Consider the following 114,867-nt stretch of genomic DNA (forward strand, 5'->3'; position numbering starts at 1 on the left):
ATCCTCGACCAGCGCGGTAACATTCAGCGCTTTAATCGTTTGAGTGAAGAGTATACCGGCCTGAAAGAGCAGGAAGTTATCGGTCGTAACGTCTTTCAGCTATTTATGACCCGGCAGGAGGCGCAGGCTTCACGCCGTAATATCACCGGTTTTTTCCGCGACGGAAATTCGTATGAAGTTGAGCGCTGGGTCAAAACCAAAAAGGGTCAGCGACTGTTTCTGTTCCGTAATAAGTTCGTTCACAGCGGCAGCGGGAAAAATGAAATTTTCCTCATCTGTTCCGGTACGGATATCACCGAAGAGCGACGGGCACAGGAGCGGCTTCGGGTGCTGGCAAATACCGATACGGTCACGGGTTTGCCTAATCGTAACGCTATTCACCAGCAAATTAGCCTGGCACTGGAGCTGGCGAACGGTTCTCAGACCGGCGTGGTCTACCTCGATCTCGACAATTTTAAAAAGGTAAATGACGCTTACGGTCATATGTTCGGCGATCAGCTGCTGCAGGCGGTATCGCTGGCTATCCTCAGCTGCCTGGGCAAAGATCAGACGCTGGCACGTCTTGGCGGCGATGAATTTGTGGTGCTGGCTGAGCATACCAGTCAGGCGGCGCTGGAGGCGATGTCGTCGCGTATCCTTGAGCGGCTGCGGCAGCCCTTTCGCATCGGGCTTATTGAGGTTTACAGCGGCTGTTCTATCGGGATCTCACTGGCTCCCCTGCATGGCGAAGATCGTGAAAGCCTGATCCGCAATGCGGATACGGCCATGTATCATGCCAAAGAGAATGGCCGCGGCAAGTTCTGCATCTTCACCAGCGAAATGAACAAGCGGGTCTTTGAATACCTCTGGCTCGATACCAATCTGCGTAAAGCGCTGGAGCAGGATCACCTGGTGGTCTATTACCAGCCTAAGGTCGATCGCGACGGCGAGGTGCGCAGCGCCGAAGCGCTGGTACGCTGGAACTCTCCGGAACGCGGCATGGTCTCGCCCGGCGACTTTATCCCCTATGCCGAAGAGTCCGGTCTGATTGTCCCGCTGGGCCGCTGGGTCATGCTTAATGTGCTGCAGCAGATTATAAAGTGGCGCAGTGAAGGCATTTTTCTGCGCGTTGCCGTCAACGTCTCCGCGAAACAGCTTATCGATCAGAGCATCTACAGCGATCTGAAAAATGCGCTGGGCGAAGCGGGGCTGACGGCATCCCCGATCGATATTGAATTAACTGAAAGCTGCCTGATTGAGAATGAAGCGGGTGCGCTTAAGCTCATGAAACAGTTTCAGGAGCTTGGGGCGCAGGTACATCTTGATGACTTCGGCACCGGCTACTCTTCCCTTTCTCAGCTGGCACGGGTACCCATTGATGCCATTAAGCTGGATCAGAGTTTTGTCCGGGATATCAACAAACAACCGGTTTCGCAATCTTTAGTGCGCGCGATTGTGGCGGTTGCCAAAGCCCTTGAGCTGCAGGTGATTGCAGAGGGTATTGAAACCAAAGCGGAAGAGAAATTTGTTCTCACTAACGGTGTGGATGGGCGCCAGGGCTATTTTTACGCCAAACCAATGCCCGCAGAACAGCTCGGGCATTGGCTGAAGCATCCTGCCCGTGTTTAACTCTGCGCGGAAGTATTATCCGGCTTTACGTAATGAAGCACTGTGGCGATTTTGTAACTGCACCAGGCGCTCCATATAGGCGATATCCTTGGGTTCAAGCGTAAAGGCATAATCTACCCAGTCCTCCGTAATATCCATCAGTTCAGCACGTGACAGCTGCAGTACGCGCTGGCGCGCTTTCAGCATGGCACGCACGCCATTCAGCTTAGGCCGTAAGGTATCGATAAAGGTGCGCGTCGCGCGGTACGCTTCACCCGGCTGGAACACTTTATCGACCAGGCCGCGCGTCTCATACCACTCTGCACTGTGCGACTCTCCTTCACAGATCAGCTCTTCTGCCAGCTTCATACCGGAACGACGCGCGACCAGCGAATAGCCACCCATTCCCGGGAACAGATTAAACGCAATCTCCGGGAAACCGAGACGCGCGCTGTTCTGTGCCAGAATGAAATGGTGCGCCAGCGCGGCCTCAAAGCCTCCGCCCAGAGCGCTGCCTTCAATCATCGCCAGCGTTACCGCGCCAGTATCAAACCCGCGAGCCGCCGAGTGAATGCAGTCGACGCAGGCCCGGGCATAGGCACGCAGCGCTTCGCGACGGTTGTTGCGAATGCACTCAACAAAAAAGCGCAGATCGCCACCGGCGTTGAACATCTGTGGGACTAAAGAGCCGGTTACCCAGAAATCGATCGGCAGTCCGGAGCGCTGAGCCGTATAGCTCAGGTTCATGATCTCCTCGATTAATTCATGGTTGAAGCTTGGGCGTGGCTGAGCCCGCAACATCATCCACATGGTGCGACGCCCTTCCTCGTAGTAAGCAACAAGTTGGGTGGTCTGTCCCGCTTCGGTAAACAGGCGGCAGGTTGGTTGGTTAATAACGGTCATAGTCTCATCCTCTAATATTTATGTGATGCGTTTAACGCCACATCAGCGTAATGCAGAGTGAGGCCAGACCAAATGAGAGATTGATTTATAAAGCAAAATCCAGAAGTATCCCTGAACAGGGGGGTGAAAAATCATTAGCGCCATTTCAGGATAGAGCAGAGCGAAAGCCAGAGTACATGAGATCGCCTAACGCGTTGTGAATAAAGACGATTTAGCACACTGCACGCGCGTGAATCACGCATCGTTAGCCAGGAATTTACTGATGCAGCGATAAAAAAAGCGCCCGCAGGCGCCTGAGGCTGTAAGAACAGCCTTATTGTCCATACCATGCATTTTTACCGTGTTTGCGCAGGTAGTGCAGATCCAGCAGATTTTGTGAGATAGGCGGGAGTTCAGCTCGCAGCTGTTCGGTATGCAGCGCCATATAGGCGACCTCCTCCAGGACCACCGCACTGTGTACTGCCGCCGCCGCATCGCTGCCCCATGCGAAAGGCCCGTGAGAGTTAACCAGCGCTGCGGGAATTGCGGCGGGCTGAATATTACGATGGGCAAAAGTTTCGATGATGACCTGTCCGGTATTCCACTCATACTCCTGCTCGATCTCCATGCGCAGCATGGCGCGGGTGCAGGGGATCGTGCCGTAGAAATCATCCGCGTGGGTCGTGCCCCAGGCGGGTATATCGCGTCCTGCCTGTGCCCAGATGGTTGCATGCCGCGAGTGCGTATGAACGATACCGCCAATATCGGGCCACGCCTGATAAAGCGCACGATGCGTGGCCGTGTCCGATGAGGGTCGTAGCGCGCCTTCGATCACCGCACCACTCCCCAGATCTACCACTACCATGTCATCCCGCTGCATCTTTTCATATCGCACCCCTGAAGGCTTGATCACCAGTACACCCTGCTCTCTGTCAATGGCGCTGACGTTGCCCCAGGTGAACGTGACCAGGTTGTAGCGCGGTAAATCGAGATTCGCTTCCAGTACCTGCTGCTTTAGCGCTTCCAGCATCATTGTTCTCCACCAGTCTGTGATAGAGAGATTGTGCGCAGAGAGGGGATCGGATGTTATGGAAAGAATGGCTGAATGCTCAGTGGAAAGTCGCTGTCTCGTCATAAATGCGGCGCAGATTCAGCGTTTTCTGTCTGCCGACTGCGCCGCAGCGTTTAAAATTAAACAGGACCATTCGGTTTCAGGATATTTACGCTGGCAGACAGCATAAACCCGGCGGCCTGGCCCAACTTTTCCATCCGGGAATAAAGAACTTTGCCGTCGGGCATCTATACTTATTGCTGTTGCCTCTGAGCCAATCATCAAGGAGATATCTATGACTACAACAGTGAAACGTGTATCCGTTGCCGTGCTGGCAGCAACATTAGTTGTTGCGCTGAGCGGCTGTTCAAACTGGTCTAAACGCGATCGCAACACGGCAATTGGTGCCGGTGCCGGTGCTATTGGTGGTTCAGTCCTGACCAACGGCAGTGGCCTGGGTACCGTGGGCGGCGCGGCGGTGGGCGGTATTATCGGCCATCAAATCGACCGTTAATTTTTTGCAGGCTACACAGCAGACACCCTTTTGTCCGGGCCACAATGCGTGGCCCGCTTTCATTAACCGCCCGCCAGCTTAACCTTCATGCCTTTGGCTTCGAGCAGCGTTTTGAGCAGGTCACGTTTATCCCCCTGAATCTCAATCACGCCCTCTTTTACCGCCCCCCCGCAGCCGCACTTTTTCTTCAGTTCTGCGGCAAGAGTAGCCAGCGCGCTGTCGTCCAGGTTGATACCGGTGATCAGACAGACGCCCTTGCCTTTACGTCCGCTGGTCTGACGCTGAATGCGTACAATACCATCGCCGCGCGGTCGCTGTGGCTTCTCCTCTGCCGGCACAATACGCCCGCTGTCGGTGGAGTAAACCAGTGGATTGTCCTGCGCCATTACGCCTCCTGTAACGATGTAATAATCTGCTGCAGCGTGGCAGCCGGATCGGCTGACTGCGTAACCGGACGGCCGATAACCATATAATCAACCCCGGCCTGCTGCGCCTGCAGAGGCGTCATAATACGGCGCTGATCGCCAGCGTCGCTGCCTGCCGGTCGGATACCGGGCGTGACCAGCGCAAATTCGCTGCCGAACGCCTGTTTGAATGCAGCCGCTTCATGGGCTGAGCAGACGACACCATCCAGGCCACACTGTTGCGTGAGGCGCGCCAGCCGCTCTGCCTGTTGCGCCGGTGACAGGGTGATGCCCAGTCCGCGCAGATCCTCTTCATCCATGCTGGTCAGCACGGTTACAGCAATCAGCAGCGGTGCATCTTTTCCAAAAGGCAGCAGCGCCTCGCGTGCAGCCTGCATCATGCGTGCTCCCCCGCTGGCGTGCACGTTCACCATCCAGACGCCCAGCTCTGCGGCAGCGGCTACGGCATGTGCGGTGGTGTTGGGGATATCGTGAAATTTCAGATCGAGAAAGAGATCGAATCCGCGTGCCTGCAATGTCCGGACCACTGACGGACCAAACAGCGTGAACATCTCTTTGCCTACTTTGAGGCGACACTGAGCAGGATCAATACGGTCCACAAATCGCAGTGCGTCATCCAGATTACTGTAGTCGAGCGCCACCAGAATGGGTGAAGGGGTTAAAGACATAACGTTTCCTCATAAGCAGGCACAGGGGCAACAAACGGCCTGCATTCTACCTGCCATGCTGCGGCAGAACAATCTTACGCCCGGGATACGTGACCTGTTGAGCCATATGCCGGTGTCTGATGCGCGATAATGCGATTATTAAAAAGTACGTTGTAACTATTGTGCCTGTTTTTTTTTAAAATAGCTGTTACTGCCCGTCAAGTCCTCTGATCGGTTTTATTGAAGACCATGCCCGGCAGGATGGGCAGTGCCAGTAAAGTGCGTAGGCGGTAAAACCGCATTTATGGCAACGATAGCGCGGTTTGGTGCGGATCTGTTCACCAACCATATCGCGCAGAACCATCAGACTCTCTTTTGCCCGGCCATCTTCCGCTTCATGCAGGTGAAAGTCCATTAGCCGGTGGAAGACGCGCATGGTCGGATGACGCTGCAGCTGGCGATTAATATAGAGCTGTGCCGCTTCCGGCCCCTGCTGCTGCTCCAGAATATCTGACAGATAGAGCTCAGCGGCGGCACCGGTATTCTCTTCGGTACAGCGCTGCAGATAACCGGCCCACACCTCTGGCTGCGCCAGCCGCTGATAGCAGGTTTCCAGCATCGGCAGCGTTTCGCTGACCAGTTCTTTATCCTGATCCAGCACCCGCTGCAGACGCTGTGCTGCTTTCGCATACTCCCCCTGCTCCATCAGGATGCGTCCCATCATGATGGAAACGCGCGCGCTCTGATGATCGGCCGATTCACCTTTTTTCAGCAGTGACATTGCGCGATCGAGATCGTCACTGCTCATCGCCTGCAGCGCCAGCTCACAATAGAAGTGCGCAATCTCGCCTTTTTGCTTCTCTTTTCCCAGTCTTACCAGCTTCTCAGCAACGTCGATCGCTTTCTGCCAGTCGCTGGTTGCCTGATGAATCAGCAGCAGCTGCTGCAGAGCGGCAATGCGAAAATCGGTTTCATCCGTTAGCTGACTGAACATATCTTCTGCGCGATCGTAGAGGCCCGCCGCCATATAGTCGCGGCCAAGCTGCTGAATCGCCAGCAGTCGCTGGTCGTAGGTAAGCGAGGCGCTTTCCATCAGCGACTGGTGAATACGTATAGCGCGATCTACCTCGCCGCGTGAGCGAAACAGATTACCGAGCGTCAGGTGCGCCTCAACCGTACCACTATCTTCTTTCAGCATGTCGAGGAATAGATCGACGGCTTTATCCTGCTGATTTGAAAGCAGAAAGTTTACCCCGGCCACATACTCTCGTGACAGGCGGTTCGCTTCCTGTTGCTTATTCTGGTACGCGCTGCGTCGTCCCATATACCAGCCGTAGGCCGCTGCGACCGGGAGAAGCAGAAACAGCAATTCATGCATTGAACATTAATCCCGACGACCTGTAGTCGATACGGTGGTGGCTGCCGAAGCGTGTTCGTTTTGCGCCTGCATACGCTTCAGTTTACGCTGAGCATGTGCCAGTGAAACGCGGATGCGTAACCAGAATAGTCCGCAGATTGCCCAGCCCAGTAAAAAACCGGCGCCAAACAGCACCGCAAGCAGCGTGGAGATACGAAATTCACCCTGCGCCAGCAGATAGTTGAAGGTCACCACCTGATCATTGTGAGCACCCAGCGTCACTGAAATGATAAAAATGACCAGTACCACCAGAAAAATCAGCAAATATTTCACAATGCGTCCTGTCGTAGAGTTTCCAATAGAGTATGCCAAAAAAGCGCGTACCATGCTGCTTTCACGTTATCAGTTAGCTGGCTTTGCGCAAGCGTAATCAGCTATATGGGGGCAGTTCGGCTGATTACAATCCGTCGTCGCGCGCTTTGACTTCGCGCTGCTCATCAGGCGGAAGCGTAAGCGGACCGCAAAAGCGCTGCGCCAGCCAGGTCGCGACGGTCACCAGCAGCCAGGAGATAAGGGTTGCGACAATCAGGTCGCGCGGCCAGTGCATACCCAGCACCAGCCGGCTGCCCATCACCATAATGGCCCAGCTGAACAGCACCACCAGCGTCACCACCCGGCGACGCGGCCAGAGCAGGCCCATTGCCAGCAGCGCCCAGCTGGCAGCAAACATAGTATGGCCGGAAGGAAAAGCAAATCCTGTTTCAAATGCCCAGTGCTGCTTTAACCAGCGGGGAATTTGCGTATCGCTGGCCAGCAGCGCATTAACCATCTCGCCCCGCTGTTGCCGTTTCAGCTGATAAAATTCATCGTTGCTGATGCCATGCTGCTGCTCCAGCCAGACCACATAGGGTCGCGGCTCCTGCACCTGCTCTTTAATCCATGACTTCGTGTACTGCCCGGCGAGAATCGCGCCATTCATGATAATCAGCAGCAGGATAGCAGGCTTAAGGCGGAAGCGCAGACACCAAAGCATCCAGGCGCTCAGCACGCTGCTGGTGATAATCCCCCACGGGCTGGTGACGGTTTCCGTCATCCAGAACAAAAAGCGCAGCACTCCCCCGCTTTCACCCGGCTGCCATTGCCAGCCCGACAGCCAGACGCAGAGTGGCATCGCAATTAATAAGAAGGCACCCAGAGTCGTGCGCTGCACTATTTTCAACATACTTTGGCTTTTCCTGCGGGTTATAATGCGTTTGCTGAATAACTTTAGCTGAAAAAAGAATAACATACCTAAAGCGGCTTGGATAATCGTGCTTTATCACTACAATCTTTCTGACTGATTAGCGGGCCTGCTTGTGGATATGGCACAATAGACACAATTTTCGGGTCAGTCGGCCCGTGCGTTATCAAGATGATAGCGCATCCTCTGAAGGTTCTGGAGAATCACATGCAGCTTAAACGGGTAGCAGAAGCTAAACTGCCCACGCCATGGGGAGATTTCCTGATGGTAGGTTTTGAAGAACTGGCAACCGGCCACGATCATGTGGCGCTGGTTTACGGTGATATCAGCGATCATACGCCCGTGCTGGCGCGTGTCCACTCTGAGTGTCTGACCGGTGATGCGCTGTTCAGTCTGCGCTGCGACTGCGGCTTTCAGCTTGAAGCGGCGTTAACAGCGATTGCTGAAGAGGGGCGCGGGGTGCTGCTGTATCACCGTCAGGAAGGCCGTAATATCGGTTTACTGAACAAAATCCGCGCCTATGCGCTGCAGGATAAAGGCTATGACACCGTCGAGGCGAACCATCAGTTGGGCTTTGCCGCTGATGAGCGTGATTTCACCCTGTGCGCTGATATGTTCAAATTACTGGGTATCGATGAAGTGCGCCTGCTGACAAATAATCCGCGCAAGGTTGAGATCCTCAGCGAAGCGGGCATTAATATTGTTGAGCGCGTGCCGCTGATCGTCGGGCGCAATCCAAAAAATGCCCACTATCTCGATACCAAAGCGGAAAAGATGGGGCATCTGCTGCCGAAATCCTGAGAGAAAAGAAGCCGGGCAAGCCCGGCTTTTTTTTAGTTCAGCATATTGCGGATAACATAGTGCAGTATGCCGTCATTGCGGTAGTAAGTCAGTTCCGTTGCCGTATCGATACGGCAGCGTGCGGCCACCTGCTCCTCACTGCCGTCTGCGCGGGTCAGAGTAACATTGACCGTGCAGCCCGGCGTCAGCTGCGCCAGGTCAGCAATATCTATCCGCTCCTCACCGGTTAACTGCAGCGTCTTACGGGTAACGCCCGCCGGGAACTCCAGCGGCAGGATCCCCATACCAATCAGGTTTGAACGGTGAATACGCTCAAAAGACTCAGCGATCACGACGCGTACTCCCTGCAGGCGCGGTCCTTTAGCAGCCCAGTCGCGGCTGGAACCTGAACCGTACTCTTTCCCGGCCACCACGGCGAGCGGCACGCCCTCTTCTTTATATTTCATTGCGGCATCATAAATAGCCAGCGTTTCATTACCCGGAAAATGCCGGGTGTAGCCGCCTTCCGTACCGGGCACCATTTCATTGCGGATACGAATATTGGCAAAGGTACCGCGCATCATTACTTCATGGTTACCACGGCGCGACCCGTAGGAGTTAAAGTCGTTACGCTCTATGCCTTTCGCCAGCAGATAGCGTCCCGCCGGACTCTCAGCCTTAATACTCCCCGCAGGCGAAATGTGGTCAGTGGTGACTGAGTCACCCAGCATCGCCAGAATACGGGCGCCGCGAATATCCTCAAGCGGCTTTGGCGTTTTCTCCATGTCATCAAAGAAAGGTGAAAGGCGGATATAGGTCGATCCTTCATCCCAGTCGTAGGTTGCCGCTTCACTCACGGAGATTTGCTGCCAGTCCGGCGTCCCGTCAAACACTTCCGCATACTCTTTGCGGAACATGCTGCTGTTAACCAGCTGCACCGAGGCGGCGATCTCTTCCGGTGATGGCCAGATATCTTTGAGATAAACATCCTTGCCGGTCTGATCCTGACCGATAGGCTCGCTCTGCAGATTGATGTTCATATTGCCGGCCAGCGCATAGGCCACCACCAGCGGGGGTGAAGCCAGCCAGTTAGTTTTAATCAGCGGATGTATACGGCCTTCAAAATTACGGTTCCCGGAGAGCACGGCGCCAACGGTCAGATCGCCCTCTTTTATAACGCTTTCGATCTCATCCGGCAGTGGCCCTGAGTTACCAATACAGGTTGTACAGCCATACCCCACCAGGTTGAAACCGAGTTTGTCCAGGTAAGGCGTGAGACGGGCTGTGGCCAGATAGTCAGATACCACTTTTGATCCGGGGGCCAGGGAAGCTTTTACCCACGGCTGGCGCTTCAGCCCGCGCTCAACCGCTTTTTTTGCCAGCAGGCCGGCGGCCATCAGCACGCTGGGGTTTGACGTATTGGTACAGGAAGTAATCGCGGCAATAACTACCGCACCATCATCAAGCTGATGCGACTGGCGGGTTTCACTGTCGCGATAACTGACCGCTTTATGCGGCTTTTGTGCGTGGTTGATCTCCAGCTCATTACTGGCGGCAAACGCGGCGGGCACATCGCCCAGCGCCACCCGATCCTGCGGGCGCTTAGGTCCTGCGATACTCGATTCGACGTCAGCCATATCCAGCGCCAGCGTGCTGGTAAAGATCGGCTCGTCGCCCGCATTTCGCCACAGGCCCTGCTGCTTCGCATACGCTTCCGTCAATTTAACCTGCTGCTCATCGCGCCCGGTCAGCGTCATATAGCTCAGGGTGACGTCATCAATCGGGAAGAAACCGCAGGTGGCACCATATTCGGGTGCCATGTTAGCGATCGTTGCGCGATCGGCCAGCGGCAGATCGGCCAGCCCGTCACCGTAGAATTCGACAAATTTGCCGACAACGCCATGCTTACGCAGCATCTGGGTAACGGTCAGCACCAGATCGGTCGCGGTAATGCCCGGACGCAGTTTGCCAGTCAGCTTAAAGCCAACCACATCGGGAATAAGCATTGAAACCGGCTGACCCAGCATAGCCGCTTCCGCTTCGATGCCGCCAACGCCCCAGCCCAGCACGCCCAGCGCATTGATCATCGTGGTATGCGAGTCGGTACCCACCAGCGTATCAGGCCAGGCAACGTTTTTGCCCTCCAGCTCTTCATGCCAGACGGATTTACCCAGATATTCCAGATTAACCTGATGACAGATGCCGGTACCCGGCGGCACCACGCGGAACCGGTTGAACGCTTTCTGTCCCCAGCGCAGGAAAACGTAGCGCTCGTGATTACGTTCCATCTCCAGCCTGACGTTTTCGCCAAAGGCGTCATCGTTACCGAAGCGATCGACGGTTACGGAGTGGTCAATAACCAGATCCACCGGGGACAAAGGGTTAACTTTTGCCACATCTCCGCCCAGTCGTGCGACTGCTTCGCGCATAGCGGCAAGATCGACCACGGCGGGTACGCCGGTAAAATCCTGCATCAACACGCGTGCCGGACGATATGCAATCTCCCGGTCAGCATGGGCGGTTTGCTGCCAGTCTGCCAGCGCCTGAATATCTTCAAGGGTAACGGACTCGCCATCCTGCCAGCGCAGCAGGTTTTCCAGCAGCACTTTCATCGATTTCGGTAAGCGATCAATATTGCCGGTATGCTGTGCAGCTTTAGCCAGACTGTAATAATGATAGGTGTGTGCCCCGACCGCCAGCGTATCCTGACTTTGCTCGCGTAATGTTAACGACATGTCTCCTCCTTTAATTCCTTAGGCTAAACCTCAGAGAGTGCAAGGTTTAGCTTAAAGATAGACCACATTTTCGTTAACGTTTTGATAACAACCCGAAAGGGCACTGGGTGCTACAAACAAAAATGCCCCGACCTGAGTCGGGGCATTTCCATAAATTCGGTGATAAGAAGCGTCGGTTACATAAGAGCCCAGGCTGCCGCTGCCCAGAAGGCAAATGAGAAAGCATAAACGCTAAGCCATGAAAAAGTGGTTGTATTCATTCGTCACTCCTTCCCGGTTCTCGGGCTAAATTTTCTTTAATCTTCAGTAATCTACTGTCGACGCTTATTTGCAGTGTAAGGTCATGGGCTTTTTGCTGGCCCGCCGGAATAACCGGAAAAAAATCAAAGCAACATCAGATGCTAAAAATAAGTGCAACAACAATTATTTGAGTTTTGGATCCATAAAAGATTCGATAAAGCTGCGCTGCTTGTCACTCAGATCCCAGGAAGCAGGAATCGCTACAGACTGCTCAGCAGCAGGAGCTTCTTTTGCTTTGCACGCAGGTGTATTTGGCTGCCGTGCAGTGACCGGATATTTACGACTGAGTGAGTTTGCCCACATGGCTTAGCCCCATAAACGCCAAATCATTAATGCCACCACTACCCAGAACAGCGCTGAAGCAGCGAAGACAGCCAACCAGGCTTTGCGACGGGTGTTACCGGTACGCTGAACCTTGGTGCTCTTAGCCCGGAAGTCGGGTTGTACAGTTATTCTCGTAGCCATAGTTTTTGATAATCACTCTCAACAAAACGATTGATAACAACGATTAAGATTTAGGATGAATCCTAAACTTCTTAAGTCCAAAAATCCAGTTATTTTTATTGAGCACAACGATTAACGCTATTAATCAAAGCTTCGAAAACTGATTAGCCTTATTGAAACACAGACCTCAGAACTATTAAAAAAACGGCGACCGCAATTTGGGTTAAACAACAATTAGTACCACTTTAAATTTGAGTTAAATAAGAAACCTCAGCAATAAAGCCCTTCTTCATCAGGTGTTAACTGGAGTATGGGAATAATCCTGGCAGTGTGCAAAGAAGCGAACCGAAAAATGTGTACTGTTTCTCAATTAATTAATAACAATGAAAAAACCTGTGATGCATGTTTTATTTACAGAAAAATGTCGGCTTTTGTTGAACTACTGATGGCGCTAAGCGAGGGGAAACCTGAAGGTGCCCACTGGACACCCCGGTAAATTCATGATTTGGCGAATTATTTGAAAGGGAGTTTGATATCGCGGAACATCGCTTCAATGTCGTCATTGGAGCGCAGAGCAACAGCGGTGTCTACCACATCACGCGTGAGATGCGGTGCAAATCGCTGAATAAAATCATACATATAGCTGCGCAGGAAGGTGCTGCGGCGGAAGCCTATTTTGGTCGTACTATTGGTGAAAATCTCTGAAGCTTCAATGCGAACCAGATCCGGATCGGCTACCGGGTCAACCGCCATACTGGCAATCACACCCACACCTAAGCCAAGCCGTACATAAGTTTTAATTACATCTGCGTCAGTTGCGGTAAACACGATACGCGGGGTCAGACCTGCACGATTAAACGCTGTATCGAGCTCGGAGCGGCCGGTAAAACCAAAGGTGTAGGTTACCAGTGGGAAATCGGCCAGCTCCTCTATAGTCACGTTGTCTTTGCCTGCCAGCGGATGGTCGGGCGTTACCACAATCGCACGATTCCAGTGGTAACAGGGCAGCATGATGAGATCGTCGTAGAGGTGCAGGGCTTCAGTAGCAATGGCAAAGTCAGCGTTGCCCTTGGATACCGCTTCAGCAATCTGCGTAGGGGAGCCCTGATGCATATGCAGTGAAACGCGAGGGTAGCGCTCGATAAATCCTTTGATTACGCCCGGCAGCGCATAGCGCGCCTGCGTATGCGTGGTGGCGACATAAAGCGATCCCTTGTCAGGCCAGGTGTGTTCGCCCGCTACGGATTTAATCGCATCAACTTTTGATAATACTTCACGTGCTATGCGGATAATCTCTTCACCGGCTGGCGTAACCTGCGTCAGATGTTTGCCGCTGCGGGCAAATATCTGCACCCCCAGCTCATCTTCAAGCATACGTACCTGTTTGCTGATGCCAGGCTGTGAGGTATAGAGACCTTCAGCGGTCGATGAGACGTTGAGATTGTGATTGACCACTTCCACGATATAGCGCAACTGCTGCAGTTTCATAGTTATATCTTCCCGTTAGCGACTAACGTGCGTGCCGGCAGCCGCCCATGATGCAGATGTGAGGAACAGAGCGAATTGAGAATAGAAAAACTATAACAACTATATCAGTTTTTAACCGAATAAAGAACGTTAGGTTATAAGGCGGGGAAAGTAAACGGGGCTGGCAGATGCCAGCCCCGGAGAGTTATTTTTTCGCTTCCTGCCATTTACCGTCAATATAGAACATTGACCAGCCAGTTGCTTTACCCTCTTTTTCAGACGAAACGTACTGCTGTTTTGTCTTGCGGCTAAAACGCACCAGGGTTTTATTTCCTTCCGGATCGGCTGCCGGTGCCTCTGCCAGATATTTAAGCTTTTCCGGCAGACGGTCAGCGAAGCGCTTCAGCTCTTCCACCAGCGGCGCGCGGGTCTCGCGCGATTTCGGGAACGTATTAGCCGCAAGGAAGACGCCGGCTGCTCCGTCACGCAGCACAAAATAGGCATCTGACTTCTCGCACGGCAGCTCAGGCAGCGGTACCGGATCCTCTTTCGGCGGCGCGACTTCGCCATTGCGCAGGATTTTACGGGTGTTTTTACACTCTTCGTTGGTACACGCCATATACTTGCCAAAGCGTCCCATTTTAAGGTGCATTTCCGACCCGCATTTCTCGCACTCGACTATAGGGCCATCATAGCCCTTGATGCGAAACTCGCCCTGCTCAATTTCATAGCCATCGCACTCTGGATTGTTACCACAGACGTGCAGCTTGCGGCTGTTATCGATCAGATAGCTGTCCATCGCGGTGCCGCACTTAACGCAGCGGCGGCGGGCACGTAACGCGTTGGTTTCCGCGTCGTCACCCTCCAGCACGTTCAGCACTTCGTTTTCCGGGATCAGATTGATGGTCTGCTTGCAGCGCTCTTTTGGCGGCAGGGCGTAGCCCGAACAGCCGAGGAATACGCCGGTGCTGGCCGTACGAATGCCCATTTTGCGACCGCATGTCGGGCAGTCGATTGAGGTCAGCACCATCTGATTCGGCTGCATGCCGCCCTCTTCCGGATCTTTTTCAGCCTGCTCCAGCTGCTGGCTGAAGTCACTGAAGAAGGAGTCGAGAACGCCTTTCCACTGCGCCTGATTGTTGGCTACCTGATCGAGGCTGTTTTCCATATGAGCGGTGAAATCGTAATTCATCAGCTCGCGGAAATTTTCTTCCAGCCGGTCGGTGACGATCTCACCCATCTTCTCAGCATAAAAACGACGGTTCTCAACGCGTACATAACCACGATCCTGGATAGTGGAAATAATAGACGCGTAGGTTGAGGGACGGCCAATACCGCGCTTCTCCAGCTCGCGCACCAGCGACGCCTCGCTGAATCGCGCCGGAGGCTTGGTAAAATGCTGGCTCGGCTGCAGCGCAGTCAGATCTAGTATTTCCCCTACCGCTACTGGCGGCAGCGTCCTGTCTTCATCGTTTTTACGCAGCGCCGGCATAACGCGCGTCCAGCCATCAAAACGCAGCGTGCGGCCTTTTGCCTTGAGCCTGAATTCGGCTGCGCCTACGGTCAGCGTGGTGGAGTCATATTTAGCCGGGACCATCTGACACGCCACAAACTGGCGCCAGATAAGCTGGTAAAGTTTTTGCGCATCCGCTTCCATATCTTTCAGCTGCTCAGCGCTTACGTTGACATCTGACGGGCGAATCGCTTCGTGCGCTTCCTGCGAATTATCTTTGCTGGTATAGGTCACCGGCGCTTCCGGCAGGTATTTTTTGCCGAACTCGCTGGCGACATAGTCGCGCGCCATGGCCACTGCATCCTGGCTCAGGTTCGTGGAGTCAGTACGCATGTAGGTAATGTGACCCGCTTCATAAAGCCGCTGCGCCATCATCATGGTTTTCTTCACGCCAAAGCCGAGACGTGTGCTCGCAGCCTGCTGCAGCGTTGAGGTAATAAAAGGTGCAGAAGGTTTGCTGCTGGTCGGTTTATCTTCACGATCCAGCACTTCATAACGCGCTTTTTCCAGTATCGCGACCGCCGCGTGCGTCTGCTCGCGGTTAACCGGACGAAACGCTTTGTCGCCCTGATGCGTCACCTGCATCGCCAGCGCATCGCCTTTTGGCGTAGCAAAATCTGCGTCGATCTCCCAGTACTCTTCTGGCACAAACGCTTTGATTTCGCGCTCGCGCTCAACCACCAGACGTACCGCTACCGACTGAACGCGTCCGGCAGAGAGACCGCGGGCGATCTTTTTCCACAGCAGAGGCGAAACCATATACCCCACAACGCGATCCATAAAACGGCGCGCCTGCTGGGCATTAACCCGCTCGATATTCAGTTCACCCGGCTTTTCAAACGCCTGGCGAATCGCATTTTTGGTGATTTCATTAAACACCACCCGGCTGAAACGCTTGTCGTCGCCACCAATGACTTCACGCAGGTGCCAGGCAATGGCTTCTCCTTCGCGGTCAAGGTCGGTTGCGAGATAGATATGATCGGCGTCAGCGGCCAGGCTCTTAAGTTCAGACACAACCTTCTCTTTGCCTGGCAGGATCTGATAATCAGCTTCCCAGCCATGCCACGGATCAACACCCATTCGGTTGACCAGCGCCGCCTTTTCATCTTTTTTAACTTTTTTCCCGGTTTTTACCTTCTCACCGTCAGTACTTTTACGGGTCGTTGAACCACTGGTCGGCAAATCGCGGATATGACCGACGCTGGATTTCACCACGTAGTCATTACCGAGGTATTTATTGATTGTTTTGGCCTTTGCCGGGGACTCAACGATAACGAGTGCTTTACCCATATGTACCTTTACCTGATTGAAACGTCCTGATAAACGGGAGAGGATTAATGCCCCAAAACCCAGTGGGTTTAATATTGCTGCCAGCAATCTGATTTTCAAGCTGGCGGGGACTGCCACTATTCAGTTTAAAACGGTGTGCGCAACCTTATGATTAACTACACTTTTTCCGCCTGACATCATCACACATCCTGGTGTGAACTCCCTGAAAGCTGAATCGCCCACACTCTACCTGATAAAATCTGATACGCAACTTAAATAGCACTCTGTTTAATTTTGCGCCAGCTGCAGGCGTGAACACGGATAAGTGGCAACAGAATGGCAGGTAATATAGAAGGAGAAAATGCGCTGTCAAAAAAAGTCGGATAATTCGGGACAAAAATGGAATTCATTTCACAACCCGGCCGAAGTAAATGGGACTCACCCGTTGCTAAGCATAAAAAACCCGGCCGGAGCCGGGTTTCTGTTACAGCAGAGGCTTTTCGCCACGCTGCCAGATTTTTAGCAACAGCCGTTCTGCCGCCTGGCTGGCGCTGCCGGTAAAACGATCCATCATCTTTTTCTTACGCGCATACTGTACGCCCAGCACGGTGAAGCGCTCCATATGCCGGATAATCAGGGCATCACTGGTGCCGATTTCATCAATCAGACCCAGTTCAAGCGCCTGCTGCCCATACCAGTGTTCGCCGGTCGCTACCCGGTTCATATCCAGCGACGGACGCATTTGCTGCACAAAGCCCTTAAACAGCTGATGCGTTTCATCCAGATCGTGCTGGAACTTCTCACGCCCCTCTTCGGTATTTTCACCAAACAGCGTCAGGGTACGTTTGTACTGGCCTGCAGTATGCAGCTCCACGTCAATATCATTGCGCTTCAGCAGCCGGTTGAAGTTGGGGATCTGCGCCACAACGCCGATTGAACCGATAATGGAGAACGGCGCGGCGACAATGCGATCTGCCACACAGGCCATCATATATCCGCCGCTGGCGGCCACTTTATCTACGGCGGCGGTCAGGCGCAGACCCGCGTCGCGCAGGCGCTGCAGCTGCGACGCTGCCAGACCGTAGCCATGCACCACCCCGCCCGGGCTTTCAAGCCGCAGCAGGACTTCATCACCCGGTTGCGCTACGGCCAGTACAGCGGATACTTCTTCACGCAGGGAGGCGACTTCACCCGCGTCCATGCTGCCTTTAAAGCCAAGCACATAGAGTACCGGCTTCGCGGTTTCAGTGACGCCGTTTTTTGCGTTGCGCTTCTCTGTTTTCGCTTTCAGCTTCTCTTCTTTTTTATGCTGTTTCAGCCAGACTTTTTGTACCTGCGGCTTCATTTTAGCCAGCTGCAGATCCTCTTTTATCTGACGATACTCATCATCCAGATGCGTCACCTGCAGCTGACCGGCGTGATGACGTTTGCGCAGCGCAGCATTCAGTATGATAAATACTACGGCCGCAATGGCGATCACTACCGTGACAGCCTTGGCCAGGAAGAGCCCATAGCTGGAGAAAAAATCCATTCTGCCGCCTTATTAAACAGTGAATTACAATTAACAGCTGAGTGTAACTGCTTTAACCCGGTTCGTCGCCTGAAAAGCCCGCAGGCGGCACAGAATGCTCCTCTGTTGCATTGCACCGGCTGGCGAATTCAGGCATAAAGCCATAAACCTCTACCACTGACTGAAGGAGATTGCTGTGCACTATCAGCCTAAAGGCGATCTACTCGAAAACCGCATTATTCTGGTTACCGGCGCATCAGACGGCATTGGCCGGGAAGCGGCGCTGACCTATGCCCGCTACGGCGCCCGCGTTATCCTGCTCGGACGTAACGCCGTTACCCTGCAGCAGACAGAAGCGGCGATTAACCAGCTTAATAAGCAGCCCGCCAGCTCATACCTGCTGGATCTCGCGACCGCCACGCCTGAATCATGTCAGCAGCTGGCCGCGCAGATTGCTGAGCGCGTGCCGCGTCTGGACGGCGTGCTGCATAACGCCGGTATTCTGGGTGAAATTGTTCCGCTGGCCGATCTTGAGCCGGCCCTCTGGCGCGAGGTGATGCAGATCAACCTGGATGCCACCTTTTATCTGACGCAGGCTCTGCTGCCGCTGTTGCTGAACTCAGAGGCGGGATCGCTGGTATTCACTACCTCCAGCGTAGGCCGCACCGGGCGCGCCGGCTGGGGCGCTTACGCCGTCTCTAAATTTGCCACTGAAGGCATGATGCAGGTGCTCGCCGATGAGTATAAAAACCACGCCCTGCGCGTAAACTGTATCAATCCCGGCGGCACGCGTACGAAGATGCGCGCCAGCGCGTTTCCGGAGGAGGATGCAAACCTGCTGAAAACTCCGGCCGATTTAATGCCGCTTTATCTCTACCTGATGGGCGATGATAGCCGGCGTAAAACGGGCATGAGCTTCGATGCTCAGCCCGGACGTAAAGCGGGTCCGGCCAGCGCATGAGCGATCGCCATCAGCAACGTCAGCAGCGCCTGAAAGAGCAGGTTGACGCGCGCATCGCTGCGGCGACAGAACATCGCGGTATCGTTATGGTATTTACCGGTAACGGTAAGGGAAAAACCACGGCGGCTTTCGGTACGGCGCTGCGCGCCTGCGGCCACGGAAAAAAGGTGGCAGTGGTACAGTTCATTAAGGGGGAGTGGCCCAACGGCGAGCGTAATCTGCTGGCGCAGCACGGGGTTGAGTTTCAGGTAATGGCCACCGGATTTACCTGGGAGACCCAGAGCCGCAGCACGGATACGATCGCCTGCCAGCAGGTCTGGGAGCAGGCACAACGCATGCTGGCTGATAGCGATGTTGACCTGGTGATCCTTGATGAAATCACCTATATGGTGAGCATGGATTATCTGGATCTGGAGGCGCTGATGCTTGCTCTGCAACAGCGTCCGTCTGCGCAAAGCGTGATTATTACCGGACGCGGCTGTCACCGGCGCCTGCTGGAGCTGGCAGATACCGTGACTGAGATGCGCCCGGTAAAACATGCCTTTGATGCCGGCATCCAGGCGCAACAGGGAATTGACTGGTAGCCGCTGCCGGGGCAGCGGCACACAGCCATCAGGCGCCGCGTTTGCTGCTGCGGCGCTGAGTGGTATTGCCGGCGCTGCTGTGACGCTTCACTGCGCGGCGGATCTGATTCGCTTTGGTGCGACGGCGATCTTTCTCAACGGCAACTTTGGTAACGGTCTCTTCCGGCATGCCCACCAGCTTACGCAGGTAGTTTACCGCCGGCAGCTCCATCTCCATCCAGCCGCCGCGCGGCAGGCCTTTTGGCAGCTGAATATCACCATAACGCACGCGCATCAGGCGGCTAACCTGAACGCCTACCGCTTCCCATAAACGACGCACTTCGCGGTTGCGTCCTTCGGTAAGGGTAACGTTGTACCACTGATTGATCCCTTCACCGCCAGCAAACTTAATGGTTTTAAAGGCAGCCGGGCCATCTTCCAGCTGAACGCCCTTGCTCAGCAGACGCACTTTATCGTCACCCACTTCGCCAAAAACACGCACCGCATATTCGCGTTCAACTTCGCGACTTGGATGCATCAGACGGTTAGCCAGTTCCCCATCGGTAGTGAACAGCAGCAGACCGCAGGTGTTAACGTCCAGACGACCCACTGCCACCCAGCGCGATCCACGCAGGCGCGGCAGGCGGTCAAACACGGTTGGGCGCCCTTCCGGATCGTTACGGGTACAAAGCTCCCCTTCCGGCTTGTAATAAGCCAGCACGCGGCACACTTCCGTAGTGGACTCGGCAATAGAGACCAGGTGACCATCAATACGAATTTTCAGGCTTTTGTCATTTTCAATGCGATCGCCCAGCGTGGCCAGTTTGCCATCTACGCTGACGCGTCCGGCGGAAATCATGGTTTCGATTTCGCGGCGCGAGCCGTGACCGGCGCGCGCTAATACTTTCTGTAATTTTTCGCTCATGGAGCTGCCTCGTTGTCGCCTTCCCAGGCGTCGTGGTAAGAATGGGTAAGACAGCGGGATTACCACGTCCTCTGTCAGAAACTGTTAACGTTGCGCATCAATCTGACCGGATGCAAACGGCCTGCGATTTTACACCAGCTAAGGTTGCGTTAACACCTTTAACTTTGCTGCCGATAATAGCCGGCCGGCGTTTTCCCGCCTCTGCCGGTTTTGCCGTTCATGACGACAGGCGTTTTTATCCCTGACACTCTCCTGTTTACAGCCTGGTCAATGACCTGGCGATAGAGAAGCTCGTATTATATTGATGCCTGATGAGCCCGACCGGGGAAATCGCTTTGAAGCAATGAACCCGCTAAAACCGTTCAGGCCCCGGCTGCACGGCAAAATAGTGCTATCGCTTACGAAAACCACACAATCATCTACCCAATCAGCTTAAAACAAAATTTCACCTCGCCCTGAGTGGGTTGTGCGTATGATCCGCGCTACAGGTTGGTTTAAGGCTCTATATTCTGTTTTATTGCCATCTATTAGCGCGCTGAATTTGTGCATAAATAAAAGCGGTGTAAAATAAAGCAGCAGGCCAGATGTAGATTCGAAGAAATATTATTTTATTAAGCCTAAAGCTATTTATAACAAATTATTAACGTCACTCTGCATGACGGCTGTTTTAACGGAAAATATCCCGTCTATATGCCCGTACAGGCTGACATAATTAATTAGCGTGTCTGCTCTCCTCACCAGGGATGTTACTGACGCGCCTTAAAGAAGATCGTAACAATGAAAATAACCGTACTTTGCCCGGCGCTGTTCGCGCTGGCGCTGACCGGTTGTTCCGTTGGACAGACTGAATACAGCAAAGCGGCGCTTGAACATGTTGATATGAGCGTAACAGGCGTGCCGACAGTGCTGGGTTTGGGTGTTCTCGGTACAACTATTCCCCTTACGCCGGAGTACAGCCTGACAGCGGCGCACGTTGCTAAAACGTCTGTGCAGCGCGTTAAGGCCTATCATCCTTATTGCGACGTTGCGATTATTTATCATAAAAATAGTCCTGATACGCTGGCCAGGTTTCGTACCAGCGCGCCCGGAGAAGCGATTAAAATGTATGGCTACAGTTTTATTTCTGCCATGCCGGTTGAATCGAGCGGCGTTAATTTGGCGCGCACGGCTATTACTAATCGCTGGAATAAAAAACCCTGTATGGCAATGGCATCTAATGCGGGTGTGACTCAGGGAATGTCAGGCGGCGCGGTCTATAACAGTGATGAAACCATTGCCGGAGTGATTGTGGGATACAGTCATGAAATTGCGAACAGACGTAGCAGAAAAGTGATCCTTAAAGATGTGTCACTCTATATTCCCTATGGCGATTTTAAGCGCTGGCTTGAGCGCAATCTCAGCCAGGCGCCTGTCACGTAGCGACACCTGGCCTGGCCGGGCGATTAGCTAAATGGCCGCGTATCTCCGGCACCTGCGCGCACCACGACCGGCGTGTCTTCCGTCAGGTCGACAACCGTCGTCGGCTGTTGCCCCAGCGTGCCGCCATCGAGGATCAGATCGACCAGTTTTCCGATGCTGTGCTGGATCTCTTCCGGATCGGATTCCGTAAAGTCATTACCGGGCAGCATCAGTGATGTCGACATCATCGGCTCATTCAGTCGCTCAAGCAGCGCCAGCGCAACCGGATGCGAAGGCACGCGCAGCCCGATGGTTTTGCGTTTGTCATTCATCAGGCGGCGCGGCACCTCTTTCGTCGCCTTGAGAATAAAAGTGTAATTACCTGGGGTGTTGTTTTTCAGGATACGAAAGGCTGAGTTGTCGACCTGAGAGTAAACCGAAAGCTCTGAGAGGTCGCGACACATCAGCGTAAAGTTGTGGTTACCATCCAGCTGACGGATACGGCAGATACGTTCCATCGCGTTTTTTTCTTCCAGCCGGCACCCCAGCGCATAGCCGGAGTCGGTGGGATAGACAATGACGCTGCCTTTATTGAGATAATCCACCGCCTGATTAATCAGGCGCGGCTGCGGGTTATCAGGATGAATGTGAAAACGTTGACTCATAAAAACCTCTTGTCATCTGTCTCAGGCAGTTGAAGCGGGGGCCAGAGCGGGAAAGCGTTCCCAGACGGGTTCAACGCCACCCGGCAGCCAGAGTTTACGCCCCAGCTCAATCCAGGGACAGGGTTGGTGAAAGTCGGACCCCTGCGATGCTGCCAGTTGATTATCGCGCGCATAGCCTGCCAGCTGGGTGCGTTCGTTAGGCGGCTGCTGACACTGCGCCACCTCGATCGCGTCGCCTCCCGCTTGTGCGAAAAAGGCAATCAGCCGCTTCAGCCATTTTGCCGACAGGCCGTAGCGTCCCGGATGCGCCAGCACCGCGACGCCGCCGGAATGATGAATAGCTTCAATAGCTTGTTCAATTGTACACCATTGTGGTGGCACATAGCCGGTTTTGCCACGCGCCAGATAGTGTTTGAACACCTGGGCCATATTCTCAGCTTTACCCTGTTCAATCAGATAACGGGCAAAATGACCGCGCGTAATCACCCCACCCTGTGCCAGCCGCTGTGCGCCCGCCAGTGCGTCGGGGATGCGGGCCCGCTCCAGCCGTTCAGCAATCTGCAGCGCCCGCTCATAACGACACTGGTGCTGCGCTGCCAGAAAGGCCTTAAGTGCCGGATGATCGCAATCGATATTCAGGCCTGCGATATGAATTTCGTGATTTTCCCACAGCGTGGACGCTTCCAGACCGGCCAGCACTTTTATCGGCAGTTTCTGCTCCTGTGCAAACGCCTGCGCCTCAGCAACGCCCGCGACCGTATCGTGATCGGTAATGGCCAGCACGCCAACTTGCTTATCAACCGCGCGCTGAACCAGGGCCGCTGGGGTCAGCAATCCATCGGAGGCGCGGGTATGGCTGTGAAGATCGTAAAGCGGGAAACGGCTGATATCTGACAAAGTAACTCCGGAGCACGGCTAAAAATCAGCGGGCATGATAGCGATTTTGTTGTTAACTGAGAAAGGGTATTGACATTTTTCACACGAACCAGTTAACTAGTACACAAGTTCACACACAGTGGGTATCTGCCATGAGTCAGGTAGCAATGCGGTTAACAGATAGCTGGCGTACGTCTTCCTGTAACGGGTGGCGTTATTGTGCACAAGCCTGATTGCTGTGCAGATACCTGAGCCCGCCACCATGCGGGCTTTTTTTTGAGCGAATTTCAGAGAAATTATCATGGCAAATGCGAAACCTACATTGAAGTTGATTACCGGAAACGCACCCTATCGCGAAGATCCGGCCGCGGTGTTTCATCAACTGTGCGGCGCACGTCCGGCCACTCTGCTGCTTGAGTCTGCGGACATCGACAGCAAAAAAAATCTGAAAAGCCTGCTGATTGTTGATAGCGCACTGCGCATCAGCGCCCTTGGTCAGACCGTGTCTTTACAGGCGCTCTCTGAAAATGGCCGTGCCCTGCTGCCGTTGCTGGATGCCGCTCTGCCTGAGAGCGTAAAAATCGACGTTCGTCCGGATGGTCGTGAGCTGCATTTTGCTACGGCGAATGATGTACAGGATGAAGATTCGCGGCTAAAAGCCTTCTCGGTGTTTGATGCGCTGCGTCTGATTCCGCAACTGGTTAATACACCTGCCGATGAGCGTGAAGCGATGCTGCTGGGCGGACTGTTTGCTTACGACCTGGTCGCCGGCTTTGAAGCGCTGCCGGCGCTGCGCAACGACCAGCGCTGTCCCGACTACTGCTTCTATCTGGCGGAAACGCTGCTGATTATCGACCACCAGCAGGGTGCAGCCCGCCTGCAGGCGAGCCTGTTTACGCCGTCAACCAGTGAGTTTCAGCGTCTGCAGAGCCGTATTGAGCAGCTGCACGGCCAGATGACACAGCCGGCGCCCGCCCTGCCGGTGCAGCGCGTGGAACAGATGACGCTCAGCACCAGCCAGAGCGATGATGCTTACTGCGAGGTGGTGGCGTCGCTGCAGCAGGCTATCCGCATCGGTGAAATTTTCCAGGTCGTGCCGTCGCGCCGCTTCTCGCTACCCTGCCCGTCACCGCTTGCCGCTTATGAAACGCTGAAGAACAGCAATCCCAGCCCCTATATGTTCTTTATGCAGGATCGGGAATTCGCCCTGTTTGGTGCCTCACCGGAAAGCTCGCTGAAGTATGACGCGCAGTCGCGCCAGATTGAGATCTACCCCATTGCCGGCACCCGCCCGCGCGGCCGCCATGCCGACGGCTCGCTGGATCGCGATCTCGACAGCCGTATCGAGCTGGAGATGCGTACCGATCATAAAGAGCTGGCCGAACATCTGATGCTGGTGGATCTGGCGCGTAACGACCTTGCCCGTATCTGCAAACCCGGCAGTCGTTACGTTGCCGATCTGACCAAAGTTGACCGCTACTCTTTTGTTATGCATCTGGTCTCCCGCGTGGTCGGCACGCTGCGTGACGATCTGGATGTCCTGCACGCCTACCGCGCCTGTATGAATATGGGCACGCTGAGCGGCGCGCCTAAAGTACGCGCCATGCAGCTGATTGCTGAAAAAGAGGGCACGCGGCGCGGCAGTTACGGCGGTGCCGTGGGCTACTTCACGGCGACCGGCGATCTCGATACCTGCATCGTGATCCGTTCCGCCTGGGTCGAAGAAGGTGTGGCTACCGTGCAGGCGGGTGCCGGCGTGGTGCTGGATTCTGTCCCGCAGGCTGAAGCGGATGAAAGCCGCAACAAAGCACGCGCAGTTCTGCGCGCTATCGCAACCGCGCACCACTGCAAGGAGATGTTCTGATGGCTGATATCCTGCTGCTCGATAATATCGACTCGTTTACCTATAACCTGGTGGATCAGCTGCGCAGCTTTGGTCACAACGTAGTGATCTACCGCAACAGCGTGCCGGCTGAGACGCTGATTGCGCGGCTGCAGCAGATGGAAAATCCGGTGCTGATGCTGTCACCCGGTCCTGGCGCGCCAGCTGATGCGGGCTGTATGCCAGCCCTGCTGCAGGCGCTGCGCGGCCAGCTGCCCATTATCGGTATCTGTCTGGGTCATCAGGCTATCGTTGAAGCGTATGGCGGCCACGTGGGCCAGGCGGGTGAAATTCTGCATGGTAAGGCGTCTGCGGTAGAGCATGACGGCAGCGCGATGTTCAGCGGCCTGAGTAATCCGCTGCCGGTGGCACGTTATCACTCGCTGGTGGGGAGTAATACGCCCGCTGAGCTGACGGTTAACGCCAGCTACAACGGCATGGTCATGGCCGTGCGGCATGATGCCGATCGCGTCTGCGGCTTTCAGTTCCATCCTGAATCGATTCTCACCACCCAGGGCGCACGCCTGCTTGAGCAGACGCTGGCCTGGGCGCTGGCGCAGTAACAGGGAGATAAAGATGCAAACTATTCTGGAAAAACTGTATCAGGCGCAAACGCTGAGCCAGGCGGAGAGCCACCAGCTGTTCAGCGCCATTATTACCGGTCAGCTGGAGCCCACTCAGCTGGCCGCAGCGCTGATTGCCATGAAAGTGCGCGGCGAGCAGCCACAGGAGATAGCCGGCGCCGCATCGGCGCTGCTGGCTGATGCCAAACCTTTCCCGCGTCCTGACTATGCGTTTGCTGATATCGTCGGCACCGGAGGCGACGGCAGTAACAGCATTAATATCTCGACCGCCAGCGCGTTTGTGGCCGCAACCTGCGGCCTTAAAGTGGCCAAACATGGTAATCGCAGCGTCTCCAGCAAATCCGGCTCCTCCGATCTGCTGGCAGCGTTTGGTATTAATCTGGACATGCCCGCGCAGCAGGCGCGCCAGGCGCTGGACGATCTTAATGTCTGTTTCCTGTTTGCGCCGCAGTACCATACCGGCTTTCGTCACGCGATGCCGGTGCGTCAGCAGCTGAAATCGCGCACGCTGTTCAACGTGCTCGGCCCGCTGATCAATCCGGCCCGACCGCCGCTGGCGGTGATTGGCGTGTACAGCCCGGAGCTGGTGCTGCCCATCGCGCAAACGCTGAAGGTGCTCGGCTATCAGCGGGCCGCTGTGGTCCACGGCGGCGGAATGGATGAGGTCGCTCTGCACAGCGCCACGCAGGTGGCTGAGCTGCGCGAAGGGGAAATTACCTGCTATCAGCTGACGCCGGATGACTTTGGTTTTGGCATGCATGACAAAGAGGCGCTGGCGGGCGGGACGCCGGAAGAAAACCGTGACATTCTGACCCGTTTACTTCAGGGTAAAGGAGAGCCCGCGCATGAGCAGGCGGTCGCCGTTAACGTGGCGATGCTGCTGAAAGTGTTTGGTCATGAAGACCTGCGCGACAACGCGGAGCGGGCCATTGCCGCGATTCGCAGCGGACAGGCTTATGAGCGCGTGGTTGCACTGGCAGCGAGAGGATGAGATGAGTATTAAAGGCACCGTATTAGAGAAAATTGTGCAGGATAAGGCGATCTGGATAGCAGAGCGTCAGCAGCAGCAGCCGCTGGAGACATTCCACCCGGAACTGCAGCCGGCAACGCGCTCTTTTTATGACGCCCTGCGCGGCACCCGCACCGTTTTTATCCTTGAGTGTAAAAAAGCGTCACCGTCAAAAGGGGTGATCCGCGAGGATTTCGATCCTGCCGCCATCGCCGCCGTCTATCGTCATCACGCGTCTGCCATTTCGGTTCTGACGGATGAGAAATATTTTCAGGGTGACTTCGCTTTTCTGCCGATTGTCAGCGCGGCGGTGACCCAGCCCGTGCTGTGCAAAGATTTTATCATCGACCCCTATCAGATCTACCTGGCGCGCCACTACCAGGCGGACGCCATCCTGCTGATGCTCTCCGTACTGGATGATGAACAGTACCGGCAGCTCGCCGCAGTGGCTCACAGCCTGAACATGGGCATCCTGACCGAAGTCAGCAATGAGGCGGAGCTGGAACGGGCGATTGCCCTCGACGCTCAGGTGGTGGGCATCAACAACCGCGACCTGCGCGATCTTTCGATCGATCTTAACCGCACCCGCGAGCTGGCACCGCGCCTCAGTCACGGCGTCACGGTCATCAGTGAATCCGGTATTCATAATTATGCGCAGGTGCGTGAGCTGAGCCGCTTTGCTAACGGTTTTCTCATCGGCTCGGCGCTGATGGAAGAGGCTGACCTGGCAGCTGCGGTACGTCGCGTGCTGCTGGGTGATAATAAAGTGTGCGGCCTGACGCAGCCGGAAGCGGCGCGCGCCGCCAGTGAAGCGGGAGCCCTGTATGGCGGTCTGATTTTTGCTGAAGGCTCACCGCGCAAAATCGATACTGTCCAGGCACACCGCGTGATGGCTGCAGCGCCGCTGCGCTATGTGGGCGTGTTTCGTAATGCGCCGGTTGGTGACGTTGTCACGCTGGCGGTAGAGCTGAATCTGGCAGCAGTGCAGTTGCATGGCGCCGAAGATCGCGACTATGTTGCCACGCTGCGTCAGGCGCTGCCGGCCCGGATACAAATCTGGAAAGCGCTGAGTGTCAAAGAGAGCCTGCCGGCGCGCGACTGGCCGCACGTTGATCGCTACGTGTTTGATAATGGGCAGGGCGGCAGCGGGCAGCAGTTTGACTGGTCGCTGCTGCAGGGAGAGTCGCTGGACAATGTGCTGCTGGCTGGCGGTCTCGCCGCTGATAACTGCGTGACGGCAGCCCAGCTGGGCTGCGCTGGTCTTGATTTTAACTCCGGCGTGGAGTCCGCCCCTGGCATAAAAGATGCCGGCAAAATTGCTGCGGTATTTACCACATTACGCGCTTACTAATGTTGCTGGCCCGCCAGTGCGGGCCGTTGAGGAAAGATCAATTATGTCGACGTTATTGAATCCCTATTTTGGTGAATTTGGCGGCCAGTACGTTCCGCAAATCCTGATGCCGGCTCTGCGCCAGCTGGAAGCTGCTTTTGTTGAAGCGCAGCGCGATCCTGAGTTTCAGCAGGAGTTTACCGATCTGCTGAAAAATTACGCTGGTCGTCCGACGGCGCTGACCCTGTGCCGTAATCTGACTCAGGGGACGAAAACCCGCCTCTATCTGAAGCGCGAAGATCTGCTGCATGGCGGCGCGCATAAAACCAATCAGGTACTGGGTCAGGCGCTGCTGGCAAAGCGAATGGGGAAAAATGAGATCATTGCGGAAACCGGCGCCGGCCAGCATGGTGTCGCCTCCGCGCTCGCCTGCGCGCTGCTCGGCATGAAGTGCCGTATTTATATGGGGGCGAAAGATGTTGAGCGTCAGTCTCCCAATGTGTTCCGGATGCGGTTGATGGGCGCGGAAGTGATCCCGGTTCACAGCGGCTCAGCTACGCTGAAAGATGCCTGTAACGAGGCGCTGCGCGACTGGTCAGGCAGCTATGAGACCGCACACTATATGCTGGGAACCGCAGCAGGTCCGCACCCCTTCCCGACCATCGTGCGCGAATTCCAGCGTATGATCGGCGAAGAGACCAAAGCGCAGATCCTCGAAGCGGAAGGCCGCCTGCCCGATGCCGTGCTGGCGTGCGTAGGCGGCGGCTCCAATGCGATTGGCATGTTTGCTGATTTCATTGAAGAGAGCAGCGTGGGCCTGATTGGTATTGAACCCGCTGGCCACGGTATTGAAAGCGGCGAGCACGGCGCGCCACTGAAGCACGGCCGGGTTGGTATCTATTTTGGTATGAAAGCCCCAATGATGCAGACCGAAGAGGGCCAGATTGAAGAGTCTTATTCTATCTCCGCCGGCCTCGACTTTCCGTCAGTTGGTCCGCAGCACGCGCATCTGAACAGCATCGGGCGCGCAGAGTATGTCTCCATTACCGATGATGAAGCGCTCGACGCGTTTAAAGCGCTGTGCCGCGCAGAAGGGATTATTCCGGCCCTGGAATCGTCACATGCGCTGGCCCATGCGCTGAAAATGATGCGGGCAAATCCGGAAAAAGAGCAGCTGCTGGTGGTTAACCTTTCCGGTCGCGGCGATAAAGATATTTTCACGGTTCACGATCTGCTTAAAGCGAAAGGAGAGATTTGATGGAGCGTTATAATCAGCTGTTTTCACGCCTGTCAGCGCGTCAGGAAGGCGCGTTTGTCCCTTTTGTTACGCTGGGCGATCCCTCTCCGGAGCTCTCACTGCAGATTATTGATACGCTGGTTGAAGGCGGCGCTGATGCGCTGGAGCTGGGGATCCCTTTCTCCGATCCGCTGGCAGATGGACCCACCATTCAGAGCGCCACGCTGCGGGCTTTTGCGGCCGGCACCACGGTGGCGCAATGCTTTGAAATGCTGCAGGTAGTGCGGCAGAAATACCCCGATCTGCCCATTGGTTTACTGATGTACGCTAATCTGGTGTTCAGCCGCGGCATCGATACGTTCTATGCGCAGTGTGCCGCCGCGGGCGTCGACTCGGTACTGGTCGCTGATGTGCCAGTTGAAGAGTCAGCTCCCTTCCGCCAGGCTGCGCTGCGTCACAACATTGCGCCGATTTTTATCTGCCCGCCTAATGCCAGCGATGACCTGCTGCGTGAACTGGCTCAGCATGGCCGCGGTTACACTTATCTGCTGTCGCGCGCAGGGGTGACCGGTGCTGAAAACCGCGCCAGTCAGCCGCTTCACCATCTGATTGATAAACTGCGTGAGTTTCAGGCGCCGCCTGCCCTGCAGGGGTTCGGCATCTCCGAGCCGGAGCAGGTACGTGAAGCGATTGCTGCAGGCGCAGCGGGAGCGATCTCCGGTTCCGCCATTGTACGCATCATTGAGAAAAATCAGCGCGACCCGGCAACGCTGCTGCGTGAGCTGAAAGCCTTTGTCAGCGGCCTGAAAGCGGCCACCCGCTAATCGCTGTGGCTCCGTCACTCCGACGGGGCCACACTCTTTTTTCCGCCACCCCCATCCTTTCTGCCTGAGCGCCAGCTTTTTTCACTTTTTCTCTGCCAGCAGGTTGCCGATTATTCAGGGCCGACCCACACTTAAATGCGCCGTTGCGTTACGGTGTGAATCCATCTATGACAGGGAGATAACCAAATGAAATTGTTCAAGGTCGTTGCGGGAATTTTTATGGCTGCATTTGTGGCACTGACACTGAGCGCCTGTGCGCCAACGCCAACCAAAGAAGGCACCGGCGGTTATATTGATGACACCGTCATCACCACGAAAGTAAAAGCGCAGCTGCTGAATGATGAAGCGCTGAAATCTACAGAAATCAATGTTGAAACGTTCAAAGGTAAGGTTCAGCTGAGCGGGTTTGTCAGCTCGCCACAGATGGCTAACCGCGCCGTTTCCGTTACGCGCAGCGTGGCAGGCGTGAAGTCTGTTGTTAATAATATGCAGATCAAGTAATACCAAAAGGGCGGCCGGCAGGTCGCCCTTCTTCTGCCTCAGAAGCGATAGCCTGCACCAAAGAAAAAGACAAACGGATCGATACGCGTATTAATATTCTGCTGTACGCCCTGATGTCTGAATTTCACTTCAGTATCAATATCCATGTACCACAGCGAAGCATTCAGCATCCAGTCACGGTTAATCTGATAATCGAGCCCCACCTGACCCGCAATGCCCCAGGAGTCTTTAACGCTCAGATCGCTGAGCTGTGCATCCCTGGCTGTCTGATTCAGCTTTGCGTCAAAAAAGGTGGTGTAATTGATGCCAACGCCCGCATAAGGACGTACCGCGCTGTTACTGTCGAGGAAATAGTATTGCGCCATCAGCGTGGGCGGCAGCTGACGCACCGTGGCCAGGTTACCGGTCGGACCAAGACCGACTTTATGACGAAACGGTGTGGCAGCCAGCAGCTCAATTCCGATATGGTCGGTTGCCATCCAGGTGAATGTCAGCCCCAGCTGCGTATCATTATCGACGCTGAATTCACCCATGTTCAGCACATTATCTGACCCCTCTGTCGGACGGACCGTTGCCGTACCGGCGCGCATAAAAAAGTCACCCGCCTGATGAGCCAGCGCCAGCTGTGGTATCGCCATCGCCAGGAACAGTGCGCATTTTGCCAGTTTCATCATCACTCCTTTGCCTGAATTAAAATTTTTCGCGGCACAGATGTAACGGTTTTCAGCGCAGATTTCATTAACTGGCTGGCAGAACAAATGCTTAGTTAACAATGAATTGACACAGATCAAATTTGCCAGCGCGAAAAAAGATCAAAAACAGGTTGCTGAAGTTTCATAACGTGATTACTTTGCTGATCCCGAGTGATTTTGGTTCGATGCCTCAGGAGTGGCGGGCGATCAGATGAGCGATATAACTAACCCTTGTATGACCTGTGGCGCCTGCTGCGCCTATTTTCGCGTTTCCTTTTACTGGGCTGAAGCCGATGATGCCGGTGGCGCAGTGCCAGCCGAACTCACCGAGCCGCTAAACCTGCTGATGCGCAATATGCGCGGCACCAGCGATCGCACGCCGCGCTGCGTTGCTCTGCAGGGCGAGCCCGGTAGCTGCGTCTCCTGCGGTATCTATGAGCAGCGCCCCTCTCCCTGCCGTGAATTTGCGATGTCCGGGGAAAATGGCGTCGTTAACGAAGCCTGCGACCGTGCCCGCGCCCGCCATGGATTACCTGCCCTTTTTCACCCTTCTTTACCTGACATGACAGAAAGTTATGGTATTCCGGGTGCCAGCCTGACCGCTTAGCATGTACAATCGCCGGGTTAATTAACCCGGTTTTTTTCAAGGAGTGTACATGTCTATCACGGCAAGCTCGTTATACCGTGACACAGGAAATTTTTTGCGCCATCAGCTGGTCACTATAATGCTGATGGCGCTGCTGACCTCATTCATTACCGTGATTATCGGGCATGCGTTAACGCCTGATGATGAGCAGCTGTCGCTGCTGAGTCAGAGTGACAGCAGCGCATCCTCCCTGTTTGAACTGGTACAGAATATGTCTCCGGATCAGCAGCGTATACTACTGCGCGCTTCCGCAGCAGGAACCCTGGCGGCGCTGATTGGTAATACGCTGCTGCTCGGCGGCATGCTTTGCCTGATCCCGCTGGTCTCCAGCGGTCAGCGCGTCAGTGCCCTGCGCGCTATCGGTACCGCTGCACCGCTGCTGCCTAAGCTGCTGCTGCAGACCTTTTTGATCACGCTGCTGGTGCAGCTTGGCTTTATGGTGCTGATAGTGCCTGGCATCGTGCTCGCTATCTTGCTCTCTCTGGCGCCGGTGATGCTGGTCAGTGAAAAAATGGGCGTAATCGGTGCCATGCGCGCCAGCCTGCGCCTGGCGTGGAAAAATATTCGCCTGATTGCACCCGCTATTCTGCTGTGGCTGCTGGCAAAAATTATTCTGATGTTCTTTTTCTCTTCGCTGACGGTATTGCCCGCCAATATTGCCTCCGTGGTGCTTAACGCGCTGGGCAATCTGGTTTCTGCCGTTTTGATTATTTATTTGTATCGGCTCTATATGCTGTTACGTTAAGGGTTACGGCGCTCCGCTGAGCGCTATAACCACAGGCTACTGTCCGGACTGGAAACGTTATGAAGCAGTTACTCGACTTTCTCCCCCTGGTCGTTTTCTTTGTTTTTTACAAACTCTACGACATCTACGTTGCATCGGGCGCGCTGGTGGTGGCTACCGGCCTGGCGCTGGTAGTGAGCTGGGTGCTCTATCGCAAGCTGGAAAAGATGACCCTGTTTACCTTTGTCCTGGTGGCGGTGTTCGGCACCCTGACGCTGGTGTTTCATAATGATGAATTCATCAAGTGGAAGGTCACCGTAATCTATTCGCTGTTTGCGCTCGCACTGCTCTACAGCCAGTGGTTCATGCAGCAGCCCCTGATCCAGACCATGCTGGGAAAAGAGCTGCAGCTGCCTGCCACGGTCTGGCGCCGGCTCAACATCGCCTGGGCGCTGTTCTTTCTGCTGTGCGGCCTTGCCAACATCTATGTTGCGTTCTGGTTGCCACAGCCGGTATGGGTGAACTTTAAAGTGTTTGGCCTGACAGGGCTGACGCTGCTGTTTACCCTGCTGAGCGGGCTCTACATCTGGCGGCAGATGCCCCAGCAGGAATCAAAATAGTCTTTCCATCGCCCGGCCAGCCGGGCTTTTTTTCACCTGCAGAAGAACTGAGCAATGAACGAGAAGCATAAGCAGCCCACGGGCGAAATGGTTTTGCGTACGCTGGCTATGCCAGCCGACACCAATGCCAACGGCGATATTTTTGGCGGCTGGCTGATGTCGCAGATGGACATGGGCGGTGCAATTCTGGCAAAAGAGATCGCTGAAGGTCGCGTGGTCACGGTTCGGGTCGACGGCATGAGTTTTCTGAAGCCGGTCGCGGTAGGCGATGTGGTCAGCTGCCATGCGCACTGCCTGCGCACCGGAAACAGCTCAATGACTATCAACGTTGAGGTGTGGATTAAAAAGGTTTCATCTGAGCCGATAGGCCAGACCTACTGCGCCACCGAAGCGGTGTTCGTTTACGTCGCAGTAGACAACAGCGGCAAGTCGCGTCCGCTGCCGGCAGATCGCGCTAACCGCAGCCACTGAGTGATGAAAAGCAGAGCGGCTTTTTCGGCCGCTCTGCTCTGCGCCCTACTCGATCTTCGCGCCGCCGTTAATACGGAAAACAATATTCATGGTGATGCCCTGGCCCGGCTGGCCCGGCTGGTAGCGCCACTTTTTAACCTGATCCCTGACGCTGCGCTCGAACATATTGCGCGGCTGTGCCGAAAGAATAGTGACATTGCCAACCCGGCCGTCACTGTCGACATCAAATTTCACCCGTACATTACCCTCAATACGCAGCGCGGCCGCGCGTGCCGGATAGGCTGGTTTGCTGATGCTGAGCGCTTTCGGTCCGCTCGCTTTAACCGGTGCCGGAGCAGTGGCCGCTTTTGGTGCAGTGGCGGGACGGGGCTGAGCTGCTGCGGTCTCCTGCCTGAACGGATCGGCCCGGTCCGGTGCCGGCTGACGGGGGGCTGGCGCCGGTTTTTTTTCTGCTTTTGGTTTTGGCTTCGGCTTAGGTTTCGGCTTCGGCTTTGGCTCCGGTTTTGCAATAGGAACCGGCTCCGTTTTTGGCGGCTCCGGGGCAGCCTGCGGCTCGGGTTCAGGCTCAGGTTGCGGTGCCGGTGCTACCACAGCCGGCGCAGGTTCCGGCTGCACCTCAGGCGCGACCATGGTGATGGCGATAGGCTGAGACGCGGCAGGCAGCTCACGGGACTGATGCCACGAGGCATAGAGAATGCCGGCAATAACGGACCCGTGCAGTACCACGGAGAGGATCAGTGAAACAGGCGTACGGGTCGGAAAAGGCGTTGTCAATGTCGTCATAGCAGCTGTGGTCATTGAGTGAGAAGATGATTTTAAATGCAAATAGCAATCAGTTTCAATAAGCAGCGTAAAAGTGCCCCGTTTCCTCTTTTTTTTAACCCCGCTTGCGCTGGCGCCGATTGCCCTGAGGTTTCGTTTGCACTCTGCCGGGCGATCCCTTAACGTGTCTCGCAATTTCGGCCAGTCTAACGGGAGTATCCCATCGTGCTTTACCTCATCTACGCGGAAGATACCGCAGATTCACTGGAAAAACGCAACAGCGTGCGCCCAGCGCACCTTGCTCGTCTGCAGCTGCTGCAGGATGAGGGACGACTGATTGTTGCCGGCCCGCTACCAGTGGTCGACAGCAACGATCCAGGCCCCGCTGGCTTTAGCGGCTCGGCAATTGTCGCAGAGTTTGATTCGCTGGAGGCGGCGCAATCCTGGGCTCAGGACGATCCCTATATCGCCGCTGGCGTTTACGAAAAAGTTACCGTTAAGCCGTTTAAGCGGGTATTTTAATTCGTGATGTTATCACTGCTACTGCTACTGGTGGCACTGCTGCTTACCGGTCGTGCGCTCTGGATCTGGCGCCGTCAGGGCTGGCTTCAGGCGCGCCAGCAGATTGTCATGCTGATAGTCCTGGCGGCGGCGGCGCAGATCGTCAACATTACGCTGATGCTGCGCGGCCATTAACGAACCCAGCCGCGCCGGTCTCACATATTCTGCGTAATAAACAGAATTGAACGGCGCTGCTGCTGCGCAACCTGGTGACGAATGGCATGGATGCGCTTATAGCGACGCGACTGGCCTTCCAGCCAGCGGGCACGACGGCGATGCACCTGGCGTAACATTCTCCAGCGGGCCACTTCATTTCTGCTTCGTCTCATGACACTCTCTCAGTCCGGCATATTTCGGCACGCATTATAGTGATCTGCACAGAAATGCCAATTCGAAACCTTTATCGATAAATCTCAGGGCAGATTAAGGTTTCGCTACAGCGCATCAGCACGTAAACTTTGCCTATAAATGCGCGAACAGGATGTCCACTCAATGACCACCTTTTATACCCTGATCAGTTGGTTACTGCTGTTTGGCTACTGGCTGCTGATTGCGGGTGTAACGCTGCGTATTCTGATGAAACGTCGCGCAGTGACCTCAGCTATGGCCTGGCTGCTGATCATCTATATTCTGCCGCTGGTAGGGATTATCGCCTATCTCTCGTTCGGGGAGCTGCATCTTGGCAAGCGCCGGGCCGAGCGCGCCCGCACCATGTGGCCCTCTACGGCTAAGTGGCTCACCGACCTCAGGCAGTGCCGGCATATCTTTGCCACCGAGCACAGCGACGTTGCACGCTCGCTTTTTGATCTCTGCCGGCACCGGCAGGGGATCGCTGGCGTCAAAGGCAATCAGCTGCAGCTGCTGACCAGCAGCGATGAGGTGATGCAGGCGCTAATCCGTGATATTCAGCTGGCGCGTCATAATATCGAGATGGTGTTCTATATCTGGCAGCCAGGCGGCCTGGCTGACGATGTGGCGGAGTCGCTGATGGCAGCCTCACGCCGGGGCGTGCACTGTCGTCTGATGCTCGATTCTGCCGGCAGCGTCGCCTTTTTCCGTAGCCCATGGGCAAATATGATGCGTAACGCCGGGATCGATGTGGTTGAGGCGCTGCAGGTCAGCCTGCTGCGTGTCTTCCTGCGGCGTATGGATCTGCGGCAGCACCGCAAAGTCGTCCTCATCGACAACTACATCGCCTACACCGGCAGCATGAACCTGGTCGATCCGCGTTTCTTTAAGCAGGATGCCGGTGTCGGGCAGTGGATCGATCTGATGGCGCGGATGGAGGGGCCTGTTGCCACCACAATGGGGATCGTTTACGCCTGCGACTGGGAGATTGAGACCGGTAAGCGTATTCTGCCTCCGGCACCAGACGGCAACATCATGCCGTTTGAACAGGAGAGCGGCCACACTATTCAGGTTATCGCTTCCGGGCCGGGTTTCCCCGAGGATATGATCCATCAGGCGCTGCTGACCGCGGTTTACTCCGCGCGCGAGCAGCTGATCATGACTACCCCCTATTTTGTTCCCAGCGACGATCTGCTGCACGCTATCTGCACGGCTGCGCTGCGCGGCGTAGAGGTCAGTATTATTGTCCCGCGTCACAACGATTCACTGCTGGTTGGCTGGGCCAGCCGGGCATTCTTTACGGAACTGCTGGAAGCGGGCGTAAAAATCTATCAGTTTGAAGATGGCCTGCTGCATACCAAAAGTGTGCTGGTTGACGGGCAGCTCAGCCTGGTGGGCACGGTGAACCTTGATATGCGCAGCCTGTGGCTCAATTTTGAGATCACCCTGGTGGTAGATGATGATGGTTTTGGCAGCGATCTCGCTACCGTGCAGGATGACTATATTGCCCGTTCGCGCCTGCTGGACAACGCCCGCTGGGCGAAACGTGCCTGGTGGCAGCGCATCGTTGAACGACTGTTTTACTTCTTTAGTCCATTACTGTAAAACGAGCGGAAAGATTACCGCCGCAGGATAAGCACATGACCATGGATTTAGACAACCGCCTGACCGATGATGAAACGCTGGAGCAGGCCTACGATATTTTTCTGGAGCTGGCGGGCGATAACCTCGATCCGGCTGATATTATTCTGTTTAACCTGCAGTTTGAAGAGCGTGGCGGCGCAGAGCTGTTTGACCCGTCGGAAGACTGGCAGGAACATGTTGATTTTGACTTAAATCCCGACTTTTTCTCAGAGGTTGTGATTGGTCTGGGTGAAGCCGATGGCGAACCTATCACGGATGTATTTGCCCGCGTGCTGCTCTGCCGTGAGAAGGATCATAAGCTCTGCCATATTCTCTGGCGCGAATAAGTCAGCAATAAAAACGCCGGGCCTTTGCCCGGCGTTTTGCTATTCAGAGCCTGCTGACTGGCGTCAGAGCGGATCCACTTTCAGGCAGGATACCGCATGGCGGAAACTGCCCTCCAGCAGCGGGCGGGTTTTGGCACATTCCGGCCCGGCAATCGGACAGCGGGTACGAAACACGCAGCCTGAAGGCGGATTGATGGGCGAAGGCAGCTCCCCGTCCAGCAGCTGGATCTGCTTGTTCTTCTCCAGGTCAGGATCGGGGATCGGCACCGCCGACATCAGCGCCCGGGTATAGGGATGCTGCGGATCGTTGTACACCGCATCATAAGTACCCAGCTCAACGGCATGGCCCAGATACATCACCAGCACGCGATCGGAGATATGTTTCACCACCGCCAGATCGTGCGCAATAAATATCAGCGACAGCCCCATCTCGCGCTGCAGTTTCTGCAGCAGATTCACCACCTGCGCCTGGATAGAGACATCCAGTGCTGAGACTGGCTCATCACAAATAATCAGCTTCGGCTCCAGGATCAGCGCGCGCGCAATACCGATACGCTGACATTGGCCGCCAGAGAACTCGTGCGGATAGCGGTTGATAAGATTCGGCAGCAGGCCGACTTTCATCATCATCGCTTTGACCTTGTCTCTGACCTCCTGACGCGGCATTTTTGGATAATAGGTGCGCAGCGGTTCAGCAATAATGTCGCCAATGGTCATACGCGGGTTCAGTGACGCCAGCGGGTCCTGAAAAATCATCTGAATATCGCTGCGGGCCTGACGCCACTCTTCCGCGCTCTGCCCCAGCAGATCGCGTCCCAGCCAGGCGACACGCCCTTCGGTCGCTTTCACCAGCCCGATGATAGCGCGCGCCAGCGTCGATTTACCGCAGCCCGATTCGCCTACCACACCCAGCGTCTCGCCCTCATACAGCCGCAGGCTGACACCATCCACCGCTTTCAGCGTCTTCGGCGGCTGCCAGAACCACTGTTTGCCATCTTTGATCTCAAAATGCACTTTAAGATCGGCTATCTCCAGCAGTACTTTTTTCTCTTCCACAACGGTGCTCATACTAACTCCTCCACCGGTTTGAAGCAGGCGCGCAGGCGTCCGTCGGCAAACGGCTCCAGCGGCGGCGAAGCGGCACATATCTCCATTGCATAAGCGCAGCGTGGCTGGAACGGACAGCCCTGCGGCAACCGCAGCAGGTTTGGCGGATTGCCGGGAATGGTCGTCAGAGACTCACCCTCTGCATCGAGTCGCGGTACCGCATTCAGCAGCCCGATAGAGTATGGATGCGCCGGCTGATAAAACACATCGCGGGCACGGCCATACTCCATGGTGCGCCCGGCATACATCACCAGTACTTTGTCGCAGATCCCGGCTACGACGCCAAGATCGTGCGTGATCATAATGATGGCGGTGTTAAATTCGCGTTTCAGCTCATTAAGCAGCGTCATGATCTGCGCCTGAACCGTTACATCCAGTGCAGTGGTGGGCTCATCGGCAATCAGCAGCTTAGGACGACACAGCAGCGCCATGGCAATCATCACGCGCTGGCGCATCCCGCCCGAAAATTCATGCGGATACATCTTCATCCGCTTCCGCGCTTCCGGCATCTTTACCGCATCCAGCATGCGTACCGACTCTTCAAAAGCCTGCGCGCTGTTCATGCCTTTGTGCAGCTGCAGAACTTCCATCAGCTGCTCCCCTACCCGCATATAGGGATTGAGCGAGGTCATGGGGTCCTGAAATATCATGGCAATCTGCTCCGCACGCAGCTTGTTCAGCTTGCCTTCGGGCAGGTTCAGGATCTCCTGCCCGTTAAAACGTGCCGATCCGTCAATGCGGCCGTTCTTTGCCAGCAGCCCCATCAGCGCAAACGCCGTCTGCGATTTGCCGGAGCCTGACTCACCTACAATGCCAAGGGTTTCCCCGGCACGCAGTGAAAAATTGAGATCGTTGACGGCGGTAACGTCGCCGTCGTGCGTGGTAAAGGTTACGCGCAGATCCTGCACATTCAGCAGCAGCTCCGGGCTTCCCGCCGGCACAGCACGCGCTGGCGTTGTGGTTTCAAAACTCATCGGGAAACTCCTTAGCGATCTTTCGGGTCGAGGGCATCACGCAGACCATCGCCGATAAAGTTAAAGCAGAATAGCGTGACCACCAGAAAGCCGGCCGGGAACATCAGGAGCCACGGAGAAACCTCCATCGAGTTCGCTCCGTCACTCAGCAGCGCGCCCCAGCTACTGAGCGGCTCCTGCGTGCCCAGACCCAGGAAGCTCAGGAAAGATTCAAACAGAATCATGCTGGGCACCAGCAGCGAGGCGTAGACCACTACGACGCCCAGTACGTTAGGCACAATGTGGCGCAGCACGATACTGGCCGTGGAGACGCCCCCTACCTGAGCCGCTTCGATAAACTCTTTGCGTTTTAGTCCCAGCGTCTGACCGCGCACAATACGCGCCATATCGAGCCAGGAGACCATGCCGATGGCGACAAAGATCAGCAGAATATTGCGGCCGAAAAAGGTCACCAGCAGGATCACAAAAAACATAAACGGAAAGGAGTTAAGGATCTCCAGAATACGCATCATCACCGAGTCGATTTTGCCACCGAGATAGCCCGCCAGCGAGCCATAGAGCGTTCCCACCAGCACCGCAATCAGTGCAGAGGCGATGCCCACCATCAGTGAGATACGTCCGCCAATCGCCACCCGCACCAGCAGATCGCGCCCGGAGGAGTCCGTTCCAAACCAGTGGCCTGAAACCGTATCCGGCGGCGACGACATCATCGCCCAGTCAGTATCATCATAGTTAAACTGCGCCAGCATCGGCGCAAACACCACAAACAGGGCAATCAGCAGCAGCACCAGCAGGCTGATCAGCGCCGCACGGTTGTGAATAAAGCGGCGGCGTGCATCCTGCCACAGGCTGCGCCCCTCCACCTCGAGCTTTTCGCTGAAGGCATCCACCACGTCACTGTTTTTTTTGCTTAACATCATGAGCGTGCTCCACCCTTAATAGCGAATCTTGGGATCAATAACGGCGTAAAGCACATCAACGATCGCATTAAACAGAATAGTCAGCACGCCGACCAGAATCGTCAGGCTCATTACCAGCGAATAGTCACGGTTTAGCGCACCGTTAACAAACAGCTGGCCGATACCGGGCAGGCCATAGATCGACTCAATTACCATCGAACCGGTAATGATGCCGACAAAAGCAGGCCCCAGATAGGAGAGCACCGGCAAAAGCGCAGGCTTGAGCGCATGGCGCAGCACGATACGGCGCAGCGGCAACCCTTTTGCCCGAGCCGTACGAATGAAGTTTGAGTGCATGACCTCAATCATGGAACCGCGCGTAATACGGGCGATGCTGGCGATATAAGCCAGCGAGAGCGCCACCATCGGCAGCAGCATGTAGTTCCACTGCCCGCCGTTCCAGCCGCCGCCCGGCAGCCAGCGCAGCGTAATGGCAAAAATTAATACCAGCAGCGGCGCCACAACAAAGCTCGGGATAACAATGCCGGTCATCGCCACCCCCATGACGGCGTAGTCCCACAGGCTGTTCTGCTTCAGCGCCGCGATAACGCCAGCGGTTACGCCCAGGATCACCGCCAGGAAAAAGGCCGCCAGTCCCAGCTTCGCGGAGACCGGGAAGGCGTGCCCTACCAGATAGTTAACCGAATAGTCCTTATATTTGAACGAAGGACCAAAATCGCCGTGCGCCAGCTGACCCAGATAACTCAGGTACTGTTTGCCAATCGGATCGTTGAGATGGTATTTGGCTTCAATATTGGCCATCACCTCAGGGGAGAGCGTGCGCTCGCCGGTAAACGGGCTGCCCGGCGCTAAACGCATCATAAAAAACGAGATGGTGATCAGAATAAAGAGCGTCGGAATCGCTTCCAGAAGCCGACGCAGAATAAATTTTAACATTGCCGTACCTGCCAGGCTGTTGCTTCACAAAATCAAAAAAGCGGTGCCGCAGCACCGCCACTGTCGATAGCCTGTGTGCTATTAGTGCTTAATGATGTACAGGTTCTTATCCAGCGTTTTATCCAGCGGATCGTTACCGGTATAGCCACCGACGTAAGGCTTAACCAGACGGGCGTTGACGTAGTAATAGACCGGCACGATGGCACTGTCTTTATCCAGAATCTGCTCTGCCTGCTGGTAGTCAGCCACGCGCGCTTTTTCATCGGCAGCTTTCACAGCATCATGGATCACTTTGTCAAAATCAGCGCTCTTGTAGTGCGCTGTATTACTGCTGCTGTCGGACAGCATGGTGTTCAGGAAGGAGGTCGGTTCGTTATAGTCCGCGCACCAGGCCGCACGTGAAACGTCGTAGTTGCCCTGATGACGGGTATCCAGGAACGTTTTCCACTCCTGATTCTCCAGCTTGATATTAACGCCGAGGTTCTTTTTCCAGATAGAGGACGCCGCGATTGCCAGCTTTTTGTGCAGATCTGAGGTGTTATACAGCAGGTTAAACGTCAGTGGCTTATCTGCGGTATAGCCTGCTTCAGCCAGCAGTTTTTTCGCTTCTGCGTTACGCTTGTTCTGATCCCATTTAAACCAGTCCGGCGGCAGCAGTTCCATGCCATCGGTTGCCGGCGGTGTATAGCTGTAGGCGGGCAGCTGACCCTGCGCCAGTACCTTATTCACCATGATGTCGCGATCCAGACCCAGCTTCAGCGCGGTGCGCACGCGGGCATCAGTGAAAGGCGCTTTCTGGTTATTGATCTCGTAGTAGTAGGTGCAGAGATACGGTTTTACCATCAGCTCTTTGCCATTATCGCGCTGCAGCTTTTTGAACAGCTCAATCGGCATATTGTTATAGGTGATGTCGCTGCCATTTTCAGAGAAGTAGCGGTTCACATCGCTCACTTCTGAGTTGATGGGCAGGAAGGTGACTTTGTTCAGTACCGTATGTTCGTTATCCCAGTATTGCGGGTTGCGTACCAGCGTGACGCGCTCGTTGATAACGTGCGCTTCCAGTTTAAACGCGCCGTTTCCTACCCAGTTCTGCGGCTGCGTCCACTGATCGCCCGATTTTTCGATTGCAGGCTTATAGACCGGTGACATCACGGCATTGATCAGCAGCTTATAAAAGTAAGGTACCGGCTGGCTTAGCGTAACTTCCAGCGTATGATCGTCCAGCGCTTTTACGCCCAGTTCAGAGGTCGGCTTTTTACCGGCAATAATTTCATCAACGTTAGCGATATGGCCATACTGCGGATAGCTGGCATAAGGTGACGCCGTTTTCGGGTCAACCAGACGCTGCCAGCTGTAGACGAAATCCTGTGCGGTAACCGGCTCGCCATTAGACCATTTGGCATTTTTACGCAGATGGAAAGTCCAGACTTTAAAATCTTTGTTTTCCCAGCTCTCTGCAACGCCCGGAACCGGTTTGCCGCTGGCATCGCTGACGATAAGCCCTTCATAGAGATCGCGGGCAATATTATCTTCCGGTACGCCCTCAATTTTATGCGGATCGAGCGACTGAACTTCGTCACCGTTACCGCGCACCAGCTCCTGTTTGGCGGCCAGCTCAACGCCAGCCGGTACCGTTGCAGCCAGCGCAGCGTTCCCTGTCAGAGAGGCAATTGCGGCCAGAACGCCGGCCGCAATCAGACTTTTTTTCGTGATGTTGTTCATTGTTATGCTCCAGTTTTATTATTGTCGTCGGTGCGCTATCGCGCCTGACGTATCCCGTTTACCGGGCGATCTTCGTCTCGTTCGAGCAAAGATCCCTGTCCCCTTCCGGGTGACTTCAGCAAGCCGCCAGCGGGTAATGATATTTGCTGACGACTCACTCACTGTTCTTTTGATAAAGAAAGCGTTCAGCTGCCGGTTTCTGATACGCGTTGCCGGTATAACTACGCCCGCGTGCTAATAAGCAAAAATCGTACACATCTGCTGAGAGAGCGATAAAAATCCTGAGAGTGCCAGAAATTATCAGAAGCTATCCCGTTGCGCCAAAGCCAATGCAGAAAAATGTTAGCTATTTCTCTTTTATCATGTCCGGGATAACGTTGAAAGCGTTAATTATTTCCGCTAAATATCAGTTAAAGCATTGATAAATATTATTATTTAAGCAATTCTGGCGATTATGCGCGCACTTATTTTATGCAAAACTCATTCTGCGCAAATCTATTGAGTTTTTACTTCAAAGCGGAATATTCAGCGACTACTTTACAAGAGAGGCACAGCTAATCACTTTCAGCGCGGATTTAGCAGCAGGTAAATCTGTGACAATAATCACATTAATAAGCGGATATTAAGCAGGGATGGCTGACTGAGTAGTAAAAGTGATAAAAGCGAGCCTGAAAGTAGCCCGATAACTAATTTCACCAAAAAGGTGCATCTGTACGTCGCGATGCACCCTTTTGGTTCATGAAGATGTTTTTCAGCAAAAAACAGGTCAGGTCTAATTCAGTAATCCTGGAAAGATTGCTTTTATGCCGGTGACGACAAATTCAATCCCTAACGCCATTAATAACAACCCCATAATACGGGTAATGACGTTAATTCCGGTCTGACCCAATATCCGTACCATTAACGGCGCCGCTCTGAACAGTAACCAGCAGCAAAAGGCGAAAACCGCAATCGCCAGCGTAAAACCCAGCAAATTAAGCCAGCTGTGATAGCGCGAACTCCAGACGATAGTGGAACTGATAGCCCCCGGCCCTGCCATGAGCGGCAGCGCCAGCGGGACAACACCGATGCTTTCACGAATAGCCGTTTCTGATTTTTCCTGCTTGTTTTGCTTATCCTCACCCAGCTTGCCGCTAATCATCGACATCGCAATGGTCACAACCAGTATGCCGCCTGCGATTCGGAAAGAGTCGATTGAGATACCAAACAGATGCAGGATCCCATCGCCAAGAAACAGCGAGGTCCAGAGAATAATCGCGACCGCAAGGTTGGCTGTAAGATTGGTTTTGTTGCGTTCAGCCACCGCCTGATAGCGGGTCATGCTGATAAAAACCGGAATGATGCCTACCGGATTCACCAGCGCAAACAGGCCGACAAAAAATTTTATATAGCCGGAAAGATCGAGTAGCACGGGGGTCACAACAGGCTCCTGAAAAAGTCAAAAAAACGCGCTTAATGTAGTGCATATGTCTGCTGAAAAACAGCGTATATGGCAGAAATATCTGCTATATGTCCGCCACAGAGATGGCATAAAAATCTGGCTGTTTTCATGTATGCCTGCAGAACAGCAGCGTCTAAAAAACGGCGCCTTTAGTCGTAAACGATCTGGCTGACCGCTCACCGCTGCAGCCTCTCTTGATCTGCATCATGATTACGTCTCTCCACCAGCGCTACGCTGGGTGCAGTAAATCATTCACGTCAGACCTTTTTACTAAACAGACGGGCCTGCCCTGTCAAACCTTAGCTGATTTCTTTCTCTGCGCTGGCCTGTTTATTAAAAAAGTTTAACTTCCTCAGGAGAGTATTATGGCCGTAACCAATGTTGCCGAACTCAATGCACTGGTTGAACGTGTAAAACGCGCGCAGCGCGAGTTTGCCAGTTTTAGCCAGGAGCAGGTTGATGCAATTTTTCGCGCCGCGGCGCTGGCGGCAGCTGACGCCCGCATTCCGCTGGCTAAGATGGCGGTAGCGGAATCGGGCATGGGTATTGTTGAAGATAAAGTGATCAAAAATCATTTCGCTTCAGAATATATCTACAACGCGTACAAAGATGAAAAAACCTGTGGCGTGCTGGCAAGCGATGATACCTTTGGCACCATTACCATTGCCGAACCCATTGGCCTCATCTGCGGTATCGTCCCTACCACCAACCCTACCTCCACGGCTATTTTCAAGGCGCTTATCAGCCTGAAAACCCGCAACGGCATTATTTTTTCTCCTCATCCGCGCGCAAAAAATGCCACCAATAAAGCAGCCGATATCGTGCTGCAGGCGGCTATTGCTGCGGGCGCTCCCAAAGATATCATCGGCTGGATCGATGCGCCTTCGGTCGAGCTTTCCAGTCAGCTCATGCATCATCCGGATATCAACCTGATTCTGGCGACCGGCGGCCCGGGCATGGTTAAAGCGGCCTATAGCTCAGGTAAACCGGCGATTGGCGTTGGCGCGGGCAATACGCCGGTGGTGATTGATGAAACGGCTGACATCAAACGCGCGGTCGCTTCCATTTTAATGTCTAAAACGTTCGATAACGGCGTGATCTGTGCCTCTGAGCAATCGGTCATTATCGTTGATGCCGTCTATGACGCGGTCCGCGAACGGTTTGCCAGCCACGGCGGCTATCTGCTGCAGGGCCATGAGCTGAGCGCGGTTCAGAATATCCTGCTGAAAAACGGCGCACTGAACGCGGCAATTGTGGGCCAGCCCGCCTGCAATATTGCTGCGCTTGCCGGCATTAGTGTCCCGCCGGGCACCAAAATTTTAATTGGCGAGGTGTCAGCCGTTGATGAATCGGAGCCTTTTGCACATGAAAAGCTCTCGCCGACGCTGGCGATGTATCGGGCAAAAGATTATGCGGACGCGGTAGCAAAAGCAGAGAAGCTGGTCGCGATGGGCGGCATTGGTCACACATCCTGTCTCTACACCGATCAGGATAACGAGGCCGGGCGGATCCACTATTTTGGCGACAAAATGAAAACGGCCCGCATCCTGATCAACACCCCGGCTTCACAGGGCGGCATTGGCGATCTTTACAACTTCAAACTTGCCCCTTCCCTGACGCTGGGCTGCGGCTCCTGGGGGGGCAACTCTATCTCTGAAAACGTGGGCCCTAAACACTTGATCAATAAGAAAACTGTGGCTAAGCGAGCAGAAAATATGTTGTGGCATAAGTTACCGAAGTCTATCTACTTCCGCCGCGGCTCTCTTCCGATTGCGCTGGAAGAGGTTGCTGCTGAGGGAGCGAAACGCGCGTTTATCGTTACCGATCGCTTTCTGTTTAATAACGGCTATGCCGAGCGCGTTACGCGGGTGCTGAAATCACAGGGTATTGAAACCGAAATATTCTTTGAAGTGGAAGCCGATCCGACCCTGAGTATTGTGCGTAAGGGTGCAGAGCAGATGCACAGTTTCCGGCCCGACGTGATTATCGCCCTGGGCGGTGGTTCACCGATGGACGCAGCGAAAATCATGTGGGTCATGTATGAGCATCCGGAAACGCATTTTGAAGAGCTGGCGCTGCGCTTTATGGATATCCGTAAACGTATCTACAAATTCCCGAAAATGGGCGTGAAAGCGCGCATGGTCGCGATCGCTACCACGTCAGGCACCGGCTCAGAAGTCACCCCCTTTGCCGTTGTCACCGATGACGCCACCGGGCAAAAATATCCGCTGGCGGACTACGCCCTAACGCCGGATATGGCGATTGTCGATGCCGACCTGGTGATGGATATGCCGCGCTCGCTCTGCGCCTTTGGCGGTCTTGATGCGGTGACGCATGCGCTGGAGGCGTACGTTTCGGTGCTTGCCAGTGAGTACTCAGACGGACAGGCACTGCAGGCGCTGAAGCTGCTTAAAGAGAACCTGCCCGCCAGCTATCGCGATGGCGCGAAAAATCCGGTTGCACGTGAACGCGTACACAACGCGGCGACAATCGCCGGCATTGCCTTTGCCAACGCTTTCCTCGGGGTGTGCCACTCTATGGCCCATAAACTTGGCTCAGAGTTTCATATCCCGCACGGGCTGGCAAACGCGCTGCTTATCGGTAACGTCATCCGCTATAACGCCAATGATAACCCGACGAAACAGACGGCGTTCAGCCAGTATGACCGGCCGCAGGCACGGCGCCGCTATGGGGAAATTGCTGACCATCTCGGCCTGACTCAGCCCGGGGATCGCACGGCGCAGAAAATCGAAAAACTGCTGGCGTGGCTGGATGAAATAAAAACGCAGCTCGGTATTCCCTCTTCTATTCGGGAAGCAGGCGTGCAGGAGGCGGATTTCCTGGCGAAAGTAGATAAGCTGGCTGAAGACGCTTTTGACGATCAGTGCACCGGCGCCAATCCGCGCTATCCATTAATTGCTGAGCTGAAACAGATTATGCTGGATACGTTCTACGGACGTGATTATTCAGAAACGGACATACCCTCTGCAGAAATCTGCGAGCTGCAGTCCGCTGCCCGTGAAAAAAAAGTAAAGAAAGCGTAGTCCGCTGAAAATAAAAAACCCGCCGCGGCGGGTTTTTTTATGGCTGGCTGATTAAACCGGTGGCGGATTAGCGCCATATATGGCCTCACGCGTACCCAGATTAATCGCCTGCTTGTAATGTTTCCGGCATACGGATATATAGCGCTCATTACCGCCAATTACGACCTGCTCACCTTCGCTGAACGGTCTGCCCTCCCCGTCAAGGCGCAGCACCATGCTCGCCTTACGGCCGCAGTGGCAAATTGTTTTAAGCTCGACCAGTTTATCGGCCCAGGCAAGAAGATACTGGCTGCCGGTGAACAGCTCACCGCGGAAGTCAGTACGCAGACCGTAGCAGAGAACCGGAATATCAAGATTGTCCGCCACGTCAGAGAGCGCATAAACCTGCTCACGCGTCAGAAACTGACTTTCGTCAACCAGCACGCAGTGTACGGGCTGGCGCGCATGTTCTTCCGCAATGGCTTCGGCCAGTTCTGTTTTATCATTATACAGACAGGCAGGCGAAGAGAGCCCGATTCGTGAGCTGACCACGCCGGCACCAAATCTATCGTCTATCTCTGCGGTATAGACCAGGGTGCGCATGCCGCGCTCCTGATAGTTATAGGAAGATTGCAGCAGCGCGGTGGATTTACCCGCATTCATCGCCGAGTAATAGAAATAGAGTTGAGCCACTTACCAGTCTCTCCGGGGATACTAAATTCAGAAGGCGGCAGTTTAACACAAATGTATTGCCGCATAGCACCTCACAAACGACAGGTTTACCGCAGCAGAAAGCCACGCTGCTGGATGCTGAAAATCAATGCCGGCACGCTGCGGTTAAATCACTAATAGCGGTTAATTTAATCTCAGCCAAATGGAATAGCCGGCACGCAACGAGACATATCGCGGATAATTTATGCAGCACAGCGATTGATAATTAACTCTGCTGACATAACTAAAAAAATAAATAAATGTCCTCACTCAGGTTTCACTATTGCAGTTATATATTCCCGCCACTATTATGGAACAGCTTAACCACTCCTTTTTATATTCTGAGATAAGAACAATGAGCGAAGCACTTAAAATCCTTAATAATATCCGTACATTGCGTGCTCAGGCTCGCGAATGCTCTCTGGAAACCCTGGAAGAGATGCTTGAAAAACTTGACGTAGTGGTTAATGAGCGTCGTGAAGAAGAGAGTCATGCTCAGGCTGAAAATGCTGAACGCAGCCGCAAACTGGAGCAGTATCGCGAAATGCTGCTGGCTGACGGCATCGATCCTAATGAACTGCTGAACGCATTATCAGAAAACAAAACGGTGACCAAAGCGCGTCGCGCTGCCCGTCCCGCCAAGTACAGCTATGTAGATGAAAACGGTGAAAGCCGCACCTGGACCGGTCAGGGCCGCACGCCTGCCGTAATTAAAAAAGCGATTGAAGAAGATGGTAAACAGCTGGACGATTTCCTGCTGTAATCCGCGCGCTTCGTTTTAACTGTCTGCACTTTTACTGCAATATTCGTTTCGCCAGGTAAAAAAAAGGAAGCCTGCGGCTTCCTTTTTTTATGCGCTTATTTCTGATAAAAGTCGCGATACCAGTCGACAAACTGCTGTACGCCCTGCTCAACGCTGGTCTGCGGCCGGAAATTGATGGCGTCATAGAGAGGCTGCGTATCTGCGCTGGTGCCCAGTACATCGCCGGGCTGCATCGGCAGCATGTTCTTCACTGCCTCAATGCCCAAAGCTTTCTCCAGCGACTCTATATAGGCCATCAGGCGCGTTGGCTGACTGTTACCAATGTTATATACCCGATAAGGCGCAGAGCTGCTGGCGGGGGAGCCGTGCTCCACGCTCCATGCGCTGTCAGGTTGTGGTACCACCGCCTGCAGGCGAACAATCGCCTCAGCGATATCATCGATATAGGTAAAGTCGCGCGTCATCTCACCGCGGTTATAAACGTCGATCGCCTCGCCTGCCAGCATTGCACGGGTAAATTTAAACAGCGCCATATCGGGCCGGCCCCATGGGCCATACACGGTAAAGAAACGCAGTCCGGTTGTCGGCAGCTGATAAAGGTGCGAATAAGTATGCGACATCAGTTCGTTGGCTTTTTTCGTCGCCGCATAGAGGGAAACCGGGTGATCAACGCTGTCATCGGTGGAGAACGGCATTTTGCGGTTCAGCCCATAAACTGAGCTTGAAGATGCATAAAGAAGGTGGCCAATCTTATGGTGACGGCAGCCTTCCAGAATATTCAGATGGCCGGTGAGGTTAGCATCTGCATAAGCGTGCGGGTTATCGATTGAGTAACGCACACCCGCCTGCGCGGCGAGATGGATAACGCGCTCAAACGCGTGCTGTTCAAACAGAGAGGAAATGGCCTGGCGATCGGCCAGGTCCATTTTAATAAAAGTAAATGCGGGATGCGGTGAAATCTGATCGAGGCGAGCCTGTTTCAGGCTGACATCATAATAGTCATTCAGGTTGTCGATACCAACAACCTGGTGACCGGCAGCGAGCAAACGCTGGCTTACGTGAAAACCGATAAATCCTGCTGCGCCGGTAACCAGAAAATTCATACATCCCTCATTTATTACGCAATTTGAATAGACGCTCCGCGGCCGATTGCATAATAAACGAAACCGCGTTTGCTGATACGCTCTGGATCATACAGGTTACGACCATCAAAAATCACGGGTTGTTTTAACGCATTTTTAATTACGTCAAAATCAGGCGCCCGGAAATTCTGCCATTCGGTACAGATAACCAGACCATCAGCGCCCTGCAGTGCCGCTTCTTTAGTCCCTGTGAGTTTCAGATCGTCACGGTGACCATAGATGCGCTGCGCTTCTTCCATCGCTTCCGGATCGTAAGCCTGAACCGTAGCACCCGCTTCCCATAACGCTTCCATCAGCACACGGCTGGAGGCTTCACGCATATCGTCGGTGTTGGGTTTAAACGCCAGGCCCCACAGCGCAAACGTCTTGCCGCGCAGATCGTCACCAAAATGGCGCTTGATAAAGGCAGGCAGTTTGTTTTTCTGCGCGTCATTGACCTCTTCCACCGCCTGCAGCAGGCGCGGTTTATAGCCAATAGACTCTGCTGTACGGATCAGCGCCTGCACATCTTTCGGGAAGCAGGAACCGCCGTAGCCGCAGCCCGGATAGATGAAGTGATAGCCGATACGGGGATCAGAACCGATACCCTGACGGACTTTCTCCACGTCAGCGCCCAGCAGCTCAGCGAGATTAGAGATCTCGTTCATAAAGCTGATTTTGGTCGCCAGCATGCAGTTTGCCGCATATTTTGTCAGCTCTGCACTGCGGATATCCATCAGGATCATGCGATCGTGGTTACGGTTGAACGGCTCATAGAGCTCGCGCAGCAGTTCCACCACATCATCATTGTCAGTACCGACAACGATACGCTCTGGTCGCATGCAGTCGTTAACGGCCGCACCCTCTTTGAGGAATTCCGGGTTGGAAACCACATCGAAAGAAACGCTGGCGCCACGCTGTTTCAGCGTCTCCTGCATCACATTGCGTACGCGGTCGGCTGTGCCGACTGGCACAGTTGATTTATCGATAACGACTTTGTGATCGTTCATATGTTCTGCAATCGTGCGCGCAACCGCGGTCACATATTTCAGATCGGCAGAACCATCTTCGTCAGGCGGTGTGCCAACAGCAATAAACTGCATCACCCCGTGATTAACGCCCTCTTTGGCGTCAGTACTGAATTTCAGGCGGCCCGACTCATAATTGGACATCACCAACGGCGTCAGACCCGGTTCAAAAATCGGGATAACACCCTTTTTCAGGTTTTCGACTTTGTTCGCGTCGACATCAATGCAGAGAACGTCATGTCCGACTTCGGCCAACACCGCAGCCTGAACCAGACCGACATAGCCGATACCAAATACAGTGACTTTCATTAAATTATCCTGTGCTTAATGAATTACTTTTTATTGCCTACCGCGTTGTCCAGCCACTGTGCAAAATCTTTGCCCAGCACCGGGTGACGTACGCCGTACTCAACAAAAGCCTGCATGTAACCCAGCTTGTTACCACAGTCGTGGCTGACGCCAGTCAGGTGATAAGCTTCTACAGTCTCTTTTTCCATCAGCATAGCGATAGAGTCGGTCAGCTGAACTTCGCCGCCTGCACCCGGAGGGGTTTTAGCCAGCAGAGGCCAGATATCAGCAGAAAGAACATAACGACCTACTACCGCGAGGTTTGAAGGCGCTTCATTCGCTTTTGGCTTCTCAACAACGCCCACCATCGGTGCACTCTGGCCCGCGCTCAGCTCGGCGCCTTTGCAGTCAACCACACCGTATGCGGTTACGTCTGCTACTGGCTCAACCATGATCTGGCTGTGACCGGTTTCTTCAAAACGCGCCAGCATCTCTGCCAGGTTGTCTTTGGTCGGGTTTGACTCATATTCGTCGATGATAACGTCTGGCAGAATGACTGCTACCGGCTCATCGCCTACCAGCGGATGTGCACACATGACCGCATGGCCCAGACCTTTAGCGATACCCTGACGCACCTGCATAATGGTGACGTGTGGCGGACAGATAGACTGGATTTCATCCAGCAGCTGACGCTTAACACGCTTCTCCAGCATGGCTTCCAGTTCGAAGCTGGTATCAAAGTGGTTTTCGATTGAGTTTTTAGAAGAGTGCGTAACCAGCACAATTTCGTTAATGCCCGCAGCAATACACTCATTTACGACATACTGGATCAACGGCTTATCGACCAGCGGTAACATCTCTTTTGGAATAGCTTTGGTCGCTGGCAGCATACGCGTACCTAAACCTGCAACCGGGATTACCGCTTTTTTTACTTTTGACTTATAGGCAGACATCAAATACCTCTCTTAATAGGCCGCTCAAGTTAATACTTGATATGTCGGTTTAAAAAACGAAATGAGTATATCAGTTAGTATCAGGCGGAATTATCCTGGATAAAGTTAATCCATGGAATTTAAGACTTTTACCCAAGTGTAAAGGATAGGTCTGGCGCTGTCGCTTAACTGATTTAACCCGCTGTTTAACTGCTTATTCTTCACCCGATAACATCAGACGGAGCCTGCCGCCGGCACCCCAGACGTGGCACTGCCAGGCACCGGTATGCTGAGAAATCTGATTAAGATGGGTCCCCCCCATCGTACCCAGCGGTACACCGCTGTTTAACTGCAGCTGCTGCGTTTCCAGGTGCAGCGTGGCATTAAGCCCTGCTGAAACCAGAATTAATTTACGCAGTTCGCGATGATAATATCCCACCAGAAGCGGGAACTGCCCGGTAAGGTTTGCCTGGCGCAGCAGCATATTCACCTGACGCAGCAGACCGTTGAGTTCCGGCAGCCGATGATGCTGTCCGGACAGCTGCTCCTGCAGTAAACCGTTGAATAGCGCCCGCAGCAGCAGCGCGGCCAGCACGCCGTTGTCGCCCGCCCGGGTAACATCGAGACAGTAAAAGGCGAGATCTTTATCGGAGAGCGCAGCGATATCCAGAACCAGCCCTGGCTGTTCCGCCATGGTGAGCTGTCGGTAGTTGATGCGGCAGTGCGCAATGGTTTGCTGCACCGGCGGCTGCAGCTGCTTCAGCAGCTTTGCCGCGGCGATCGGATCGCGGGCCAGCGCATCCCAGTCCTGAAACAGCTGCTCATCCTCCTCCACTTTCGAGGTGAACATTGAGGGATAAAGACACTCAAAAACAGCCTCGCGGAAGCGTTCGATATTTTTCAGGGGTTTCAGTAATACATCCTGCACGCCAAGCCGCAGCACGTGCGCGATATCAGCCATATTCTGGGTAGCAGATATGACCAGTACAGGCACCGTATTCCCCTGACTGCGCAGATGCTCAACAAACGCAATACCGCCCATCCGGGGCATTTCCAGATCGCAAATCACCAGATCGGCGCTGTGCGACGACAGAATGTCGAGGCCTTCCAGCCCATCGCCGGCCTGCAGGGCGGTTGCCCCCAGACTGGTCAGTACATTTTCCAGCAATGAACGGAAAACGACCTCATCTTCGACAATGAGTATCTTTTTGCCGAGTAGTGGTTTTTCCATTCTCTCCCCCTGCGTACCAGATATTGCAATAGTGGTTCATAAAATGCAGTTGCGCCTTTAATTATTGTCATCAGCGACAACCCCCCTGAATGAACAACTGACTATCTGCTACGGACCAGTGGTAATAGTTCATCCATTTTTTTCTCTACGGCCGCCTTACCGGCAGCCATCGCCTCTTCAGCACGATGAAAATCCAGCGTTGAAATCTGCGGACAAAACGGCTGAATCAGCACATCCGGCGGATCGCCCGCCATACGGTTACGTTTCAGGCGGTTTTCCAGCACCTGAATTGAGGTCGACATGATCTCCATTGCGCCAGGTGACTGCGCCGCGCGCTGGCGGGAAAATCCCATCAGACGCTGACGTAATTTTTTACCCCACGAGAGCGCCTCTGCCGCGTCATCGCCGTTTTCCGGCGTTACCGACAGCAGATCCTGCTGCATCAGATGCGCATCATGCTGAAGATCGACCGCAATAACAATGTCGGCGCCAAGTGCGCGCGTCAGGGAGATGGGCACCGGGTTTACCACCGCGCCATCCACCAGCCAGTATCCATTGTAGCCAACAGGTGGTAATAAGCCTGGCATACTACAGGAAGCGCGCACGGCCTGATGCAGATCGCCTTCAGTCAGCCAGAGCTCACGGCCGGTACTCAGGTTGGTGGCAACCACGCCAAACGGTTTCAGGCCGCCGTCAATCTGGTCATGCGGGATCAGCTGGCGAATATGACTGAAAACGCGATCGCCGCGTAACAGTCCCCCGCGCTGCCAGGAGAGATCCATCAGGCGTATAACATCCCAGTAGCGAAACGCGCTGACCCACTTCTCCATCTTTGCCAGGTGACCATTGGTGTAGGCGGCACCAACCAGCGCGCCGACTGAGCAGCCCGCTACCACATCAATTTCAATACCGGCACGCTCCAGCGCATTGATGACGCCGATATGCGCCCAGCCCTTCGCGGCGCCCGATCCCAGAGCCAGTCCAATCTTGACCTTTCTCATCTTACCTCGTGATGCTGCTGGTACGTAGCATCATGCCACGCAGTCGGCTACCATAGCGCACGCCTATGATAACGTTAACCACTCTCAGGAGATGATGTGTCCGAAAAGTGCCCCTGCTGCAGCGGGAAGCAGTATAGCGTATGTTGTCAGCCCTTTTTAAACGGCGAGGCCATCCCGCTAAGTGCTGAACAGCTGATGCGATCTCGCTATACGGCCTACGCCACGTGTAATGCAGTTTATCTGACAGAAACCTGGCACGCCAGCCAGCGCAGCGTCGATCTGACGGCGCGTTTATCTGAAAGTTTTGCCGGTACAACGTGGCTCGGACTAAATGTAACCTGTTGTAATCATGGCATCCATGAGAACGAAGCCTTTGTGACCTTTTTTGCGCGCTACCGCGAAAAAGAGCGCGAGTCAGCGATCGCTGAACGTTCACGCTTTCTTCGGGAGGAGGGTCGCTGGTACTATGTGGATGGAACAGCGCCAGCAATCGGGCGTAACGATCGCTGCCCCTGCGGCTCTGGCAAAAAATACAAAAAATGTTGTGGCTGATATCCGCTTCGCCGCAATGGTAATACCCTTATCGCTTTGACAGGACCTTGACTGAGATGCAAGCGCAAACACTGCAACGAAAAGTTTTACGGACCATTTGCCCTGATGCTAAAGGTCTGATCGCCAAGATCACCAACATTTGCTACAAGCATGAACTCAACATTGTGCAAAACAATGAGTTTGTCGATCACCGCACCGGCCGCTTTTTTATGCGCACCGAGCTGGAAGGCATTTTTAACGACAATACGCTGCTGGCCGATCTGGATAGCGCTCTGCCGACCGGTTCGGTGCGTGAGCTGCACACTGCCGGTCGCCGCCGCGTCGTTATTCTGGTCACAAAAGAGGCGCACTGCCTGGGTGACCTGCTGATGAAAAGCGCGTTTGGCGGTCTGGATATGGAGATCGCTGCGGTGATCGGCAATCACGATACGCTGCGCTCGCTGGTAGAACGTTTTGATATTCCTTTTGTGCTGGTCAGCCATGAAGGCAAAACGCGCGAAGAGCATGACAACCGCATGGCGGAAGAGATCGATCGCTATCAGCCTGATTACGTGGTGCTGGCAAAATATATGCGCGTGCTGACGCCTGCTTTTGTGCAGCGCTACCCTAACCAGATCATCAATATTCACCACTCGTTCCTGCCAGCTTTTATTGGCGCGCGTCCTTATCATCAGGCGTATGAACGCGGCGTTAAAATCATTGGCGCAACGGCGCATTACGTCAATGACAACCTGGACGAAGGTCCAATCATTATGCAGGATGTCATTAACGTGGATCACAGCTATACCGCTGAAGAGATGATGCGCGCCGGACGCGATGTGGAAAAAAACGTGCTGAGTCGCGCGCTCTATAAAGTGCTCGGCCAGCGCGTGTTTGTTTATGGCAACCGCACGATTATTCTTTAAGCGCGGCGTTTTGGCGCCAGGGCGCTGAATTGTCTAACTCTTCAGCGCTACGCGTAAAAAACGGGCAAACAGGTTTTATTTTTACATCCGGTGCTTTACAGGCGGAACGCATTTGATATGATGCGCCCCGCCTTCAGGCACAAAGATTCAGGCAAGTGGCGGGATTCCCGAGCGGCCAAAGGGAGCAGACTGTAAATCTGCCGTCATCGACTTCGAAGGTTCGAATCCTTCTCCCGCCACCATCTGAATCACTCTGCAGTGCCTGAATCTGAGCTTTATATCCCAGGCGGGATTCCCGAGCGGCCAAAGGGAGCAGACTGTAAATCTGCCGTCATCGACTTCGAAGGTTCGAATCCTTCTCCCGCTACCATCTCCTGTTCCGTTCGCTACATCCTGAAAAAACTCAGTTTGCTCTTCCCCTCTGATACTGTGCTGCCTGCTCTGCTTCGGGCATGACTTTTTGCCAAAAAGCCGTTACCATCGCGCCGCATACAGGTTATTAAAATGGCAGCGATATGAAATTTGTTTCATTCAACATCAACGGGTTGCGCGCCCGCCCTCATCAGCTGGCCGCGCTGGTGGAACAGCATCAGCCTGAGGTTATCGGCCTGCAGGAAACCAAGGTTCACGATGAGATGTTCCCACTGGAAGAGGTCAGCCAGCTCGGCTACCACGTCTTCTATCATGGGCAAAAAGGTCACTACGGCGTCGCGCTACTTACCAAAAACGCACCGGTACGGGTCATGCGCGGTTTTCCGGGCGATGACGCTGACGCCCAGCGACGCCTGATTATGGCGGAGATACCGAGCCCGGCAGGTAACATCACCGTTATCAACGGCTATTTCCCGCAGGGTGAAAGCCGCGACCACCCGCTTAAATTCCCGGCTAAAGAGAAATTCTACCGCGATCTGCAGAGCTATCTGATGGAGCACGCTGCCGCTGACAAGCCGGTGCTGATCATGGGCGACATGAATATCAGCGCCACTGACCTGGATATCGGGATTGGTGAGGAGAGCCGCAAGCGCTGGCTGCGTACCGGAAAATGCTCGTTTCTGCCGGAAGAGCGTGAGTGGATGGATCGGCTGCTGAAGTGGGGTCTTACCGATACCTGGCGCGCCAGAAACCCGACGACAAACGATCGCTTTTCCTGGTTCGACTACCGCTCGCGCGGATTTGATGACAACCGCGGACTGCGCATCGATCTGCTGCTGGCCAGTCAGCCGCTGGCCGCGCGCTGCGTCGATGCCGGTATCGATTACGCCATTCGCGGCATGGAAAAACCTTCTGACCATGCTCCCGTCTGGGCGACATTCGATCTGTAAACGTCAGGCGTGGCGCCGGCGCGCCACGCTTAACTATTTAATGATTTTCCACAGCAGCGGATTGGTCCCCAGCACCTTTTCATCCCGCGAGCACTGCAGCAGTACCCCTTCGGCCTTAACCACTGCGCCTTCTGAATAGCTGCGGTTTTCATAAATGCAGCACTGAAGGCAGCTGTTTTGCTGACGATTCTGGCCCTGCGTCCAGACTTCCGCCGGCATATCCACCACCACATCCGTATTACCCGTCCGCCCCGGCTCCGGCATCCGGTTTGCCAGCGCCGTAGTGCTGCAGACCAGCAGCGCCAGCGCCACTCCTGTTGTATACCCGCTCATTGCGTCTCCTTTGGCTTTCGCCGCTGTTTTTTGGCTTTCGCGCGCGCTGGCGAAGCGGCGGCCAGCCCTTTGAACGCCTGCAAAGAAGGTCGCTGCCGCGCCTCGCCAATCAGCGTGGTCAGCGTTGACACCAGCGGCTGCATAAACTCATCATAGCGGCAGCTTTTTTCGCTAATGCGCGTCAGGGTTGACTCCCACTGCGCCGTCATATCCGGCCGCGCCGCCATTTCCGGCAGCGCATGGATCAGGGCTCTGCCCGCCTCCGTTGAGTGGATATAGCGCCCTTTTTTAACCAGGAAGGTGCGGCGAAACAGCAGTTCAATAATGCCGGCCCGCGTCGCCTCCGTTCCTAAACCATCGGTCGCACGCAGCACTTTCTTTAATTCTTTATCCTGCACAAAGCGCGCAATGCCGGTCATGGCGGATAACAGCGTGGCATCAGTAAACGGCCGCGGCGGCTGGGTCTGCTTCTCCAGCAGTTCACCGCGCTCGCACAGCAGGGTATCGCCTTTAGCGACGACCGGCAGCGGCGTGCCGTCATTCTCTTCGTCACGCTCTTTATTCCCGAGCAGCGCGCGCCACCCCGCTTCCGCCAGAAACCGCGCTTTTGCAACAAACCGGCCACCACCGATCCCCAGATCGATAACGCATTTGCGGAACTGCGCATCCGGGCAGAACTGCATCAGATATTGCCGGGCAATCAGCGCATAGATCCGGGCCTCATTGTCGCTGAGTGCGACTTTGCCGGTACGCGCGGTGGGAATGATAGCGTGATGCGCATCGACCTTTTTATCGTCCCAGCAGCGGTTTTTCTGTTCCGTATTGAAGTCAGCAGGTGGCGTGAGATCGGGCTGATGCACAGCGATCGCTTTCAGCACCGCATGACGACCGGCGTAGTGCTCATCAGGGAGATAGCGGCTATCCGAACGCGGATAAGTAATAAGCTTATGCGTCTCATAGAGGCGCTGACAGCAGTCCAGCACGCTCTGCGCGCTCAGCCCGTAACGCTTTGCGGCTTCAATCTGCAGGCTGGAGAGCGAAAACGGCAGCGGTGCGGTTTCCGATTCACGCCTGTCGTTATAGCCGGTCACCTGTGCGGGCTGTCCCTGAATACGCGCCAGCACATGCTCTGCCAGCGGCCGGTGCAGGACGCGCCCCTCTTCATCCTGCCAGGGCTCACAGGCGTCGCTTGGCACCCAACTGGCAACGAAGCGCTCCTCTTTTGGCGTGACGACATGCGCTTTCACTTCGAAATAGTCTTTGGGCACAAAGTGCTCAATCTCTTCATCCCGCCGCACGACCAGCCCGAGCACCGGCGTCTGCACGCGTCCCACCGACAGAACGCCATCATAGCCGGCGTTACGCCCCAGCAGGGTCCAGGCGCGCGTCATATTAATGCCATACAGCCAGTCAGCGCGTGAACGCGCCAGCGCTGAGACGCAAAGCGGGATGAATTCGCGGTTTTCGCGCAGCCGGCTCACCGCACGCTCAACGGCCGCCGGATTAAGATCGTTGATCAGGCAGCGCTGCACCCGCTGGCGCTTTCCGGCCGGCAGCTGCAGATAGTCCAGCACCTCATCCACCAGCAGCTGACCTTCGCGATCCGGATCGCCGGCGTGCACAATTTCGCTGGCCTGCTGCAGTAAGCCTTCTATGGCTTTCAGCTGTTTCGCTACCGAGGGGCGCGGCTGCAGACGCCACTTTTCAGGAATAATAGGCAGATCGGCCAGGTTCCAGCGGGCATAGCGGCTGTCGTAGCTATCAGGCTGCGCCTGCTCCAGCAAATGCCCGACGCACCAGGTCACCACCTGATCGTTGCCGCAGGCGATATAGCCCTCTCCGCGGCGATGCGGCTTTGGCAAAACATCTGCGATGGCGCGCGCCAGGCTCGGTTTTTCAGCAATAAATAGACGCATGGAAGGCGCAAATCCTTTCTTTTAGCTTTAACGAAAACAGTGAAACGATGGTAGCCTGGCGGTCTGCTGGAGGTAAGCTTTCTCTGCACGGATGCGGCGCTTTTGCGCACGACGCCTGCAATTCTGCCAGATTGCAGGCGAGAGAATCAAAACCAGGAGACAAACTCTGTGGTATCCGGTGCGACAACCGTGGTGCTGGCTTTAAGCTGCGGCGTGCCGAGATAGAGAAAGCCCACAATGGCATCTTTTTCTTTGCAGTTGAACGCCGCCCGCACGTGAGGATGGTCGGTCCAGGGGCCACTGCGCCAGATGCCGTTATACCCCTGAGCCAGCGCGGCCATCTGCATCGCCATAACGGCACAGCCCGCAGAGACAACCTGCTCCCACTGCGGCACTTTTTCAGAGGGCTTGTAGTCTGCAATTACCGTTATCACCATGGGCGCACGAAACGGCGCCGCCGCCGCTTTCGCGATGGCTTTTTCATCCAGCGCGCTCTCGCGGGCGGCCTGCTCCAGCACGCGGCTTAGCCGGTCCCGTCCCTCATTCTCCGCAATAACGAAACGCCACGGGCGCAGCGTACCGTGGTCGGGTGCCCGCATACCGGCATGCAGAATATTTTGCAGCACCTCACCTGCCGGAGCGGGTTCAGTCAGTCGCGAAGCTGAGCGGCGATTGGTTAATAACTCCAGTGCATCCATAAGGGTTCTCCTGTGCCTTTTGATGATGTGCTAATCCTGGCACAGCGCGATCTTTTGTAACAGTCTGGTGCGAATTCCTGCTGACTTTTCAGCCTCTGCTCTTTAGGATGATGCCGATATCGGGGTCCGCACGCCTGCTGACGGCCCTGGCTACGTGAATATGGAGAGTTTATGCGCACATTGTGGCGAATGATTACCGGTCTGTTCCGCTGGAGCTGGCGGGTTCTGAATTTTATCCGGGAATTTATCCTTAACCTGTTTCTGATTGTCCTGATCCTGGCCGGTGTCGGCATCTGGCTGCAGCTGTCGAGCGCCGGCAACAGTGAACCAGTCCAGCAGGGAGCATTAAAAGTTGATCTTAGCGGTATGCTGGTGGATAAACCTTCAGTGAGTAACCGTCTGAGCCGCATCAGCCGTCAGCTGCTGGGCGCGAACAGCGATCGCCTGCAGGAAAACTCCTTGTTTGATGTGGTTGATGCGATTCGTCAGGCTAAAACTGACAGCAATATCACCGGTATCGTGCTGGATCTGCGCGATTTTGCCGGTGGCGATCAGCCCTCTCTGCAGTATGTCGGTAAAGCGCTGCGGGAGTTTCGCGACAGCGGTAAACCGGTTTATGCGCTGGGTGACAGCTACAGTCAGGCGCAGTATTACCTGGCCAGCTTCGCGAATAAAATCTGGCTCTCCCCTCAGGGTACGGTTGACCTGCACGGCTTTGCGACCAACGGCCTCTATTACAAAACGCTGCTGGAAAAGCTGAAGGTCTCTTCCCACGTTTTCCGCGTAGGCACCTATAAGTCAGCCGTTGAACCGTTCCTGCGCGACAATATGTCACCGGATGCACGCGATGCGGACAGCCGCTGGATCACTCAGCTATGGCAAAATTATCTCAATACGGTGTCGGCCAACCGTCAGATTACGCCAGAGCAGCTCTTTCCCGGTGCGGCAGGCGTGATCAGCGGACTGGAGGCGGTACAGGGTGACACCGCTAAATATGCGCTGAATAACAAACTGGTGGATACGCTGAGCTCACGCGCGGCGGCTGACCAGGCGCTGGCGAAAACCTTTGGCTGGGACAAAGCGAATAATGACTACCGCTATGTCAGCATCTATGACTACCGTCTGAAACAGCCAGCGCAGCAAAAAGGCAACATCGCGGTGATCCTCGCCAGCGGTGCGATCATGGATGGAGAAGAGAGCGCAGGCAATGTCGGCGGTGATACGACGGCCGCACAGATCCGTGAAGCACGCCTCGATCCCGCCATTAAAGCTATCGTGCTGCGGGTAAACAGCCCGGGCGGCAGCGTCACCGCATCGGAAGCGATTCGTGAAGAGCTGGCCGCCGCGCATGAAGCCGGTAAGCCGGTGGTGGTCTCCATGGGAGGCATGGCCGCATCGGGAGGTTACTGGATTTCAACGCCGGCAGATTACATCATCGCCGCGCCTTCTACGCTGACCGGTTCAATTGGCATTTTTGGCGTGATTAATACGGTCGAAAACAGCCTGGACGCAATCGGTGTACATACGGATGGCGTAGCCACCTCACCGCTCGCTGATGTGGCTACCACCAAAACGCTGCCTGCAGAGGTACAGCAGCTGATGCAGCTGACGATTGAGAATGGCTATCGCAATTTCATCGGTCTGGTCGCTGCGTCGCGCCATAAGACACCTGAGCAGATTGATGCGATTGCACAGGGCCATGTCTGGACCGGCAGCGATGCCAAAGGCAATGGTCTGGTTGACGCGCTGGGTGATTTTGATGACGCCGTGGCGAAAGCTGCCTCGCTGGCCAGCGTGAAACAGCCTGCGCTGAACTGGTATCAGGATGAACCCGGTATGCTTGATCTGCTGCTTAATCAGATGAACGCCTCGGCGCAGGCGGTACTGCCCGACGCGCTGAAAATCTGGCTGCCCGCACCGGTGCAGGATGTTGTCAGCGCCATGCAGTCGCAGCCGGGCCTGCTCGGTAAGCTTAACGATCCGCAAAATCGTTACGCCTTTTGTCTGAATTGCGGCAGCGTTCGCTAATTTTACAGCCCGGCCGCTGGTCGGGCTGCTTTTCCCTGTCAATCCCCTTATACTGCGCGTTTTACGGCAAGTCTGAGTACACTCATGCAAAAGAAAAATATCTATGTAGCCTACACGGGCGGTACTATCGGGATGCAGCGCTCTGCGCAGGGCTATGTACCGGTATCAGGCCACCTTCAGCAGCAGCTGGCCAATATGCCTGAGTTTCACCGGCCGGAGATGCCGGATTTTACGATTCATGAATACGCCCCGCTTATCGACTCCTCTGATATGACGCCGCAGGACTGGCAGGCAATCGCAGATGATATCCGCCAGAATTATGACGCCTATGACGGTTTTGTTATTCTGCATGGAACCGATACCATGGCTTTCACCGCATCGGCTCTCTCCTTCATGCTGGAAAATCTGGCAAAACCGGTCATCGTCACCGGATCGCAGATCCCGCTGGCGGAACTGCGCTCTGACGGTCAGCAAAATCTGCTGAACTCCCTCTACGTGGCGGCTAACTATCCGATCAATGAAGTGGCACTGTTTTTCAATAACACCCTGTTCCGCGGCAACCGTACCACCAAAGCGCACGCCGACGGCTTTAACGCCTTCGCCTCGCCAAATCTGTCGCCGCTGCTGGAAGCGGGTATCCATATCCGCCGTCTGAACACCTCTCCCGCGCCACAGCAGACGGGCGAGCTGGTAGTTCATCCCATTACCCCGCAGCCTATTGGCGTGGTCACCATTTATCCGGGTATCTCTGCAGACGTGGTGCGCAACTTCCTGCGCCAGCCGGTTAAGGCGCTGATTCTGCGCTCTTATGGCGTGGGCAATGCGCCGCAAAATGCGGAGTTCCTGCATGAGCTGCAGCAGGCGAGCGAGCGCGGAATTATCGTGGTTAACCTGACGCAGTGCATGTCCGGCAAAGTAAATATGGGCGGCTATGCCACCGGCAATGCGCTGGAGCATGCTGGCGTGATCAGCGGTTTTGATCTCACCGTTGAGGCTACGTTGACAAAACTGCACTATTTATTGAGTCAGGACCTTAGCCCCGATGAAATTCGTGCCAGAATGCAGCAGAACTTACGTGGCGAACTGACTGAAGACTGAACGGAGCAAAATGATATGAAGCGGGCATTGGTAATTATCGATATCCAGAATGATTTTTGCCCCGGCGGTCCGATGGCCGTGCGCGAAGGCGATCAGACTGTGGCGGTAGCGAATCGCTATGCGCGTGAGTTTCGCCAGCGCGGCGAATGTGTTGTGGCCCTGCAGGACTGGCATCCGGCAAATCATGGCAGCTTTGCCTCAGTGTCCGGTGAGCCTGTCTACACGCTGGGTGAGCTTAACGGGCTGGCGCAAATCTGGTGGCCGGACCACGGTATCGAAAACAGCCCGGGTGCAGATTTTCATCCCGACCTCGATCGCTCCCTGATTGACGCCGTATTTCACAAAGGTGGAGACGTTGATGTCGACAGTTACAGCGCCTTTTTCGATAACGGACACCTGCGCAAAACTGAACTGGATAACTGGCTGCGCGAACGCGATATCACGCATCTGGTTATGCTGGGGATTGCGACTGACTACTGTGTGAAATATAGCGTGCTGGATGCGCTGGAGCTCGGGTATCACGTTCAGGTCGTTAAAGAGGGCTGCCGCGGCGTGAATCTCAATCCGGAAGACAGTGACATTGCGCTGGCGCAAATGCAGGCGCAGGGTGCGGAAATAATCTGAAAAACAGGCTGGACATTCCAGCCTGTTTTCTTAGTGCAGATTGATGCGCGTGACATCCGGCTCGATGCCAAACTCTTCTTTCAGCTGCTTTTTAGATTTCGTCACAATATCTCCCCCTTTGGCAATGCTCATATGCTGAGGTGAGTCGTTATGACGCGCCTGCCACAGCATGACCAGCTGCAGACAGTGCTCGCGCTGCTCCTGCGTTAATGCAACACCATCAGGCCATTTACCCGTCTCAACGGCGGTTGCCAGACGTGCATAGATCTCAGGCGTCATCGCTTCCAGCATCGCATTCAGTTCCTGATTCATTCTATCCCTCCTGCTGTTTGCCCTGTTCGTCAGTAAAGCTCAGCGAGGCGGAGTTAACGCAATAGCGCTCACCGGTAGGCTGCGGGCCATCCGGAAAAACATGCCCCAGATGCGCGTCACAGCTGCCGCAGCGGATCTCAACCCGGTGCATGCCGTGCGAGTCATCTTCCAGGTAGCGTATCGCCTCATCGCTGACCGGCTGGTAGAAACTGGGCCAGCCACAGCCTGAATCATATTTGCTTTCTGACAGAAACAGCGGTGCCTGACAGACCAGACAGTGATAAATGCCCTCCTGCTTGTTGTGCAACAGCGCGCCGGTAAAGGGTGGTTCGGTACCCCGATGCTGCGTGACGTAGCGCTGCATTTCCGACAGCTGGCCGATTTTTGCTTCAGATGCGGTATCTTTTGCCATTTTTGCTTCCAGAGTATCTTTCTGTAGAAATCAGCTACTATTCTAACAAACGGACAACATTGCCCGACGTTTTTTTGTGCGAACTTTTCTGCCCTGGTCGCTGCAGCGTGGTTTTGTGATGACGATCACTCTTTGTGACAAACTTCCCTTTTCACACGCTAATCAGCGTAAGATAGACGCGCTGTAAAATCGGCGCGCAAGCGGTTGCAATACAGATTATTCCTGGCGTTGGAATTGACCTGTCGCAACAATTGACACGATTCCGCTTGACGCCTGGTAAGGTTTTTGTAATTTTACAGCCAACCTTTTATTCACTAACAAATAGCTGGTGGAATATATGACTATCAAAGTAGGTATCAACGGTTTTGGCCGTATCGGTCGCATCGTTTTCCGTGCTGCTCAGCAGCGTTCAGACATCGAAATCGTCGCGATCAACGATCTGCTCGACGCCGATTACATGGCTTACATGCTGAAGTACGATTCTACCCATGGTCGTTTTGACGGCACCGTAGAAGTACAGGATGGCGCGCTGATTGTTAACGGCAAAAAAATCCGTGTTACCGCTGAGAGAGACCCGGCTAACCTCAAGTGGGACGAAGCAGGCGTTGACGTTGTTGCTGAAGCAACCGGGATCTTCCTGACTGACGAAACCGCACGTAAGCATATCTCTGCCGGTGCAAAGAAAGTGGTTCTGACCGGTCCATCTAAAGATGACACCCCGATGTTTGTACGCGGTGCCAACTTTGATAAATATGCTGGCCAGGATATCGTGTCTAACGCATCCTGCACCACCAACTGCCTGGCACCGCTGGCAAAAGTCATCAACGATAAATTCGGTATCGTTGAAGGCCTGATGACCACCGTTCACGCCACCACTGCTACCCAGAAAACCGTTGATGGTCCGTCACATAAAGACTGGCGCGGCGGCCGCGGTGCAGCACAGAACATCATCCCATCGTCTACTGGCGCAGCAAAAGCGGTTGGTAAAGTACTGCCAGAGCTGAACGGTAAACTGACCGGTATGGCTTTCCGCGTTCCTACGCCTAACGTCTCTGTGGTTGACCTGACCGTTCGTCTGGAAAAAGCAGCGACCTACAAAGAGATCTGTGAAGCTATCAAAGCGGCTTCAGAAGGCGAAATGAAAGATGTACTGGGCTATGTTGAAGATGACGTGGTTTCTACTGACTTCAACGGCGAAGTACTGACTTCAGTATTCGATGCCAAAGCAGGTATCGCGCTGAATGATAACTTTGTGAAACTGGTTTCCTGGTACGATAACGAAACCGGTTATTCCAACAAGGTTCTCGACCTGATTGCTCTGGTTGCTGCTAAATAAGCGACCAGGCTATATCAATAAGGGTGACTTCGGTCGCCCTTTTTTTTCGACCAGATAAACAGAGGCTGAACGATGCCAAATACGCTTTTTACACTGCCTGTGACAGAGCAGATAACCCCTTACCTGTCGCTGCGTCAGCAGGATGATCTGCCGGTCGTGGTTATCAGTCATCCGAAAGTTCGTGCGGCTATCGCGCTTCAGGGCGCGCATCTGCTCGCCTGGCAGCCCAGCGGTCAGCAGCCTGTTCTCTGGCTGAGTGATAAAAGTGCGTTTAAAGCAGGTAAAGCGATTCGCGGCGGCGTGCCGATCTGCTGGCCGTGGTTTGGCCCTGCCGGTGAACCGGCTCACGGATTTGCCCGCACCCAGCCATGGAGGCTGACAGCACACGATGAAAATGACGATGCCGTCATGCTGACCTTTACGCTGGAAAGTAACAGCCAGACCAAAAAGCTCTGGCCTCACGACTTTACGCTGCTGGCCCGTTTCCGGCTGGCCGATCAGTGCGAGATTGAACTTGAAGCCTGGGGCGATTTCGACGCGACAGCCGCGCTGCATGCTTATTTTAGCGTAGCGGATATCGCTGAGACCGCAGTCAGCGGGCTGGGTAAGACGTTTATCGATAAAGTGGCGGATAACTCACCGGGTGAAAACAGTAGCGGCGTACAGCGCTACCCGGGACGGATTGACCGTATTTATACTGCGCCTGACGAGTGCAGCGTGATCAAAGACAGCAGCGGCGGCAGGCAGATTGAAGTTTATCATCACTATCAAAGTGACGTTGTCACCTGGAACCCGGGTCCTGAACTCTCCTGCAGCATGGCGGATATGCCGAATGATGGCTACAAGAGCATGGTCTGCGTCGAGACGGCGCGCATCACTAAGCCGCTAAAAAGCGCGGGCGAAACACCTGCCCGCCTGGGGACAACCTTACGCGTGCGCAGCGCTAAGCCAGCTTAAACCACATCCAGCGGCACGCGCTGCTGCGGAGCAGGAAACAGCTGGTCGAGCAACGCGATCTCTTCAGCGCTGAGCGTGATGTTCAGCGCCGCAGCGTTTTCCTGAACGTGCGCGACGCTGCCTGCTTTAGGTATCGCTATGAGACCCTCATGCCGGATCGCCCAGCTCAGCAGCAGCTGCGCCACGCTAATCTGCTTATCCCGTGCCAGCGCCAGCAGCTGCGCATTATCAAACAGCGCCTGGCGCAGCCGCCCCGCCTGGGCCAGCGGGCAATAAGCCATTACCGGCATGGCGCGCTGCTGGCAGAGCGGCAGCAGCGTATGCTCAATGCCGCGGGATGCAAGATGATACAGCACCTGGTTCGTCGCGCAGGAGAAGCCGCCCTCTTCTGCCCACAGCTCTTCCATATCATCGCTGTCAAAATTTGATACGCCCCAGCTGCGTATCTTTCCCTGCGCCACCAGCTTCTCCATGCCGCGAAGGGTCTCCTCCAGCGGGATATTACCGCGCCAGTGCAGCAGATAAAGATCGAGGTAGTCGGTTTTAAGTCGCTGCAGGCTGCGCTCACAGGCTCCGGTGATATCAGCTTCGCTGGCGTTCCACGGATAGACTTTGGAAACCAGCCAGGCGCTATCACGTCGTCCCTGCAGCGCTTCACCCACCACTCTCTCAGCTTCCCCGTCAGCGTACATTTCGGCCGTATCTATCACCTGTAATCCGGCAGCAAGCCCCGCCTGCAGCGCAGCGATCTCCTGAGCACGCAGCGCGGGGTTTTCCCCCATATACCAGGTTCCCTGCCCGATAGCGGGCAGCGAAGCACCATTGATCCAGACGTTTTGCATCATCCCTCCTGCGCGGTACGGCTATAAAAAAAACAACGCCTGATATCAGGCGTTGGGATAGTGCATCAGAAGCTGTAGCTGAGGCCGGTCCAGAGCGTGACCTGGCCGTTTTTATCGACCATCGGGCTGTCTTTAACCTCATCATCAAAGCGCGTGTAGCGCCCGGAAAAACTGGCGTTCCAGTTTTGGGTAAGCTGGTAGCTGGCGTTCAGCTCGACATAGGGCGACCAGCTGTCATCGGGCCGGTAGGTGGCGATACCGCTACGGGCACTCTCATGCGAAGAGACGCCATAGTAGTAACGGTTTTGATTTGCGCTGTTCCACAGGGCCCCGATACCGGGCGTCAGGCTGAATGCGCCAAACTCAAAGCGGTAGAGATACGTCAGATCCCAGATGATGCCATTACTGTTATTCAGCACATCACCCAGTAATGCCGTGCGCAGGATCCCCCACTCTGCAACATGACGATAGGTGCCACCCGCCATTAGCGTCATCCGGCGCTTATCCAGAGATTTCATATCGCCAAGATCGTTATCATCCGGGTCATACTGCTGTGGCGAACCGAGAAGCGTCAGCGACAGCTGATTCTGCGGGTCTTTCCACAGGTAATAGCCGCCCTGCAGGCTGCGAAACCAGAAGTTTTCGCCTTCATAGTTGATAACCGGTACGGGCAGATAGCGATCCTGTCCGCCACGATAAGGCGATTGAGCATAGATAACAGAGGCGCCCAGCGACAGCGGGTCAGCATGAGCAGTAAATGCGGTCACCAGCGCGGGCGACAGCAGCATAAGCGCAGAAAGTTTAAAGGTGTTCACTATATATTTTGCCTGTTAAGTCACTAATTGCTTTTGCAGTCTAGCGAATATTTTGCAACAGAGGCAATCTGCTGTTAACCGTAATGGCTAATTCTGCCACTCTTCACATCTTGCAGAAATTTACGCAGCTTATACCGAACAGAGTTGTTGGCATCTTTACAGGCCGTCTCCCATCCTTACAGGCGAATATTTCGCAAAACGATCGTGGCTTAAAACAATATGCGGAAATTTGCGCGTTTTTTGTGCGCTAATCGTTTAATCCTGCGCCACTTACTACTTGATCTTTATCCGATACACGCTCATAACAATAGAGAAGCAGAGAGATTTATATCCTTAAAATTGAGAGGTTGGCACCACTGTTTGTAAGGTTACGCTTATTGTTCCCAACAATTCTAACAGGACGGGCATCGCTATGAATATATTCGATCACTATCGTCAGCGTTATGAAGCTGCCAAGGACGAAGAGTTCACACTGCAGGAATTTCTTACTATCTGTAAGCAGGATCGCAGTGCATACGCCAATGCGGCAGAACGACTGTTAACGGCTATTGGTGAGCCCGTTATGGTTGATACCGCTCAGGAGCCACGCCTTTCCCGTATCTTCTCGAATCGTGTTATTGGCCGTTACCCGGCGTTTGAAGAGTTCTACGGTATGGAGGAAGCGATTGAACAGATCGTCTCTTACCTGAAACATGCGGCGCAGGGGCTGGAGGAGAAGAAGCAGATCCTCTATTTACTCGGTCCGGTGGGCGGCGGTAAATCCTCTCTCGCTGAACGTTTAAAAGCGCTGATGCAGCGCGTGCCTATCTATGTACTGAGCGCCGATGGCGAACGCAGCCCGGTTAACGATCATCCTCTGTGCCTGTTTAACCCGCAGGAAGATGCCAATATTCTGGAGAAAGAGTATGGCGTACCGCGGCGTTACCTTGGCACCATTATGTCGCCGTGGGCAGCAAAACGTCTGCATGAGTTTGGTGGCGATATCACCCGCTTTAAAGTGGTAAAAGTATGGCCATCGATTCTGGAACAGCTGGCTATCGCTAAAACTGAACCCGGTGATGAAAACAACCAGGATATCTCCGCGCTGGTAGGTAAGGTTGATATTCGCAAGCTTGAGAATCATGCGCAAAACGATCCGGATGCCTATGGTTACTCTGGTGCGCTCTGCCGCGCGAACCAGGGCATCATGGAATTCGTAGAGATGTTCAAAGCGCCGATTAAGGTGCTGCACCCGCTGCTGACTGCTACGCAGGAAGGCAACTACAACGGTACTGAAGGCATTTCCGCTCTGCCTTTTAACGGCATTATTCTGGCGCACTCCAACGAATCGGAGTGGGTCACCTTCCGCAACAATAAGAATAATGAAGCCTTCCTCGACCGTGTCTATATCGTTAAGGTGCCCTACTGCCTGCGCGTTTCAGAAGAGATCAAGATTTACGAGAAGCTGCTTAACCATAGCGATCTCACCACTGCGCCCTGCGCCCCTGGCACACTTGAAACGCTGGCCCGTTTCACTATCCTGTCGCGGATGAAAGAGCCGGAAAACTCCAGCATCTACTCGAAAATGCGGGTGTATGACGGCGAAAGCCTGAAGGATACCGATCCCAAAGCAAAATCCTGGCAGGAGTATCACGACTACGCGGGCGTCGACGAAGGGATGAATGGCCTCTCAACCCGTTTTGCCTTCAAAATTCTGTCGCGCGTGTTCAACTTTGATCACACTGAAGTGGCGGCTAACCCGGTTCACCTCTTTTACGTGCTGGAGCAGCAGATTGAGCGGGAGCAGTTTCCGCAGGATCAGGCAGAGAAATATCTGGAGCATCTGAAGGGTTATTTAATTCCGAAATATGCGGAGTTTATCGGTAAAGAGATCCAGACCGCTTATCTGGAGTCCTATTCTGAATATGGTCAGAATATCTTTGACCGCTATGTCACTTATGCCGACTTCTGGATCCAGGATCAGGAGTATCGCGATCCGGATACCGGGCAACTGTTTGACCGTGAGTCGCTTAATGCGGAACTGGAGAAGATTGAGAAACCAGCCGGTATCAGTAATCCAAAAGATTTCCGTAATGAAATCGTCAACTTTGTTCTTCGCGCCCGGGCGCAAAATAGCGGCCGTAATCCAAACTGGACCAGCTATGAGAAACTGCGCACGGTCATTGAGAAAAAAATGTTCTCCAATACTGAGGAGCTGCTGCCGGTTATCTCGTTCAATACTAAAACGTCTACCGATGAGCAGAAAAAACATGATGATTTTGTCGACCGTATGATGGAGAAAGGCTATACCCGCAAACAGGTGCGTCTGCTCTGCGAGTGGTATCTCCGCGTGCGTAAATCGTCATAATCGATCCGTAAGCCCGGCGCCTTGCGTGCCGTTAATCAGGCCGGGGAACCCTTTCCGGCCTGGCTTACACTGCAGTTGAGGGGAAACCATGGCCTATTTTATCGATCGGCGTCTCAACGGTAAAAACAAGAGTGCGGTCAACCGGCAGCGCTTTCTGCGCCGTTATAAGTCGCAAATCAAGCAGTCGATTTCCGAGGCCATCAACAAGCGTTCGGTAACCGATACAGAGAGTGGTGAGTCGGTGTCGATCCCGATTGATGACATCAATGAACCCGTATTTCATCAGGGTCGCGGCGGAAGCCGCCATCGTGTTCATCCCGGCAACGATCACTTTGTACAAAATGACCGTGTCGAGCGGCCTCAGGGCGGCGCGGGCGGCAGCGGCAGTGGTCAGGGCAACGCCAGCCAGGATGGTGAGGGGCAGGATGAGTTTGTCTTTCAGATATCGAAAGATGAGTATCTCGACTTACTGTTTGAAGACCTGGCGCTGCCGAACCTGCGCAAAAATCAGCATCGCCAGCTCAATGAGTTTAAAACGCACCGTGCCGGGTTTACCTCAAACGGCGTCCCGGCCAATATCAGCGTGGTACGCTCATTACAGAACTCGCTCGCCCGACGTACGGCTATGACAGCAGGCAAGCGCCGTATGCTGCATGAGCTGGAAGCTGCCCTGCATGAGGTAGAAAACAGCGAGCCGGCACAGCTGCTTGAAGAAGATCGACTGCGTCATGAGATTGCTGAACTGCGCGCGCGTATTGAACGGGTGCCGTTTATTGACACCTTCGATCTGCGCTACAAAAACTTTGAAAAACGTCCTGAACCCTCCAGTCAGGCGGTGATGTTCTGCCTGATGGACGTCTCCGGCTCTATGGATCAGGCCACCAAAGATATGGCCAAACGGTTCTATATTCTGCTTTACCTGTTCCTGAGTCGTACCTATAAAAACGTTGAAGTGGTGTATATCCGTCACCATACGCAGGCAAAAGAGGTGGATGAACAGGAGTTCTTCTACTCGCAGGAAACCGGCGGCACCATTGTTTCCAGCGCGCTGAAGCTGATGGATGAGGTGGTCAAAGAACGTTATGACCCGTCCCAGTGGAATATTTATGCGGCGCAGGCATCAGACGGAGATAACTGGGCAGATGATTCGCCGCTATGCCACGAGATCCTGGCGAAGCATATTTTGCCGGTGGTACGCTATTACAGCTATATCGAGATCACCCGGCGGGCCCACCAGACTCTGTGGCGCGAATATGAACACTTACAGGCTATGTTTGACAATTTTGCTATCCAGCATATTCGTGAACCTGAAGATATCTACCCGGTATTCCGGGAGCTTTTCCACAAGCAGGCTGCCGAGGCCTGAATCGTAAGCCGGTCACTGACCGGCTTTTTTATATCTGATTACGACCTGTTTACCCGCAAAACGACCCGCCTGTTGCAGGATTTTCCTGTTTAATGTCATCATAGCTCGCATAAACAAAAAACAGGAAATTAAGCGCTGACAAGCCGTTGATAAGGCATTATCTTTTGAACTTATTTGTACGAATTGTTCGTGCTTGTCAGTTTTGCCCCGGTTGCAGGAGAATGCTATTGAATACCAGCATGATTTACAGTCTTTTTATTATTGGTTCCGTGCTGGTCGCTGCAAGCATTTTACTGAGCTCATTTTCCTCGCGTCTTGGCATCCCCATTCTGGTGATCTTTCTCGCGCTCGGTATGCTGACCGGTGTGGATGGCATCGGCGGTATCGCCTTCGATAACTACCCGGTAGCCTATCTGGTCTCCAACCTTGCGCTGGCGGTTATTCTGCTGGACGGCGGCATGCGCACGAAAGCCAGCTCGCTGAAAGTCGCGCTCGGTCCGGCGCTGTCGCTGGCAACAGTAGGCGTCATGATCACCGCCGGCCTGACCGGTTTGATTGCAGCCTGGCTGTTTAAACTCGACCTGATGCAGGGATTTTTGATTGGCGCCATTATCGGCTCAACGGACGCAGCAGCGGTTTTTTCTCTGCTGGGTGATAAAGGCCTCAACGAACGCGTCAGCTCTACGCTGGAGATTGAATCGGGCAGCAACGACCCGATGGCGGTATTTCTGACCATCACGCTGATTGATATGATCCAGCAGGGTCAGAGCGGCCTGAGCTGGATGTTTGTGGTACATCTGGTACAGCAGTTTGGTCTGGGCATCGTCTTTGGCCTCGGCGGCGGGTGGGCGCTGCAGCAGCTGGTTAACCGTATCAGCCTGGCTCAGGGGCTTTATCCGCTGCTGGCGCTTAGCGGTGGCATTATCGTATTCGCGCTGACCACGGTGATGGAGGGCAGCGGGATCCTCGCGGTCTATCTGTGTGGCTTTTTACTGGGCAACAGCCCTATCCGCAACCGCCACGGCATTCTGCAAACGTTTGATGGCATGGCCTGGCTCAGCCAGATCGGCATGTTTATTGTGCTGGGGCTGCTGGTGACGCCATCCGATTTGTGGCACATCGCCCTGCCGGCCATGATCCTCTCACTCTGGCTGATTCTGGTGGCCCGCCCGCTTTCGGTACTGGTCGGACTACTGCCTTTCAAAGGATTCACCGGTCGGGAACGTATTTTTATCAGCTGGGTCGGCCTGCGCGGCGCCGTGCCGATCATCCTGGCCGTGTTTCCGATGATGGCGGGACTGGAGAATGCCAGACTCTATTTTAATATCGCTTTCTTTGTGGTGCTGGTATCACTGATGCTGCAGGGAACGTCGCTGGGTTACGCAGCGAAACGCGCCAGAGTGGTTGTTCCGCCGCTCGCCTCGCCTGTCAGCCGTATCGGGCTTGATATCCATCCGGAAAATCCGTGGGAGCAGTTTGTCTACCAGCTCAATGCCGACAAATGGTGTGTGGGCGCGGCGCTGCGCGATCTCAAAATGCCGCGTGAAACGCGCATTGCGGCGCTGTTCCGCGATAACACGCTGATGCATCCCAGCGGCGCTACCCGGCTAAAAGAGGGTGATGTACTGTGCGTCATAGGCCGCGAGCGCGATTTACCGGCGCTGGGTAAAATGTTCAGTCAGACGCCGCCGGTGGCCCTTGACCAGCGCTTTTTCGGCGACTTTATCCTCGACGCTGATGCACGCCTGCGGGACGTGGCACAGATTTATGGCCTGGAGCTGGATGATGAAACCAGCGATCAACAGTCGCTGGGGCAGCTGGTGATGAGCCTGCTCGGCAGCACGCCGGTGGTAGGCGACCAGGTGGAGTGGAAGCAGCTGACCTGGACCGTCGCGGAAAAAGAGGATAATAAAATCATGAAAGTCGGCGTGCGCGTCAGCGAAGAGCGAGAATAATCTGAGGTTTTAGCGCCCCTGAAGCGGTCAGCAGCGACTATGATTTTACTTATCAGTCAGCAAACGGGAGCAAAAAATGGGAACGGTAGTCAAAATTGGTCGCTATGAAATTGTTGATGCGGAGATGGGAGGCGATAAACCTGATACCGTCTCTATCCCCTGCCAGACTAACCCGGGCCTGAGCTATCAGCTTGATGGCTGGGATCATGAGACCAGCGTGCCGGCGTGGATTGATGGCGAGCCTGTCGATTTGAAAATTGGCCACTACGATAAAGAGCAGGATCGCTGGGTACTCAATCGCCCCGCCTGATCTCACCACACCGTCATACCTGCGTATGGCGGTGATTCCTAAAAATTGCTGAAAAAAAACGCTGTTTTTGTCCTCTTTTTCATCATCATCTCTCTGTTTTCAATAACATAGCTGATAGTCCCTCAGGTCAATAATTTCCTTTTAAGAGTAATTCCATATTAACTCCGTCAGATTCCTCTTGCATACTCGTAAACGTTGCTGCTGTTTTCGTGACTTGTATCACGTCTTATCCGGCCCTTGCCGTGCAGCGCTTGAGTGATCACTAATGGTTAGTGTGCTGATAACAAACGTTATTTTTCCTGTCAGCCATTAACCCTGAGCGCGTACTTGATTCTGGTCAGGCCATCTTTTACTTAAGAAAAGAGAGCGGGTGTTATGGCAAGTACAATTGTAATGAATGACGCAAGCCGCTCATGGAGCGGCCTGCGCAAAAATCTCATTGCTAAAGTCGCATTAAGTCTTTCCGATCTTATTGCACTTAATCTGGCGCTGTTTTTATCCGCGGCTACCGTCCAGGGGATTTGGGGAGAGCTGGACAGCTTTATTCCGCCGCAGCAGATTGAGTACCGGTTTATCGCGCAGCTTGGCCTCTCGGTACTCTGCACCGCCTGGTTCTGGGTCCGGATGCGGCACTACACCTACCGCAAACCTTTCTGGTTTGAGCTGAAAGAAGTGGTTAAAACGCTGTTTGTTTTTTCACTGCTGGATCTGGCGCTGATTGCCTTTTCAAAATGGGACTTTTCACGCATGGTCTGGGTGTTCAGCTGGAGCTGGGCGCTGCTGCTGCTGCCGCTGATGCGCGCAATGGTAAAACGGGCGATCAGCCGTGCAGGACAGTGGCAGAAAGAGACCATTATCATCGGCTCAGGCAAAAATGCCCTGGAAGCCTATGCCGCGCTGCAGAGTGAAGAGATCCTTGGTTATAACGTGCAGGCGTTTATCTCACTGGATGATGAAAACACCCCGGATAAACTCAACGGCGTGCCGGTTATCACCCGCAAGGATATTAACTGGCAGACCATGGATCGCGATAACACGCAGTTTATCGTGGCGACCGAATATGAACAGCAGGCGGTGCGCGATCACTGGCTGAAGTTTCTCTCCAGAATGAAATGCCGCTCTGTCTCAGTGATCCCGACGCTGCGTGGCGTACCGCTTTACGGTACCGATATGTCATTTATCTTCAGTCACGAAGTGATGATTCTGCGCGTCAGCAATAATCTGGCCAAGCGCTCATCGCGCTTCCTGAAGCGCACCTTTGATATTGTGGTAGCGTCGCTGCTGCTGTTGTTTCTCGCCCCGGTATTTGGCCTGCTCTGCTGGATGGTGAAACGCGATGGCGGTAACGCTATCTATGGTCATGAGCGCGTAGGTCAGGATGGTGCCAAATTTAAATGCCTGAAGTTTCGCTCTATGGTCACCAACTCGCAGGACGTCCTGCAGGCGCTGCTGGCAACCAGCGAAGAGGCGCGGGCAGAATGGGATCGTGACTTTAAGCTGAAAAACGATCCGCGCGTTACCCGCATCGGCGGCTTCCTGCGTAAAACCAGCCTCGATGAGCTGCCGCAGCTCTGGAATGTGATCCGCGGAGAGATGAGCCTGGTAGGGCCGCGTCCGGTTATCGAAGCTGAACTGGAGCGCTATGCCGGTGACGTTGATTACTACCTGATGGCCAAACCGGGTATGACCGGTTTATGGCAGGTAAGCGGTCGTAATGATATCGATTATGACACCCGCGTCTATTTTGATTCCTGGTATGTAAAAAACTGGGCGCTGTGGACCGATATTGCCATTCTGTTTAAAACCGCTGGCGTGGTACTGCGCCGCGACGGTGCCTACTGACCGCTCTCTGTGCGATGCCCGCCGTCCGGCAGGCATCGCCTTTTCACTTTAGCGCTTTCTTTTTATCCGCAGACTCATTACCCTTCTCGCCTGTTTAACAGGACGTTTCTGGTTCTTCATGCAAAAATTTACGCTTATTCTGCTGAGTCTGGTGCTGCTGGCTCCGCTCGGTATTGATCTCTACCTGCCTGTTCTGCCGCAGATTGCCGATGGCCTTAACGCCCCGGTGAGCCTGATCCAGCTTACCATCCCGCTGTTCCTGCTGGTGATGGGCATAGGTCAGCTGGTGACGGGTCCGCTGGTGGACAACTTTGGCCGCAAGCCCGTGGCGCTGGCTGGCCTGCTGCTCTATATCGTGGGCAGCGCCGTTGCGGCAACCGCCACGCTCTGGCCGGTATTTTTCCTGGCCCGCATTATTCAGGGCTGCGGCGTCTGCTGCAGCGCGGTGGTGGCATTCAGCGGCGTACGCGATCGCCTGAGCGGCGATGAGGCGGCACGCGCTTACGGATTTCTGAATGGCGCGCTAAACATCGTTCCGGCTCTGGCACCGCTGCTGGGCGGCCTTCTGGCGGAAGCCTATGGCTGGCGTGCACCTTTCTGGTTCCTGTGCAGCTATGCGCTGGCGATTGGCCTGCTGGTGATCGTGGCCTTACCGGAAACCCGGCCGGCGGATACGCTGCGGGTGAAGGGATTGCCGCTGGCGCAATATGGCGCGATTCTGCGCCAGCCGCGCTTTCTCGCTTTTGCGTTTGCCAATGCAGGCGCGCTGGGCATGGTGCTGACCTACGTCTCTCTGGCTCCGCATGTGCTGATGACTGAAGGCGGCCTGACGCCGCTGCAATTCTCATTTGCATTTGGGGCCAACGGCTTCTGGATCATGCTGGTCAGCGCCTTTGTGAATAAAACGATCCGCAAAGCGGGCCGGCCATTTTGTCTGGCGATGGGCTTTATTACGATGCTGCTGGGGGCAATACTGCTGCTGGCGGGCGCTCACCTTCTGCCTGCTGAATGGCAGCCTCACTGGGCGCTCTATATGATCCCTGTGGCGGTCTCGGTGGCAGGCCTTGCCTTTACCGTTGGCCCGGCCACCAGCTATGCGCTGGAACCCTATCAGCAGCAGGCGGGTGTAGCCGCAGCGCTGCAGGGCTTTATTCAGATGGCGGGAGGCGCTGGCGGCAGCATGCTGATTGTTGCCCTGCCGGTCGCGGAAAAATCGTCACTGGCCCTGATGATGCTGACTGGCGCAGCGCTGGCACTGATTGCCTGGCGCTGCAGCCGTAAAATACGCGGCAGCGTGACCGCGCTTAAATAACCTCAACCGGCACGCGCGGGGCAAGCGCGCACATCAGCTCGTACCCGACCGTGCCGGCCGCTGCAGCAACGTCATCAATCTTCACGTCATTACCCCACAGCTCAACGGCGGTGCCGATACCCGCCTGCGGACAGGGTTCGAGATCGATCATCATCATATCCATCGACACCGTTCCCAGGGTGCGGGTGCGTACGCCGCCAACGGATACCGGTGTGCCGGTAGGTGCATGGCGCGGATAACCATCTGCATAGCCGCAGGCCACAATACCAATCCGCTGCGCTCCGCTGGCCCGGTAGCGATAGCCGTAGCCGACGCCATCGCCCGCTGTCAGCTGCTGCACGCCGATAATTTCACTGCTCAGCGTCATAGCCGGCTGCAGCCCGGTACCGGCGATATCCTGCCAGCGACCGCTGGGTGAGGCGCCATACAGCACGATGCCGGGGCGAACCCAGTCATAATGCGTAAGCGGGTGCCACAACGTGGCGGCGGAGTTAGCGAGCGAACGCGGACAGTTCAGGCCTTCAGCTGCCTGCTCAATGCGCTGCAGTGGCCCGGCTACCCCCTCGGGATTATCGGCATCAGCGAAATGTGCCATCAGCGTGATCTCACCTACCCCCGGCAGCGCACGCAGTTTTTGCCAGGCGTTATGCACCTGTTCAGGGCGAAAACCGAGCCGGTTCATACCGCTGTTCATTTTCAGGTAAACATCCACGGGAGCAGAGAGCTGTGCGGTCGCCAGCGCTTTGATTTGCCAGTTACTGTGCACGCTGGTGGTCAGCCGGTAGCGATCGATAAGCTTCAGATCGTCTGCGTGGAAAAAACCTTCCAGCAGCAGAATCGGTTTTTTCCATCCCTGCTCGCGCAGCAGAATAGCCTCTTCGAGATTGAGTAACGCAAAACCGTCGGTGCTCTCCAGCGCCTGCCAGACGCGGGCAATGCCGTGTCCGTAGGCGTTAGCTTTGACCACTGACCATACGTGTGACTGCGGCGCGGCCTGACGCACCACAGACAGATTATGACGCAGCGCCTGTCGGTTAACCGACGCGCGCACAGGACGTGACATAGTGTTAACTCTCCGTGAGTGTTAGCGTGCGATATCCGCGCGGCGTAAAGGCGATGCGTGCGAGGCAAAACCCGGCAGATAGCGCAATACAGAGAGATCGTCTGCGGCAATCGCGGGTTTCTGACCCGATACAATATCAGCCAGTAGCTGGCCGGAACCACAGGCCATGGTCCATCCCAGCGTACCGTGTCCGGTATTGAGATAGAGATTTGTCAGCGGGGTACGTCCCACAATTGGCGTACCGTCTGGCGTCATCGGACGCAGGCCCGTCCAGAAAGAGGCCTGTTCGATAAACCCGCCTTCAGGATAGAGATCGCGCACCACCATCTCCAGCGTTTCCCGCCGTGCCGGCAACAGTTTGGTGTTAAAACCAACAATTTCAGCCATGCCGCCTACCCGGATACGGTTATCAAAGCGGGTCACAGCGACTTTATAGGTCTCATCAAGGATCGTAGAGCGTGGCGCAGCGTCAGCATCTTTTACCGGAATAGTCAGCGAATAGCCTTTCAGCGGATAAACCGGAATGGCGAGGATATCTTTCAGCAGCGCGGTCGAATAGGAGCCAAATGCCACGACGTAAGCATCCGCTTTAATCACTTCATCTCCGCACTTCACACCATAGATGCGGTTGCCTTCACGCAGTAACCGATCAACCGGCGTATTGAAGCGAAACGTGACGCCTGCCGCCATAGCCATTTCTGCCAGGCGTTGGGTAAAGAGCTGACAATCACCGGTTTCATCATTAGGCAACCGCAGGCCACCGGTCAGCTTGTGCGCGGTAGCTGCCAGCGCCGGCTCGGCACGCTGCAGCTCATGAGCCTGCAGCAGCTCATAGGGCACGCCCGCCTCTTTCAGCACGGCGATATCTTTACTGGCGCTGTCGAACTGCTGCTGAGTACGAAACAGCTGCAGCGTTCCGCCCTGCCGCTCTTCATAGGCAATTCCGGTTTCCGCCCGCAGCGTTTTCAGGCAGTCGCGACTGTATTCAGCGATACGTACCATGCGGGCTTTGTTTTCCTGATAGTGGCGCATATCGCAGTTACGCAGCATCTGCCACATCCACTCAAGCTGAAACCGGCTGCCGTCTGGCCGCATCGCCAGCGGTGCGTGGCGCTGAAACATCCATTTAATCGCTTTCAGCGGCACGCCAGGCGCGGCCCACGGCGCCGCATAGCCAGGCGAGATCTGACCGGCGTTACCGGCACTGGTTTCCAGCGCGGCGGCAGGCTGTCGATCGATGACGGTAACCTCATGTCCGGCCTGCGCCAGATACCAGGCACTTGCCACTCCCACCACCCCACTACCCAGAATCACGACACGCATAGGCCCCCTCGAGACAAAAGCATAATTAACTGGCATGAGCACCTGAGTCAGAATAATCAGGCTGCTCTGTTTATCTTAGAATTGACCCGGCTATTTCACATCTTTTTTAACATTCTGCACACTTAAATCCTTCCTGATAGCAAAGATCAGAGTTTTACCGCTTCTGAAGCGCTGACCGGAGCGCTTTGTCAGAAAAAAATCAGGGCTTTTTCCCTTTTTCAGCAGAATCACCCGCTGCTGCCTGACTGCGGTTTTTACAGTTTATTATTCTGCATTTTGATTTGCAGCCGGATTAATATCTCATAGCATGGTGTAATCGCGCTATCCGGATGATTTTCTGCCAAAAGAATTCGTTTGAGTTCCGTTATCGGATGCGAGACAGTGAACTATCATTGATCTGTTCGCTCAGTTTTTGGGCGCTCTTTCTCAGGACGAAGCCTTCACCCGTGTGGCAGGGTATTCCTGCCGCCTGCAAAACAGAGGTGCGCTATGACGACAATGTTTGACGAGCCAACCCGCAGCAGTAAACGACTCAGTGACGGGCCCGACTGGACATTTGAACTGCTTGATGTCTACCTGGCTGAAATCGACCGCGTGGCGAAAAGCTACGGGCTTGATACCTACCCGCATCAGATTGAAGTTATTACCTCCGAACAGATGATGGATGCCTACTCCAGTGTGGGGATGCCGATCAATTATGCGCACTGGTCGTTCGGTAAAAAGTTTATCGAAACCGAGCAGCGCTATAAGCATGGGCAGCAGGGGCTCGCCTATGAGATCGTCATCAACTCTAACCCCTGTATCGCCTATCTGATGGAAGAGAATACGATGACCATGCAGGCGCTGGTGATGGCCCACGCCTGCTACGGACACAACTCTTTCTTTAAAAATAATTATCTGTTCCGCAGCTGGACGGATGCGAGTTCAATCGTCGATTACCTGCTGTTTGCCCGTAACTATATTGCCGACTGTGAGGAGCGCTTTGGTGTCGAAGAGGTTGAGCGTCTGGTTGACTCCTGCCACGCCCTGATGAACTACGGCGTTGACCGCTATAAGCGCCCGCAGAAAATTTCACTGCAGGAGGAGAAAGCGCGGCAAAAGAGCCGCGAAGAGTATCTGCAGAGTCAGGTAAATACGCTATGGCGTACGCTGCCGCGTAAAGAGAAAGAGGCGTCGCACATAGAAGCCGCGCGCTATCCCTCTGAACCGCAGGAGAATCTGCTCTACTTTATGGAAAAAAATGCCCCTTTACTGGAGCCGTGGCAGCGCGAAGTGCTGCGCATCGTGCGTAAAGTAAGCCAGTATTTCTATCCGCAGAAACAGACGCAGGTGATGAATGAGGGCTGGGCAACCTTCTGGCATTACACGATCCTCAATCATCTCTATGACGAGGGCAAAGTATCAGAACGCTTTATGATGGAGTTTTTGCACAGTCATACCAACGTTATCTATCAGCCGCCTTATAACAGCCAGTGGTATAACGGTATTAACCCCTATGCCCTGGGGTTCGCTATGTTCCAGGATATCAAACGCATCTGTCAGGCGCCGACAGAAGAAGATCGCCACTGGTTCCCCGATATTGCCGGCTCCGACTGGCTTAAAACGCTGCATTTTGCGATGCGCGAGTTTAAAGATGAGAGCTTTATCAGCCAGTTCCTGTCGCCGAAAGTGATGCGCGATTTCCGTCTGTTCACCGTGATGGATGACGATCGCAATAACTATCTGGAAATTGCGGCGATTCATGATGAGGCTGGCTATCGCGCCATTCGCCAGCAGCTCTCTGCCCAGTATAATCTCAGCAATCTGGAACCCAATATTCAGGTCTATAACGTGGATCTGCGCGGCGACCGCTCGCTGACGCTGCGCTATGTTCCTCAGCAGCGTGCGCCGCTGGATAAAAGCCGGCGCGATGTGCTGAAACATGTTCACCGGCTCTGGGGATTTGATATTCATCTGGAGCAGCAGAACGAAGATGGCAGCATAGAACTGCTCGACCGATGTCCGCCGCGTGCGCCCGGACTCTGAGCATAAAAAAACCGGACTGAAGAGTCCGGTTTTCTTTAGCGCTTGTTACCGAGATCGTCCGGCAGATTTTTCTGCATACTGTGCCAGATCTCCCCGCTGCGGCGTCCATACACCCGTACGCACTCAACCACCTGCTCCTGCGTCGGCTGCTGCGAACACATATCCGCCAGCTGCTGATAAAAGCTGCGTGCCAGCTCGCGCGCTTCGGAATCAGAGAAATAGTGGCGTCCGACCCGCGTATAGAGCCCTTTCAGTCCGTTGAGGATCAGACCGTAAATCGGATTACCGGAAGCAAACGCCAGACCGCGGAATACCCGGTAATCAAGCTCAGCATAGGCATCAGCCTGATCCTGCTCATGCAGCGCGCTCTCCAGCACTTCGCGGGCTTTTTCCGGATGGTGACGCAGCGCACGGCTGATAAAAATAGAGGCGATGTTGCTGCGTACTGAGAGCAAATTATCAATCAGCTGCGGCACGCTGTCGTGATCGAGCCGGGCCAGCGTCTCAAGGATGTTGAGACCTGAGGTTTCCCAGAAATCATTTACGCGCGTCGGCTTGCCGTGCTGAATAGTGAGCCAGCCATCACGCGCCAGACGCTGCAGCACTTCGCGCAGGGTGGTGCGGGTAACGCCAATCAGTTCAGACAATTCACGTTCAGCAGGCAGAATCGACCCGGGGGGGAAACGACTGTTCCAGATACTCTCAATTATGTACTCTTCTGCGAATCCTGCAGGGCTCTGCGCCTTGATAACCATAGCGTTACGTTCTCATTGCGTTCTTAATCGTCATTACACTCATCATACCAGAGGGGCTATAGCGGAAATAGTCTGCCGGCGGATTAAAAGCATGGCCTGGCGCAAATTTCAGCATGCGGGCTGAATGCTTTCACCTGGCCCGGGCCGGGCAAGTGGCTATCGGGTCAGACAACCTGCCACATAAACGATCTGCGTCATTTTTATCGCTGAATTCCTGATTGCAGGCTGGCAGCGTCGGGCTTTTGGTTTACACTGCCAGGCACTGATAGCTAAGGGAAATCCACTATGTTGCGATATCTGAATCTCTGCTCGCGCGGGCGTGGCGCCTGGCTGCTGCTGGCATTGACCGCGCTGGCGCTGGAGCTGGTGGCGCTGTTCTTCCAGCACGGTATGGGGCTTAAGCCCTGCGTGATGTGTATCTACGAGCGGTGTGCGCTGTTTGGCGTAATGGCGGCAGGCGTGGTGGGCGCTATTGCGCCGCAGACTCCGCTGCGCTGGGCCAGCCTGGCCATTTGGATCTACAGCGCCGCTGAGGGCTTGCGCTTATCCTGGGAGCATACCATGCTGCAGCTGCACCCTAACCCGTTTGTCACCTGCGACTTTGCCGCACGCTTTCCGGCATGGCTGCCGCTGGACAAATGGCTGCCCGCGGTATTTGTTGCCAGCGGCGACTGCGCTGAGCGCGGCTGGACGCTCCTCGGCTGGAGCATGCCGCAGTGGATGATCGCCATTTTTGCCGCCTACCTGCTGGTGGCGATAGTGGTACTTGTCGCTCAGATATTCAGGCCGCGTCAGCGCAACCTGTTTGGCCGCTGAGGGACGCAGAATCAGCCATTCCGATCGGGTCGGTCAATAATGTGATCTTCCCAGTCGCGTACTTCACTTTCGCGTACAGCGATGTAGCGCACCGAGATCCGCTGGGCATGCATCGCTTTTTTTGATCCCGCCAGCAGCGGATGCCAGGCGGGCAGCGCTTTGCCTTCGCCAAGCAGCCGGTAGGCGCAGGTGCGCGGCAGCCAGTTAAAGGTTGTGAGGTTTTCACGCGTGAGCTTGATACAATCTTCTTCATACTCAAACCGGCGTTCGTAGTTGCGGCACTGGCAGGTTTTAATATTCAGCTGGTTGCAGGCGACATTGGTGAAATAGATCTCATCCGTATCGGCGTCCTGCAGCTTATTCAGACAGCACTGTCCGCAGCCGTCACACAGCGATTCCCACTCAGCGTCGTCCATTTGTTCCAGACGTTTGGTCTGCCAGAAAGGTTGGTCACTCATCATTGCGGTCCGGGTTGTTCAGCAAAACCGCACCTTATAAAGGTTAAGATGCGGTGATGCAAGTATTACAGCACGCGCGTGCTGATACCGTGACCCGCCAGCGATATCTCAAGTTTATCCCCTGAGCGCAGCGGGCCTACGCCCTCTGGCGTGCCGGTCAGGATCACATCGCCCGCGCGCAGCGTAAAGAACTGGCTCATATAGGCGATGAGCGGCTTGATTTTGTGGATCATATCGGACGTAGAGCCATGCTGACGCCGCTCTCCGTTCACCACCAGCTGCAGCTCGCTGTTTTGCGGATCGCCCGTGTACTCACCGACCGGAATAAAGCCGGAAAGCGGACAGGCGTTGTCGAACCCTTTCGCGCGCTCCCAGGGCTGACCCGCTTTTTTGAACCCCGCCTGCAGATCGCGCAGCGTAAGGTCCAGCGCTACGCCGTAACCCGCAATCGCTTTTGCCACATGCTCTTCGCTGGCCTGCTTTAACGTGGCGCCGATCAGGACAGCGAGTTCCACTTCATGATGTACGTCGCCTAACGCGGTCGGGATAGAGAGCGGCTGCCGCAAATCGCATAAGGCTGTCTCAGGTTTGATAAACAGCACCGGCTCATCCGGCGTTGCGCTTCCCATTTCTTTAATATGTTTTGCATAATTACTGCCTACGCATACCACTTTGCTGACCGGAAAATCCAGCAGAGCACCCTGCCAGTTACGATGCTGATACATATTTTTCACCTGCCTGAGTTATGTCTGCGCTCTGTCGGGATGACAGAGGCTCTGTGAGTAGCGGCCGGAACGGGGCGCCAGTAAAGATAATATTAACGGTTATCGCGACAGGTGTAACAGAAATTGTCAAAAGAGATTTATCTTTCTTACGACGGCGGGCAAACAAATATTAATTGCCCACGACAGGATGGAACATGGGCAATTAATTAATCACTGAACACTGAATATATTTACAGGCTATATTTTTTACAGATGAATCTGAATTAAACTTCTTTACCCTGCTCAAGATGGACGTTGAGCAAACTTTCTACAGGCGGCGGGATCTGCAAATAAAAACCCTGCTCGCGCAGTCCCTGCTTTACCTTTTCAATGTCTGCGTTGGCCAGCCTCTCACGCTTGTCCAGCGACAGCACCATCGCTAACTGCGGCTTGCCAAAACCTTTAAGCAGCGCTTCCGGCACGCGGGAGAAATCGTCCTTTTTTTCTACATAAAGATAAGTCTGATCGCGTTGCGGGCTTCTATAGATCACACAAAACATATTTTTTACTCGAATTAACTGTTAGCGTCACTTGCCTGAATATTACAGTAACTATAACATGCTTGCAGAACTTCGAATATTGACCCGATGATGTTAATGGCGATTTTATCGACGTTCATCTCCGGGTCAAAAAAAACAGGACTGAGCCAGGACAGATGCCGCAATCGCCAATCGAATTCAAGGGAAGCAGTTTTACCCTGTCAGTTGTTCATCTGCACCATTCACAACCCGATGTGATTCGTCAGGCGCTGCAGGAGAAGATCGATCAGGCGCCGGCCTTTTTACAGAACGCTCCGGTCGTCCTGAACATCTCAGCGCTATCCGGAGATATTAACTGGAAGCAGATGCAGCAGGCGATCAGCGCCACCGGACTGCGTATCGTTGGCGTCAGCGGTTGCAAAGATGACGCCCAGAAAAAAATGGTGGCCCGCGCGGGCTTACCGGTGCTCTCTGAAGGCAAAGAGAACCGCAAAACGGCTGAAGCGCCGCCTGCGGAAGAAGCTGCTGCACCCGCTGTTGTTACCGAGAGCATCAACAAAACGCGCGTGGTGAATACGCCAGTGCGTTCCGGTCAGCAGATTTATGCCCGTAACGCCGACCTGATTGTGACCAGCAGCGTTAGCGCCGGAGCAGAACTGGTTGCCGATGGCAATATACATATTTACGGCATGATGCGCGGCCGGGCGCTGGCAGGCGCCAGTGGCGATCGTGACTGCCAGATTTTTTGTACTCACCTTGCCGCTGAGCTGGTCTCAATCGCCGGTGAGTACTGGATCATGGATCAGATTCCGGCGGAATTTTTTGGTAAAGCGGCGCGCCTCTGTCTGAAAGAGGGCGCGCTTACCATCCAGACACTTAATTAGGCCCCTTTTCTTTCGTTAAGGAAATCAACATTTATGGCACGCATTATTGTAGTAACATCGGGCAAAGGGGGCGTTGGCAAGACCACGTCAAGCGCGGCCATCGCGACAGGGTTAGCGCAAAAGGGCAAAAAAACCGTTGTTATCGACTTCGATATCGGTCTGCGTAATCTCGATTTGATTATGGGCTGTGAACGTCGCGTCGTGTATGACTTTGTGAATGTTATTCAGGGTGATGCAACTCTGAATCAGGCGCTGATCCGCGATAAACGCACCGAGCAGCTCTACATTCTGCCGGCATCGCAGACGCGTGATAAAGACGCTCTGACGCGCGAAGGCGTAGAGAAAGTGCTGAACGATTTAGCCGCTATGGAGTTCGATTTTATCGTCTGTGACTCCCCGGCGGGTATCGAAACCGGCGCGCTGATGGCGCTTTACTTCGCTGATGAAGCGATCATCACAACCAACCCGGAAGTCTCATCCGTACGCGACTCTGACCGTATTCTGGGCATTATCTCCTCTAAATCGCGCCGTGCTGAAAACAGCCAGGACCCGGTCAAAGAGCATCTGCTGCTGACCCGTTACAACCCAGGCCGTGTGACCCGTGGCGATATGCTCAGCATGGAAGATGTGCTGGAAATCCTGCGTATTCCGCTGGTCGGTGTTATTCCGGAAGATCAGTCTGTGCTGCGCGCCTCAAACCAGGGCGAACCGGTGATCCTCGACATCAATTCTGACGCCGGTAAAGCTTATGCTGATACCGTAGAACGCCTGCTTGGCGAAGAACGCCCCTTCCGCTTTATTGAAGAAGAGAAGAAGGGTTTCCTGAAACGCCTGTTCGGGGGATAACCAATGGCCTTACTCGATTTCTTTTTATCCCGTAAAAAGAGCACAGCCAATATAGCCAAGGAGCGGCTGCAGATCATCGTTGCTGAACGCAGGAGGGGCGACAGTGAGCCCCACTATTTGCCTCAGCTTAAACGCGATATCCTGGAAGTGATCTGCAAATATGTCAAAATCGATCCCGATATGGTGACAGTACAGCTCGATCAGAAAGGCGACGATATTTCGATTCTGGAGCTGAACGTGACGCTGCCGGAAACGGAAGACGCGCCGAAATGAGTGTAGCGGATCGCAGCGTTTCCCCTGCGTAATAGCGCAGGGGAAAACAGCGCGCTTAAAGTGCCTGCAGAATCTTGTCGATTCCCGGCTTCAGCAGCTCGCCACGCCAGCCGTTCAGCAGTTCGGGTGGCCGGTTTGCTGATTTCAGCCCCCAGTACATGCTGAGAACCTGATTAATCTGACGGCGTGAAGCCAGCAGTTCCTGACTATATCCCGTCTCTTCGCTTACCTGCTGTACCAGCGCTTTAATCGCTTTAAAGACCTGCTTATAGTGCGGATGCTCAATAAGATTGGGCAGCGGTGCCGGTAGCGTTGCCTCATCCTGTGCCTGCGCCTCAGCGACCTGATCAATCATCGCTTTACCGTGAAAACGGATTTCATGGCCGTTGAGTCCAAGGTGATCCAGTTCACCGAGGCTGCCGGGCAGATAGCGAGCGACCTTCCACAAATTTTCTTCACGTACCACAAAATTAACCGCCATATCTTTCTGACGCGCGACCTTCAGGCGCCAGGCCGCCAGGCGCTGCAGTGCGGCCAGCTGGCGCGGACGCAGCTGCCAGGCGTTGGTAATATCGCGCCACGCCTCTTCAGGCTGCAATATATCGAGCCGGCGCTGACACAGCATGTCGCACTCGCTCAGGGCGGCCTTCATGTTGCCGGCGGCTTCAGTCTGCGCCATCAGCTCACGGGCAATAGGCAGCAGGTAGGCGACATCCGCTGCGGCATACTGGCACTGACGCTCGGTCAGCGGGCGCGCAAGCCAGTCGGTGCGGGCCTCACTTTTATCCAGTTCAATCTGGTTAAAGTGATTAACCATCGCTGCAAATCCCCAGGAGAGCGGCTGGCCGGAAAAGGCGGCCAGAATCTGCGTATCGATCATCGGCTGCGGCAGGCAACCAAAACGATGCAGAAAGACTTCCAGATCTTCGCCTCCGGCGTGCAGAAATTTAGTCACCTGCGTATCCTGCAGCAGGGCGATAAACGGCGTCCAGTCACCAATCGGCAGTGGATCGATCAGAACCAGCTGTTCGCCATCAAACAGCTGAATCAGCCCGAGCTGAGGATAGTAGGTCCGGGTACGTACAAATTCAGTATCCAGAGCAACAGCATCATGCTGGCGAGCCAGGCGGCACACGTCAGCCAGCTGGTGGTCTTGGTCGATCAGGGTGTAATTCACGTATTTATTCCCGCTGCGCAAACCCCGCGCAGCGCTCCATGTTAAAAACAATAAAAACGCCGGTCGTAGCCGGCGTTAACCTGGGGAAGCATGGCGACACTACTGCCCTTCCCGCTTCGCCTCATCGCGCAGTTCGCGGCGTAAAATTTTGCCCACGTTTGTCTTTGGCAGCTCTTCACGAAACTCGATAATTTTCGGCACCTTGTAGCCGGTCAGCTGACGACGGCAGTGATCCAGCACCTCTTCTTTAGTCAGCCCGGGATCCTTTTTAACGATACAGACCTTCACCGCTTCACCCGAGAGTTCGCTTGGCACGCCAATCGCTGCAGCTTCACGAATTTTTGGATGCTGCATCAGCACATCTTCAATTTCGTTAGGATAGACGTTGAAGCCGGATACCAGAATCATATCTTTTTTACGATCGACAATCCGGATAAACCCTTCACTGTCCACGGTAACAATATCGCCGGTATGCAGCCAGCCATTTTTCAGCACTTCCAGCGTGGCATCAGGACGCTGCCAGTAGCCCGCCATCACCTGCGGGCCGCGGATACAGAGCTCACCCGGCTCACCCGGCGTCACATCATTATTGTGATCGTCAATAACCCGGATATCAGTAGAGGGCACCGGCAGGCCGATACTGCCGGTATGGCAGGTAATATCGTAAGGGTTAACCGATACCAGCGGGGAGCATTCGGTGAGGCCGTAGCCTTCAAGCAGGTAATGCCCGGTAAGCTTTTCCCAGCGCTCCGCTACCGCTTTCTGAACGGACATGCCTCCGCCAGCGGAGAGCCGCAGCGTGGAGAAATCGAGTTTATTAAAGTTTTCATCATTCAGCAGCGCATTGAACAGCGTGTTTACGCCGGTAATGGCGGTAAAAGGAAACTTAGCCAGCTCTTTAACGAATCCGGGTATGTCGCGCGGATTGGTAATCAGCAGATTAGTGCCGCCCAGATCGAGGAACAGCAGACAGTTAACCGTCAGCGCAAAAATATGGTAGAGCGGCAGCGCCGTTACCACCTGCTCCTGCCCGGCGCGCAGCAGTTTGCCGTAGGTGGCTTTTGTCTGCTCCAGGTTTGCCTGCATGTTGCCATGGGTGAGCATCGCGCCTTTGGCGACGCCGGTGGTGCCACCGGTATACTGCAGAAATGCCAGATCGTCATTGCTGAGCGCCGGACGCTGATAAGCCATGCGTGCGCCCTGCTGCAGCGCATGCCGCAGCGGTACAGCTCCGGGCAAATGGTATTTCGGCACCAGCTTTTTGACATATTTGACCACAAAGTTCACCAGCGTCGCTTTGACCGGTGCCAGGTGATCGCCCATCCGCGTCAGCATCACGTGCTTTACCGCCGTCTCTGCCACAACTTTTTCCAGCGTGTGAGCAAAATTGGAGACGATAACAATGGCGCTGGCACCGCTGTCATTGAGCTGATGTTTCAGCTCGCGCGGGGTATAGAGCGGGTTAACATTTACCACCACCATACCGGCACGCAGTACGCCAAACAGCGCCACCGGATACTGCAGCAGATTAGGCATCATCAGCGCCACGCGATCGCCCTGCAGCAGTCCCAGCCCCTGCTGCAGCCAGGCGGCAAAGTCGCGGCTCTGCGCGTCGAGCTGGCGATAGGTCAGCGGCTGCCCCATATTGATAAAGGCAACGTTGTCGGCATAGTGCAACACCGCATGTTCAAAGAGATCGACCAGAGAGGGATAACGGTCGGCATTTATTTCTGCTGGCACATCTGGCGGATAGCGTTTCAGCCAAACTTTGGTCAAAGAGTCACCCCGATATTCTTGTTGCGTAGCCATCGCCGCCTCTGCAATCAGTGTTATTAACAATACTTTAACTGATTGTACCAGTTTGCCGGTTACGGCATTTTCAGGTTGCGAAGCCCATCACTAAATTTCGCGCGCCGGTTACGCGCCCAATAAAAAAGCCCGGCTGCGTGCACCGCAACCGGGCCGGAAAAGTATGTGGCGGCTACTCGGTCAGAATAGTCTGTACCTGAGCCGGCCCCCCCAGGTTCATCCCCCAGTAAGGGTTTGGCCCCCAGTAACCCGGATGATGCCGCGTCGGGCCATATCCGATCCAGGGATCGATTGGCTGCGGCGGCGTCATTACCTGCTGAGTCAGATGCCAGCGCTGATAGCCGCGCACATCAATCACAACAAAGTTATAACTGGCCTTGCCAATTTCACCTTTTTCGGTGCCTTTGATGGTACCCAGCACCGTAACATATTGGTTATTCACATCAACCGGATCGACAAATCCTTTGAGATCGGCATATATCCGTCCGATTGAGGCAGCCCCCAGCCGGGGCCGTGCGCTCTCATCCAGCGGCTGCGTGGCTATCTCCAGCCGCGTCAGTCCGTTGAGGTTTGTAACGCGAACCACTTTACCGCCAAAGCGTGACTCCTGCCCGGTATAGAGCTGAGGAGCATTCATCACGCGCAATAAATCCTGCTGCGGAAGCGCCGAGCTTCCTTTAATAGAATCGGGTACGCTGACGCAGCCGCTCAGCAGCAATACACACGCCAGTACGCCACCAGCGATTCCAGCACGATAACCTGGCATAAGCACATCTCCTGTAATTTTTAATTTAGACTGGAGGTGCAAAAATAAGTTGCGTGGCGACTCAGCGTCCGGGCAACTTTTTCCACGCCACTTCGTTACGCAGATAAACCGGCTCTGCATGCTCCACCGCTACGGTATCGCCTCGCTGCCACGCCTGCAGCGCCAGCGGCAGCATATCTTCAGCCGCGGGCAGCGTAACCGGGGTGGCCAGTAGCGTTGCGCCCGGCGTGGTCATCAGCTCAGGCCATGCCTGCCAGCCGGTACCTGCGGTCGCCCATTCGCCGCTCAGCGCCGCGATGCGAGCGGCGGCAGCCTCAGGCTTCAGCACCGCTTCGCTGTCGGCGCCGTGCCAGTGACCCGCATCATCGCGCTGATATTCAGCCCAGTAGACTTCACCCATGCGTGCATCAATCGCCACCAGCACACGAGTGGCACCGGTCAGCCGCCAGGCCCCCTGCGCCATCGTTGCCAGCGAAGAGACGCCAATCATGGGTAAGTTTGCGCCCAGCGCCAGCCCCTGCGCAATGCCAATACCAATGCGAACGCCGGTAAAACTGCCCGGCCCGCGCCCAAACGCCAGCGCATCCAGCGCGGTCAGGTCCAGCTGCTGCGCCTGCAGCAGCGACTGCACCAGCGGCAGAATGCGCTGCGTGTGATCGCGCGGAGCAATTTCAAAATGGGCATCGATCTGCTGCTGATTCAGCAGCGCGGCAGAACAGGCTTCTGTCGCCGTGTCCAGTGCTAAAATTCGGGCGGACATAACAACCTCAGAGAATCAAAATGGCGCGCATCTTATCACAAAGCGGCATAAATTAGTGTTCCTCAGCCTGCCGGACAAAGTCGATCGCACGCGCCAGATCGCGGGTCCGCGGCGTGGGTGGCAGGCTGTTGAGAAAGAGTTCGCCGTAGGGGCGGGAGACCAGACGCTGATCGCAAATCACCAATACGCCGCGATCGGCGGTGTCGCGGATCAAACGCCCCACCCCCTGTTTGAGGGTGATTACTGCATCCGGTAGCTGCACATCACTGAACGGATCGCCGCCGCGCAGCCGGCAATCCTCCATGCGCGCCTTCAGCAGCGGATCGTCTGGCGAGGTAAACGGCAGTTTATCAATAATGACCAGCGACAGGGCATCGCCGCGCACGTCGACGCCTTCCCAGAAGCTGCTGGTGGCAACCAGCAGCGCGTTACCCGCCTCCAGGAACTGCTTCAGCAGCTGCCCTTTGCTGGTCTCGCCCTGCAGCAGCACCGGCAGAGTCATTGATGCACGAAACTCGGCCGCCAGCTCACGCATCATCTTGTGTGAGGTGCAGAGAAAAAAGCAGCGTCCTTTATTGGCATCAATCAGCGGCTTCATCATCCGCGCCAGCTGCCGGGCCCCGCCAGGCGCATTCGGCTCCGGCATATTGCGCGGCACGCACAGGAGCGCCTGCCGGGCGTAGTCAAACGGACTGTCGAGGATCAGCGTCTGCGCCTGCTCAACCCCGAGCCGACTGGCGAAATGCCCGACCTGTTCATTCACCGCCAGCGTGGCGGACGTAAACACCCAGGCCGCTTTACGCGTATCCATCACTTCGCGAAAGCGCTCCGCTACTGAAAGCGGCGTCAGCGCCAGCGTAAAGTGCCGGCTGGTACATTCATACCAGTAGCTGAAACCGGGTTCGCTGATGGCACGTAAACGCTTCAGGCGGGTGCGATAGAGCGCCGCGCGCTCAAAGGCCGCGTCAAGCAGCGCTGAGCGTCCCAGGGAGAGTTTAATGACGTCGTAACAGAGTTCCAGCGCATCATCCAGCAGAGTAAACATGCGCATGACGTTGTTATCACTGAGCAGATCGCGCAGATTACCGCGAAAGCCGGGTTCGCCAAGCGTCAGGCGAAAATCCTGCGCACACTGCGCCAGACGATCGGCAGATTTCTGCAGCTGCTGCACATCACGCACCTCGGTGCGATAGGCAAGAATGATATCTTTGGCGAGATCCTGCAGCTGACGGCTGGAGAGCTGCTGGCCAAAATACTGGCTGGCGATATCGGGCAGCTGATGTGCCTCATCGAAGATCATCACGTCCGCTTCCGGGATCAGCTCGCCAAACCCGCCCTCTTTGACCACCAGGTCAGCCAGAAACAGATGATGGTTCACCACCACAACGTCAGCATCCATCGCTTTTTTACGCGCTTTTACGACAAAACACTCTTTATAGAGCGGGCAGTCGCTGCCAAGACAGTTGTCATTGGTGCTGGTGACGTAAGGCCAGACAGGGCTATCTTCAGCGACGCCGGCGCAGTTGCTGATATCGCCATCTTTGGTCTCTGATGACCAGCTGCGCACGTGGATGAGATCGCCCAGCGCCTGTACGGTAAGATCGCCGCCGCTCTGGTTTTGCTGCTCCATACGTTCGAGACAGAGATAGTTAGAGCGGCCTTTCAGCAGCGCGGTTTTTCCGCTGAATTTGAGCGCCCGGGCAATGGTGGGCAAATCGCGATTGTAGAGCTGATCCTGCAGCGCTTTAGAGCCGGTAGAGACAATGACTTTCTTTTTTGCGCGCAGCGCAGGCGCCAGATAGGCGTAGGTTTTACCGGTTCCGGTGCCCGCCTCCACCACCAGCTCACCGCCGTGCGTTACCGCTGCTGTGACCGCCTGTGCCATCTCATGCTGGGCCGCACGCGGTTTGAAACCCGGAATTGCCTGCGCTAACGCGCCATCTGCTGCAAAATCGTCTGCCACACATCCTCACCTGTAACCTGAAAAACACTGTAATTATGTCAGAATTCCGCAGACGCGACCACAACAGATGACATCGCAGCCCGGTTATGGCAGGCTGGCGCAGCAAAAAACAGAGGAGAACAGCATGTCTATTACGCGTATCGATCCCGAACATCGTATGTCCGAAGCCGTGATACACGGCAATACGATCTACTACACCAGCGTCCCGGAAAATCTGGATGCCGATGCGGAGGCGCAGACGGCCGACGCGCTGGCAGTTATCGATCGTATTCTGACGCGTGCCGGATCGGACAAGAGCAATATTCTCGACGCCACGATTTTTTTGGTGGATAAAGCGGATTTTGCGGCGATGAATCGCGCCTGGGACGCATGGGTATCACCGGGCAACGCGCCGGTACGCTGCACCGTACAGGCCGGACTGATGAACCCGAAATATAAAGTAGAAATAAAAATTATCGCCGCACGTTAAGCGGCACGGGCACTATTCGTTTTCATCTTCATCTTCGAAGCGTGCCCTGATTGCCTCTCCGGTAAAGGTTTCACGAATTTCCTGCGCCACCTGCGCAATCGCCTGGCCGCTGGCCATGCCGCCCGCCATCAGTTCCTGAATTCGCTCAACCGCCTGCTGCTGCTGCTCATGAGATAGTGCCGGAAGCCCTGTAAACATACGTTACTCCAGATTAAATCGGACGGGCATTATCCCACGCGGAACAAACAGGTGCCAGTGGCAAAAAAATATGCCAGGCTACGCCTCTGCCTGTTGAATGCTGCTGAACCCATGATCGCGAAAACCCTCACGCTTACCTATAGTCCCGATGCACTGCTGAACCGCTTTGCCACGCTGGCGCATCGCCCGTGGGCCATGCTGCTGACCTCGGGTCAGGCCGATCACGCCGATAACCGCTTTGATATTCTGACTGCCGATCCGCGCGTCACGCTCACCACGCGCGGCGGGTATACCGAAACCGATGATGGCACCGGCATTCAGCGCTCCGGGGAGGATCCGCTGCAGCTGCTGCAGCGGCAGATTGACCGGCAGGGCCTGCAGCCCGCCTCCCATCCCGATCTGCCTTTTCAGGGCGGTGCGCTGGGCCTGTTTGGCTACGATCTCGGCCGCCGGTTTGAACAGCTGCCGGCGGTAGCGCAGCAGGATCTGCAGACGCCTGATATGGCAGTGGGCCTTTATGACTGGGCGCTGATTGCCGATCATCACCTGCAGCGGCTTACGCTGGTCTCTCTCAGCGATGCTGACGCGCGCTGGCGCTGGCTGCAGGCGCAGGCGGTTCCGCTGCCGCGGGCGTTTCACTTAACCAGCGCGTGGCGCTCTGACCTGACGCGCGAAGCCTATGCAGCACGCTTCAATGCTGTACAGGCGTATATTCAGGCAGGTGACTGCTATCAGGTCAATCTTGCTCAGCGTTTCGAGGCGCGCTATAGCGGGGATGAGTGGCAGGCGTTTCTGCGCCTTACGCGCGCCAATCGCGCGCCCTTTAGCGCCTTTCTGCGTCTGCCGGACAGCGCGCTGCTCAGCCTGTCGCCGGAACGTTTTCTCTCTCTGCAGCAAAACGTTATTGAAACGCGTCCGATCAAAGGCACGCTGCCGCGTCTGGCCGATGCGGAGGCCGATCGTCTGCAGGCGGAAAAGCTGGCGCACTCCGCGAAAGATCGTGCGGAGAATCTGATGATTGTTGATCTGATGCGTAATGATATTGGTCGGGTGGCTGAACCCGGCAGCGTGAGCGTGCCTGAGCTGTTTGTGGTTGAACCCTTTCCGGCAGTGCATCATCTGGTGAGCACCGTGCGGGCCCGTCTGCCCGACAGGCTGCGCGCCACCGATCTGCTGCGCGCCTGCTTTCCGGGCGGCTCAATCACCGGAGCGCCAAAAATCCGTGCGATGGAGATTATCGAAGAGCTGGAGCCGCATCGTCGCAACGCCTGGTGCGGCAGCATAGGCTATATCAGCCTGTGTGGCCGTATGGACAGCAGTATTACCATTCGTACGCTGATCGCTGAAAACAATACCCTCTACTGCGCCGCCGGTGGCGGACTGGTGGCTGACAGCGATCTGCAATCTGAATATGAAGAGACCTTCCATAAGGTTAACCGCATTCTGCCCTGCCTCAGCGATGAGAAGTAATATGACTGCCGAACTCAGCCAGTTTCTGACGCGTTTTATGCTGCAGCCTCCGCCACCCGCACGCCTGCCGGCCCCTGCCGGACGTCATGCGGCAGTGCTGGTGCCGATTATCAACAGCGCCGAGCCGGCACTGCTGCTGACGCGGCGCTCGGCGCTGCTGCGTAAACATGCCGGCCAGGTCGCTTTTCCGGGCGGCATGCAGGATGCCAGCGATACGTCATTGATCGATACCGCGCTGCGTGAAGCGCAGGAAGAGATCGGGATCGATCCCCGTCAGGTGCAGATAGCCGGTGTACTGCCGGCGGTCACCAGCAGTACCGGTTTTGCCGTCACGCCGGTGGTGGGGATCCTGCCAGCCATGCCGCTCCGTCTGAACCCGGATGAAGTCGAAAGCGCCTTTACCATGCCGCTGCGTGAAGCACTGCATCTGGCCCGCTATCATCCGCTGACGTTATATCGCGGCCAGCGTCAGCACCGGATATGGCTCTCCTGGTATAACGATTATTTTATCTGGGGCATGACGGCCGGAATTATTCGTGCGCTTGGTCAGCAGATCGCGCTGCCCTGAATGCCGTGTGTAAACTCAAAGCTGAAAAATCGATCCACTTCACAAAGGTATGGATTGATAACTATTTCTGCGGTTTATAATTAGATTATTTCATGCGAAAAGCTGTTCTTTCGCCCGCCGTGGCGATTACTATTAGCCGCAATTACGGCTCAGGCCGCAGAACCCCGTATTTGTGAGGAGCGTTACCGTTGATTAGTGTTTTTGACATGTTCAAAGTGGGCATCGGCCCATCCAGTTCACATACCGTAGGTCCGATGAAAGCGGGCAAACAGTTTGTGGATCTGCTGGCTGAGCAGGGCAAACTGCAGGATGTCACGCGCGTAGCGGTGGATGTGTATGGCTCTCTCTCGCTGACCGGCAAAGGTCACCATACGGATATCGCTATCATTATGGGTCTGGCGGGTTATGAACCTGCCACCGTGGATATTGATGCGATCCCGGCATTTATTAAAGATACGGAAACGCGTGAGCGCCTGCTGCTGGCTAAGGGCGCGCATGAGGTCGACTTTCCACGCGAAGGCGGCATGGTGTTCCGCAGTGAGAATCTTTCGCTGCATGAAAACGGTATGACGCTGTATGCGTTTGCCGGCGATCTGCTGATTCTGACGAAAACCTACTACTCAATTGGCGGCGGGTTTATCGTGGATGAAGCGCATTTTGGCCAGCCGGTGCTGGATGAAGTCGCGGTACCTTATGCGTTTCACTCGGCAAAAGAGCTGCTCAGCCACTGCAGCGAGACCGGCATGTCGCTTTCAGGACTGGTGATGCAAAATGAGCTGGCGCTGCACAGCCGTGAAGAGATCACCCGCTATTTTACCGATGTCTGGCAGACCATGCAGGCGTGTATTGACCGCGGTCTGAACACCGAAGGCGTGCTGCCGGGGCCGCTGCGCGTTCCGCGCCGTGCCGCCTCTTTGCGTCGCCTGCTGGTCTCATCGACCAAGCACTCCAATGATCCAATGAACGTTATCGACTGGGTCAATATGTTTGCCCTGGCGGTAAACGAAGAGAATGCGGCAGGCGGACGCGTGGTAACGGCCCCGACTAACGGAGCCTGCGGCATCGTGCCGGCGGTGCTTGCCTATTACGATCACTTTATCGAAAGCGTCACGCCCGATATCTTTATCCGTTATTTTCTCGCGTCAGGCGCTATCGGTATTCTCTATAAAATGAACGCCTCTATCTCCGGTGCCGAAGTAGGCTGTCAGGGTGAAGTGGGCGTGGCCTGCTCTATGGCGGCGGCGGGTCTGGCGGAGCTGCTGGGCGCCAGCCCGGAGCAGGTCTGCGTGGCCGCGGAAATTGGTATGGAGCATAACCTGGGTCTGACCTGCGATCCGGTTGCCGGTCAGGTGCAGGTGCCCTGTATTGAGCGCAATGCTATTGCATCGGTCAAAGCCATCAACTCAGCGCGCATGGCGCTGCGCCGGACCAGCGCCCCGCGCGTCTCGCTGGATAAAGTCATTGAGACCATGTATGAGACCGGTAAAGATATGAACGCTAAATATCGCGAAACCTCGCGTGGCGGTCTGGCCATCAAAGTTCAGTGTGACTGATACCTGTCCGGAGTGCGCTGGTTAAAATCAGCGCACTCATACTGATTTCTGCTTTTTTACCTACCTCGGCGTTGCCAAACCAGATATTGTAATTTTCCTGCGCAGATCCGGCAGGACGCAATTTTCATTGCCTGCTTTTTTAACGGGCAGCGCTAAACCTGGCCGTCCCGATGCCGATAACCTTCACGTTAATTTGCTCCTGGTCTGTGTCTTAACAAGGTGGTTACTGATGCTCATTCCCCAGCAATTTGTGGGTCAATTTCGCCGTAAGCGGCTGCTTATTGCGTTAGTGATCGCGACGCTGGTTTTGATCCTTACCCTGACTTTTCGTTATATCGAAGAGAAGTCACGTATTGAGCAGCAGTCTCTTAACTTTGCCAGCCGCGCCATTGAGCGCTTTGACCGTATGTTCTCGCCGCTGGACGTCTCCGCCAATAACACGCTGGGCTTGGTGGGCCTGCCCTGTTCGCTGGTGCGTTATCCGCTGATTGAAAAGATCGCTGCGCTGCAGACGGTACGCACCGTGCTGCTGGTGCAAAATGACACTATCTACTGCTCCAGCATCTATGGCGCCCGCGATATCTCTTTTAGTCAGACCTATCCGGAGCTGGCGCTCAATAATCAGCGCATGCTGCTGACCACAGATGATTATCTGCTTAAAGGCTCGCCGGTGCTGCTGCTCTGGACGCCAAAGTCGCTGGATAATCGCGATGGCTTGCTGCAGGTGGTGAATGTTGAACTGATGAGCAATTATCTGCTTGAGCCTCAGCTGCCGTGGGTAGAGCGGGCTATTTTCAACGTGGGCGGTCAGAGCCTTGAGTATGGTAATCCGATGATTGAACACACGGTGCCCTCGGATGACGAGGTCGCTTACGATCAGGCATCTTTACGCTACCCGTTCACCATTACGCTCTACGGCCCTTCTCCGGCGCGCCTGGCGTTAAATACGCTGCCTTCCCAGCTGCCGCTGGCGGTGATGCTGAGCCTGCTGATTGGCTATATTGTCTGGCTGGCAACGGCCAATCGCATGAGCCTCAGCTGGCAGATCAGCTACGGCATCACCGCCAGTGAGTTTATGGTTTATTGTCAGCCGCTAATCAATGCCCGCAGCGAACAGTGTGAGGGTATTGAGCTTCTGCTGCGCTGGCATAATCCGCGTCAGGGATGGATTGCACCTGACGTCTTTATCCCTCTGGCGGAACGGCAAAACCTGATCGCTCCCCTTACCCGCTTCGTGATTGCCCGGGCCGTAGAGGCGCTGCCGCAGCTGCCGCAAAGCAGCGCGTTCCATATTGCGATTAACGTCGCCGCCAGCCATTTTCACGATCGCGCCATTGTGGAAGATCTGCAGCAGATCTGGTGGCCTGCTAACCCCCATCCGCAGCTGGTTGTGGAGCTGACAGAGCGTGACGCCTTGCCGGTTATCGATCAGTCGGTCGTGGCGCAGCTGCATAACATTGGCGTACGCCTGGCGATAGACGATTTCGGCACCGGGCACAGTTCGCTGGCCTACCTGAAAGATCTGCAGCCGGATGTGCTGAAAATTGACAAGATTTTTACCGCGGCGATCGGCACTGACGCGATCAACGCCACGGTAACCGATATGGTGATTTCACTGGCGCAGCGGCTGAAGATTGCGCTGGTGGCCGAAGGCGTGGAGACCGCTGAACAGGCCTCCTATCTGCGCGAGCGCGGGGTAGATCATCTGCAGGGTTACTTCTATGCGCGCCCCATGCCGATCGAAGATTTTCCGGCATGGCTGGCTCAGCATCAGGAAACAGCGGGTTAAAAAAAGGGCCGTCTTCACGACGGCCCTGATTGAACAGCTACGCGCGATTACGCGTTTTCTTCATCTTCATCGTGAGGCGCATCTTTGGTCACCCGTACCAGGTCGATACGATAATCTGTCGCCTCAACAATTTCAAAGTGCAGCGGCGGCAGATCGATTACCTCACCAGGCTGCGGCAGCTGACCTTTCTGCTCAATCAGCAGGCCCGCCAGCGAAGCGTGATCGTCCTCCTGTTTAACCAGCTCATGGTAGTCGAGCAGCTGCTGAAGCGAATGCAGGTCGGTGCCGCCTTTGACCAGCCAGCCATCACCATCGGCGATCACATCCGGCGTCTCATCTTCATCCGGGAACTCACCGGCAATCGCTTCCAGCACGTCCAGCGGCGTAATCAGACCCTGCACCATACCAAATTCGTTGGTTACGATAACAAAGCTGCCTTTCGCCCGGCGCAGCACGCCCAGCAGATTAATAGGATCCAGCGTCTCAGGGACAACAATCGCCGGCGAGCCTGATGCGAACGTGGTCACATCCATACCGTGCTCCAGCGCCACCAGCAGCTCTTTTGCGCGCACCACGCCAATAATCTCATCCAGCTCACCGCGGCACACCGGAAACAGACTGTGTGGCGTATCCAGCAGCTGCATACGGATCTCATCCAGCGGACGCGTCACATCAACCCATGAGATATCGCCACGCGGCGTCATGATGCTGCGAATAGAGCGCTGCGACAGCGTCAGTACGCCGTTAATCATATAGCGCTCTTCATCCTTAAACGCTTCCTGCGGCATAGCGTTATTCAGCGTGTGCTCATCCGTTGAAGGCTGCTGCTGACGATTGCGCCCGCCCATCAGACGTAAAATAGCTTCTGCCGTACGCTCACGCATTGGCCGGCGCGCCTGATGGCGCATAAAATTACGGCGCGCGATCTGGTTAAACAGCTCAATCAAAATTGAGAAGCCGATCGCCGCATAGAGATAACCTTTCGGAATATGGAAACCGAACCCTTCCGCTACCAGCGACAAACCGATCATCAGCAGGAAGCTCAGGCAGAGCACGACAACCGTCGGATGAGCGTTGACAAAATTAGTCAGCGGCTTTGATGCCAGCAGCATTACGCCCATTGCGATCACTACCGCAGTCATCATCACCGGCAGGTGGTTGACCATACCCACTGCGGTAATCACGGCATCCAGTGAGAAGACGGCATCCAGCACCACGATTTGTGCGACCACTGCCCAGAAGCTGGCATAGTTGCGATTACCCTGCTGCTCCATGCCTTTATTTTCCAGACGCTCATGCAGCTCCATCGTGGCCTTGAAAAGCAGGAACAGGCCACCAAACAGCAGGATCAGATCGCGACCGGAAAAGCTGAAATCCATCACGCTGAACAGCGGACGGGTCAGCGTGACCATCCACGAGATCAGGGAGAGCAGGCCGAGGCGCATCACCAGCGCCAGCGACAGACCGATCAGTCGCGCTTTATCGCGCTGCTTTGGCGGCAGTTTGTCAGCAAGAATGGCGATAAAGACCAGGTTATCGATACCCAGCACAATTTCCAGCACGATCAGCGTTAACAGCCCCGCCCAGATCGAGGGATCCAAGAGAAACTCCATTAGTGACTCCTTGCTAAGAAAGTAGACGCACGAAAATCAGCCTGCACCGGTAAGTGAGACAGCTGAAGAGTCGAAGGCGAAATAACGCTGAACGGCGTGGCGATCTGCGCCGGCTGGCACAGTAAGGATAAGAAGCGACGTCGGTGACGGTCCATAAAGGTGAGCTTGAGCCCGGTACTCCTGAATAATAAACAGAAAGTTAATGTATCAGTTACCTCAACAAGATCAAAAAATTTTCTTACATTTACACATAGCTGCGCTGGCGCATAAAAACGGCATAAAAAAGTCCGCTGAACCGCCGTTACACCAGATAACCGACAGGCGTCACACTCTTTCTTCTTTCGCTAACTAAAATAAACGGCGACCTCAACGCAAACCGATGGGCGCTCCATCGTAGCGGCTCAGGCTTATATTGCCTCACGGGCGCGGCCGCATCCTTTATTCCTGTCTACGTCCTTTAATGACAGGGTTTCGTCATAAACGGAGGTAGCAGGTGACCATCGCATTAGTCATTGGTACACACGGCTGGGCAGCAGAGCCGCTCCTGAAAACAGCAGAGATGCTGCTGGGCGAACAGCACAACGTCGCCTGTATCGATTTTGCACCCGGTGAAAACGCCGAAACCCTGATGGATAAGTATCGTGCCCGGCTGGCAGAGCTTGATACCGCTCAGGGAGTCCTGTTTCTGGTCGATACATGGGGAGGCAGCCCGTTTAATGCCGCCAGCCGTCTCGTCACGGATCGCCCGGATCAGGAGGTCATTGCTGGCGTGAATATTCCGATGCTGGTCGAAACGCTGATGGCCCGCGATGACAATCCTGAACTGGCGGCGCTGGTGCAGGTCGCAACCGATGCCGGCCGTGAGGGCATTAAAGCGCTAAAGGCGAACCCGGTTTCCGCTGCCGCAGCGCCGGCTAAATCTGCTGCGCCGCCACCGCTGGCGCCGGGCCAGCATATGAAAATCGGGCTGGCGCGCATAGACGATCGTCTGATCCATGGCCAGGTAGCGACCCGCTGGACTAAAGAGACCGGCGTCAGTCGCATTATTGTGATCAGTGATGAAGTGGCAAACGATCACGTACGTAAAACCCTGCTGACCCAGGTGGCGCCGCCGGGCGTAACCGCACACGTGGTCGATATCGCAAAAATGATCCGCGTCTGGAATAACCCCAAATATGCGGGCGAACGCGTCATGCTGCTGTTTACTAATCCCACCGACGTTGAGCGCGTGGTTGCGCAGGGCGTCAATATTACCTCTGTGAATATCGGCGGCATGGCGTTTCGTCAGGGTAAAACGCAGGTCAATAATGCGGTTTCAGTAGATGAAAAAGATATTGCCGCTTTTCGTCAGCTCAACGCCCACGGGATTGAGCTTGAGGTACGCAAAGTCTCCACCGATCAAAAGCTTAATATGATGGACCTGATTGCGAAGGCCACCGCCTGACTTGTTGCCGCCCGGCAATAATGGCGGGCGTGCTGAGGAGATGCAAAATGGAAATAACCACGTTACAGATTGTGCTGATATTTATCGTGGCCTGTATTGCCGGTATGGGTTCTATCCTGGATGAATTTCAGTTTCACCGTCCGCTGGTGGCCTGTACCCTGATTGGTGCCGTGCTGGGTGACATGAAAACCGGCATTATTATCGGCGGCACGCTGGAGATGATCGCGCTGGGCTGGATGAATATCGGGGCGGCGGTAGCACCCGATGCGGCTCTCGCCTCCATTATATCCACCATCCTGGTGATTGCCGGCGGACAGAGCGTCGGTGCCGGTATCGCTCTGGCGATCCCGCTGGCCGCAGCGGGTCAGGTGCTGACCATTATCGTGCGAACGCTGACCGTGGCGTTTCAGCATGCGGCAGATAACGCGGCCGCGAAAGGTAACCTCACCGCTATCTCCTGGATCCATGTCTCTGCCCTGCTGCTGCAGGCGATGCGCATTGCCATCCCGGCGCTGATTGTCGCTATCTCTGTCGGCACCAGCGCCGTGCATACGCTACTGAGTTCCATTCCGGAGGTAGTCACCAACGGCCTTAACATCGCCGGCGGCATGATTGTGGTAGTGGGATACGCAATGGTCATCAATATGATGCGCGCCGGTTATCTGATGCCGTTCTTCTATCTCGGGTTTGTCACCGCCGCGTTTACTGACTTCAATCTGGTTGCGCTGGGCGTTATCGGCGTCGTGATGGCGATTCTCTATATCCAGCTCGCCCCGAAATATAACCGGGTCTCAGGCGCAGCGCCGGCAGGTGCCTCGCAAAACGACCTTGATAATGAACTTGACTAGGAGCAGGTGCCACTATGGTTGACAGCACGCGAATGGCTAAAAAGCTCACCTCCGGTGATGTCCGCGCCGTGTTCATACGATCTAACCTGCTTCAGGGGTCATGGAACTTTGAACGTATGCAGGCGCTCGGTTTCTGTTTTTCCATGGTGCCGGTGATCCGTCGCCTCTACCCGGAAAACGACGACGCACGTAAACAGGCGATCCGGCGTCATCTGGAGTTTTTCAACACGCAGCCCTATGTCGCCGCGCCGGTACTGGGCGTCACTATGGCAATGGAGGAGCAGCGGGCAAACGGCGCCGCCATTGATGATGGTGCTATTAACGGCATTAAAGTAGGTCTGATGGGGCCGCTGGCAGGCGTAGGCGATCCCATCTTCTGGGGCACCGTACGGCCGGTATTTGCCGCGCTTGGTGCAGGGATCGCCATGAGCGGCAGCCTGCTGGGCCCGCTGCTGTTTTTTGTGCTGTTTAACGTTGTGCGCCTGCTGACCCGCTATTACGGCGTTGCTTACGGCTATCGCAAAGGCGTTGATATCGTCAGCGATATGGGCGGCGGTTTTCTGCAGAAGCTCACCGAAGGCGCCTCGATCCTCGGCCTGTTTGTGATGGGCGCACTGGTCAATAAATGGACCCACGTTAACGTGCCGCTGGTGGTATCGAGTATTACCGACCAGACCGGTAAAACCACGGTAACCACCGTTCAGTCTATTCTTGACCAGCTTATGCCCGGCCTGATCCCGCTGCTGCTGACATTTGGCTGTATGTGGCTGCTGCGTCGTAAAGTTAACGCGCTGTGGATCATCATCGGTTTCTTTGCGATCGGGATTATTGGTTACTCGATTGGCCTGCTGGGACTGTAAGGCGCTTTCCGGCCGGACGCCTAATATGGGCAGAGTGTAAAAAGGAGCGATAATGGCGCTGACCGATCTGCTGCTGATGTTCTGCATCGCTGCTCTGCTGCTGTTTGCTATTTACCATGATGTAATGTTGCCGCGCCGTAAAGGCGTCACCCTGCTGCGGGTCGCACTGCGACGACGTCACCTGCCCGATAGCGCGATTTTTATCGGACTGCTGCTGATTCTGCTGTGGAAAAATATCAGCAATGCAGGGCCGGTGCTGACGACAACGCTTATCATGGTGCTGTGCGCCCTGACGCTTTGGGTATTCTGGCTGCGCCGTCCGGTGCTGCTGATGAAGCAGGAAGGCCTGTTTGATAACGGGATCTGGATCCGCTATGCGCGCATTGCCGCGATTAACCTCTCGCCGGAGGGGGTTTTAATGATGCAGCTGGAGCGGCGCCGGCTGCTTATTGCTGTTCATACGCTGGATGACCTGGAGCGTATCTGGCATACGCTCCTCACCGCTCGCTAATCGCGCTGCCACAGAGAGAGGGAAAAGTCCGCGTCACAGCGGAACGGCTCTGCCGCTGCCAGCGTCTGCCATACCGCTTCCGATGCACGCCAGGCAAAGGGTGTCATCTGCAGCAGGCTTACCGCTTCAGCGCCGCTTAGCGTCAGGTCATAGCTGAGAGACTGCGACTCGCAGAGCGTAAAGCCGGTATAGGTTTTCTCTTCTGCAGCATGCAGCTGCACCTGCGAATAGATTAGCGCCTTGAACTGCTGCAGATGGTGCGGACCCGGCGTAACGGTCAGCAGATAACCGCCTGACTTTACCACCCGGCTAAGCTCCTCTTCATTACAGGGCGCATAGATGCGTACCACCGCATCCAGCACCGCGCTGGCAAACGGCAGCCGCTGGCTGGAGGCAACGCAAAAGCGTACCTGCGTATAGCGTTTTGCCGCCATCCGGATAGCCGGTTTGGCAACATCAAGCCCATAGATTTCGGCGTCAGGCAGCGCGCTGGTCAGGGCGCTGGTGTAATACCCCTCACCGCAGCCGATATCCAGAACCTGAGCCGCAGGCTGCGTCAGGCGTTGCGCCAGTATCGCCGCCACGCGATCGCGCAGCGGCTGATAGTGCCCGGCATCCAGGAAAGCACGGCGCGCCTGCAGCATCTCCAGGCTGTCACCCGGCTCTCGCGACCCCTTGTGCTGCACCGGCAGAAGATTGACATACCCTTCTCTGGCCCGATCAAACTGATGACCAGCGTCACAGCGAAACACGCCCGGCTGCTGGGTTAATGGCTGGCGGCACAGGGGACAGATCAGGGACATAGCGGACTCCGGTTCAACGATAAGCGGCGCAGTTTACCCTGAAGCAGGAGTAACAAAAAGCATAAAGAAAAGCCCCGCTCAGAGAGCAGGGCTTACGATTCGTTTCAGCAGGTACAGTGACCCGGGCTGAGCGGAAAATCAGATAGCGGTAACGTTAACCGCTGCAGGACCTTTCTGGCCATCCTGAATTTCAAACTCAACCTGCTGGCCTTCAGCCAGAGTTTTGAAGCCGTTACCCTGGATAGCAGAGAAGTGTACGAACACATCTTTGCTGCCGTCAGCAGGAGTAATGAAACCAAAACCTTTAGACTCGTTGAACCACTTAACCTGACCTTTAATCTTTGCCATTTTGCAAATTCCTTTAAATGTTTATTTTGCCCGAAGGCAGTATTGCAGAGAAACAGAGACGTTACTGAATGAGGCACTAATTTAAGGTTCGGCAAGGAAGCGGTATTCAACGTCAACGTCTTTACTCAAAACTTCTTTACTGAAGATGCCATGCATAAACAGAACTGTACCTCGTTTGACCCGCTGATGGTTATCACATATCCGCTAAATAATGGCAAGCCATTTTTAAACAGTGGTCGACTTGTCGCACATTATTATCCGGGACCCCTGCTCCTTCGTGGTGAAACAGGAACCGCAAACACCTGATGGCGCACAAAATCCTTGATGACCAGCGTTTTTCTGCAGCAACGTCAAGCGCAGCGGCAGGACATGAATTTGCGTTAAGTGCCAGACGCTACGTTAAACGTGTTGCACTATTATGGCAGACAAAGATTATTTCTCTCTGCAGTGTAAAATAACAGCGCCTGCTTCTCTTAATGCACAAGGTGTACAATTAAACCCGCGGAGTACAGGTTATAAAACGCTTTTGCACCAAAACCGGGAAAATTATTATCCGGCTGCTCCGGATATAATCATTAACCTGCTGAACTTATCTGTTATTTTTATAAGCACGCTAATCCGGACAGGTTAAGAAAACTGTACACCTTATTCATTACCGGTGAGAAAAATCTCATTCAATATCCGCCAGCGTCCGGCTCTCCCCTATTCGCCACGGCCTGAACCGTCCGGCCAGAGGCGTCCCGGCTGCGTCCAGCACACGCTGCAGTTCAGCAGGAGGCGCATCCAGCGACTCATCAGCCAGTTCATAAACACCCCAGTGTATAGGTATTGTTAATGGATGCCCGGCATACTGCCATAAGTCTGCGGCGTGCTGCGGGTTCATGTGCTGGCTGCCCATGAACCATTCTGGTGCATACGCGCCAACCGGCAGGGCGGCCAGATTAAACGGCCCCAGCTGTTGCACAATCTGCAGCAGGTTATCGCTGTAACCGCTGTCGCCGGAAAACCAGAAGTTGAGCGTGCCGCAGCGCACTACCCAGCCACACCATAGCGAGCGATTGCGATCCCACAGCGTGCGCATACTCCAGTGGCGCGCCGGCACAGCGGTAATGCTCAAATCCTGACTATCCGCTGACTCCCACCAGTCCATCTCGGTGACGTTGCGGGCCCCCCGCTTCCGGCACCATGCGCCCAGGCCAAGCGGTACTATCATCTTTACCTCCGGAAAACAGCGCAGCAGGCGCTTTATCGTGCCCCGGTCAAGATGATCGTAGTGGTTATGTGAAATCAGTACATAGTCGAGCTGCGGCAGCCGGGTCACATCAAGCGGTGAGGGTACCCGGCGTTCAGGACCGGCAAAGGGCAGCGGCGAAGCGCGCGGTGACAAAGCCGGGTCAATCAGGATATAGCGCTGCTTAAGGCGCAGCAGCAGCGCGGCGTGACCCAGCCACCAGATGCGATCGTCACTGCCGCTCAGGTCGGCGGGCTGATACCAGCGAGCGCTGAAATCAGCATAGCCGCTGGCAGGCGGCAGCGGGAGATGCTGCGCTTTACGTTCACGACGCCAGCGCTGTAAATCACCCGGCTTGCGCTGTTCCCCTTCAGGATTGCAAAACCCGTCAGGGGTATGGTGTGCTTTTGAAGCGTCGTACCAGGGATTTCTGCGGCTCATGCCCTCTCCATTTTTACTCTCAGCGCTCCGGGATCAGCCGGATAAAATCGCGTGAAGCCGTGCCTTCGTCATCCTGCACAGCGGACGACGTTTCCCCCTGCGCCTCCGCAATACGGCGCAGCAGCGCGGTCTGTTTTTTCTGCTCTTCCACCAGCATTTCCAGCAGCTGCAGATGCTCGCTGGCACGCACGCTGGCGCGATTCACAAAAAACCAGACGATAAAGGCCACAAGAATAATGAGCGCCACGATACCATAGTGCAGCAGCGGGCTGGAGTTTGCGGCTAATTCGTTCATAACTGCCTCGGGTAACTATCAGTAAGGATTTAACGGCGCTAATTCTACCTGTTGCGCCAGGAAAAGATATCTTCTGCAACCAAAGCAGTTGCCTGCCGCAGCGCTTTCAGCTATCTCCGATCGTATTAACGTGTAAAGCACGGCATGGTACGCCTGTCGCGCTTATTGCCAAACGGATGCGGCGCGTTTTCAATTTCGGGAGATAATAATGAAATATTTTATTCGTCTGGTGATGCTGTTCGCCCTGCTGTGGCTGGCGCTGCTCTTCACCGGCTATGGTGTTCTGACCGGCAGCGCTGAGAAAGCAGCCGGTCTTGGCCTGGAGTGTAACTACCTGACCGCACGCGGCGTGATGACCGCCCGTTATCTGCATAGCGATAGCGGAATTGTCGGTGTAACGGCCTGTCCGCTGCTGAAAAAAAGCGGCGATGTCATTGATAACCAGTAACCCTTCCGGGCTCAGCGTGAGCCCATTTTGATTTTCGCTATGCCGGCATCAGCGAAATAGAGGTTTTTCACGCCTGCGGCGATGCTTTCCGGCGCTAAATTGATTAGCATGATGATATTTACTCCCTTTACTTACCACTATTATGCCTTCAATTGCCCCTCAGGATGGACTTCCGCTACCGCAGCGCTATGGCGCAATCATCACGATTGCGCTGGGTATTATGATGGCGGTACTCGATGGCGCTATCGCTAACGTAGCGCTGCCGACGATAGCCCGCGATCTCAGCGCCAGCCCGGCTGAATCAATCTGGATAGTTAACGCATATCAGATCGCAATCGTGATCTCGCTGCTGTCGCTCTCCTTTCTGGGAGATATGCTGGGATACCGCCGTATCTATCAGGCCGGCCTGGTGCTGTTTATCGCGACATCGCTGTTCTGCGCCCTCTCCTCCACGCTGACGACGCTAACCGTGGCGCGCGTGCTGCAGGGATTTGGCGGCGCCGCGCTGATGAGCGTTAACACCGCACTCATCCGGATTATTTATCCGCAGCGCTTTCTCGGACGCGGCATGGCGATCAACTCACTTATTGTGGCGGTCTCCAGCGCCGCCGGCCCCACTATAGCCGCGGCTATTCTGGCCGTGGCGAGCTGGCAGTGGCTCTTTTTAATCAATATCCCGTTCGGCCTTGCCGCACTCTGGCTGGCGCTGCGCTTCCTGCCTGACAATCCGCAAAAAGCGCGCCAGCAGAAGTTTGATATTCCAAGTGCGGTGATGAACGCGCTCTTTTTTGGGTTACTTATCACTGCGCTGAGCGGCTTTTCGCAGGGGCAGCCAGCCAGCCTGATCGTGGCCGAGCTGGCGGCGCTGCTCGTTACCGGTATTATCTTTGTGCGGCGTCAGTTAACCTTGCCGGTGCCGTTGTTACCGGTTGATCTGCTGCGTCTGCCGCTGTTCTCGCTCTCCATCGGCACCTCCGTCTGCTCTTTCTGCGCGCAGATGCTGGCGATGGTATCGCTGCCGTTTTACCTGCAGAACGTGCTTGGCCGGGATGAAGTGGCAACCGGCCTGCTGCTGACGCCGTGGCCGCTGGCAACAATGGTGATGGCGCCGATTGCCGGACGTCTGATTGAGAAGTATCACGCCGGCCTGCTGGGTGGACTGGGGCTGGCGCTGTTTGCCGCCGGGCTGTTTCTGCTGGCCATGCTCCCGGCGCAGCCTGCTGATGCAGATATCATCTGGCGTATGATGCTGTGCGGTGCCGGTTTTGGCCTGTTTCAGTCACCCAATAATCACACCATTATCTCCGCTGCCCCGCGCAACCGCAGCGGCGGAGCCAGCGGCATGCTGGGCACCGCCCGGCTGACAGGACAGAGTGCCGGTGCCGCGCTGGTGGCTCTGATGTTTAACCTGTTCAGCGACAGCGGCACGCACGCTTCTTTGATCCTTGCCGGTGGCTTTGCTTCCGCTGCTGCTGCGATAAGTCTGGTGCGGCTGACCCAGTCACGCGCGCCGGCCTGACGCTATCCGCACGCAAATAAAAAAGGCATCACCAGGGTGATGCCTTTTTTTTCGTCGCCTGAGCGGATTATTTCAGATACTGCCCGCTGCGCAGCGCTTCGATGCGCTTATCAAGCGGCGGGTGAGACATAAACAGCTCGCTGAACGACTTGTTTTTACCGTTGATGCAGAACGCCATCATGCTGCCTGGCTCCTGCGGCTCGTAGCTGGTTTTCAGACGTTGCAGCGCGGCGATCATTTTTTCACGGCCAACCAGTTTTGCCGATCCTGCATCAGCGTGAAACTCACGGTGGCGTGAGAACCACATGGTAATGATGCTGGCGAGGATACCAAAAAGCAGTTCCAGCACCGTTGCAACCGCAAAATAGACCAGCGGATTACCGTTGCTGCTCTCTTCACCATCGCGGTTGCCGGACAGAAAGCCCGACGCAACCTGCGCAATAATGCGCGAGATAAAGATAACAAAGGTGTTCACAATGCCCTGAATCAGGGTCATGGTGACCATATCTCCGTTGGCGATATGCGCGATCTCATGCGCCAGCACGGCTTCAGCCTCATCGCGGCTCATGTTCTGCAGCAGACCGGTTGAGACAGCGACAAGGGACGCATCACGGCGCGCACCGGTCGCAAAGGCATTGATATCGGGCGCATGATAAATCGCGACCTGCGGCATCGCAATGCCAGCCTGCTGCGCCTGGCGACCCACGGTCTCCATCAGCCAGCGCTCGGTCTCATTACGGGGCTGTGCAATCACCTCCCCGCCAACGGAGCGTAGCGCCATCCATTTGGACATCAGCAGTGAAACGAACGCACCGCCAAAGCCAAACAGACCCGCCATAATCATCAGACCCTGAACACTGCTTGACTGGATTCCTGTCAGACTCAGAATGAGTCCGAATACCAACATCACCGCCAGGTTGGTGATCAGGAAAAGAGCAATACGCATCATAAATGTTAATCTTCCTCAGTTGTTCACGCGCTTGTACGCGGATATATATCCTATGTTCATTGCGCGGCTTTTCAAGCGACCTTAATCTTTAAGTGTCTAAAAAAACAAAACTTTACATTCTACTCAGGCGATCGATTGCAAACTGCTCAGACCACTTATTTAGCGAGTATAGTGCAAAAAAAAAACACCGCCGTAGCGGTGTTTTGTGACCGGCTTCAGGATTACTTCGCCGGAGTAGCAGCGGGCTGAGAAGAGGCCAGCTGCGCCAGATCGTTAGCGATCTTCACTGTCTCATCCAGATAGGGATCGGGCTCTTTATAATCTTTTGGCAATGCCTCGAGATTCTTAAGCGGCTTTTTCCCTTCCATCTGATAACGCGCGTTAATACGCTCCAGACGCAGCGCGTCCTCTTCGTGACTCTCTTTCTCACGCTGGGCAAGATTGAGCGACACAATATTGCGTTTATCTTTCATCGCATTGAAACGCGCAATATCTTTCATGATGTACTGGAACTCACGATCCTGCGCAATGCGATCGGCATGGGACTGCGTCAGCTTCGGCACCAGCGCGGTGATATCACCGGTTTTGGTATAGGTTGCCGCATTAATGCTGTCCCACGGCAGCGCGTTATCTTCAAATTTTTCGCCGGTCTCTGCCGCTTCAACGCCGGTTGGCATCAGCAGATCGGGGGTTACCCCTTTACGCTGCGTGCTGCCGCCGTTGATACGATAAAATTTCTGAATGGTATATTGTACGGAACCCAGCGCAGGCCACTCCGGACGCAGCATCTGATCGTAAATGCGGTTCAGAGAACGATACTGCTGTACGGTTCCCTTGCCGAAGGTCGGTTCGCCAACAATCAGAGCCCGGCCATAGTCCTGCATCGCCGCGGCAAAGATTTCCGAAGCTGACGCGCTGAACCGGTCGACCAGCACTACCAGCGGACCTTTGTAGTAAACAATGCCGTCGGTATCGCTGTCTTCACGCACCCGTCCATTGTTATCCCTGACCTGAACCACCGGGCCACCCGGAATAAAGAGTCCGGAGAGAGAGACCGCTTCAGTCAGTGCACCGCCGCCGTTGGTTCGAAGGTCGATAACGACGCTGTCCACATTTTGCTTTTGCAGTTTCTGCAGCTGCACTTTGACATCGTCAGTCAGACCGACATAGAAGCCCGGAATATCCAGCACGCCCACTTTTTCTTTGCCGACGTTATGCACCGTGCCTTTAACTGCCCGATCTTCCAGACGGATCTTTTCACGCGTGAGCGTTACGGTCCGGGTTTTGGTGCCTTTACCGGCAGGCAGGATCTCAAGACGCACTTTGCTGCCTTTAGGTCCTTTGATTTTCGATACCACATCATCCAGCCTCCAGCCGATAACATCCTCAACAGGCTTGCCTGGCTGACCCACGCCGACAATGCGATCGCCAACGGTAATCGATTTGCTTTTTGCTGCCGGACCGCCTGCGACCATAGAGTTGATGACCGTGTAGTCATCATCCATCTGCAGCACGGCACCGATCCCTTCAAGCGACAGGCTCATCTCGGTGTTGAACTGCTCAGTATTGCGCGGGGAAAGGTAGTTGGTGTGGGGATCGATCTCATGAGCGAAGGCGGTCATTGCCAGCTGGAAGACATCTTCACTGTTGCTCTGAGCCAGGCGACGGATGGCAAAGTTGTAGCGCTTGGTCAGCGTTTCACGGATCTCTTTGTCATCTTTGCCCGCCAGCTTCAGGCTGAGCTCATCATATTTAACTTTGGCGTCCCAGAGCGCGTTAAGCTCTGCGGTGCTCTTTGGCCACGGTGCTTTCGCCCGGTCGATATCGATGGTGTCATTGCCACTGAAATCCATCGGACGATCCAGCACCGTCAGCGCATATTGATAGCGCTCAAAACGGCGTTTTTGTGCCAGGTTATAGAGCGCGTAAAACAGATCCAGCTTGCCGCTGCGCAGCTCGTCGCCGAGCGTGGTTTTTTTGTCCGCATATTGCGCAACGTCTGATGCCAGCAGCACGTTATGGCTGTAATCCAGCAGGTTCAGATAGCGATCAAAAATCTTTGCTGAGAAATCCTGATTCAGATCGAACTGACGGTAGTGAGAGCGGGTAAAGCGCGATGTAACCCGCTCACTGACCGTGGGATGCTGCGCTTCTTCATGTAACTGCGGGATCTGGTCTGCACGCGTGATATTGTCTGCGGCAACGGAGGGGCCTGCCAGCAGCAGGCCCGCGATCATACCGATCTTAAAAAAGCTGTTCATGCCAGGGTCGGGCCTCCGTTTCAGAACTGCAAGTGTTCTGCGCGCACAATCATTGCCAGACCTGAAGCAAGCTGTACCCGAACGCCATCTTTAGTGATTTCAAGAATGGTGGCGTCCATAGCACTTTTGCCTGCTTTGACTTTAATATTCTGGCCTGGCTGCAAAGCTGAGGTGTCGGTAACGGGTTTTGCCCGCGGCGGACGTGGTGCGGCGTTGCGTTCTGCAGCACCGGTGCGTGGCGTCTGAGGGCGCGGCTTGCGCGGCGTATCACCTTCAGCCGCTTTACGCGGTGCTGGCTTACGCGGACGACGCTCTGCACTCTCCTCTCCTGCCTCGCGCTTCTTCGCCCGCTGCTGCTCACGCTGCGCCTGAACGCGTGCCTTTGCCTCTTCCAGCTGCTTCCGCGCATGCTCTACGTGCTGCTCATCCAGTACGCCACAGGCGTTGCCATCGAGATCGACACGCGTTGCGCCGGCTTTGATACCGTAAAGATAACGCCAGCTGGAGGTATAAAGACGCAGAGCTGAACGCAGCTGCGTTTTGCTCGGACTATTTTCGCCCTGAACGCGCTCGACCAGATCCTGAAAGATACCGATTTTGAGCGGACGCGCTTCACCTTCGGCGCTAAAGCAGTGCGGAAAACGTTCCGCCAGAAAGGCGATGACTTCTTTACTGCTATTCAACTTAGGTTGATTTTCCATGAAATTTCCTGATTACAACGGATTTGCCGACCAGAGCGGGCATGAACAGGCGACATTATAATGACAACATCGCCAAATGCCATGCAATCCAGACGATTAGCTATGCGACAGCGCAATAAATTTTTCGATGTTGCTGTTCGCCAGCACCTCACAAAGCCCGTCGGCAAGGGCTACCAGCCCTGCTTCATCCTCACTGTCAAAGCGGGAATAAAGCGTACTGTCGATATCAAGAACGCCTGCCAGCAGGCCGTTCACTTTCAGAGGAATCACGATTTCTGCGTTACTGGCGGCGTCGCAGGCGATATGACCGGGAAACGCATGAACGTCATCCACGCGCTGCACGCGCTCTTCAGCCACTGCCGTACCGCAAACGCCTTTACCTGCCGGAATACGCACGCAGGCAATCTTGCCCTGGAACGGGCCCAGGACCAGCGTATTCTCTTCAGTCAGCAGATAGAAGCCTGCCCAGTTAACCCCCTCCAGACGCTCAAACAGCAGCGCACTGCAGTTAGCCAGCGCGGCAAGAAAAGAGGTTTCGCCCGCCAGCAGCGCCCGGGCATCACGATTTAATTCCTCGTAAAAGGCTTTTTTGTTCATTGATCAACCATAATTCATCACTGAGAGGTATCAGTTTTCC

110 protein-coding genes, 2 tRNA genes and 2 pseudogenes (1 of these 114 cut by a window edge) are annotated in these 114,867 nt (G+C 54.9%); 54 read left to right on the plus strand and 60 right to left on the minus strand.

Going from position 1 to position 114,867, the window contains the following annotated elements; translation table 11 throughout:
• Positions 1-1,608 carry the 3' portion of a cyclic di-GMP phosphodiesterase gene (gene pdeR / locus B4056_RS15005; protein WP_288655177.1) on the plus strand. Its footprint begins 375 nt before the window's first position, so 1,608 of the gene's 1,983 nt are visible here — the last part of the coding sequence; the start codon falls outside the window, past its left edge; the stop codon is at positions 1,606-1,608.
• 15 nt (positions 1,609-1,623) lie between these two features.
• Here the strand turns inward: pdeR and B4056_RS15010 are convergent, their stop codons facing one another.
• Together B4056_RS15010 and araD are read right to left on the minus strand one after the other, a co-directional pair.
• Positions 1,624-2,490, minus strand: coding sequence for a crotonase/enoyl-CoA hydratase family protein (locus tag B4056_RS15010; protein WP_039384553.1), 867 nt, complete (start codon positions 2,488-2,490; stop codon positions 1,624-1,626).
• Positions 2,491-2,803: 313 nt separating this feature from the next.
• On the minus strand, positions 2,804-3,499 hold the full coding sequence (araD, locus tag B4056_RS15015) for an L-ribulose-5-phosphate 4-epimerase (RefSeq protein ID WP_150034463.1): 696 nt from the start codon (positions 3,497-3,499) through the stop codon (positions 2,804-2,806).
• 316 nt (positions 3,500-3,815) lie between these two features.
• Here araD and osmB point away from each other — a divergent pair, with 316 nt between their 5' ends.
• On the plus strand, positions 3,816-4,034 hold the full coding sequence (gene osmB / locus B4056_RS15020; protein WP_039384556.1) for an osmotically-inducible lipoprotein OsmB: 219 nt from the start codon (positions 3,816-3,818) through the stop codon (positions 4,032-4,034).
• Positions 4,035-4,096: 62 nt separating this feature from the next.
• Here osmB and yciH read toward each other — a convergent pair whose 3' ends face one another.
• The 5 genes from yciH to pgpB form a co-directional block, all read right to left on the minus strand.
• Positions 4,097-4,420, minus strand: coding sequence for a stress response translation initiation inhibitor YciH (gene yciH / locus B4056_RS15025; protein ID WP_113655176.1), 324 nt, complete (start codon positions 4,418-4,420; stop codon positions 4,097-4,099).
• Positions 4,420-5,127, minus strand: coding sequence for an orotidine-5'-phosphate decarboxylase (gene pyrF, locus B4056_RS15030; protein WP_288655180.1), 708 nt, complete (start codon positions 5,125-5,127; stop codon positions 4,420-4,422). The genes yciH and pyrF overlap by 1 nt, the downstream gene beginning before the upstream one ends.
• 187 nt (positions 5,128-5,314) lie before the next feature.
• Positions 5,315-6,484 carry a lipopolysaccharide assembly protein LapB gene (lapB, locus tag B4056_RS15035; RefSeq protein WP_113655174.1) on the minus strand — a complete coding sequence of 390 codons (1,170 nt, stop codon included), beginning with the start codon at positions 6,482-6,484 and terminating at the stop codon, positions 5,315-5,317.
• 6 nt (positions 6,485-6,490) lie between these two features.
• Positions 6,491-6,796 (minus strand): LapA family protein, encoded by a 306-nt coding sequence (locus B4056_RS15040; RefSeq protein WP_039384565.1) that lies wholly within the window; start codon positions 6,794-6,796, stop codon positions 6,491-6,493.
• A 124-nt stretch (positions 6,797-6,920) separates the two neighbouring features.
• On the minus strand, positions 6,921-7,685 hold the full coding sequence (gene pgpB / locus B4056_RS15045) for a phosphatidylglycerophosphatase B (RefSeq protein WP_094110941.1): 765 nt from the start codon (positions 7,683-7,685) through the stop codon (positions 6,921-6,923).
• 225 nt (positions 7,686-7,910) lie between these two features.
• On the opposite strand from pgpB, the gene ribA reads away from it, so the two are divergent.
• A complete protein-coding gene (ribA, locus tag B4056_RS15050; RefSeq protein ID WP_039384570.1) occupies positions 7,911-8,504 on the plus strand; it encodes a GTP cyclohydrolase II in 594 nt (197 codons plus the stop codon).
• Between the two features lie 32 nt (positions 8,505-8,536).
• On the opposite strand, the gene acnA is transcribed toward ribA, so the two are convergent.
• The 6 genes from acnA to sohB form a co-directional block, all read right to left on the minus strand.
• Positions 8,537-11,218 (minus strand): aconitate hydratase AcnA, encoded by a 2,682-nt coding sequence (gene acnA, locus B4056_RS15055; protein WP_094110942.1) that lies wholly within the window; start codon positions 11,216-11,218, stop codon positions 8,537-8,539.
• Positions 11,219-11,641: 423 nt separating this feature from the next.
• Positions 11,642-11,821 (minus strand): hypothetical protein, encoded by a 180-nt coding sequence (locus B4056_RS15060; RefSeq protein ID WP_039384574.1) that lies wholly within the window; start codon positions 11,819-11,821, stop codon positions 11,642-11,644.
• 3 nt (positions 11,822-11,824) lie between these two features.
• Entirely contained in the window at positions 11,825-11,983 is a 159-nt protein-coding gene (locus B4056_RS15065) for a YmiA family putative membrane protein (RefSeq protein ID WP_071668859.1), read from the minus strand.
• 492 nt (positions 11,984-12,475) lie between these two features.
• Complete coding sequence (cysB, locus tag B4056_RS15070) at positions 12,476-13,450, minus strand: HTH-type transcriptional regulator CysB (protein WP_039384577.1); 975 nt, start codon at positions 13,448-13,450, stop codon at positions 12,476-12,478.
• A gap of 184 nt (positions 13,451-13,634) precedes the next feature.
• Positions 13,635-16,232, minus strand: a complete 2,598-nt coding sequence (gene topA / locus B4056_RS15075) for a type I DNA topoisomerase (protein ID WP_039384579.1) — start codon at positions 16,230-16,232, stop codon at positions 13,635-13,637.
• 463 nt (positions 16,233-16,695) lie between these two features.
• Positions 16,696-17,742, minus strand: coding sequence for a protease SohB (sohB, locus tag B4056_RS15080; RefSeq protein ID WP_039384581.1), 1,047 nt, complete (start codon positions 17,740-17,742; stop codon positions 16,696-16,698).
• 175 nt (positions 17,743-17,917) lie between these two features.
• On the opposite strand from sohB, the gene B4056_RS15085 reads away from it, so the two are divergent.
• Complete coding sequence (locus B4056_RS15085) at positions 17,918-18,682, plus strand: YciK family oxidoreductase (RefSeq protein WP_094110945.1); 765 nt, start codon at positions 17,918-17,920, stop codon at positions 18,680-18,682.
• Positions 18,679-19,266 (plus strand): cob(I)yrinic acid a,c-diamide adenosyltransferase, encoded by a 588-nt coding sequence (gene cobO, locus B4056_RS15090; protein WP_094110946.1) that lies wholly within the window; start codon positions 18,679-18,681, stop codon positions 19,264-19,266. The genes B4056_RS15085 and cobO overlap by 4 nt, the downstream gene beginning before the upstream one ends.
• Positions 19,267-19,294: 28 nt before the next feature.
• On the opposite strand, the gene rluB is transcribed toward cobO, so the two are convergent.
• Positions 19,295-20,170, minus strand: coding sequence for a 23S rRNA pseudouridine(2605) synthase RluB (rluB, locus tag B4056_RS15095; protein ID WP_071668861.1), 876 nt, complete (start codon positions 20,168-20,170; stop codon positions 19,295-19,297).
• A 777-nt stretch (positions 20,171-20,947) separates the two neighbouring features.
• On the opposite strand from rluB, the gene B4056_RS15100 reads away from it, so the two are divergent.
• The gene (locus tag B4056_RS15100) at positions 20,948-21,589 is read left to right on the plus strand and encodes a hypothetical protein (RefSeq protein WP_039384588.1); all 642 of its coding nucleotides are present in this window, start codon (positions 20,948-20,950) and stop codon (positions 21,587-21,589) included.
• Positions 21,590-21,612: 23 nt separating this feature from the next.
• Here B4056_RS15100 and B4056_RS15105 read toward each other — a convergent pair whose 3' ends face one another.
• Complete coding sequence (locus B4056_RS15105; RefSeq protein ID WP_039384591.1) at positions 21,613-22,233, minus strand: L-threonylcarbamoyladenylate synthase; 621 nt, start codon at positions 22,231-22,233, stop codon at positions 21,613-21,615.
• Between the two features lie 21 nt (positions 22,234-22,254).
• A complete protein-coding gene (gene rnm, locus B4056_RS15110) occupies positions 22,255-23,130 on the minus strand; it encodes an RNase RNM (protein ID WP_039384594.1) in 876 nt (291 codons plus the stop codon).
• A 280-nt stretch (positions 23,131-23,410) separates the two neighbouring features.
• Between rnm and B4056_RS15115 the strand changes: the two genes are divergently transcribed.
• The 6 genes and pseudogenes from B4056_RS15115 to B4056_RS15140 all read left to right on the plus strand — a co-directional run bounded on the left by B4056_RS15115 (position 23,411) and on the right by B4056_RS15140 (position 30,476).
• Positions 23,411-24,973 (plus strand): anthranilate synthase component 1, encoded by a 1,563-nt coding sequence (locus B4056_RS15115; RefSeq protein WP_094110947.1) that lies wholly within the window; start codon positions 23,411-23,413, stop codon positions 24,971-24,973.
• A pseudogene (gene trpD / locus B4056_RS15120) lies at positions 24,973-26,566 on the plus strand (bifunctional anthranilate synthase glutamate amidotransferase component TrpG/anthranilate phosphoribosyltransferase TrpD). Before B4056_RS15115 ends, trpD begins: the two are co-directional and overlap by 1 nt.
• A 7-nt stretch (positions 26,567-26,573) precedes the next feature.
• Positions 26,574-27,935, plus strand: coding sequence for a bifunctional indole-3-glycerol-phosphate synthase TrpC/phosphoribosylanthranilate isomerase TrpF (trpCF, locus tag B4056_RS15125; RefSeq protein ID WP_190289142.1), 1,362 nt, complete (start codon positions 26,574-26,576; stop codon positions 27,933-27,935).
• Between the two features lie 43 nt (positions 27,936-27,978).
• Positions 27,979-29,172, plus strand: coding sequence for a tryptophan synthase subunit beta (trpB, locus tag B4056_RS15130; protein WP_094110949.1), 1,194 nt, complete (start codon positions 27,979-27,981; stop codon positions 29,170-29,172).
• Positions 29,172-29,975, plus strand: a complete 804-nt coding sequence (trpA, locus tag B4056_RS15135; RefSeq protein WP_039384612.1) for a tryptophan synthase subunit alpha — start codon at positions 29,172-29,174, stop codon at positions 29,973-29,975. The genes trpB and trpA overlap by 1 nt, the downstream gene beginning before the upstream one ends.
• A 186-nt stretch (positions 29,976-30,161) precedes the next feature.
• Positions 30,162-30,476 (plus strand): BON domain-containing protein, encoded by a 315-nt coding sequence (locus B4056_RS15140; RefSeq protein ID WP_039384615.1) that lies wholly within the window; start codon positions 30,162-30,164, stop codon positions 30,474-30,476.
• A 38-nt stretch (positions 30,477-30,514) separates the two neighbouring features.
• Here the strand turns inward: B4056_RS15140 and ompW are convergent, their stop codons facing one another.
• Positions 30,515-31,147 (minus strand): outer membrane protein OmpW, encoded by a 633-nt coding sequence (gene ompW / locus B4056_RS15145; RefSeq protein WP_039384618.1) that lies wholly within the window; start codon positions 31,145-31,147, stop codon positions 30,515-30,517.
• A 232-nt stretch (positions 31,148-31,379) separates the two neighbouring features.
• Between ompW and B4056_RS15150 the strand changes: the two genes are divergently transcribed.
• From B4056_RS15150 to yciA, 4 genes are read left to right on the plus strand one after another with little or no spacing between them, the layout of a single operon-like run.
• Positions 31,380-31,775, plus strand: a complete 396-nt coding sequence (locus B4056_RS15150) for a YkgJ family cysteine cluster protein (protein ID WP_094110951.1) — start codon at positions 31,380-31,382, stop codon at positions 31,773-31,775.
• Between the two features lie 49 nt (positions 31,776-31,824).
• Positions 31,825-32,559: a YciC family protein gene (locus B4056_RS15155; RefSeq protein WP_094110952.1), complete on the plus strand. Its 735-nt coding sequence runs from the start codon at positions 31,825-31,827 to the stop codon at positions 32,557-32,559.
• A 59-nt stretch (positions 32,560-32,618) separates the two neighbouring features.
• Positions 32,619-33,158, plus strand: coding sequence for a septation protein A (locus B4056_RS15160; protein WP_039384629.1), 540 nt, complete (start codon positions 32,619-32,621; stop codon positions 33,156-33,158).
• 54 nt (positions 33,159-33,212) lie between these two features.
• Positions 33,213-33,629, plus strand: a complete 417-nt coding sequence (yciA, locus tag B4056_RS15165; protein WP_039384631.1) for an acyl-CoA thioester hydrolase YciA — start codon at positions 33,213-33,215, stop codon at positions 33,627-33,629.
• Between the two features lie 45 nt (positions 33,630-33,674).
• Here yciA and B4056_RS15170 read toward each other — a convergent pair whose 3' ends face one another.
• Positions 33,675-34,412 (minus strand): energy transducer TonB, encoded by a 738-nt coding sequence (locus B4056_RS15170; protein WP_150034364.1) that lies wholly within the window; start codon positions 34,410-34,412, stop codon positions 33,675-33,677.
• A gap of 204 nt (positions 34,413-34,616) precedes the next feature.
• On the opposite strand from B4056_RS15170, the gene B4056_RS15175 reads away from it, so the two are divergent.
• Together B4056_RS15175 and B4056_RS15180 are read left to right on the plus strand one after the other, a co-directional pair.
• Positions 34,617-34,913 (plus strand): YciI family protein, encoded by a 297-nt coding sequence (locus B4056_RS15175; protein ID WP_039384635.1) that lies wholly within the window; start codon positions 34,617-34,619, stop codon positions 34,911-34,913.
• 6 nt (positions 34,914-34,919) lie between these two features.
• Positions 34,920-35,087 (plus strand): hypothetical protein, encoded by a 168-nt coding sequence (locus B4056_RS15180; protein ID WP_288655192.1) that lies wholly within the window; start codon positions 34,920-34,922, stop codon positions 35,085-35,087.
• A 20-nt stretch (positions 35,088-35,107) separates the two neighbouring features.
• Here the strand turns inward: B4056_RS15180 and B4056_RS15185 are convergent, their stop codons facing one another.
• Positions 35,108-35,281: a YciY family protein gene (locus tag B4056_RS15185; protein ID WP_128083772.1), complete on the minus strand. Its 174-nt coding sequence runs from the start codon at positions 35,279-35,281 to the stop codon at positions 35,108-35,110.
• 163 nt (positions 35,282-35,444) lie between these two features.
• Here B4056_RS15185 and cls point away from each other — a divergent pair, with 163 nt between their 5' ends.
• Positions 35,445-36,905 (plus strand): cardiolipin synthase, encoded by a 1,461-nt coding sequence (gene cls, locus B4056_RS15190; RefSeq protein ID WP_039384637.1) that lies wholly within the window; start codon positions 35,445-35,447, stop codon positions 36,903-36,905.
• Between the two features lie 35 nt (positions 36,906-36,940).
• A complete protein-coding gene (locus B4056_RS15195) occupies positions 36,941-37,270 on the plus strand; it encodes an HI1450 family dsDNA-mimic protein (RefSeq protein WP_199181676.1) in 330 nt (109 codons plus the stop codon).
• A gap of 63 nt (positions 37,271-37,333) precedes the next feature.
• Here the strand turns inward: B4056_RS15195 and oppF are convergent, their stop codons facing one another.
• From oppF to B4056_RS15225, 6 genes are all read right to left on the minus strand, one after another.
• Entirely contained in the window at positions 37,334-38,338 is a 1,005-nt protein-coding gene (gene oppF / locus B4056_RS15200) for a murein tripeptide/oligopeptide ABC transporter ATP binding protein OppF (protein ID WP_039384638.1), read from the minus strand.
• Positions 38,335-39,351, minus strand: a complete 1,017-nt coding sequence (locus B4056_RS15205) for an ABC transporter ATP-binding protein (RefSeq protein WP_039384639.1) — start codon at positions 39,349-39,351, stop codon at positions 38,335-38,337. Before B4056_RS15205 ends, oppF begins: the two co-directional genes overlap by 4 nt.
• 11 nt (positions 39,352-39,362) lie before the next feature.
• Complete coding sequence (gene oppC / locus B4056_RS15210; protein ID WP_039384641.1) at positions 39,363-40,271, minus strand: oligopeptide ABC transporter permease OppC; 909 nt, start codon at positions 40,269-40,271, stop codon at positions 39,363-39,365.
• A gap of 15 nt (positions 40,272-40,286) precedes the next feature.
• A complete protein-coding gene (gene oppB, locus B4056_RS15215; protein WP_039384644.1) occupies positions 40,287-41,207 on the minus strand; it encodes an oligopeptide ABC transporter permease OppB in 921 nt (306 codons plus the stop codon).
• An 81-nt stretch (positions 41,208-41,288) separates the two neighbouring features.
• Entirely contained in the window at positions 41,289-42,929 is a 1,641-nt protein-coding gene (gene oppA / locus B4056_RS15220; RefSeq protein WP_039384646.1) for an oligopeptide ABC transporter substrate-binding protein OppA, read from the minus strand.
• 772 nt (positions 42,930-43,701) lie between these two features.
• Entirely contained in the window at positions 43,702-44,349 is a 648-nt protein-coding gene (locus B4056_RS15225; protein WP_039384649.1) for a YchE family NAAT transporter, read from the minus strand.
• Positions 44,350-44,735: 386 nt separating this feature from the next.
• Between B4056_RS15225 and adhE the strand changes: the two genes are divergently transcribed.
• Positions 44,736-47,414: a bifunctional acetaldehyde-CoA/alcohol dehydrogenase gene (gene adhE, locus B4056_RS15230; protein ID WP_288655196.1), complete on the plus strand. Its 2,679-nt coding sequence runs from the start codon at positions 44,736-44,738 to the stop codon at positions 47,412-47,414.
• Between the two features lie 51 nt (positions 47,415-47,465).
• Here adhE and tdk read toward each other — a convergent pair whose 3' ends face one another.
• Positions 47,466-48,086 (minus strand): thymidine kinase, encoded by a 621-nt coding sequence (gene tdk / locus B4056_RS15235; RefSeq protein ID WP_039384655.1) that lies wholly within the window; start codon positions 48,084-48,086, stop codon positions 47,466-47,468.
• Between the two features lie 373 nt (positions 48,087-48,459).
• Here tdk and hns point away from each other — a divergent pair, with 373 nt between their 5' ends.
• Positions 48,460-48,867 carry a histone-like nucleoid-structuring protein H-NS gene (gene hns / locus B4056_RS15240; RefSeq protein WP_039384658.1) on the plus strand — a complete coding sequence of 136 codons (408 nt, stop codon included), beginning with the start codon at positions 48,460-48,462 and terminating at the stop codon, positions 48,865-48,867.
• Between the two features lie 95 nt (positions 48,868-48,962).
• On the opposite strand, the gene B4056_RS15245 is transcribed toward hns, so the two are convergent.
• The 5 genes from B4056_RS15245 to rssA form a co-directional block, all read right to left on the minus strand.
• Complete coding sequence (locus B4056_RS15245) at positions 48,963-49,970, minus strand: NAD-dependent epimerase (protein ID WP_094110954.1); 1,008 nt, start codon at positions 49,968-49,970, stop codon at positions 48,963-48,965.
• Between the two features lie 14 nt (positions 49,971-49,984).
• The gene (locus B4056_RS15250) at positions 49,985-51,325 is read right to left on the minus strand and encodes a UDP-glucose dehydrogenase family protein (RefSeq protein ID WP_039384663.1); all 1,341 of its coding nucleotides are present in this window, start codon (positions 51,323-51,325) and stop codon (positions 49,985-49,987) included.
• A 23-nt stretch (positions 51,326-51,348) separates the two neighbouring features.
• A complete protein-coding gene (gene galU / locus B4056_RS15255) occupies positions 51,349-52,257 on the minus strand; it encodes a UTP--glucose-1-phosphate uridylyltransferase GalU (protein WP_039384664.1) in 909 nt (302 codons plus the stop codon).
• A 193-nt stretch (positions 52,258-52,450) separates the two neighbouring features.
• Positions 52,451-53,467 carry a two-component system response regulator RssB gene (rssB, locus tag B4056_RS15260; protein ID WP_071668865.1) on the minus strand — a complete coding sequence of 339 codons (1,017 nt, stop codon included), beginning with the start codon at positions 53,465-53,467 and terminating at the stop codon, positions 52,451-52,453.
• A 101-nt stretch (positions 53,468-53,568) separates the two neighbouring features.
• Positions 53,569-54,468 (minus strand): patatin-like phospholipase RssA, encoded by a 900-nt coding sequence (gene rssA / locus B4056_RS15265; RefSeq protein ID WP_039384669.1) that lies wholly within the window; start codon positions 54,466-54,468, stop codon positions 53,569-53,571.
• A 96-nt stretch (positions 54,469-54,564) separates the two neighbouring features.
• Between rssA and B4056_RS15270 the strand changes: the two genes are divergently transcribed.
• The 5 genes from B4056_RS15270 to xthA all read left to right on the plus strand — a co-directional run bounded on the left by B4056_RS15270 (position 54,565) and on the right by xthA (position 57,247).
• Positions 54,565-55,020 (plus strand): YchJ family protein, encoded by a 456-nt coding sequence (locus B4056_RS15270; protein ID WP_288655201.1) that lies wholly within the window; start codon positions 54,565-54,567, stop codon positions 55,018-55,020.
• Positions 55,021-55,076: 56 nt separating this feature from the next.
• Positions 55,077-55,925, plus strand: a complete 849-nt coding sequence (gene purU, locus B4056_RS15275; RefSeq protein WP_039384674.1) for a formyltetrahydrofolate deformylase — start codon at positions 55,077-55,079, stop codon at positions 55,923-55,925.
• A gap of 157 nt (positions 55,926-56,082) precedes the next feature.
• Positions 56,083-56,167 (plus strand) — tRNA-Tyr (locus B4056_RS15280).
• A 43-nt stretch (positions 56,168-56,210) separates the two neighbouring features.
• A tRNA-Tyr gene (locus tag B4056_RS15285) sits at positions 56,211-56,295 on the plus strand.
• 145 nt (positions 56,296-56,440) lie between these two features.
• Positions 56,441-57,247: an exodeoxyribonuclease III gene (gene xthA, locus B4056_RS15290; RefSeq protein WP_094111096.1), complete on the plus strand. Its 807-nt coding sequence runs from the start codon at positions 56,441-56,443 to the stop codon at positions 57,245-57,247.
• A 33-nt stretch (positions 57,248-57,280) separates the two neighbouring features.
• Here the strand turns inward: xthA and B4056_RS15295 are convergent, their stop codons facing one another.
• From B4056_RS15295 to B4056_RS15305, 3 genes are all read right to left on the minus strand, one after another.
• Entirely contained in the window at positions 57,281-57,580 is a 300-nt protein-coding gene (locus B4056_RS15295) for a YnjH family protein (RefSeq protein ID WP_094111095.1), read from the minus strand.
• On the minus strand, positions 57,577-59,496 hold the full coding sequence (locus tag B4056_RS15300) for a DNA topoisomerase III (RefSeq protein ID WP_113655167.1): 1,920 nt from the start codon (positions 59,494-59,496) through the stop codon (positions 57,577-57,579). The genes B4056_RS15295 and B4056_RS15300 overlap by 4 nt, the downstream gene beginning before the upstream one ends.
• Before the next feature lie 146 nt (positions 59,497-59,642).
• Positions 59,643-60,194 carry an NAD(P)H nitroreductase gene (locus B4056_RS15305; protein WP_039384682.1) on the minus strand — a complete coding sequence of 184 codons (552 nt, stop codon included), beginning with the start codon at positions 60,192-60,194 and terminating at the stop codon, positions 59,643-59,645.
• 171 nt (positions 60,195-60,365) lie between these two features.
• On the opposite strand from B4056_RS15305, the gene sppA reads away from it, so the two are divergent.
• The 3 genes from sppA to pncA all read left to right on the plus strand — a co-directional run bounded on the left by sppA (position 60,366) and on the right by pncA (position 63,944).
• Entirely contained in the window at positions 60,366-62,222 is a 1,857-nt protein-coding gene (gene sppA / locus B4056_RS15310; protein ID WP_108569370.1) for a signal peptide peptidase SppA, read from the plus strand.
• 84 nt (positions 62,223-62,306) lie between these two features.
• Positions 62,307-63,320, plus strand: coding sequence for an asparaginase (gene ansA / locus B4056_RS15315; protein WP_039384688.1), 1,014 nt, complete (start codon positions 62,307-62,309; stop codon positions 63,318-63,320).
• A gap of 15 nt (positions 63,321-63,335) precedes the next feature.
• On the plus strand, positions 63,336-63,944 hold the full coding sequence (pncA, locus tag B4056_RS15320; protein WP_288655206.1) for a bifunctional nicotinamidase/pyrazinamidase: 609 nt from the start codon (positions 63,336-63,338) through the stop codon (positions 63,942-63,944).
• A gap of 30 nt (positions 63,945-63,974) precedes the next feature.
• On the opposite strand, the gene B4056_RS15325 is transcribed toward pncA, so the two are convergent.
• Both B4056_RS15325 and msrB read right to left on the minus strand, forming a co-directional pair.
• Positions 63,975-64,256 carry a YeaC family protein gene (locus B4056_RS15325; protein WP_094111093.1) on the minus strand — a complete coding sequence of 94 codons (282 nt, stop codon included), beginning with the start codon at positions 64,254-64,256 and terminating at the stop codon, positions 63,975-63,977.
• Between the two features lies 1 nt (position 64,257).
• On the minus strand, positions 64,258-64,668 hold the full coding sequence (gene msrB, locus B4056_RS15330) for a peptide-methionine (R)-S-oxide reductase MsrB (RefSeq protein WP_094111092.1): 411 nt from the start codon (positions 64,666-64,668) through the stop codon (positions 64,258-64,260).
• Between the two features lie 337 nt (positions 64,669-65,005).
• Between msrB and gapA the strand changes: the two genes are divergently transcribed.
• Positions 65,006-66,004, plus strand: coding sequence for a glyceraldehyde-3-phosphate dehydrogenase (gene gapA / locus B4056_RS15335; RefSeq protein ID WP_039384694.1), 999 nt, complete (start codon positions 65,006-65,008; stop codon positions 66,002-66,004).
• 72 nt (positions 66,005-66,076) lie between these two features.
• Positions 66,077-66,961 (plus strand): D-hexose-6-phosphate mutarotase, encoded by an 885-nt coding sequence (locus B4056_RS15340; protein WP_150034356.1) that lies wholly within the window; start codon positions 66,077-66,079, stop codon positions 66,959-66,961.
• Here the strand turns inward: B4056_RS15340 and B4056_RS15345 are convergent.
• Positions 66,958-67,806 (minus strand): aldo/keto reductase, encoded by an 849-nt coding sequence (locus B4056_RS15345; protein WP_369826775.1) that lies wholly within the window; start codon positions 67,804-67,806, stop codon positions 66,958-66,960. The two genes, B4056_RS15340 and B4056_RS15345, sit on opposite strands and share 4 nt — an antisense overlap.
• A 62-nt stretch (positions 67,807-67,868) precedes the next feature.
• A complete protein-coding gene (locus B4056_RS15350) occupies positions 67,869-68,618 on the minus strand; it encodes a MipA/OmpV family protein (RefSeq protein ID WP_094111089.1) in 750 nt (249 codons plus the stop codon).
• Between the two features lie 412 nt (positions 68,619-69,030).
• Between B4056_RS15350 and yeaG the strand changes: the two genes are divergently transcribed.
• From yeaG to B4056_RS15380, 6 genes are all read left to right on the plus strand, one after another.
• On the plus strand, positions 69,031-70,965 hold the full coding sequence (yeaG, locus tag B4056_RS15355) for a protein kinase YeaG (protein ID WP_065649162.1): 1,935 nt from the start codon (positions 69,031-69,033) through the stop codon (positions 70,963-70,965).
• Positions 70,966-71,053: 88 nt separating this feature from the next.
• Positions 71,054-72,331 (plus strand): YeaH/YhbH family protein, encoded by a 1,278-nt coding sequence (locus B4056_RS15360; protein WP_039384703.1) that lies wholly within the window; start codon positions 71,054-71,056, stop codon positions 72,329-72,331.
• A 227-nt stretch (positions 72,332-72,558) separates the two neighbouring features.
• A complete protein-coding gene (locus B4056_RS15365; RefSeq protein ID WP_039384705.1) occupies positions 72,559-74,286 on the plus strand; it encodes a potassium/proton antiporter in 1,728 nt (575 codons plus the stop codon).
• 76 nt (positions 74,287-74,362) lie between these two features.
• On the plus strand, positions 74,363-74,596 hold the full coding sequence (locus tag B4056_RS15370; protein WP_039384706.1) for a DUF1480 family protein: 234 nt from the start codon (positions 74,363-74,365) through the stop codon (positions 74,594-74,596).
• Positions 74,597-74,971: 375 nt separating this feature from the next.
• The gene (wbaP, locus tag B4056_RS15375; RefSeq protein WP_094111088.1) at positions 74,972-76,438 is read left to right on the plus strand and encodes an undecaprenyl-phosphate galactose phosphotransferase WbaP; all 1,467 of its coding nucleotides are present in this window, start codon (positions 74,972-74,974) and stop codon (positions 76,436-76,438) included.
• 118 nt (positions 76,439-76,556) lie between these two features.
• A complete protein-coding gene (locus B4056_RS15380; RefSeq protein WP_039384710.1) occupies positions 76,557-77,750 on the plus strand; it encodes a multidrug effflux MFS transporter in 1,194 nt (397 codons plus the stop codon).
• On the opposite strand, the gene dadX is transcribed toward B4056_RS15380, so the two are convergent.
• Both dadX and B4056_RS15390 read right to left on the minus strand, forming a co-directional pair.
• On the minus strand, positions 77,743-78,813 hold the full coding sequence (gene dadX, locus B4056_RS15385; protein WP_039384712.1) for a catabolic alanine racemase DadX: 1,071 nt from the start codon (positions 78,811-78,813) through the stop codon (positions 77,743-77,745). The genes B4056_RS15380 and dadX overlap by 8 nt on opposite strands.
• 21 nt (positions 78,814-78,834) lie before the next feature.
• Positions 78,835-80,136, minus strand: a complete 1,302-nt coding sequence (locus tag B4056_RS15390; protein ID WP_104085079.1) for a D-amino acid dehydrogenase — start codon at positions 80,134-80,136, stop codon at positions 78,835-78,837.
• Between the two features lie 489 nt (positions 80,137-80,625).
• Here B4056_RS15390 and B4056_RS15395 point away from each other — a divergent pair, with 489 nt between their 5' ends.
• On the plus strand, positions 80,626-82,161 hold the full coding sequence (locus B4056_RS15395; protein ID WP_039384715.1) for a SpoVR family protein: 1,536 nt from the start codon (positions 80,626-80,628) through the stop codon (positions 82,159-82,161).
• A 35-nt stretch (positions 82,162-82,196) separates the two neighbouring features.
• On the opposite strand, the gene fadR is transcribed toward B4056_RS15395, so the two are convergent.
• Complete coding sequence (gene fadR, locus B4056_RS15400; RefSeq protein ID WP_039384716.1) at positions 82,197-82,916, minus strand: fatty acid metabolism transcriptional regulator FadR; 720 nt, start codon at positions 82,914-82,916, stop codon at positions 82,197-82,199.
• Positions 82,917-83,201: 285 nt separating this feature from the next.
• Here fadR and dsbB point away from each other — a divergent pair, with 285 nt between their 5' ends.
• Positions 83,202-83,732, plus strand: a complete 531-nt coding sequence (gene dsbB / locus B4056_RS15405) for a disulfide bond formation protein DsbB (RefSeq protein WP_039384717.1) — start codon at positions 83,202-83,204, stop codon at positions 83,730-83,732.
• 11 nt (positions 83,733-83,743) lie between these two features.
• On the opposite strand, the gene B4056_RS15410 is transcribed toward dsbB, so the two are convergent.
• From B4056_RS15410 to B4056_RS15420, 3 genes are all read right to left on the minus strand, one after another.
• On the minus strand, positions 83,744-84,190 hold the full coding sequence (locus B4056_RS15410) for a YcgN family cysteine cluster protein (RefSeq protein ID WP_039384718.1): 447 nt from the start codon (positions 84,188-84,190) through the stop codon (positions 83,744-83,746).
• A gap of 65 nt (positions 84,191-84,255) precedes the next feature.
• Positions 84,256-84,915: a fumarylacetoacetate hydrolase family protein gene (locus tag B4056_RS15415; RefSeq protein WP_039384719.1), complete on the minus strand. Its 660-nt coding sequence runs from the start codon at positions 84,913-84,915 to the stop codon at positions 84,256-84,258.
• A 263-nt stretch (positions 84,916-85,178) separates the two neighbouring features.
• Entirely contained in the window at positions 85,179-85,454 is a 276-nt protein-coding gene (locus B4056_RS15420; RefSeq protein ID WP_039384721.1) for a YcgL domain-containing protein, read from the minus strand.
• Positions 85,455-85,609: 155 nt separating this feature from the next.
• Here B4056_RS15420 and minC point away from each other — a divergent pair, with 155 nt between their 5' ends.
• From minC to minE, 3 genes are read left to right on the plus strand one after another with little or no spacing between them, the layout of a single operon-like run.
• Positions 85,610-86,317: a septum site-determining protein MinC gene (gene minC / locus B4056_RS15425; RefSeq protein ID WP_039384722.1), complete on the plus strand. Its 708-nt coding sequence runs from the start codon at positions 85,610-85,612 to the stop codon at positions 86,315-86,317.
• A gap of 33 nt (positions 86,318-86,350) precedes the next feature.
• Entirely contained in the window at positions 86,351-87,163 is an 813-nt protein-coding gene (gene minD, locus B4056_RS15430; protein WP_039384727.1) for a septum site-determining protein MinD, read from the plus strand.
• A gap of 3 nt (positions 87,164-87,166) precedes the next feature.
• Positions 87,167-87,436, plus strand: a complete 270-nt coding sequence (minE, locus tag B4056_RS15435) for a cell division topological specificity factor MinE (protein WP_039384731.1) — start codon at positions 87,167-87,169, stop codon at positions 87,434-87,436.
• Positions 87,437-87,491: 55 nt separating this feature from the next.
• On the opposite strand, the gene rnd is transcribed toward minE, so the two are convergent.
• From rnd to B4056_RS15460, 5 genes are all read right to left on the minus strand, one after another.
• Positions 87,492-88,613 carry a ribonuclease D gene (gene rnd / locus B4056_RS15440; protein ID WP_094111100.1) on the minus strand — a complete coding sequence of 374 codons (1,122 nt, stop codon included), beginning with the start codon at positions 88,611-88,613 and terminating at the stop codon, positions 87,492-87,494.
• Between the two features lie 99 nt (positions 88,614-88,712).
• Entirely contained in the window at positions 88,713-90,389 is a 1,677-nt protein-coding gene (gene fadD / locus B4056_RS15445) for a long-chain-fatty-acid--CoA ligase FadD (protein WP_288655215.1), read from the minus strand.
• A gap of 205 nt (positions 90,390-90,594) precedes the next feature.
• Positions 90,595-91,188 (minus strand): Slp family lipoprotein, encoded by a 594-nt coding sequence (locus tag B4056_RS15450; protein ID WP_071668868.1) that lies wholly within the window; start codon positions 91,186-91,188, stop codon positions 90,595-90,597.
• Between the two features lie 61 nt (positions 91,189-91,249).
• Positions 91,250-91,948, minus strand: a complete 699-nt coding sequence (gene tsaB / locus B4056_RS15455) for a tRNA (adenosine(37)-N6)-threonylcarbamoyltransferase complex dimerization subunit type 1 TsaB (RefSeq protein WP_094111084.1) — start codon at positions 91,946-91,948, stop codon at positions 91,250-91,252.
• A 52-nt stretch (positions 91,949-92,000) separates the two neighbouring features.
• Positions 92,001-93,911 carry an ATP-dependent DNA helicase gene (locus tag B4056_RS15460; protein ID WP_039384744.1) on the minus strand — a complete coding sequence of 637 codons (1,911 nt, stop codon included), beginning with the start codon at positions 93,909-93,911 and terminating at the stop codon, positions 92,001-92,003.
• Positions 93,912-94,035: 124 nt separating this feature from the next.
• Here B4056_RS15460 and B4056_RS15465 point away from each other — a divergent pair, with 124 nt between their 5' ends.
• Entirely contained in the window at positions 94,036-94,380 is a 345-nt protein-coding gene (locus B4056_RS15465; protein WP_094111099.1) for a RidA family protein, read from the plus strand.
• A 12-nt stretch (positions 94,381-94,392) separates the two neighbouring features.
• Here the strand turns inward: B4056_RS15465 and B4056_RS15470 are convergent, their stop codons facing one another.
• Positions 94,393-94,578 (minus strand): YoaH family protein, encoded by a 186-nt coding sequence (locus B4056_RS15470; RefSeq protein ID WP_039384746.1) that lies wholly within the window; start codon positions 94,576-94,578, stop codon positions 94,393-94,395.
• Positions 94,579-94,689: 111 nt separating this feature from the next.
• Here B4056_RS15470 and pabB point away from each other — a divergent pair, with 111 nt between their 5' ends.
• From pabB to B4056_RS15490, 4 genes are all read left to right on the plus strand, one after another.
• On the plus strand, positions 94,690-96,048 hold the full coding sequence (gene pabB, locus B4056_RS15475) for an aminodeoxychorismate synthase component 1 (protein ID WP_094111083.1): 1,359 nt from the start codon (positions 94,690-94,692) through the stop codon (positions 96,046-96,048).
• A gap of 1 nt (position 96,049) precedes the next feature.
• Positions 96,050-96,616, plus strand: a complete 567-nt coding sequence (locus B4056_RS15480) for a CoA pyrophosphatase (RefSeq protein ID WP_039384751.1) — start codon at positions 96,050-96,052, stop codon at positions 96,614-96,616.
• A 188-nt stretch (positions 96,617-96,804) separates the two neighbouring features.
• Positions 96,805-98,169, plus strand: a complete 1,365-nt coding sequence (locus B4056_RS15485) for an L-serine ammonia-lyase (RefSeq protein ID WP_039384754.1) — start codon at positions 96,805-96,807, stop codon at positions 98,167-98,169.
• Positions 98,170-98,398: 229 nt separating this feature from the next.
• Entirely contained in the window at positions 98,399-99,958 is a 1,560-nt protein-coding gene (locus B4056_RS15490; RefSeq protein WP_039384755.1) for an EAL domain-containing protein, read from the plus strand.
• A 47-nt stretch (positions 99,959-100,005) separates the two neighbouring features.
• Here B4056_RS15490 and B4056_RS15495 read toward each other — a convergent pair whose 3' ends face one another.
• Positions 100,006-101,571, minus strand: coding sequence for a TerC family protein (locus tag B4056_RS15495; protein WP_039384757.1), 1,566 nt, complete (start codon positions 101,569-101,571; stop codon positions 100,006-100,008).
• Between the two features lie 493 nt (positions 101,572-102,064).
• Between B4056_RS15495 and manX the strand changes: the two genes are divergently transcribed.
• The 4 genes from manX to B4056_RS15515 are packed head-to-tail and all read left to right on the plus strand — an operon-like array spanning position 102,065 to position 105,234.
• Positions 102,065-103,015: a PTS mannose transporter subunit IIAB gene (gene manX / locus B4056_RS15500; RefSeq protein ID WP_113655102.1), complete on the plus strand. Its 951-nt coding sequence runs from the start codon at positions 102,065-102,067 to the stop codon at positions 103,013-103,015.
• A gap of 47 nt (positions 103,016-103,062) precedes the next feature.
• Positions 103,063-103,863 (plus strand): PTS mannose/fructose/sorbose transporter subunit IIC, encoded by an 801-nt coding sequence (locus B4056_RS15505; RefSeq protein WP_094111081.1) that lies wholly within the window; start codon positions 103,063-103,065, stop codon positions 103,861-103,863.
• Positions 103,864-103,877: 14 nt separating this feature from the next.
• A complete protein-coding gene (locus B4056_RS15510) occupies positions 103,878-104,723 on the plus strand; it encodes a PTS mannose transporter subunit IID (protein ID WP_071668873.1) in 846 nt (281 codons plus the stop codon).
• A 52-nt stretch (positions 104,724-104,775) separates the two neighbouring features.
• Positions 104,776-105,234 carry a DUF986 family protein gene (locus tag B4056_RS15515; RefSeq protein WP_094111080.1) on the plus strand — a complete coding sequence of 153 codons (459 nt, stop codon included), beginning with the start codon at positions 104,776-104,778 and terminating at the stop codon, positions 105,232-105,234.
• On the opposite strand, the gene rlmA is transcribed toward B4056_RS15515, so the two are convergent.
• From rlmA to B4056_RS15540, 5 genes and pseudogenes are all read right to left on the minus strand, one after another.
• Positions 105,231-106,037: a 23S rRNA (guanine(745)-N(1))-methyltransferase gene (rlmA, locus tag B4056_RS15520; protein ID WP_288655222.1), complete on the minus strand. Its 807-nt coding sequence runs from the start codon at positions 106,035-106,037 to the stop codon at positions 105,231-105,233. The two genes, B4056_RS15515 and rlmA, sit on opposite strands and share 4 nt — an antisense overlap.
• A gap of 138 nt (positions 106,038-106,175) precedes the next feature.
• Positions 106,176-106,385 carry a transcription antiterminator/RNA stability regulator CspE gene (cspE, locus tag B4056_RS15525; protein WP_021510024.1) on the minus strand — a complete coding sequence of 70 codons (210 nt, stop codon included), beginning with the start codon at positions 106,383-106,385 and terminating at the stop codon, positions 106,176-106,178.
• A gap of 84 nt (positions 106,386-106,469) precedes the next feature.
• A pseudogene (locus tag B4056_RS17055) lies at positions 106,470-106,541 on the minus strand (DUF2627 domain-containing protein); the annotation flags it as partial.
• Positions 106,542-107,055: 514 nt separating this feature from the next.
• The gene (locus tag B4056_RS15535) at positions 107,056-108,057 is read right to left on the minus strand and encodes an MBL fold metallo-hydrolase (RefSeq protein WP_094111078.1); all 1,002 of its coding nucleotides are present in this window, start codon (positions 108,055-108,057) and stop codon (positions 107,056-107,058) included.
• Positions 108,058-108,076: 19 nt separating this feature from the next.
• Positions 108,077-108,352 (minus strand): YebO family protein, encoded by a 276-nt coding sequence (locus B4056_RS15540; RefSeq protein WP_094111077.1) that lies wholly within the window; start codon positions 108,350-108,352, stop codon positions 108,077-108,079.
• Between the two features lie 208 nt (positions 108,353-108,560).
• Between B4056_RS15540 and B4056_RS15545 the strand changes: the two genes are divergently transcribed.
• Both B4056_RS15545 and B4056_RS15550 read left to right on the plus strand, forming a co-directional pair.
• The gene (locus B4056_RS15545; RefSeq protein ID WP_113655101.1) at positions 108,561-108,800 is read left to right on the plus strand and encodes a YobH family protein; all 240 of its coding nucleotides are present in this window, start codon (positions 108,561-108,563) and stop codon (positions 108,798-108,800) included.
• A 142-nt stretch (positions 108,801-108,942) separates the two neighbouring features.
• On the plus strand, positions 108,943-110,319 hold the full coding sequence (locus tag B4056_RS15550) for an MFS transporter (protein ID WP_094111076.1): 1,377 nt from the start codon (positions 108,943-108,945) through the stop codon (positions 110,317-110,319).
• A 67-nt stretch (positions 110,320-110,386) separates the two neighbouring features.
• Here B4056_RS15550 and htpX read toward each other — a convergent pair whose 3' ends face one another.
• The 4 genes from htpX to B4056_RS15570 form a co-directional block, all read right to left on the minus strand.
• A complete protein-coding gene (gene htpX / locus B4056_RS15555; protein ID WP_039384837.1) occupies positions 110,387-111,268 on the minus strand; it encodes a protease HtpX in 882 nt (293 codons plus the stop codon).
• Between the two features lie 221 nt (positions 111,269-111,489).
• A complete protein-coding gene (gene prc, locus B4056_RS15560) occupies positions 111,490-113,529 on the minus strand; it encodes a carboxy terminal-processing peptidase (RefSeq protein ID WP_039384838.1) in 2,040 nt (679 codons plus the stop codon).
• Between the two features lie 20 nt (positions 113,530-113,549).
• A complete protein-coding gene (gene proQ, locus B4056_RS15565) occupies positions 113,550-114,230 on the minus strand; it encodes an RNA chaperone ProQ (protein WP_039384840.1) in 681 nt (226 codons plus the stop codon).
• A 96-nt stretch (positions 114,231-114,326) separates the two neighbouring features.
• Complete coding sequence (locus B4056_RS15570; protein ID WP_071668877.1) at positions 114,327-114,827, minus strand: GAF domain-containing protein; 501 nt, start codon at positions 114,825-114,827, stop codon at positions 114,327-114,329.
• Positions 114,828-114,867 lie beyond the last annotated feature (40 nt).

The sequence above is a fragment of the Pantoea sp. UBA7232 genome (genome assembly GCF_002473195.1).
Taxonomy (GTDB): domain Bacteria; phylum Pseudomonadota; class Gammaproteobacteria; order Enterobacterales; family Enterobacteriaceae; genus Pantoea; species Pantoea eucrina.

Coding starts and splice junctions, on each gene's coding strand:
- B4056_RS15155 (WP_094110952.1), top strand. CDS start 31,825: ATGTCTATCACGGCAAGCTCGTTATACCGTGACACAGGAAATTTTTTG.
- B4056_RS15505 (WP_094111081.1), top strand. CDS start 103,063: ATGGAAATAACCACGTTACAGATTGTGCTGATATTTATCGTGGCCTGT.
- minC (WP_039384722.1), top strand. CDS start 85,610: ATGCCGCAATCGCCAATCGAATTCAAGGGAAGCAGTTTTACCCTGTCA.
- B4056_RS15010 (WP_039384553.1), bottom strand. CDS start 2,490: ATGACCGTTATTAACCAACCAACCTGCCGCCTGTTTACCGAAGCGGGA.
- rluB (WP_071668861.1), bottom strand. CDS start 20,170: ATGAGCGAAAAATTACAGAAAGTATTAGCGCGCGCCGGTCACGGCTCG.
- B4056_RS15185 (WP_128083772.1), bottom strand. CDS start 35,281: ATGAGACGAAGCAGAAATGAAGTGGCCCGCTGGAGAATGTTACGCCAG.
- cspE (WP_021510024.1), bottom strand. CDS start 106,385: ATGGCAAAGATTAAAGGTCAGGTTAAGTGGTTCAACGAGTCTAAAGGT.
- rlmA (WP_288655222.1), bottom strand. CDS start 106,037: ATGTCCCTGATCTGTCCCCTGTGCCGCCAGCCATTAACCCAGCAGCCG.
- topA (WP_039384579.1), bottom strand. CDS start 16,232: ATGGGTAAAGCACTCGTTATCGTTGAGTCCCCGGCAAAGGCCAAAACA.
- tsaB (WP_094111084.1), bottom strand. CDS start 91,948: ATGTCCGCCCGAATTTTAGCACTGGACACGGCGACAGAAGCCTGTTCT.
- sppA (WP_108569370.1), top strand. CDS start 60,366: ATGCGCACATTGTGGCGAATGATTACCGGTCTGTTCCGCTGGAGCTGG.
- prc (WP_039384838.1), bottom strand. CDS start 113,529: ATGAACAGCTTTTTTAAGATCGGTATGATCGCGGGCCTGCTGCTGGCA.
- B4056_RS15115 (WP_094110947.1), top strand. CDS start 23,411: ATGGCAAATGCGAAACCTACATTGAAGTTGATTACCGGAAACGCACCC.
- B4056_RS15065 (WP_071668859.1), bottom strand. CDS start 11,983: ATGGCTACGAGAATAACTGTACAACCCGACTTCCGGGCTAAGAGCACC.
- ansA (WP_039384688.1), top strand. CDS start 62,307: ATGCAAAAGAAAAATATCTATGTAGCCTACACGGGCGGTACTATCGGG.
- B4056_RS15245 (WP_094110954.1), bottom strand. CDS start 49,970: ATGAATTTTCTGGTTACCGGCGCAGCAGGATTTATCGGTTTTCACGTA.
- B4056_RS15150 (WP_094110951.1), top strand. CDS start 31,380: ATGAGCGATATAACTAACCCTTGTATGACCTGTGGCGCCTGCTGCGCC.
- acnA (WP_094110942.1), bottom strand. CDS start 11,218: ATGTCGTTAACATTACGCGAGCAAAGTCAGGATACGCTGGCGGTCGGG.
- galU (WP_039384664.1), bottom strand. CDS start 52,257: ATGTCTGCCTATAAGTCAAAAGTAAAAAAAGCGGTAATCCCGGTTGCA.
- B4056_RS15465 (WP_094111099.1), top strand. CDS start 94,036: ATGTCTATTACGCGTATCGATCCCGAACATCGTATGTCCGAAGCCGTG.
- B4056_RS15180 (WP_288655192.1), top strand. CDS start 34,920: ATGTTATCACTGCTACTGCTACTGGTGGCACTGCTGCTTACCGGTCGT.
- proQ (WP_039384840.1), bottom strand. CDS start 114,230: ATGGAAAATCAACCTAAGTTGAATAGCAGTAAAGAAGTCATCGCCTTT.
- B4056_RS15545 (WP_113655101.1), top strand. CDS start 108,561: ATGAAATATTTTATTCGTCTGGTGATGCTGTTCGCCCTGCTGTGGCTG.
- B4056_RS15105 (WP_039384591.1), bottom strand. CDS start 22,233: ATGAGTCAACGTTTTCACATTCATCCTGATAACCCGCAGCCGCGCCTG.
- oppB (WP_039384644.1), bottom strand. CDS start 41,207: ATGTTAAAATTTATTCTGCGTCGGCTTCTGGAAGCGATTCCGACGCTC.
- B4056_RS15495 (WP_039384757.1), bottom strand. CDS start 101,571: ATGGAGTTTCTCTTGGATCCCTCGATCTGGGCGGGGCTGTTAACGCTG.
- B4056_RS15470 (WP_039384746.1), bottom strand. CDS start 94,578: ATGTTTACAGGGCTTCCGGCACTATCTCATGAGCAGCAGCAGCAGGCG.
- htpX (WP_039384837.1), bottom strand. CDS start 111,268: ATGATGCGTATTGCTCTTTTCCTGATCACCAACCTGGCGGTGATGTTG.
- pncA (WP_288655206.1), top strand. CDS start 63,336: ATGAAGCGGGCATTGGTAATTATCGATATCCAGAATGATTTTTGCCCC.
- B4056_RS15515 (WP_094111080.1), top strand. CDS start 104,776: ATGGCGCTGACCGATCTGCTGCTGATGTTCTGCATCGCTGCTCTGCTG.
- msrB (WP_094111092.1), bottom strand. CDS start 64,668: ATGGCAAAAGATACCGCATCTGAAGCAAAAATCGGCCAGCTGTCGGAA.
- B4056_RS15420 (WP_039384721.1), bottom strand. CDS start 85,454: ATGTTTTGTGTGATCTATAGAAGCCCGCAACGCGATCAGACTTATCTT.
- B4056_RS15550 (WP_094111076.1), top strand. CDS start 108,943: ATGCCTTCAATTGCCCCTCAGGATGGACTTCCGCTACCGCAGCGCTAT.
- yeaG (WP_065649162.1), top strand. CDS start 69,031: ATGAATATATTCGATCACTATCGTCAGCGTTATGAAGCTGCCAAGGAC.
- dsbB (WP_039384717.1), top strand. CDS start 83,202: ATGTTGCGATATCTGAATCTCTGCTCGCGCGGGCGTGGCGCCTGGCTG.
- cls (WP_039384637.1), top strand. CDS start 35,445: ATGACCACCTTTTATACCCTGATCAGTTGGTTACTGCTGTTTGGCTAC.
- B4056_RS15415 (WP_039384719.1), bottom strand. CDS start 84,915: ATGTATCAGCATCGTAACTGGCAGGGTGCTCTGCTGGATTTTCCGGTC.
- rssB (WP_071668865.1), bottom strand. CDS start 53,467: ATGGAAAAACCACTACTCGGCAAAAAGATACTCATTGTCGAAGATGAG.
- B4056_RS15540 (WP_094111077.1), bottom strand. CDS start 108,352: ATGAACGAATTAGCCGCAAACTCCAGCCCGCTGCTGCACTATGGTATC.
- yciH (WP_113655176.1), bottom strand. CDS start 4,420: ATGGCGCAGGACAATCCACTGGTTTACTCCACCGACAGCGGGCGTATT.
- B4056_RS15510 (WP_071668873.1), top strand. CDS start 103,878: ATGGTTGACAGCACGCGAATGGCTAAAAAGCTCACCTCCGGTGATGTC.
- B4056_RS15345 (WP_369826775.1), bottom strand. CDS start 67,806: ATGATGCAAAACGTCTGGATCAATGGTGCTTCGCTGCCCGCTATCGGG.
- B4056_RS15570 (WP_071668877.1), bottom strand. CDS start 114,827: ATGAACAAAAAAGCCTTTTACGAGGAATTAAATCGTGATGCCCGGGCG.
- B4056_RS15535 (WP_094111078.1), bottom strand. CDS start 108,057: ATGAGCCGCAGAAATCCCTGGTACGACGCTTCAAAAGCACACCATACC.
- cysB (WP_039384577.1), bottom strand. CDS start 13,450: ATGAAACTGCAGCAGTTGCGCTATATCGTGGAAGTGGTCAATCACAAT.
- B4056_RS15295 (WP_094111095.1), bottom strand. CDS start 57,580: ATGAGCGGGTATACAACAGGAGTGGCGCTGGCGCTGCTGGTCTGCAGC.
- B4056_RS15340 (WP_150034356.1), top strand. CDS start 66,077: ATGCCAAATACGCTTTTTACACTGCCTGTGACAGAGCAGATAACCCCT.
- B4056_RS15490 (WP_039384755.1), top strand. CDS start 98,399: ATGCTCATTCCCCAGCAATTTGTGGGTCAATTTCGCCGTAAGCGGCTG.
- B4056_RS15360 (WP_039384703.1), top strand. CDS start 71,054: ATGGCCTATTTTATCGATCGGCGTCTCAACGGTAAAAACAAGAGTGCG.
- gapA (WP_039384694.1), top strand. CDS start 65,006: ATGACTATCAAAGTAGGTATCAACGGTTTTGGCCGTATCGGTCGCATC.
- B4056_RS15410 (WP_039384718.1), bottom strand. CDS start 84,190: ATGAGTGACCAACCTTTCTGGCAGACCAAACGTCTGGAACAAATGGAC.
- fadR (WP_039384716.1), bottom strand. CDS start 82,916: ATGGTTATCAAGGCGCAGAGCCCTGCAGGATTCGCAGAAGAGTACATA.
- B4056_RS15380 (WP_039384710.1), top strand. CDS start 76,557: ATGCAAAAATTTACGCTTATTCTGCTGAGTCTGGTGCTGCTGGCTCCG.
- B4056_RS15370 (WP_039384706.1), top strand. CDS start 74,363: ATGGGAACGGTAGTCAAAATTGGTCGCTATGAAATTGTTGATGCGGAG.
- trpB (WP_094110949.1), top strand. CDS start 27,979: ATGTCGACGTTATTGAATCCCTATTTTGGTGAATTTGGCGGCCAGTAC.
- minD (WP_039384727.1), top strand. CDS start 86,351: ATGGCACGCATTATTGTAGTAACATCGGGCAAAGGGGGCGTTGGCAAG.
- B4056_RS15480 (WP_039384751.1), top strand. CDS start 96,050: ATGACTGCCGAACTCAGCCAGTTTCTGACGCGTTTTATGCTGCAGCCT.
- B4056_RS15450 (WP_071668868.1), bottom strand. CDS start 91,188: ATGCCAGGTTATCGTGCTGGAATCGCTGGTGGCGTACTGGCGTGTGTA.
- pyrF (WP_288655180.1), bottom strand. CDS start 5,127: ATGTCTTTAACCCCTTCACCCATTCTGGTGGCGCTCGACTACAGTAAT.
- lapB (WP_113655174.1), bottom strand. CDS start 6,484: ATGCATGAATTGCTGTTTCTGCTTCTCCCGGTCGCAGCGGCCTACGGC.
- B4056_RS15140 (WP_039384615.1), top strand. CDS start 30,162: ATGAAATTGTTCAAGGTCGTTGCGGGAATTTTTATGGCTGCATTTGTG.
- osmB (WP_039384556.1), top strand. CDS start 3,816: ATGACTACAACAGTGAAACGTGTATCCGTTGCCGTGCTGGCAGCAACA.
- araD (WP_150034463.1), bottom strand. CDS start 3,499: ATGCTGGAAGCGCTAAAGCAGCAGGTACTGGAAGCGAATCTCGATTTA.
- B4056_RS15160 (WP_039384629.1), top strand. CDS start 32,619: ATGAAGCAGTTACTCGACTTTCTCCCCCTGGTCGTTTTCTTTGTTTTT.
- B4056_RS15300 (WP_113655167.1), bottom strand. CDS start 59,496: ATGCGTCTATTTATTGCTGAAAAACCGAGCCTGGCGCGCGCCATCGCA.
- minE (WP_039384731.1), top strand. CDS start 87,167: ATGGCCTTACTCGATTTCTTTTTATCCCGTAAAAAGAGCACAGCCAAT.
- B4056_RS15395 (WP_039384715.1), top strand. CDS start 80,626: ATGACGACAATGTTTGACGAGCCAACCCGCAGCAGTAAACGACTCAGT.
- oppA (WP_039384646.1), bottom strand. CDS start 42,929: ATGAACAACATCACGAAAAAAAGTCTGATTGCGGCCGGCGTTCTGGCC.
- B4056_RS15390 (WP_104085079.1), bottom strand. CDS start 80,136: ATGCGTGTCGTGATTCTGGGTAGTGGGGTGGTGGGAGTGGCAAGTGCC.
- B4056_RS15305 (WP_039384682.1), bottom strand. CDS start 60,194: ATGGATGCACTGGAGTTATTAACCAATCGCCGCTCAGCTTCGCGACTG.
- ribA (WP_039384570.1), top strand. CDS start 7,911: ATGCAGCTTAAACGGGTAGCAGAAGCTAAACTGCCCACGCCATGGGGA.
- wbaP (WP_094111088.1), top strand. CDS start 74,972: ATGGCAAGTACAATTGTAATGAATGACGCAAGCCGCTCATGGAGCGGC.
- sohB (WP_039384581.1), bottom strand. CDS start 17,742: ATGGATTTTTTCTCCAGCTATGGGCTCTTCCTGGCCAAGGCTGTCACG.
- B4056_RS15170 (WP_150034364.1), bottom strand. CDS start 34,412: ATGACGACATTGACAACGCCTTTTCCGACCCGTACGCCTGTTTCACTG.
- B4056_RS15195 (WP_199181676.1), top strand. CDS start 36,941: ATGACCATGGATTTAGACAACCGCCTGACCGATGATGAAACGCTGGAG.
- adhE (WP_288655196.1), top strand. CDS start 44,736: ATGGCCGTAACCAATGTTGCCGAACTCAATGCACTGGTTGAACGTGTA.
- pabB (WP_094111083.1), top strand. CDS start 94,690: ATGATCGCGAAAACCCTCACGCTTACCTATAGTCCCGATGCACTGCTG.
- purU (WP_039384674.1), top strand. CDS start 55,077: ATGCAAGCGCAAACACTGCAACGAAAAGTTTTACGGACCATTTGCCCT.
- oppF (WP_039384638.1), bottom strand. CDS start 38,338: ATGAGCACCGTTGTGGAAGAGAAAAAAGTACTGCTGGAGATAGCCGAT.
- xthA (WP_094111096.1), top strand. CDS start 56,441: ATGAAATTTGTTTCATTCAACATCAACGGGTTGCGCGCCCGCCCTCAT.
- ompW (WP_039384618.1), bottom strand. CDS start 31,147: ATGAAACTGGCAAAATGCGCACTGTTCCTGGCGATGGCGATACCACAG.
- dadX (WP_039384712.1), bottom strand. CDS start 78,813: ATGTCACGTCCTGTGCGCGCGTCGGTTAACCGACAGGCGCTGCGTCAT.
- cobO (WP_094110946.1), top strand. CDS start 18,679: ATGAGCGATCGCCATCAGCAACGTCAGCAGCGCCTGAAAGAGCAGGTT.
- rssA (WP_039384669.1), bottom strand. CDS start 54,468: ATGAGAAAGGTCAAGATTGGACTGGCTCTGGGATCGGGCGCCGCGAAG.
- hns (WP_039384658.1), top strand. CDS start 48,460: ATGAGCGAAGCACTTAAAATCCTTAATAATATCCGTACATTGCGTGCT.
- pgpB (WP_094110941.1), bottom strand. CDS start 7,685: ATGTTGAAAATAGTGCAGCGCACGACTCTGGGTGCCTTCTTATTAATT.
- oppC (WP_039384641.1), bottom strand. CDS start 40,271: ATGATGTTAAGCAAAAAAAACAGTGACGTGGTGGATGCCTTCAGCGAA.
- trpA (WP_039384612.1), top strand. CDS start 29,172: ATGGAGCGTTATAATCAGCTGTTTTCACGCCTGTCAGCGCGTCAGGAA.
- B4056_RS15250 (WP_039384663.1), bottom strand. CDS start 51,325: ATGAAAGTCACTGTATTTGGTATCGGCTATGTCGGTCTGGTTCAGGCT.
- yciA (WP_039384631.1), top strand. CDS start 33,213: ATGAACGAGAAGCATAAGCAGCCCACGGGCGAAATGGTTTTGCGTACG.
- B4056_RS15060 (WP_039384574.1), bottom strand. CDS start 11,821: ATGTGGGCAAACTCACTCAGTCGTAAATATCCGGTCACTGCACGGCAG.
- B4056_RS15325 (WP_094111093.1), bottom strand. CDS start 64,256: ATGAATCAGGAACTGAATGCGATGCTGGAAGCGATGACGCCTGAGATC.
- B4056_RS15205 (WP_039384639.1), bottom strand. CDS start 39,351: ATGAGTTTTGAAACCACAACGCCAGCGCGTGCTGTGCCGGCGGGAAGC.
- B4056_RS15100 (WP_039384588.1), top strand. CDS start 20,948: ATGAAAATAACCGTACTTTGCCCGGCGCTGTTCGCGCTGGCGCTGACC.